Origin of the sequence: Pollutimonas rozaliensis (assembly GCF_048751585.1) — a bacterium.
Classification (GTDB): Bacteria; Pseudomonadota; Gammaproteobacteria; order Burkholderiales; family Burkholderiaceae_B.
In genome coordinates this window covers 113,477-228,819 of record NZ_JAZHOB010000003.1, presented here as the reverse complement: position 1 = coordinate 228,819, position 115,343 = coordinate 113,477, and the positions used below count along the sequence as shown (strand labels likewise).

The following is a 115,343-nucleotide window of genomic DNA, read 5'->3' as shown; positions in this document are numbered from 1 at the left end:
CCCCTAGACGGGACTTGTTCGATAGGTCGCACGACATTGTATCGAGCACATCATCCTTGTATCCGCTGCTGAAATCCGGCGACCGCTACGCGATACTCCCCGCCTTGTCAGCCACGACCCAGGCTTTTTCCGGGTTCTCTTTCCGCTTATTGACCGGCCCCGCCCTGGAACGAGAAATCTACCTGATTACGCGCCGTCTTCGCTCGCTTTCCCCCATATCGCAAAAGTTTCTTGAGTTGCTGGAGCTAACGATACGCGGAAAGGCGCTTCCGGGCGGCGTGTCTTTGCGTATGCCCCGCGATCAAGATCCCAATCCCTCAAAAGGTGCAAAATGAACATGAACAAAGAGCAAGCGCAGTGGCCAGCCGGCTATCGGATCAACGCCCGCGTGGAAGGTCCCCCGACGGATATCATCGAAGCTTTCAGGAATATGCCTGTCGCCGCCATTGGCGATGCAATGAGCCGTCATGCGGGCAGCATCGGCCTGCGCCAATATCATCAGCATCTTGACACAGTACTGTGCGGCACGGCCGTGACGGTCAGGGTGCGCCCCGGAGATAATCTGATGATACACAAGGCCTTGATGATGGTGAAGGCCGGCGATGTGCTTGTGGTGGACGGCGGCGGGGACTTGACCCAGGCACTGGTCGGAGGCCTGATGCGCACCACCTGCGCCCCCAGGGGCCTGGCCGGCCTGGTCATCGACGGGGCCGTGCGCGATGTATGCGAATGGGCTGAAGACGGCATGCCGATATTCGCAAAGGGCCACACATCCAGAGGCCCCGGCAAGGATGGGCCCGGCGAGATCAACGTTCCGATTTCCTGTGCGGGCATGGCCGTCATGCCGGGCGATCTCATTGTTGGAGACGCGGATGGCGTGATTGCCGTTCCGGGAGCCGAGGCGGCGGACATACTGGCCCGCACGCGCGCGCATTTGGAAAAAGAAGCGCGCATCCGGGAAAGCAATCGCACGGGTACGGCCGACCCGGAACGGTTCGATGCCATCTTGCGCGCCAAAGGCCTCCCGATATAGCGAGCCCAGCTCCAGCAAATGCAATTTATCCTTTTCCTTGGCCCGGGCCGCATGCTCGGGCAGAGGGCTTTTGGCCCTCGTAATCCGCGTCCATCGGGGATCGCGCGAGAGATCGCGATTGATCTGCACAAAATGCGCCTGGTCAGGCGCAATTTCACTTTGCTCGACAATCGCATCGACCGGACACTCCGCCACACAAATTGAACAATCTATGCACTCATCCGGATTGATGACAAGAAAGTTGGGCCCCTCATAAAAACAGTCCATGGGGCAGACACTGACGCAGTCGGTGTATTTGCATCCAATACAGCTTTCGGTCACCACAAATGCCATCGTATTTGATTACCTTTCGTTATTGACGACCACTCAGCGCGGTCCCCAAACTGCTTTACAGTTGTTACTCGTCTTGAATAGAGCACCATTTGGACATATCGTTCCTGGAACACCAATAAATAGCCACAGGAGGCGGCCTTTTCCTTAGCGAGGAGAATCCTATGAAGCAGGAAAGCGACGGCATCATCCGGGTCGGCATCGGCGGTTGGACGTACGAACCCTGGCAAGGCACCTTCTACCCGGAAGGGCATCCTCGAAAACGCGAGCTTGAGTATGCCAGCCGGCAGCTCACGTCGATAGAAACCAACAGCACGTACTATGGCGCCCAGAAGCCGGAAAGCTTCGCCAAGTGGTATGAACAGACACCCGATACGCTCGTCTTCTCGGTAAAGGCGCCGCGCTATGTGACCCACAGAAAGGAGCTGGCCGGCGCCGGGGAAAAGATCGAGCGTTTCCTGACAGGCGGCTTGGCGGAGCTAAAGCATAAGCTCGGCCCGATCAATTGGCAACTCATGCCCGGCAAAGCATTCGAGGCCGCCGACGTCGAGGCCTTCCTTAAACTGCTTCCGCGGAAAGTCGACGGCTTGGCCCTGCGGCACGCGATTGAAGCGCGCCACGTCAGCTTCCAGACGCCGGAATTCATAGCCCTGGCCCGGCGGCATGGCATTGCCGTGGTTATAGGCGCCGATTCGGAACACCCGTTTATCGCCGACACCACTGCGCCGTTCATCTACGTCCGGCTGATGGGCACACGGCAAGGTGAACCGCTAGGCTATCCCGCCCGCAGCCTGGAACAGTGGGCGCGGCGGGCAAAGGCCTGGTCCAAAGGCGCAGCGCCCGAAGACCTGCCCCGGCTTGCGCCTGATTTGCCCGGCACCGGCAAGCGCGATGTCTATATGTACGTGATCGGCGGACACAAAGTAGCCAATCCCCTCGCAGCCAAGTCGCTGATTACGCGTATATCCCCGTAACTATTTACCAGGAGCGCATTTTGAAACACTCGCAAATTCCGGTGAATGGAGGCAGTGTCCATGTCGTGGAAACGGGCCTGGGACACCCCGCTTCCGTGCTTTTCCTGCATGGCTGGCCGGAAGACTGGTCGGCGTGGATGCGTGTGATGGAGCTGGCCGGCGAGCATGTCCACGCGTTCGCCGTCGACCTGCCTGGCATCGGCGAGTCGGTGATGAATAATCCGCCCGCCACAACGGGCGATATTGCTCATATGTTGAATGGCGTCGTGGCCGCGCTGGAGCTCAAGAGGTTTGCCATCGTGGGACATGATATTGGCGGACAGGTCGCCTACGCCTATCTGTGCCAGCATGCAAACACTCTTGAGGCAGCCGCAATCATGGATGTGGCCATACCCGGGATTCCGCCATGGGAAGAGGTGCTCCGTAATCCTGCAATATGGCACTTTGCCTTCCACGCCCTTCCCGAGCTTCCGGAACTTCTTGTGAGCGGCAAGGAACTTGCGTACTTCGATTTTTTCTACGAGGCGCTGGCGCGGCATCCGGAGCGAATTTCACTGCAGGCACGCGCGGCTTATGCCGCCGCCTACGCCAGGCCCCATGCCCTTGGCGCCGGTTTCAACTGGTATCGCGCCTTTGCAAAGGACGCTGCCGACAATAAGGCCGAGGCGAAAGGCGCAACCCCAATTGATACCCCGCTGCTCTATATACGCGGCCAGCACGAAGCCGGCGACATCGGGCAGTATCTGGCGGACCTTCGCGGCGGCGGAATCCAAACCGTTCGCGGCGCGATCATTGACGATTGCGGACACTTCGCGCCCGAGGAACAGCCGGCGGACGTCTGGAATACGCTTCTTGGCTTCTTCCAGGAGCACGGGATGATTGGACGGCGCCCGTAATCGCCGGCACGGCATGGTATTTGCTGGATTCTTCGCGGCAGGCTTTATAGGCTTTCGGGCGCAAGATAGTTTCGACATTACGGGAGGTGGCGCCGCGCATTTGCTTGAGGAGCCCGGCGCATTGAAAGCGGTTGCCGATTTGGCGATCGGCTGGTTTGGCCGGTATTTACGGTAAGGGACGGTGCATGAGGCAGGCCGATTAGGCATGCAGCAAAGGTGATGACGCAATGTTGTTTGAAGACCGCATTCAGGCCGGCCGCATTCTGGCGCAGCGCCTGATGCATTGGGCGGATCGATCCGGCACCTTGGTGCTGGGCCTGCCGCGTGGAGGCGTCCCGGTCGCCTTTGAAGTGGCGCGGGCGCTGAATGCGCCGCTTGATGTCTTTATTGTGCGTAAGCTGGGAGTCCCCGGCCAGGAAGAGCTTGCAATGGGCGCCATCGCGCCCCAGCAGGTCGTGATTATCGACAAGATGCTTATAGACCATCTGCGTATCTCGGCCCAGGCGCTGCAAGCCGTGATAGACAGGGAAACAGAAGAACTGGCGCGGCGCGAGCAGGCGTATCGGGGCCGGCTGCCGCCGCTGGACGTAAAGGGCCGCAGCGTCATCCTGATAGACGACGGATTGGCTACGGGTTCCACCATGCGAGCGGCTATCGCCTCGCTCAAAAAGCAGCAGCCCTCCCGCTTGGTCATCGCCGTTCCCGTGGGAGCCCCGCAAACCTGCGATGAAATCAGGCCGACCGTTGACGAGTTGATCTGCGCTGCGACGCCTGAGCCGTTCTACGGTGTAGGCCGTTGGTATGAAAATTTTTCGCAGACAACGGACAAGGAGGTCCAGCATTTGCTGAGCCAGGCCCGGCAGGATCAATCAAAAGCGGACAGCTCGCGGCCTCCCTCCTCACCACGCTAAATGGAATCGTTGGATCAGTTACTGAATACGAAAGACAGGATATCGATCATGGTCGATGAAACCAACAGCACGCTACTCCGGACAATTCGCAACTCGGCCCATCCAATGGACAGAATGGCGCGCGACTACGATCCACTGCTCGAACTTATCGGCGATGCAAAACTTGTGCTGCTCGGCGAAGCATCGCACGGCACGCATGAGTTTTATGATGCCCGCGCGCAGATCACGCAACGATTGATTCAGGAGAAAGGCTTCAGCGCCGTTGCGGTCGAGGCGGACTGGCCGGATGCCTATCGGGTCAATCGCTATATCCGCGCAATGGGTGTCGATCGCCATAGCCGCGATGCGCTGAAGGACTTCAAGCGCTTCCCGGTCTGGATGTGGCGCAATTCGGACGTGCTGGACTTTGTCGATTGGTTGCGCCGATATAACGACAAGCGGCGCGCGGACCAAAGAAAGACGGGGTTCTATGGCCTCGACTTGTATAGCATGTATTCCTCCATGGAAGCGGTGCTTCGCTATTTGGAAAAGGTCGACCCCGAAGCGGCGGCGCGGGCGCGTTATCGCTATTCCTGTTTCGACCACTTCGGCGAGGATCCTCAAGCCTACGGCTATGCGGCAAGTTTCGATCTTTCCGCCTCATGCGAAAAGGAAGCGCTAAGCCAGACGCTTGAATTGCAAAAGCAGGCAATCGCTTATGCCGATAGCGATGGAAACGTCGAAAGCGACGAATTCTTTTTTGCCTGGCGCAATGCCGAACTGGTAAAAAATGCGGAGCAATACTACCGCTCCATGTTCCAGGGGCGCATCGAGTCCTGGAACAATCGCGACCGGCACATGGCGCAAACGCTTGAAGCGCTCATCCGCCATTTGAACAATCAACAACAAGACGCCAAGGCGGTGGTGTGGGCTCATAATTCGCATGTGGGCGATGCCCGCGCAACCGAAATGGGCGATCGCGGCGAACTGAACCTGGGTCAGCTCGTGCGTGAACGATGCGGCCAGGATGCTGTGCTGATCGGATTTACGACGTATCAGGGCACGGTGACCGCGGCGTCGGACTGGGACACGCCGCCACAACTCAAGCGCGTTCGCCCCGGCCTGGAAAACAGTTTTGAGTTTCTGTTCCACAGCACCGATATGGAACGTTTTTTGCTGCTTTTGCGGAACGACAAGCCGTTGCAAGAGGCCTTGCGCGAGCCCAGGCTGGAACGAGCCATAGGTGTCATCTACCGCCCTGAAACCGAACGCCAAAGCCATTACTTCCATGCCAGGCTCTGTGAACAGTTTGATGCTCTAGTGCATTTCGACGATACCCGGGCCGTCGAACCTCTTGAATATGTCGCGGCGGGAGAAGGACGCGACATGGCGGAAACATATCCCACCGGTATTTGAACCCTGTCATATGGTCTTGCGCCTTCCCGGCGCATTTTCGTTAAACTGACGTTTTCCGCGTTTCATGCGCCCCGCCACACGCGGGCGCCGTCCCTTCCCCGTATGTCCAATACCCATGAAATCCGCCCCGGCCAGTCGATAGAACTGCTGAAGGCCTTGCATATCCTGACCCGCGACGGAAAGATGAATCAGGACAGCCGCCGCAAGTTGAAGCAGGTCTACCATTTGTTTCAGCTCATCGAACCGCTACTGAAAGACGTCAAGGAAGAACGCGGCGCCGTCACCCTTGTGGACCACGGGGCGGGCAAGTCGTACCTGGGATTCATCCTGTACGACCTGTTTTTCAAAGACTTGAAGGATGCCTCGCATATCTATGGAATCGAGACGCGGGAAGAGCTGGTCAAGACTTCCCGGGAACTGGCCGCAGGGCTGGGCTTTGGCGGCATGTCGTTCCTGAATCTTTCCGTGGCGGATTCCATCGCTTCGGAAAAACTGCCCGCCGCAATCGACATCGTCACCGCCCTGCATGCCTGCAATACAGCCACCGACGATGCCATTCGCTTCGCCTTGGAAAAGCAGGCCAAATACATTGTGGTGGTGCCCTGCTGCCAGGCGGAAGTGGCTTCAGTGTTGCGCAAGAACAAAGGCAAGGCGCTGGCGGATCCACTGGCCGAGATCTGGCGTCATCCGCTGCATACGCGGGAGTTCGGCAGCCAGATCACCAATGTGCTGCGGTGCCTGCAACTGGAAGCGCATGGGTATCAGGTCAGCGTGACAGAGCTGGTCGGGTGGGAGCACTCGATGAAGAATGAACTGATCATTGCGCAGTTCAAGAACCTGCCGCGAAGGAAGCCTGCGGAAAGGTTGACCCAAATGCTGGATCGGATCGGTTTGCAGGAATTGAAGGATAGATTTTTCATACCTAAGATTCCCTTATCGACGCTACATCGGGCACCTTGAACTTCAGGTCAGCGCGCAGAAATGCGCTGCAAGCCCAGCCAATCGCGAGGGGACATCCCCACCTTGGCCGAGAATGCGCGCGATAGCGCCGAAGGGTTCGCATATCCCAGTTCTTCCGTCAGGATCTTGATAGGTTGACCTTCGCGCAGTCTGTTCTGCGCCAGCGCAATGCGCCAGTCATTCAAATAGTCCGCCGGGGTCTGGCCCACCACCTCGCGAAAAGTGTTTGCAAACGCCGTGCGCGACATGCCGGCGCGTTCGGCCATGCGTTCCACCGACCAGGATTCGCCGGGAGCGTCGTGAATGGCGACCAAAGCGCGCGCCAGACGCGGGTCCGACAGTCCGGTGATGAAGCCGGGGCGCACACCCGCTTCCAGGGGATGGTCAAGCAGCCAGCGCATCAGCTGGATCACAACCACTTCGAAGATTCGATCGACCAGCAAGCGCTGGCCGCAGCGCACTCGATCGGTTTCAGCGAACAGCAATTCAAGCGCCAAGTCCAGGCCCGACACCCGCGCCAGCGGCAACGCAATCAAAGGGGGCAGCGCCCGTGCAAGAGGGTTGCACGATCCACCGTCGAAGTTCAGCCGCGCGCAGGTGAAATCAGAACCCTCCACGGGAGGATTGTGGAAGCGATGGGTCAAGGGGCGCGGATACAGCAGCAAGGTCGGCTCGTCGAAGCGCATCGACCTGGGCACATCGCGCGCGCCTGGATGGCTCACCATCAACTGGCCGCGACGCAGCAGGTGCAGATAACCATGTCCATCGCAGGCATCGAAGTGGTTGAGCCCGCACAGTGCGCCGGAATGATGCAACTGGGCCTGCACCCGGAACCGTTCGAGAATGCCCGAGAGGCGGTCGATAGGAAGAGAAGCCTGCATATGAACGAATTGGTATGTTTTATGAATTTATTGGATCAAATCATACATCAAACCCGGCCATACTATCCGTACAGACCTAAGCGGCTGTTTTCCTTTACCTCAACCCGACATCCTCCAGGAGATCGACATGTCTCGCATCAACATTCAAGCTCAGCTCGTCCCCGCCGCAAGCCAGTCCCTGCTGGCCCAGATCCAGCAAGCCTTCGGCGCCACACCCAACATGTTCAAGGCCGTGGCCAACTCGCCTGCTGCCTTGCAAAGCATGTGGTCCGCCTTCGGCGCATTGGGTAAAGGCGCTTTGGGCGCCAAGCTCGGAGAGCAGATTGCCGTGGCCATCGCTAACCGCAATCGCTGCGAATACTGCCTGGCGGCCCATACCGTACTCGGACAGAAGGCCGGCGCGTCTTCCGACGAGATGTCCGCGGCCCAGATCGGTCAATCCGGTGACGCCGGAACCGCTGCGGCCCTGGCCTTCGCCCTGAAGGTCGTCGAGCAGCGTGCGCAGATCACGGATTCCGATGTCGCAAGCCTGCGGGAGGCGGGCTTCGACGACGAGCAGATCGTTGAGATCATGGCGCATATCGCCCTGAATCTCTTTACCAACTACATCAACGTTGCCTTGGATATACCGGTCGATTTTCCCAAGGTTGCTCTGAAGTAAGCCCTGAACGTGTTTTCGCTGCTTAGGCCTGTGCCCCTATGCCCATCGATGAATGTTGCCACGCAACTGCAATCCTGAGGTCTGCGTTATATCCCGCCACGGCCGTGCCAGACGCGGGATCATTCCCACTCAATGATTAATAGATCATTTACACCATTGATTTCATTGGGTTTATTTTTACACTCTTCGCCAATACCATCCAAAATACCATCCTCAGAAACCAGCTTCATATTGCTCGAGGCTGCTTGATATTGCCAGGATTTTTACGGAGTTTCGCGTTCTCGTATACAAATGGAGTTTTTCGGGCAAATCGCCAGATAGTGGTATTAGAAAGTGCTTTATACCCTCTTGAATGGATCCATTGCCGAAGTTGTCTATAGTCTGAACACAATGGCTTAGTCACACAGCCATTTGCAATTGAGTAAACCCTATGACTAAAGCAGAGCTAGTTCAAATCTTGACGCGCGACGAAGATACCTGCAGCCACCACTCGACGCAGGCTTACTTGGGATGCCAACGCCACACAAACCAAGCTTTCGCTTGCAGAAATATCACCCGACAGAACAAGGGCAGATACTACTCGCTCAACAACGTCAAATTCAATAGCACCCGTACAAACTCCCACACCACGGCACGGCCGGAACAAATCGCCATTGCCCAGGCATCACCTGGCATCATCAGAAATAAAACCGGAGAACACCCATGAAGTGTCTTCCCCCAGCGGTTGGCATGCCCGGGGCGACCCATCCAGAATGATACCGACGTCGAATGCGACTTCTACCACTCCATATTTTCCGTCGGTTCTCCTTGCGCGGTGTGGTATCTGCTGAATTCTCTCATCGAGCCAACTGATTGCATCACCTAAGCTTCATGCTGACCCACGTGACAGGCTTATGTCCTATACTGGCTAGCACGCAGGGGTACTCGCTATTTTCAGCGGGTTGAGAAAGGCCCTTCGTACCAGTACGGATAATGCCGATGCTGGGAGCGCGCTCGTTAATATCGTTTGGCTTCATGCCGCCCGATTGAAACGAGTCTATCCCCTATCGGCTCCATTATTATTTTTTGGAGCATGTCTTGAACACTAATCTTATCTTTTCAGCAGCCAGCGCCGAAGTTGACGCAGCCGCCATCGCCCCCCTTCCCCAATCAAACAAGGTTTATCAGCTAGGTTCACGCCCAGATATCCGCGTACCATTTCGGGAAGTTTCGCAAGACGATACGCCAACGATGTTCGGCGGTGAAACAAACCCTCCACTTACCATTTATGACACCAGCGGCCCGTATACCGACCCGTCGATCAAGATCGACATCCGTAAGGGCCTCGACCCAGTGCGTAGTACCTGGATAGCAGAGCGCAACGATACCGAACAGCTGAGCGGCGCCAGTAGCGAATATGGACAAGCCCGCTTGCGAGACGCAAAGCTTGATTCCCTGCGCTTTGAATTGAACCGCAAACCGCGTCGCGCCTTAGCGGGAAACAACGTGACTCAAATGCATTACGCACGTCGCGGCATTATTACCCCCGAGATGGAGTTCGTCGCCATCCGCGAGAATCTGCAACGTGAACGCTATATGGAAATGCTACGCGCCAGCGGCCCAGATGGTGAAAAGCTGGTGGAACGTTTGCTGCGTCAACACGCAGGTCAATCGTTTGGGGCCGCTATCCCAGACTCGATCACGCCAGAGTTTGTACGCGAGGAAGTCGCGAAGGGCCGGGCCATCATTCCAGCCAATATCAATCACCCCGAAAGCGAGCCTATGATCATAGGTAGAAATTTCCTGGTCAAGATCAATGCCAACATAGGAAACTCGGCGCTAAGTTCAAACATCAGTGACGAAGTCGAAAAAATGACATGGGCGATACGCTGGGGTGGCGACACCGTGATGGATTTGTCGACGGGCAAGAACATCCACGAAACCCGCGAATGGGTCATACGTAACTCACCGGTGCCGATCGGTTCCGTGCCCATCTATCAGGCACTAGAAAAGGTAGACGGTAAAGCCGAAGATCTGACTTGGGAAATATTCCGTGACACACTAATTGAGCAAGCCGAGCAAGGCGTCGATTACTTTACGATCCATGCGGGTGTTCGGCTGCCCTTCATTCCCATGACCGCCAACCGCATGACGGGTATTGTGTCGCGCGGCGGATCGATTATGGCAAAGTGGTGTTTGGCCCACCATAAAGAAAGCTTCATTTATGAACGCTTCGAAGATATTTGCGAAATCATGAAAGCCTATGACGTGAGCTTTTCCCTTGGAGACGGCCTGCGTCCAGGATCGGGCTACGATGCCAATGACGAAGCACAATTTGCCGAACTGAAAACGCTGGGCGAACTAACCCAAGTAGCGTGGAAACACGATGTGCAAGTCATGGTCGAGGGGCCTGGCCACGTGCCTATGCACCTGATCAAGGAAAACATGGACATGCAATTGAAGCACTGCCATGAAGCGCCCTTCTATACCTTGGGGCCGTTGACTACTGATATTGCACCAGGTTATGACCATATCACGTCGGGCATAGGCGCGGCTTTGATCGGCTGGTACGGCACGGCCATGCTGTGCTATGTCACGCCCAAAGAGCACTTGGGCCTGCCTAATAAGAAAGATGTCAAAGACGGCATCATCACCTACAAAATTGCTGCCCACGCTGCCGATCTAGCCAAAGGGCACCCAGGCGCAGCAATACGGGACAATGCTTTATCTAAAGCACGCTTTGAGTTTCGCTGGGACGATCAGTTCAATTTGGGTCTTGACCCCGATACAGCCAAAGACTTTCATGACGAGACCCTGCCTAAAGACTCAATGAAAGTCGCCCATTTTTGTTCGATGTGTGGACCGCATTTTTGCAGCATGAAGATTACGCAAGACGTGCGTGAGTACGCCAAGCAAAAAGGCTTGCAAGAGAATGAAGCCCTGCACCAGGGCATGCAAGAAAAAGCCATTGAGTTTGTAAAGAAAGGTGCACAAATCTACCATCAAACCTAAGCCACACATCGTCCCTTTGAAGGAGCCAGAGCAGTCTTTACTGGTATTGATGATTAGTGGCGGACTAATTGCTAACGGGCTTTAGGTAGCAGCGTATTAGCAATTAGATGATAAACAACTGGCGACGCATCGTTGGAATGCCCAACGATGCACTATCAGGTTCAAGTTACAGAGAAACTATAAACAACATGAGAAGATAGACGTAATATATTGATTTATATCATATTTTACACTTCACCCCTACTCCCACTCAATAGTCGCAGGCGGCTTGCTCGACACATCGTAGGTCACCCGGTTGATCCCGCGGACCTCATTGATGATGCGTGACGACACCTTCTTCAGCAGCGCATAAGGCAATTCCGCCCAATCTGCCGTCATGAAGTCGGAAGTCTGCACGGCGCGCAGCGCCACCACGTAATCGTAGGTGCGGCCATCGCCCATCACGCCCACCGACTTGACGGGCAGGAAGACGGCGAAAGCTTGCGAGGTCAGGTCGTACCAGTTCTTGTTGCTGATCGGGTCCACGGTCTTGCGCAATTCTTCGATGAAGATGGCATCGGCGCGGCGCAGGAGATCGGCGTATTCCTTCTTGACCTCGCCCAGGATGCGCACGCCCAGGCCGGGACCCGGGAAGGGATGGCGGTACACCATGGCGGGCGGCAGGCCCAGGGCCACGCCCAGCTTGCGCACCTCGTCCTTGAACAGTTCGCGCAGGGGTTCGAGCAGCTTCAGGTTAAGGGTGTCGGGCAGCCCGCCCACATTGTGGTGCGACTTGATGGCGACGGCCTTGCCGGTCTTGGCGCCGGCCGACTCGATGACGTCCGGATAGATGGTGCCTTGCGCCAGCCAGCGGGCATTTTTCAGCTTGCCGGCCTCGGTCTGGAACACCTCGACGAATTCCTTGCCGATGATCTTGCGCTTGGCTTCGGGGTCGGACACGCCGGCCAGCTTGCCCATGAATGCCTCGGTGGCATCGACATGGATGACCTTGATGCCGAAATGATCGGCAAAGGTCGCCATGACTTGCTGCGCTTCATTCAGGCGCAGCAGGCCATGGTCGACGAACACGCAGGTAAGCTGGTCGCCGATGGCTTTGTGGATAAGCGCCGCGGCCACGGATGAGTCCACGCCGCCGGACAAGCCAAGAATGACCTCGTCGCTTCCCACCTGGGCGCGGATGCTGGCCACGGCTTCTTCGACGTAATCGGGCATGTTCCAGTCGCGGGTGCAGCCGCAGATTTCGGTGACGAAACGGGCCAATATGGCTTCGCCCTGGGCGGTGTGCGTGACTTCCGGGTGAAACTGGACGGCATAGAAGCCGCGTTCTTCGTCGGCCATGCCGGCAATGGGGCAGGATGGCGTGGACGCCATGAGCTTGAATCCGGGCGGCAGCGCGGTGACCTTGTCGCCGTGGCTCATCCACACTTTCAGCATGCCATGGCCTTCGGTGGTGATGAAATCCTGCAAGCCGTCCAGCAGGCGAGTATGGCCGTGGGCGCGCACTTCGGCGTAGCCGAATTCGCGATGATCCGACCATTCGACCTTGCCGCCCAGTTGCGACGCCATGGACTGCATGCCGTAGCATATGCCCAGCACCGGTACGCCGGCCTCGAACACCTTGGAGGGAACCTTCATCGATTCTTCGGAATAGGCCGATGCGTGGCTGCCGGAAAGAATGATGCCCTTCAAGCCTTGCTGCGCCTGGATGAACGCATCGTCGACATCGCCCGGATGTATCTCGCAATACACACCCGCCTCGCGGACGCGGCGCGCGATAAGCTGGGTGACTTGTGAACCGTAATCGAGGATGAGGATACGCTGGTGCATGGCTTGAAAAGGAAAAAGGAAAGCAAGGCGTTAATGTAACGTATTGGGCACGATTACGCTGGCGAAACCGGCCCGCAAAGGCTACAGTTTCGGGTAACAAGGAGCATCAATGCAACAAAAGGCGTCCGCTGTTTCGCTATCGATTTCGGGTTTTATCGCACTGGCCGTCGCCATGGGCATCGGCCGCTTCGCCTTCACCCCGCTGCTGCCCATGATGCAAAGCGATGCCGGCCTGAGCTTGGCGCAAGGGGGCTGGCTGGCCAGCGCCAACTACGTGGGCTATCTGGCCGGCGCGCTTAGCGCCGCGGCCATTGCCGGTTCGCCGGCCGTGTTGCTAAGGCTGGGTTTGCTGCTGGTCGTGGTCACGACTGCGTTGATGGGCCTTACGGACAACTGGGCGGCTTGGCTGGCCTGGCGTTTTGTCGCGGGCCTGGCCAGCGCCTGGGTATTGGTCAGCACCGCCACCCTGTGCCTGGCGCGGCTGGCCGCACTGGGGCAGCCCGGGCGGGCGGGCCTGGTGTTTTCAGGCGTGGGGGTGGGCATCGCCGCGGCGGGCTTGCTATGCATGGGTCTGGGCCTGGCGCGGGCCTCCTCGTCGCAGGCATGGCTGATTCTCGGTTTGATGGCGCTGGCGGGAACAGCCGCCGCGCGGACCCTATGGGCCGCGCCCGCCGCCGCTCCGGCCACCCAGGCAAGCCGGGAAGAAGCCGGAGGCCTGGGCGGGCATTGGGCGCTGATCGCCTGCTATGGCCTGTTCGGCTTCGGCTATATCTTGCCGGCCACCTTCCTGCCCGCCCAGGCGCGACTGCTGGTGCAGGATCCCGCCATTTTCGGATTGGCCTGGCCTTTGTTCGGCCTGGCGGCCGCCGCCTCCACCTTGGTGGTGGGCGGGCTGGCCACCCGGTACGGGCGCCGCAAAGTGTGGGCGGTGGCCCAGCTTGCCATGGCCGTGGGCGTGCTGCTGCCGGCCCTGGTTCCCACGGTTTCAGCCATAATTGTCGCTGCGGTTTGCGTGGGCGGCACACTCATGATCATTACCATGCTAGGCATGCAGGAAGCACAGGCTGAAGGGGGCCGGCATGCCCGCAAGCTGATTGCCGCGCTGACCGCTTCGTTCGCGGCAGGCCAGCTTGCCGGCCCGATATTCTTCAGCCTGACTCACGCCTGGTTCAACGTGGGGCTGGATTTCGCCTTGGTGCTAGCCGCGGCGGGCCTGCTGCTAGGCATCCCCTTGCTGTGGACGCCTCGCCGCGCGGCAAGTTCAAGCCAGGGCCGGGCCACCCCGCCTTGCTGACCACAGGCTGCCCGCCGATTCCCCTTCTTTGGAGCTTCAATTCATGACCTCCCTGCCGGCTTCGACTCGAACCTTCGTCCTGGTACACGGCGCCTGGCACGGCGGCTGGTGCTGGTCGCGCGTGGCCGCCCGCCTGCGCGCCGCCGGCCACGCCGTCTTCACGCCCACTCTTACAGGCCTGGGCGAGCGCAGCCACTTGCTGAACGGAGACATAAGCCTTCAAACCTTCGTCGACGACATCGTCAATGTATTGGTGTGGGAAGACCTGAACGACGTGGTGCTGGTCGGCCACAGCTTTGCCGGACTGGTGATCACGGGGGTGGCCGACGCCGTCCCGGAACGCTTGAGGCAACTGGTCTACCTGGATGCCTTCATCCTGGAAAGCGGCGTCAGCACATTCAGTACCCTGCCCGTCGAGATCGTCGCCAAGTTGCACGCGGCGGCGCAAAACACATCAGGAGCAGCACCTGCCCTGCCGCCGCCCAAACCCAGAACCCTGGGGCTATTCGAGCCGGACGACATCGCCTTCGTGGAGGGCCGCCTTACACCCCACCCTTTGCGCAGCTACGAGACGGCGCTGCAATTGCGGCATCCGGTGGGCAACGGCTTGCCCTGCGCTTATCTGAGTTGCGCGAATCCCCTATTCGCGGCGGTGGACGAGTCCCGCAACTGGGCCCGGAATCGTCCCGGCTGGCGCTGGGAAGACCTGGACGCCGGCCACGGCGCCATGGTTTCCGCGCCCGGGCTCTTGACCGAAGCGCTGCTGCGCGCCGCCCGGACCGGGCAAGCGGACGCCGCAAGCCTTAAAATCGAATGATCCTTGCAATGCCCGGCTACGCATAAGGCGGGCATCCAGCCACCCTTCAGCAATACCTAACATTCATGCACCATCCGATCGAAATACGGCCGGCGCGATTGCCGCAAGACCTTCCCGTGGTGCGCGGCTTGTTCCGCGAGTATGCCGACAGCCTGGACATCGATTTGTGCTTCCAGGATTTTGAATCCGAACTGTCCGCCCTGCCGGGAAAATACGCGGCGCCGGAGGGACGGATATTGCTGGCCTGGCGGGGCGATGAGGCGGTGGGCTGCATTGCGCTGCGCCCTCTTCAGGATGGCGGCTGTGAAATGAAGCGGCTGTATGTAAAGGCCGATATGCGCGGAGAGCGGCTGGGGCGCCGGCTGGCGGAACGTCTGTGCGAAGAGGCGCGCGCCGCCGGGTACACCCATATCTATCTGGACACGCTGCCAACCATGGCCGCCGCGGTCGCGCTGTATGCCTCACTGGGATTCCAGCCGGCGCAGCCCTATGTGTTCAACCCCATTCCGGGCGCCTTGTTTTTCAAGCGGGAACTCTAAGAAAGAAAGCCAAGAAAACGGCGCGCCATGCTTGCATGGCGCGCCGCTGTCCAACAGGCAGCCGTTTTAGTCAGCGCGGTAGTTGGGTGCTTCCTTGGTGATCTGCACATCGTGAACGTGCGATTCGCGCACGCCCGCCGACGTGATTTCGACGAACTCGGCCTTGGTGCGCATTTCTTCGATGGAGGCGCAACCGCAATAGCCCATGGAAGCGCGGATGCCGCCGATCAATTGATAGATGATGGCGATGACGCTGCCCTTGTAAGGCACCCGCCCTTCTATGCCTTCGGGCACGAGCTTGTCGACGTTATTGGCCGGATCCTGGAAATAGCGATCGGCTGAGCCGTCGGCCATGGCGCCCAGGCTGCCCATGCCGCGATACGACTTGTACGAGCGGCCCTGAAACAGGACTACCTCGCCGGGCGCTTCTTCGGTGCCAGCGAACATGCCGCCCATCATGCAGGCCGATGCGCCGGCCGCCAGGGCCTTGGAGACGTCGCCCGAATAACGGATGCCGCCATCGGCGATAAGGGGAACACCCGTGCCGTCAAGCGCCTTGGCCACATCGGCAATGGCCGTGATTTGCGGAACGCCCACACCGGCCACGATACGCGTGGTGCAGATGGAGCCCGGACCTATGCCGACCTTGACGCAATCGGCGCCGGCCTCGACCAGCGCCTTGGCCGCCGAAGCCGTGGCGATATTGCCGCCGATGACCTGGATCTTCGGATAGTTCTTCTTGACCCAGCGAACGCGCTCGATGACGCCCGCTGAATGGCCATGAGCGGTATCGACGACGATGACATCGACGCCGGCATTGGCCAGTTTCTCGACGCGCTCTTCCGTGCCTTCGCCCACGCCCACGGCCGCGCCAACGCGCAACTGGCCCTGGCTGTCCTTGGAGGCAAAGGGATGTTCGGTATTCTTGACGATGTCCTTGACGGTGGCCAGGCCGCGCAGCTGGAATGCGTCGTTGACGATCAGCACGCGTTCAAGGCGATGCTTGTGCATCAGCGCCTGGGCCTCGTCCAGGGTGGCGCCTTCCTTCATGGTGATCAGGCGATCCTGGGGCGTCATGATGTCGCGCAGGGGGACGTCCAGGCGATCTTCGAAGCGCAGATCGCGGTTGGTGACGATGCCGACCAGCTTGCCGCCCTCGATGACCGGCAGGCCGGAGAAGCCATGCTGGCGCTGCAAGGCGATGGCGTCGCGCACTTTCATGGTGGGCGTGACGGTGACCGGATCGATCACGATGCCGAATTCGTGGCGCTTGACGCGGGCGACCTCGCGGGCCTGTTCTTCCGCGCTGAGGTTCTTGTGGATGATGCCGATGCCGCCTTCCTGGGCCATGGCAATGGCCAGGCGCGATTCGGTCACGGTATCCATGGCTGCGGAGACCAGCGGGATATTCAGCGTGATATCGCGCGTGAAGCGGGTAGTCAGCGAGGTGTCGCGGGGAAGGACTTCGGAATACGCCGGGACCAACAACACATCGTCGAAGGTAAGCGCTTTTTTGATTAGACGCATAAACTAGCTCCGTGCAAAGCAAGATTATACGCTTAAGCTAGGGTCTTTACCTAGTCGGCCATCACAAGGGTCAAAGGAAAACCCCGCTTTCGCGGGGTTGCCCTTCAGCCCAGCCAGACCCGCGCATTGCGGAACATGCGCAACCAGGGAGTGAATCCGCCATGGGCGCCGCTCTTGCCGCCCGTATCCTGAACGCCCCAGCGTTCCGGCGCCCAGGACATGGCCACATTGCGCGTGACCCGCTCCGGGTGCGGCATCATGACGGTGAATCGTCCGTCCGCCGTGGTGACGCCCGCCAGGCCTTGCGGACTGCCGTTGGGATTGTAGGGATATTGTTCGGTGCGCGCGCCACGATTATCCACGAAGTTCATCAGGCCATGCACCTTGTCCAGCGCCCCCTGCCGGGAGAAATCGGCATAGCCCTCGCCATGGGCAACGGCAATGGGAATCCGCGCGCCTTCCATGCCTTGCATGAACAGCGATGGAGAATCGGCAACTTCGACCAGGGACAGGCGCGCCTCGTATTTTTCGGACAGATTGCGCGTAAATCGCGGCCAATGCTCGGCGCCCGGTATCATGCCGGCCAGGGCCGCCATCATCTGGCAGCCGTTGCATACGCCCAGCGCGAAAGTATCGGGGCGGGCGAAATAGGCGGCGAACTGATCAGCCAGTTGGTCGTTGAAGCGTATCGTGCGCGCCCAGCCTTCGCCGGCGCCCAGCACATCCCCATAGCTGAATCCGCCCACGGCGACCAGGCCTTGCACATCGGCAAGATTGGCACGGCCCGACAGCAGGTCGGTCATGTGCACGTCCAGCGCCTCGAAACCCGCCTTGTCGAAGGCCCAGGCCATTTCCACCTGGCTGTTGCAGCCCTGCTCGCGCAGGATCGCGACCCGGGGACGCTTGCCAGTGGCGATGAAGGGCGCGGCAACGTCCTCTTGGGGATCGAAGGGAACGACGGGCGACAGGCCCGGATCGTCCTTATCCTGCCAGATATCGAATTCCGCCTGGGCGCAAGCGGGATTGTCGCGCAAGGCCATGATGCGGCGCGACACTTCGGCCCACAGCTGTCCGAGCTCGGTGCGAGGCTTTTGATAAATGCACTTGCCGTCGCGGTAGATCTGTATCTCGTCGGTCTTGTTCAGGCTGCCCATGACATGCGAATGGGCGGACAGGCCCGCCGACCGCAACTGCTGCAGCACTTTGTCGCGTTGCGCAAGCGGCACCTGGATGACGGCGCCGGCTTCCTCGGCGAACAAGGCCTTCAGGGTAAGTTCGTCGCGCTGAACCGAAATCTGCTCGGCGCGTATCTTGTAGTCGCCCCAATCGGCGGCATGCGGATCGATGGTCAGCATATCCAGGTTGATGGAGACTCCGACATGGCCCGCGAACGCCATTTCGCAGACGGTTGCCAGCAAGCCGCCATCGGAACGGTCGTGATAGGCCAGGATATCGCCCTGCGCCGCCAGTTGGCGGATGGTCTTGAAGAAGGCGCCCAGGGATACGGCATCGTCGATATCGGGCACCGTCTGCCCCACCTGGTTGTAGGCCTGCGCCAGTATGGAGCCGCCCAGGCGCTGTTGGCCCAAGCCCAGATCGACAAGAATCAATGCCGTGTCGCCGGCGTCTGTGCGCAATTGCGGCGTCAATGTGGCCCGCACATCGGCCACCGGCGCAAATGCCGTCACGACCAGCGAAACCGGCGCCACGACCTGGCGCGCTTCGCCGTCATGATCCCATGCCGTGCGCATGGACAGGGAGTCCTTGCCCACCGGTATGGATAAATCCAGTTGCTGACACCATTCGCTGACGGCGGACACGGTGTCGTACAAGGCGGCGTCCTGGCCCGCGACGCCGCAGGCGGCCATCCAGTTGGCGGACAGCTTGATGTCCTTGAGCGAACCCACATCGCTGGCGGCAAGATTGGTCAGCGCCTCGGCCACGGCCATGCGCCCCGAAGCGGGCGCGTCGATCATCGCCAAGGGGCTGCGTTCGCCCATGGCCATGGCTTCGCCCCGCACGCCTTCGTAATCGGCCAGCGTGACGGCGCAATCGGCCACGGGAATCTGCCAGGGCCCCACCATCTGGTCGCGGCTGCTCAAGCCGCCCACCGTCCGGTCGCCGATGGTGATCAGGAAGTTCTTGCTGGCGACGGTCGGATGCCGCAAGACCCGCTCGATGGCTTCGTCCAGCGGGATGCCCACCAAATCGATCGCCGGATGCGAGGACTCCAGGCGCTCGACATCGCGGGTCATGCGCGGCGGCTTGCCCAGGATGACATCGATGGGCACATCGACAGGCCGCGGCCGCATGGGGGATGCTTGCGCAGCGGCATCGGCCACACCCGGCAGGCCTTCGCCATAGGTCACGCGCAACTGGCGTTCTTCGGTCGCCACGCCCACCACCGCATAGGGACAGCGTTCGCGCTTGGCGATCGCATCGAAACGCGGCAAGTCTTGCGGCAGGATGGCCAATACATAGCGCTCCTGCGATTCATTGCTCCATATCTCGGCGGCGGACAAGCCCGATTCTTCCAGGTGAACCTGCTGCAATTCGAACAAGGCGCCGCGTCCCGCGTCGTTGACCAGCTCGGGAAAGGCATTGGACAAACCGCCGGCGCCCACATCGTGGATGGCGATAATGGGGTTGTCGTCGCCCTGCTGCCAGCAGCGGTCTATGACTTCCTGGCCGCGCCGTTCGATTTCAGGGTTGCCGCGCTGCACCGAATCGAAATCGAGCTCCGCGCTGTTGGTGCCGGCGCTCATGCTGGAGGCCGCGCCGCCGCCCATGCCGATGCGCATGCCGGGCCCGCCCAGCTGGATCAGCAAGGCGCCCGGGGGTATCGGATCTTTATGCGTCAGGCGGCCATCGATGGAACCCAAGCCGCCGGCGATCATGATAGGCTTGTGATAGCCCCAGCGCGTGCCGCCCGAGGCCTGTTCAAACGTGCGGAAATAGCCCAGCAGATTGGGCCGGCCGAATTCATTGTTGAACGCCGCGCCGCCTATCGGCCCTTCTATCATTATGTCCAGCGGACTGGCGATGCGGTCCGGCGAGCCGTGAGCATCGCGTTCCCAGGGCTCGATGGCATCGTCGAAGCGCAGGTTGGACACGGTGAAGCCGGTCAGGCCCGCCTTGGGCTTGGAGCCCCGGCCGGTTGCGCCCTCGTCGCGTATTTCACCGCCCGCGCCGGTCGAGGCGCCCGGAAACGGGGCAATCGCGGTCGGATGGTTGTGCGTTTCCACCTTCATCAGCGTATGCACGGTCGCCGGATAATGCCCGTAGGCTGTTGTCTCGGCATCGCGGCCGGCATGGAAAAGCGTGGCCGGGCCGCCCGCCATGATCGCGGCATTGTCCGAATACGCCACCACCGTGCCCTCGGGCTGGGCGGCGTGGGTCGCCCGTATCATGCCGAACAAAGTGTTGGACTGTTCCTGGCCGTCGATGATCCACTGGGCATTGAAGATCTTGTGGCGACAGTGTTCGCTGTTGGCCTGCGCGAACATCATCAGCTCGACGTCGGTGGGATTGCGGCCCAATTGCCGGAAAGCGGCATCAAGGTATTCGATTTCATCATCGGACAAGGCCAGGCCCAAGGCGCTGTTCGCCTCGATGAGCGCCGCCTGGCCCTTGCCGACGACGTCGATGGTCTGTATTGGCTTGCCCGGCAGCGAGGCGAACAAGGCCTTGCCGTCGAAGGAGGCATCGACCACGGTCTCGGTCATGCGGTCATGCAGGCAGGCGGCTATGCTTTCGAGCTGCGCGGCATCGAACGGCTTGGAACCCAATAAGCCTCGGGCCGGCGTCACGACGTAGCGCACGCCCCGCTCGACGCGGCGCACCGGCGACAGGCCACAATTATGCGCGATATCGGTCGCCTTGCTGGCCCAGGGCGACACCGTGCCCAGACGTGGAATCACGCGCAAGACCAGTGAATTCTTGCTTTCCTTGCCGGCCTCGCCCGCAACGCCGTAATCCAGGAGCTGCTCCAGCCGGTTCTGATCCTGTTGGCTCAAGGCGGCATCGGTCCAGACATAGTGCTCGTAGCGGCCGCTTATATCGGCGACCGGCAGGCCAAGGTCGGCAAACCGCTTCAGCAGCCGCTCGCGGCGAAACGAAGACAAGACCGGGGAGCCAAGGAAATACTGGATAGAAGTCACGGTGCAATGCGGGGAAAATGAAGGGAAAGGCTACATTTTACCCGTTTGCCATGCATGGAAGGATTATGGCCGGAACCCGCGCGCCCATTGCCGCGGCGCCGGGCGGATCCAGGGCGGACGGCGCCTAATGATCGGGGTAAATCACTTCCAGTATATCCAGTTCGTCGATGCCGGCGGGCGTGCGCAAGGTGACCGTATCGCCTTCGCGGGCCTTGAGCAATGCGCGAGCGACAGGCGAGATCCAGCTGATCCTGCCTTGCAGCGGCTCGGCCTCGTCCACGCCCACGATGGTCACGCGGAACTCTTCGCCGGCCTTGTCCGAATACACCACCGTGGCGCCGAAAAAGACCTGGTCCTTGTTGGGTTGCGTGGCCGGATCGACCACTTCGGCGATTTCCAGGCGCTTGGTCAGGAAACGCATGCGGCGATCGATTTCGCGCAGGCGCTTCTTGCCGTACAGATAATCGCCGTTTTCAGAGCGATCGCCATTGGATGCCGCCCAGGAAACGACCTGCACGACCGACGGACGTTCTTCGGTCATCAGATGCGCCAGCTCTTGGCGCAGGCGCGCATAGCCCTGCGTCGTTATGTAGTTCTTGGTGCCCGCGGGCAGCTTCACCGCGTCGGGGCCGAGATCGTCGTCATCGTCGTTCTCGGACTCTTTGACAAATGCTTTATTCATGGCAGTACAGAAAAATGGAGGGGAGCGCCGAAAGCCGGAACTCAGGCCCAATCGTGCCAGATAGGCGTCAGGTCGGCGGGCAGAGCGGGGATTTCCCCTAGGTCGAGCTTGCCCTCTGTGGGGCTGTGGAAGTCCGACCCGCAAGAGGCCAGAAAGCCGTAGCGGCGCGCAACCCGCGCGTACTCGGCATACTGGTCCGGCCTGTGGCTGCCGGTCACGACCTCGATGGCCGTGCCGCCCAGTTCCTTGAACCGGTCGAACAAGGCATCGAACTGCAGCGGCGTGTAGTCGTAGCGGCCCGGATGGGCGATGGCGGCCCGGCCGCCCGCACCTACGATCCAGCCCACGGCCTGTTCCAGTGTGGACCAATGCACGGGAACGTAGCCCGGCTTGCCGTCGCCCAGGTATTTGTCGAAAACCGCCTGCATGGTCTTGCAATAGCCTTTTTCGACCAGGAAGCGCGCAAAGTGAGTGCGGCTGATCAGCGAGGGGTTGGCGGCATAGGGCAAGGCGCCCTCGTAGCTGCCGGGTATGCCCAGCGCCGTGAGCCTATCGGCCATTTCGCGCGCCCGGACTGCGCGGCCCTGGCGTATGCCTTCAAGCCCCGCCTGCAACGGAGCATCGTGTTCGTCGACGCCCAGGCCCAGTATATGCACAGTGTGGCCCAAAAAGGTCACCGAGACTTCGACACCCGTGATGAAAGACATCCCCAGCGCCTCGGCGCTGCGCCTGGCGTCGGCCAAGCCCGAAAGCTCGTCGTGATCGGTCAGCGCCCAAAGCCCCACGCCATTGGCATGCGCGCGCGCAGCCACCTCCGAAGGCGTCAGGACGCCATCGGAAATCGTGGAATGACAGTGCAGATCGACCTTGATGTCTGGACTCCGGTTGTGAACGCATGCAAAAGAATAGTTTACGCCGCTTACGCCGTCAGGAAGCGCGCAATGGGATCGATTTCATCGTCGCTGCGCAAGGTGGGTGCGTGGCCTACATCGGGCACGCTATGCAGGCTGGCGCGCGGATTGCGCTCGAGCATCTGGCGGGCGGTTTCGGGCGTCAGCAGATCGGACTGCTCGCCCCGCAGGACCAGTATAGGCGATGAAATGCTTTCATAGGCAGCCCACAATACGGCCTCGGACACCTTCACGCTGCCTTCGGATTGCCCGGCGAACGGCTCGGCAATGCGCAGATCGTAGTGCTTGACCCATTCATCGCCCTGTTGATTGAAGACATGGCGGGTAAGCTCCTCCCAGCCTTGGCGATCGTGCTGGCCGAATCCGGCCGATACGCTGCGGACGTAGTCGACCGCCTGGTCGAATGTGGCAAACCGCATGGGCTGCCCGACATACTCGGCGATGCGCACCAGACCCGGAAAGCTAAGGCTGGGACCAATGTCGTTGAACACGATCTTGCCCAGGCTGAGGGTCTGGTCGGCCGGAAGTCCGAAGGGCCCGCGGGCAGGCCGGCCCGCCGTCGACATGGCCAGCGTTCCAGCCAGGCCCATGCCTATCAGTCCGCCCATGGATGTGCCCACCCAGTCCAGCTGGACGGGATTCAGTCGCGCGATCAGGGTCAGCATATCGGCCACGTACTGCGGCACGACATAGCCGGCGGCATTGATCAGCCAATCAGACTTCCCGCGCCCGACCACATCAGGGCAGACCACGCGGTAATGCGCCGAAAGGCGCCGGGCCAATTGATCGAAATCGCGGCCCGTGCGCGTCAGCCCATGCACGCACAGCAATATCCTGTCGTTGTCCGGATCGCCCCATTCCCAATAAGCCATGCGATGCGTGCCGGCGGGACTGGCGCACATGACAAACTCCAGCCTGGGCTGCTGCTGTGTTCCTTGTGATGGAGACGCTTGAGGCATTTTCGGTGTTCGCTCTTTTGGGATCCGGGGTCGGAGGAACACCGATTGTAGCGTCAGATATTTCAGCGCGGATCAGATGTGCAAAGCATGGCCCAGCGCCCGAAGCGCCGCTTCCTGAACGGCTTCGCCCAGTGAAGGATGCGCGTGGATGGTACCTGCGACATCTTCCAGCCGCGCGCCCATTTCCAGCGACTGGGCGAAGGCGGCGGAGAGTTCGGAAACGCCACGCCCCACCGCCTGCCATCCGACAATCAAATGATTGTCGCGCCGGGCCACCACGCGGACGAAACCAACAGTGGATTCGAGCGTCATCGCGCGCCCATTGGCGGAAAAAGGAAACTCGGCGCTGATGCAATCCAGGCCGATATGCGCAGCGTCTTGCGGCGACAGGCCGGCCGCCACGATCTCGGGATCGGTGAAGCACACGGCGGCAATGGCGGCGGGACAGAAGCGGCGGCGCTTGCCGGCAATGATCTCCGCCACCATTTCGCCCTGGGCCATGGCCCGATGCGCCAGCATGGGTTCGCCGGCAAGGTCGCCGATCGCCCACACATTGCGCATGGAGGTCCGGCATTGTTCGTCGATGCGCACAGCCTGCCCTTCCATGTCCAGCATCAGCGATTCCAGCCCTTCGCTGCGCGGCCGGCGGCCCACGGCGACCAGCACCTGCTCCACCGCCAAACCGGACTCTTCGCCTTTCGTGCTTTGTATCCTCAATACCCTTCCGGTTTGATCCATGCCCAGGACGCGGCTGGACAGATGCAGCGCCACCCCCAGCTTCTTCAAGGCCGCCAGAACGGGCTTGGAAAGATCGGCGTCGTAGGTCGGCAGGATGCGGTCCCGCGCCTCGACGATATCGACCTCCACACCCAGCTTGCGATAAGCCATGCCCAGCTCAAGCCCGATATAGCCCGCGCCCACGACCGCCAGACGCTTGGGCAGGCTGGCCGGCGACAGCGCCTGGGTGGAGGACACGACAGGACCGCCGAAAGGCAGAAACGGCAGCTCCACAGGCTGGGAGCCTGTAGCCAGCAACAGGTGTTCGCAGGCGATGCGCAAAGCCTGACCCGTCTGCTTGTCAGGATCAACCTCGACGGTCTTGCCGTCGATGATGCGCGCCCATCCCTTGACAAGCCGCACGCCATTTTTTTTCAGCAACGCCGCCACGCCGCCGGTCAGGCGGTCGACGATGCCGTCTTTCCATGCCACCGTCCGGGCGATGTCGATGCTGGCGGACGAGGCGTGGATGCCCAAGGGGGAGGAGCCGTTCGCGAACTGGGCCAACTGATGAAATTCCTGGGCGGCGTGTATGAGCGCCTTGGAAGGAATGCAGCCTACGTTCAAGCAGGTTCCACCCACGTTTTCGCCTTCAACAAGGATAGTGGGAATGCCCAGCTGGCCGGCGCGTATGGCGGCAACATAGCCGCCGGGGCCGCCGCCGATGATCAATAAGGTAGTGGATTGCATGCTGACCCGTCACTCCACGAACAACAGCGCCGGGCACTCGAGCAGGCTCCGGATGCGTTGTATGAATTCGGCGGCGTGCATGCCGTCCACGACGCGATGATCGAAGGAAGACGATAGATTCATCATCTTGCGGGCCACGACGGCGCCGCCCACGATCATCGGACGCTCGACGATGCGGTTGACGCCCACGATGGCCACTTCGGGATGGTTGATGACAGGCGTGGAAACAATGCCGCCCAGCGCGCCCAGGCTGGTCAGCGTGATCGTCGATCCGCCAAGCTCGTCGCGCGTCGCGCTGCCCGCGCGGGCAGCGTCGGCCAGGCGCGCGACCTCGATGGCGCAGGCCCAGATATCCAGCGCCTCGGCATGGCGCACAACCGGCACCATCAGTCCGGCTTCGGTCTGCGCGGCAATGCCCAGGTGAACGGCGTCGTAGCGCGTAACGATACCGGCCTCGTCATCGTAGCGGGCGTTGATTTGCGGGTAGTCCCGCAAAGCCAGCACCATGGCGCGGGCCAGCAAGGGCAGGATGGTCAGCTTCCCCCGCTGGGCACCCCATTGCGCATTCAAACGCCCACGCAGGGCTTCCAGTTCGGTCACGTCGACTTCCTCGACATAGGTGAAATGAGGAATGCGGCGCTTGGACTCCTGCATTTTCTCGGCGATCTTGCGGCGCAGGCCGATGACGGGAATCTGCCGCTCCCCATCGCGTTGCGCATAAGCGATGGCCCGGGTCGCGCTTGCAGCCGCCGCCGAGCCGCGTGCGGCATAGGCATCCAGATCGGCATGGGTGATCTGGCCCGCCGCTCCGGTGCCTGGGACATACTGCAGCTCGATGCCCAGGTCCCAGGCGCGCTTGCGCACCGCCGGCGACGCCAGCGGCTTTTCGCCTTCGGGTCGAGCGGGCCGCCCGGCGCAGGCCTGCCCGGACCCGCTCGCCGCTTCGGCGCGCGCATCGCCATGTGGCCCAGCGCCGGCCCGGGCTGCCGCGCCCGAGGCGGAATTCCCGGCGACGTCCGTATCTGCGCGCGTCTCCTCATCGGCTGTTGGAGCGGCGACGGCTTGTACCTGCCCGACCTCGGGCTCCGCCGGCGCGCGGGCAGCGGATGCTTTCCCCTCATTGCCCTCGCCTTCGACTTCCAGACGTATCAGCTCGGAGCCCACGGCCATGACTTCGCCCACCTTGCCGCCCAGCGCCAGCACCTTGCCGTGAACGGGCGACGGCACTTGGACGGTTGCCTTGTCGGTCATGACGTCGGCCAGCAATTGATCCTCAACCACGCTGTCGCCCGGCTGCACATGCCATTCGACCAGCTCCACCTCGGCGATGCCTTCGCCTATATCGGGCATTTTTATGATGTGCGTACCCATGCTCATGCCACCCTTTCCTGTCCGGCGGCCTTCGAGGACGCCACAGCCGGGGACCCCTCCATGACCTTCCTGAACGCGCCGGCCAAACGGGCCGGGCCGGGAAAGTAGGCCCATTCATGCGCATGGGGATAAGGCGTGTCCCAGCCGGCCACGCGCTCTATGGGCGCTTCAAGGTGGTAGAAGCAATGCTCCTGGATCAGCGTGGCCAGCTCGGCCCCGAAACCGCTGGTTTGCGTGGCCTCGTGCACCACCACGCAACGGCCGGTTTTTTTGACCGATGCCACGATGGTGTCCAGATCCAGCGGCCACAGGCTGCGCAGGTCGATGATCTCGGCATCGATGCCGGACTCCCTGGCGGCGACCTCGGACACGAAGACCATGGTGCCGTAGGTCAACACCGTAAGGTCGGTCCCGGGCCGGAAGATGGAAGCCGACTCCAACGGCACGGTGTAGTAGCCGTCGGGAACATTGCCCAGGGGATGCTTGGACCACGGCACAACGGGCTGGTCGTGATGGCCGTCGAACGGTCCGTTGTACAGGCGCTTGGGTTCCAGGAAAATAACCGGATCGTCGCATTCGATGGCGGCGATCAACAAGCCTTTCGCATCGTAGGGGTTGGACGGCATGACAGTGCGCAGTCCCGTGACGTGCGTGAAGAGCGCCTCGGGACTCTGGCTGTGCGTCTGGCCGCCGTAGATGCCGCCGCCGCTGGGCATGCGTATCGTCAAGGGCGCGATGAACTCGCCGGCCGAGCGATAGCGCAGGCGCGCGGCCTCGGACACGATCTGGTCGGTGGCCGGGTAAAAATAATCGGCGAACTGGATCTCGACCACCGGCCGCAGGCCGTAGGCGCCCATGCCCACCGCCGCCCCGACGATGCCGCCTTCGGAAATCGGAGCGTCGAACACGCGCGTCTTGCCGTACTTGGCCTGCAAGCCTTCGGTGCAGCGGAACACGCCGCCGAAGTAGCCTACGTCCTGCCCGAAGATGACGACCTTGTCGTCGCGCGCCAGCATGACATCCATGGCCGAGCGCAAGGCCTGGATCATGGTCATGGGCGTCGTGGCCTGCTGTATGGAACGAGTATCCATGATCACACCCCCAATTGCTGGCGCTGGCGGCGCAGATGCCAGGGCATGTCTTTGTAGACATCCTCGAACATGGTCGCGACGCTGGAGGTCTTGCCGGTGGCCAGCGTGCCATGGCTTTCCGCCTGTTTCTGCGCGGCGATGACTTCCGCTTCGTACTCCTTCTGCGTGCGCTGATGCTCGTCTTCGGACCACGCGCCCACCGCTATAAGGTGCCGCTTCAGGCGGTCGATGGGATCGCCCAACGGAAAACGGGCCCAGTCGTCGGCCGGCCGGTACTTGGACGGGTCGTCCGAGGTCGAATGCGGGCCGGCGCGGTAGCTGACCCATTCGATCAAGGTAGGCCCCAGGTTGTTGCGGGCGCGTTCAACCGCCCATTTCGACGCGGCGTACACAGCCAGGAAATCGTTGCCATCGACCCGCAGCGAGGCGATGCCGCTGCCGATGCCGCGCGCGGCGAAGGTGGTGCTTTCGCCGCCCGCCAGGGCCTGGAAGGTGGAAATTGCCCACTGATTGTTGATGACATTAAGAATGACCGGCGCCTGGTACACATGCGCGAAGGTCAAGGCGGTCTGGAAGTCCGCCGCGGCCGTCGCCCCGTCGCCTATCCATGCCGAGGCAATCTTGGTATCGCCCTGGATGGCGGACGCCATGGCCCAGCCCACCGCCTGCACGAACTGCGTGGCCAGGTTGCCGGATATCGAAAAAAAACCGCGTTCGCGCATGGAATACATCACGGGCAACTGTCGGCCCTTCAGGCGGTCGCACTCGTTCGAGAAAAGCTGGCACATCATGTCGACGAGCGGCACGTCCTGCGCGATCAGCAGGTTCTGCTGGCGATAAGACGGAAAACACATGTCGCCCGGGGACAGGGCCAGCATCTGCGCGGCGCCGATAGCCTCTTCGCCCAGGCTTTGCATGTAGAAGGACATTTTCTTTTGCCGCTGGGCGATCAGCATGCGCGCATCGTATATGCGCGTCTTGATCATGGTCTGCAAACCCTTGCGCAGCAAGTCCGGATCCATGGGCTCGGCCCAGGGCCCCTGCGCCTTGCCCTCGTCGTCCAGGACGCGCACCAGCGTATAGGCCAGATCGGCGGTATCGGCGGCGGAGGTATCGATGGGGGGCTTGCGGACGGCGCCGGCGGGAGCCAGGCGCAAATAGGAGAAATCGGTGGCATGGCCGGGTCGCCCCGAAGGCTCGGGCACGTGCAGCCGTAAAGGAAGTGCTTGTCTCATGTCTTGCTCGTGAAAATGTCTTGTGGAATTTTCTTGCGCTGCATTTACTTGCCGCCTTGTGGGCGGATAAAACTATCATCGCCGATCCGGATTGAAATCGCAAGCCGTGCTCCAGCCAGTCCCCGGACAAGAAATCAACGCGCCTGCCAATAGCGCCGCGAGGCCTTCCTTTCGCTGATGGCCGCCAGGCCCTGAGCCGAGGAATGCACCGTGACCGCGCCATGCAGGTCGCTGCGCCAGAACGCCGCCCCACCCTGCCGCCAACGGCGCTCGACATCGGGATTGGGATGTCCGTAGCGATTCCACATGCCCGCCTGCGCCACCACGTGCAGCGGCTGCGTTTCATTCACGAAGGCGGGGCTGGACGACGATTTGGAGCCGTGATGCGCCGCCAGGACGAGGTCGGCATAGCCCAGCCCCCTGTCGACCAGAGCGGCTTCTTGCGCCGCCCCGATATCGGCCGGCAACAAGGCCGAGTGGTGTTCTCCGCGCAGGCGCAGTACGCAGGCCTGGCCGTTGCGCTGCTTGCGCACCGCCGGCCTTGCGTCGACCGGATTCTTCAGCGGCCAAAGGAATTCAAAGGATACCCCGTCTATATGCCAGGTCATGCCGTACTCGCAGGACGACATCGCCAAAGGCAAGGGCGGCAACACACCCGGCATGCCCAGCAAAGCCGCCTCGCGCTTCAGATAAGCCTGCAAATCGAAGGAGCTGTAGGATTGCTGGACGGGCACCGCCTGCAACAGGCTGCGCGCCCCGCCGGCGTGATCGATGTCGGCATGGGAAACGATCATCGCATCCAGCTTGACGATGCCTTGCGAACGCAAAAAAGGCCAGATGATGCGTGCGCCGTCGTCCGAATCCGGGCTGCCGCGCAGGCCGGTGTCGAACAGCAAGACATGGCGCGCCGTCTGGACGACGATGGCGCTGGCCTGCCCCACGTCCAGCGCATGCAAGGTCCAATCGCCATGCAGGGGCCGCTTGGGCAGCCAGCACAAGGCAGGCAGCATCAATAGCCAGGCCAGGCGCCGGCCGGGCAAGCCGTAAGGCATGGTGGCCGCCGCCAGGCCGCACAATGCCAAGGCGGTCAAGCCAGCGGGCGCCGCCGCAACGGTGAAACTGGCGGCGCGCCAGTTGGACAGCCATACCGTGGGGGCCATCATGAGCTCCAGCGCGGCATGGCCCAGCCAGGCGAAAGCCGCCGCCAGGAAGTCCAGGCCAGGCATGAGCGCAGTGCCGGCTGCCAGCAGAGCCAGCGGCGTGACGGCCAGGCTGATGATGGGAATGGCATAGGCATTGGCCAATGGCGAGGCCAGGGAGACCTCGTGAAAGATCAGCGCCAGCAAGGGCATCAAGCCCGCCGTGATCGCCAGTTGCAGACGCGTTGCCTTGCCCAGGAACGATCCGGCCCGGCGCCATCGGCCGGCAACGGCCGCCCGGCCTATCGGCTGGCCCCACCAGCCGCCGCTGGCCATGAGCACATAGACGGCGCCGAAGGACAGCCAGAAGCCGCTGGCCAGCAATGCCCACGGGTCCAGCAGCACCACGGCGAACGCAACCAGCGACAACAGCCGGGACGCGCTCATGGGCAGGCGCAGCACATACGCGCCGGCCATCACGGCCAGCATCAGGAAGGTGCGGCGCGCCGGCACGCCCCAGCCTGCCAGCAGGCAATACAGCCATGCGACCAGCAAGGCCGCCAGCGCCGCCGCCACCTGGGCCGGCATGCGTTCGGCCAGGGCCCGGCCGCGCCAGCGCAGGCGCCGCCATAGCCAAAATGTCAGCGCGCCGCCCAGCGCCGCGATCATGGTGATGTGCGAGCCGCTGATGGACACCAGATGTGTAATGCCTGTGCGGTTGAACACCGTCCAGTCGGACGCTTCGACGCTGGCTTGATCCCCGATCGCCAGCGCCAGCAGCACCGCGCCGTAACGCTTGCCGTCAAGATATGGACGCATGGCGGCGCGCACCGCGTGTCGCGCCCGTTGCGCAACCACAGGCAGACTTGCCCAGGGCTCATCGCGCAAATAGCTGGGTGTGCCGCGCACGCTGCCCGTGGCGCGTATGCCTTGCGCAAACAGATAGGCCTCGTAATCGAAAGCATGCGGATTGCGCGCGCCCCGAGGCGTCTTCAAGGTAAGCGCCATGCGCCAGACCTGGCCGGGCACAAGGTCGGGCAAACCGTCCGGCAGGCTTTCCTGCGAGTCCGCGGCGGCGCTGTCGCCGGCGCGGCCGTATGGCCCGGCCCATGCCGCCAAGGGCCATGAAACCTGGATGCGCGTGGGCACGCCGCCGGGCAGCGATGAAAGGACCTGGGCCTGGAACTGGCGGCCGTCGGGCCCCAGGCGCGGCAGGCTTGCCACACGCAATACCACCCTGGACACCTTGTTTTCGTTATGCTCGGCCAGGGCATCGGCCAGGCGATGGTCGGCGCGCGCCACCGTCAGCAACAAGCCCGCCAGCGCGGCCCACAGCGATACCAGCAAGATTTTCCGGACGCGCCGCGGCAGGCCGAACGCCAGCAGGGACAGCAGCACGGCCAGCGCCACCGCCGCCGCCCCATGAGCCAAGCCCGGCAGGACGGGCAGCCTGTGCACCACGCCGCTTGCCGCCACAAAAGCCAGCAGACCCATGCGTCCCGTCACGCCCATACGCTCCCAAATAGGCCAGCGTAAAGGCAGGCCGCCGGCTGCGGAGCGCGAACCGGCCAAAGGCGGCCCTTCGGCTTCTACTGAGAACCATCGGAGCCGCTGCGGCTAATGCATGAAAGAGCCGCGATAAAGCGGGTGCTGCGGCAGCCTTGGCTAACCCAGGCTGTCCAGCAGGCGCCGCAGCTCTTTTTGCTCGTCAGAGGTCAGCCTGGCGCTGATGCGCGCATCGTGTTCGCGGATGGCCTGGGTAATGCCGCGCAGCGCCTCGCGTCCGGCATCGGTCAGCGCCAGCGCGTGGGCGCGCTTGTCCAGCCTGGATTCGGCCCGGGCCGCATAGCCCAGCTTCTCAAGCGAATTGACCACCTCGACCGCGCCCGAGCGCGCAATGCCCATGGCATTGGCCAGTTCGGTCAGCTTCATGTCGGAGTTGGCCTGGATGATGGTCATGGCCGAAAACCGGGGCGGCGTAATCGACCAGGGCCCCAGCGCGTCCAGGAAGTCCTGGTAGATGCGTATCTGCGCGCGCCTTATCGAATAGCCGATAAGCTCGTCCAGCACGCCGTATTCGACGCCCGGCACCTGGGCGTTGAACTGTTCGCCGCGCTGGGCGGGCCGCCGGTTGTTCGGGCGCGAACTCAATTTTCTGCTCAATGCGATTCCTGTTTTCAATGCCTGTTATCCAATTTTGCAATCGACCGCCTTGTTGCGGATCATGCCACAAGCTCAATTCGGGTAAATCCCGATAGGCTGGAATACATCCCACATTGTTATGATACATAACAAATTATGGGAGACATTTCTTGAAAGTCATTATCGCGGGCGCCGGCATCGGCGGCCTGGCCCTGGCGCTCATGCTGCATCAGCGCGGCATCGACTGCGACATCTTTGAAAGCGTGCGCGAGCTCAAGCCCCTGGGCGTGGGCATCAATCTGCTTCCCCACGCGGTTGCCGAGCTGGACCAGTTGGGCTTGCTGGACACCCTGGCCGCCGGCGCGATTCCCACTTCCGCCCTGCACTACTACAACCGCCACGGCCAGCCCATCTGGCAGGAAGCCAGGGGCCTGGCGGCCGGCTATGCCGTGCCGCAGCTATCCATACATCGCGGCGAACTCCAGTTGCTGTTGGCGGAGGCGGTCGCGCAAAGACTGGGGGCCGGCCGCCTGCACACCGGCCTGGCCTTCGAATCGCTGACGCAAGACGCCCAGGGCGTGACCGCCCGCTTCCGCAATCGCACCACGAACCAGCTTGAAGAGCTGCGCGGCGACCTGCTGATCGGCGCCGACGGCATCCATTCGGCCGTACGGCGCTTCTTCTACCCGCAGTCCGACCCCTTGCGCTTTTCCGGGCGCATGCTTTGGCGCGCCATTACCGATGCCGATCCCTACCTGGACGGCAAGACCATGTTCATGGCCGGCCACCAGGATCAGAAATTCGTCTGCTATCCCATCTCCGAACCGCTGCGCCGCCAGGGCCGTTCGCGCATCAACTGGATTGCGGAGCTGCGCATACCCGATCCCGAGCTGCCGGCCACGGATTGGAATCGCGTCGTGGATGCGTCCGTATTCGCCGAGAGCTTCGAATCATGGCGCTGGGACTGGATCGATATTCCGGCCATCATCCGGGGCGCGCAAGCCATCTACGAATTCCCGCTGGTCGACAAAGACCCGCTGCCCCGCTGGACGCAGGACCGCGTCACCCTGCTGGGCGATGCCGCGCACCCCATGTACCCCATCGGCTCGAACGGATCCGCACAAGCCATACTGGATGCGCGCTGCCTGGCCGACAGGTTGCAAGCGGCGACGATGCGGCGCAACACCGGCATCGAGCTTGCCTTGAAGGAATACGAAGCCGAGCGCCTGCCGCCAACCGCCGGCATCGTGCTGCGCAACCGGCTTAACGGCCCCGAGCAAGTCATGCAGATAGCACACGAGCGCGCGCCCGACGGCTACGCGCACATACACGATGTCGTCCCCCAAGCGGAGCTGGAGGAGATCGCCATGCGCTACAAACGCCTGGCCGGCTTCGACCCCGCCGCGCTCAAGACCAAACAAGGCTAGCCGATATGACCACACCCATTGCCGCTCCCGCGCTGGAACACCTGGCCACCCTGCTTGTCGACGTGGCGCCGCCGCAGGAAGTCGGCCAGACGCCCGCCGGCCGGCGCCGGGTTATTCCCATCGTCGGCGGCACGGTCAAGGGCGCCGTGCTGTCCGGCCGCATCCTGCCCGGCGGCGCCGACTTTCAGTCCATCCGCTCGGACACCTACACCGACATCCATGCCCGCTATGTCATCGAAACCGATGCGGGCGAAACCGTCTACGTGGAGAACACCGGCATACGAACCGGCTCGGCCGAGGATATCGCCAAGCTGGCACAGGGCCAGCCGGTGGATCCGGCCCGCATCTATTTCCGCAGCTACCCCAGATTCGAAACGGCTGCGCCCCGACTGGCCTGGCTGAATACGCATCTGTTCCTGGGCACCGGCGCACGGTATCCGGATCGGGTCGAATTGAATTTCTTTGCAATACGTTGACAAGACAACCAGGAGACAACCCATGAAAACCTCTACCCTTGCCGGGCTGCTGTCGGCCGCCTGCATGACTTTTGCATCGGCGGCCGCGCCGGCCGCCTATCCCGATCAGCCTATCCGCATGACGGTGGGCTTTCCCGCCGGCACCGGCCCCGATATCGTCGCCCGCACAGTCGGCGAGCAACTGTCCAAGGAACTGGGGCAGTCGGTCGTGGTGGAAAACAAGGCCGGCGCGGGCGGGCAGATAGCCGCCTATTCGGTCGCCCACAGCGCCCCCACCGGCTACAACATACTGCTGGGCGAAGTCGGCTCCATCAGTATCTCGCCCGAGACCACGTCCAATTTAAGCTATGCGCCGCTCAAGGAGTTCGAGCCCATCACCGAAGCCGTGCGGGCCAATTTCGTGCTGGTCATTCCGGCCGACTCGCCCTACAAGACGCTGAAGGAATTCGTCGATGCCGCAAAGAGCAGCAGCGACCGCTACAACATCGCCACCTTCGGCGCCGGCACGCCGGGCCACTTCGGCGCCGAGATGCTGGCCGATGCCGGCGGCTTCAAGATAGAACCCATTCATTACCGCTCCACCGGCGATGCGGTCACGGCCATCATCGCGGGACAGGTGCAAGGCGCCTTCGTGACCACCGCCATGGCGGCGCCGCAACTGGCATCGGGAAAAATGCGCGCCTTGGCCATCACCGGCGCGGAACGCACTAAAATGCTGAGCGACATACCGACCTTCAGCGAGCAGGGCATGCCCAAGGTGGATTTCGGCGCCTGGTTCGCCTTTTTCGCTCCCAAGGGCACGCCCGGCCCTGCGCTGGACATCCTGAATCAGAAAACGATAACCGCGCTGAAAGCGGAAAGCGTGCGCAAGCTGCTGGAGGGCAACGGCTTTGTCATTGTCGGTTCTAGCCGGGAAAACCTGGGCGAATTGCTGGTCTCGGAACAGAAGCGCTGGGCCGACGTGGTCAAGAAGACCGGCTTCAAGATCAACTGACGGTGTGCAGGGCGGCGCCCAGGCGGGGCAGCACCCGCCTGGCATTAGCCGCGCTCGCGTGAACAATGTCTTCGCGCGCCATGCCGCGCAATTCGGCCAGCACATCGGCGATGCGCGCCACCTCGCCCGGCTCATTCCTGGCCGCCGGCGCGCCGGGCTCGCCCAGCCAGGCCGGGGGAATGTCGGGCGCATCGGTTTCCAGCACCAGGGACTCCATGGGCAACTGTGTCGCCAGCCGCCGTATCTGCAAGGCCCGCTCGAAGGTCATGGCGCCTCCGAAGCCCAGGGCGAATCCCAATTCGATGAATTGCCGGGCCTGCTGGAAGCTGCCGTTGAAAGCGTGCGCGATACCGCCCATGCGCGAGCGCGGTCTCAAGTGCTTCAGCAATATATCTTGTGAACGCCGCACATGCAGCAGCAAAGGCAGCCCATAACGCTCGGCCAGATCCAGCTGCGCGGCGTAGAACCGCTCCTGCTTTTCGCGCATGGCGGGCTCTTTCAGCCTGGGCAGGAAAAAATCCAGCCCAATCTCGCCTAACGCCACGAAAAGCGGATCATCCAGAGATTGCTGGATCCGCGACTCCAGCTCGGCCAGGTCCGCCTCTTGCGCATCGGGTACGCAGATGGGATGTATTCCCAGGGCGTAGACGCCGCCCTTGAAGGAATGCGCCATATCGCGCACGGTATCGAAATTGGATAGGGCCACGGCGGGAATCACGATGGCGCTCACGCCCCGCCCCGCCGCCCGCTCAATCACGGCCTTGCGGTCCGCCTGGAACTCCGAGGCGTCAAGATGGCAATGCGTATCGATCAGCATAGGCCTCCCTTTTACAGGCGATGCCCCGAAGCCGCTTTAAGCCGGAGTCAGGGGCGGCGTTTCGGGGTCGACAAGGCGGCCCTTGTCCATGGACAAGCGCCTGTGGGCCAGCGCGGCCAGCGCCGGATCGTGCGTCACGATAGCAAACGCTGTGCCGAACTCGCGGTTCACCTGGACCAGCAGGTCGAACATGCTTTCAGCCGTGTAGCGATCCAGGTTGCCGGTGGGCTCGTCGGCCAGCACGCAAGTCGGCCGCGTGACCAGCGCGCGCGCCAGAGCCACACGCTGCCTTTCGCCCCCCGATAACTGGCCGGGATAATGGTCGATGCGCTCGGCCAGGCCGACTTGCTCCAGCACGACCTGCGCCTGCTCGCGCGCCTTGTTGCGATTCTGCCGGCGCACGATGAGCGGCATGGCCACGTTATCGAGCGCTGAAAATTCGGGCAGCAGATGATGGAACTGATAGACGAAGCCCAGGCTGCGGTTGCGCAATTGGCTGCGCTGCGACTCGGACAATCCGTGGGCGGACTCGCCGTTGATCAAGACAGTTCCCGATGTGGGCTGATCGAGCAGCCCCAGGGTATGCAGCAGCGTACTTTTCCCCGATCCGGATGCTCCGACGATGGCGACCATTTCGCCGCGATCGACATGCAGGCTGACGTCGCGCAGCACCGGAATGGTCTGTCCGCCTTCGCTATAGGTCTTGACCAGGTTGCGGGCGCTCAGCGCATGAATAGGGATGGCATCAGTCATGTCGCAGCACCTGTGCGGGTTGAAGGCTGGACGCGCGCCAGCTGGGGTACAGCGTGGCCAGCAGCGACAGCACCAGCGAAGTCGCGGCCACGACGGCGATGTCCTCGATTTGGGGACTCGAAGGCAATTCGCTGATGAAATAGATTTGCTGCGGCAGGAACTGCACGCCCAGCATACGTTCGATGAAAGGCACGATCACGTCGATGTTGTACGCCACCAGCATGCCGAAACCCACCCCCAGCAAGGTGCCCACCACGCCGATCAGCGAACCCTGAACCAGGAAAATGCGGGCGATTTCACGCGGGCTTGCGCCCAGTGTGCGCAAGATCGCGATGTCGGAACGCTTGTCCTTGACGGCCATGACCAGCGAGGACAGAAGGTTGAATGCCGCCACCGCCACGATCAGCGCCAGTATCAGGAACATCATGCGCTTTTCAGTCTGCACGGCGGCAAACCAAGTGCGGTTGTTCTGCGTCCAGTCCTGCGCGTGCACGAAGGACGGCAGGGCTTGGGTCAGTTGCCGGGCCACCAGCGGAGCCTGCTGCATGTCGGCGATGCGCAGGCGCACCCCGCTGGTGCCGCTGTCGCGGAACACCTTGGCGGCATCCTCGTAGTTGATGAAGGCCAGCGAGGCATCGTATTCATAGTATCCGGAAGAAAAAATACCCGATACCGTGAACTGGCGCATGCGCGGCGCGAAGCCGGCGGGCGAGATCGATCCCTGCGGCGCCAGCACCAGCACCGTATCGCCGGTGCCGACCCCCAGCGAATTGGCGATCTGATTGCCCAGGACGATGGAAAAACTGCCCGGCGCGAGCGCATCGAGACGGCCGGCGATCATCTGCCCCGACACATCGGATACAGAGCCTTCAAGCTTGGGATCGATGCCGCGTATCTGAACGCCGCTCAGGGCTTCGCCGCGCACGATCATGCCCTGGGCCGCCACAAAGGGCGCCGTCCCGCGGACTTCGGGATTCTTGCCGGCCATGTCGGCAATCTGCCGCCATTCCTGCAAGACCTGTTCCGGCCCCATGCGCGGCACGTACAACTCTATATGCGGCAAGACCGACAGCATGCGATCGCGCACCTGGGTCTGGAACCCGTTCATGACCGACAGGACGATAATCAGGGCCGCCACACCCAGCGCGATACCCGCCATCGAGCTGGCCGCGATGAACGACACAAAACGGTCGCCGCGCCCAACCCGGCGCCGGGAACGCGCAAGGCCGGCATAGCGGGCCCCTATCCATAATTCATAAGACATCGTAAAAGCCACCGTTTCCCATTGACACTACAATCCAGGAATGCGAATCGTACTACCTGGCGCCCTGCCCGACCCTCGCGAAGCGCGCGAATTGATTTCTTACCTGCCGGCCACCGCCCCGACACTGCTGGGCTGGCTGGAATGCGGCCGCGCCAAGGCCATCCCAGCCGATCCGGCTGGGGCGGCCTGCACGCCGTTCGAGCAATGGCAACTGATCCAACGCGGCTTCCGGCCCGCAGCCGGCCGGAATTTTGCCACAGGGCTGGGCCCCTTGTTGGCGCCTCGCGCCGAATCCGATCAGCCGGTATGGCTGGCCGAACTCGTGCACGTGTCGCCTTCCCGCGACGGCGCGGCATTATTGCCCGCAAGCGAACTGGCCATTACGCCAGACCAGAGTGTAGCCTTGTTCGAATCCGTGCAAGCGCTGTGTACCGAAGCCGGCTTCGCGCTGCACCCCTGTGGCACGGATCGCTGGCTCATCGATCCGCCCAAGGATTACCGGCCGCAATGCGCCAGCCCCTCGCTGGTCGCCATCACTTCGGTCAACGACTGGTGGCCGCAAGACATGGAGGGCCGCCCTTGGCGCCGCCTGGTCAACGAAGTGCAGATGATGTGGTACGAGCATCCTGTCAACCAGGCGCGCTACCGGCAGGGACTGGTTCCCATCAACAGCCTTTGGCTGTTCGGCGGCGCAAGCCCAAGCCAGTTCACGAAAGCACCCGTTCTCGAGCCTGAAACGCAGGTGCATGGCGATCTGCTTGCGGCCAGCATCGCGCACGATTGGGGCGGCTGGCTGGCCGCCCTGGGCCAGTTGGAAGCCCGCCTTTTCCAGCCTCTGGCCGGGGACAAGGCGCCTGAAATCGTCCTCATCGGCAGCGACCGCATCATCGAAGTCCAATCCGCCGCGCTGGGCCGATGGACGCAATGGCTGCCCGGCAGCCGCAATGCATGGAGAAAGTGGTGGTCACACCAAGACTAAGCACACGGCCCGCCGATTTCGAGGCGGCGAAGATGTTGGAAGCCGCGGGCATACACCCCCTGCTCTCGCGCCTGTGGGCGGCGCGCGGCGTACGCCACCCCAGCGAAACGCAATTGATCTGGGCGGCCATGATCCCTCCCGGCCAGTTGACGCATGTGCAGCATGCGGCCGCCGTGCTGGCCGATGCAATACAAGCGCGCAAGAAGCTGCTGATCGTGGCCGATTACGACTGCGATGGCGCCACGGCCTGCGCGGTCGGGCTGCGCGCCCTGCGCGGCATGGGCGCCGTTGTCGATTTCCTGGTTCCCAACCGTTTTGAAACCGGCTACGGGCTGTCGCCGGCCGTCGTCGCGCTGGCCGTACAGCATCACGCCGGCAAGCCGGACATGCTCATTACCGTGGATAACGGCATAGCGAGCATAGACGGGGTCGAAGCGGCGACGCAGGCGGGCATCGATGTCGTCATCACCGATCATCACCTGCCTGGCGAAACCCTGCCTCGGGCGCTGGCCATCGTCAATCCGAACCAGCCCGGCTGCGGCTTTCCATCCAAGAACCTGGCCGGCGTAGGCGTCATTTTCTACCTGATGCTTGCCCTGCGCGCCGAACTGCGCCAACGCGGCGTCTATGCGGCCGATGGCGGCCCGCGCCTGGACAACCTGGCCGACCTGGTTGCGCTGGGCACGGTGGCCGACGTAGTCAAGCTGGACGCCAACAACCGCCTGCTGGTCACGCAAGGCCTGCAAAAAATGCGGGCCGGACGCATGCAGCCCGGCCTGCGCGCCCTGTTCGCGGTGGCTGGGCGTGAGCCTCGCCAAGCCAGCGGATTCGACCTGGGCTTCGCTTTGGGACCGCGCATCAATGCGGCGGGGCGGCTGGCCGACATGAGCATAGGCATACATTGCCTGACCACGGACGATGAAGGCCAGGCGCTGGAGCTGGCCCGGCAGCTGGACGCCATGAACCAGGAACGGCGCGGCATAGAAGCCACCATGCGGGAAGAGGCCCTGGCCACCATCGAAACCTCGCTGCCCACCATGGGCGCCAGTGTTTGCGTATACCACCCCGACTGGCATCAGGGCGTGGTGGGATTGGTAGCCTCGCGCCTGAAGGAAACCTACTGGCGCCCGACATTGGCCTTCGCCCGCTCCGACGCGGGCGAGCTGCGCGGATCGGGCCGCTCCATACCCGACGTGCATCTGCGCGACGTGCTGGACCTGGTCTCCAAGCGCCACCCGGGCATCATCCTGAAATTCGGCGGCCACGCCATGGCGGCCGGCCTGAGCCTGCGCGAGGATGCCTACGATATTTTCGTTGCCGGCTTCGACGCCGCCGTACAAGAACTGAGCGGCCGCAAAAGCTTCGATCCCGTCATCGAAACCGACGGCTCCCTTGAAACGGGCTATGCCAACGCCGACGTGGCGGGACTGCTGCAGCAGCAGGTCTGGGGCGCGGGATTCCCGGCGCCCGTGTTCCGTGACACCTTCCATGTGCGCCAGCAGCGGCTGCTGAAAGAGAAGCACCTGAAGCTCAACCTGGAACGGGGCCACCAGCGCTTCGACGCCATCTGGTTCAATCACGCCGACATGCTGCCCGAACATATCGACGCCGCCTACCGGCTGGACCAGAACACCTGGAACGGCATGGTGTCGGCGCAATTGATCATCGAATACGCCTGCGGGTCGCAGGCTTAAGCGGCGGACCGGGCCGGCAGCGTCGCCAGCAGCAGGCCGGCCAGAGCAATGACGAAGGCAATCACCTGCAGTCCGCTCAAGGTTTCACCCAGGACCAGCACGCCCACCAGGGCGGCGCTGATGGGCAGCATGACGGTGAACACCCCGGCCCTCGAAGCCGGCACGGATTTCAAGCCGGTCATCCATAGCCAGACTGTCCACACGCTGGCCGCCAAGGCGTAGAAAAGCAGCAAGGCCCACATTTCGATGCGCACCGCCGTGAAATCGAAATGCAGCGCCGTATACAGCCCGAAAGGCGTCATCAGCGCGAAGCCCCATAAATTGATGACGGCGCTGATGCGCTTGGGGCTCATCACCGCGGTCAGCTTCTTGCCGATGACCGCATAAGACGCTTCGCACAGGACGGCGCCGAAGATCAGCACATTGCCCAGCCAGGCCAACCCCTCTTTCGAATCGCCTGGCTGGCCCGGCTCGCCGGCCTGGGCCAGCGACAACAGGCCTATGCCCAGGGCGCCGCAAGCCACCGCCGCCCATACCCGGGGACCGATTTCCTCTTTTAGAAAAATCCAGCTCATCAGCGCGACCATGGCCGGAATGGCGGACATGATCACGCCGGCCGACACCGCGCTGGTCAGGCTCACGCCCATGATCATGCACAGCGTGAACAGGAAGTTGCCCAGAAAGGACTCCAGGAAGATCAGCTTGCGGGTCTGGGACGACAGGGGCCGCTCGCCCGCTGGCTTGCGTAGCCAGCGCAGCATCGCGATGCCGCCTATGCCGAAACGCAGCCATCCCAAAAGAAACACGGGCAATACCATTGCCAAGGGTTTGGTAAGCGCCACGTAGGCGCCCACCAGCGACATGCTCAGCGCAAGGGAACCGTATGCAAGCAATTGGCCTGGAGGCTTAGTCATCGAACCGCCGGGAAGAATTCATGTAGACGGCATTATCGCCGAAGAAAACTTCAGCCCATCGCCATTATCAGCATGTTCAACGTAGTACAATAAGGGTTTACGCCATCGCGCGGGCTTATTCGGCCTGCGCCTTTTTGTTCGCGCGCACCCCGCGCAACATTTGCCTGCATCGCATTACCCCGCCTTTGCTCGCATCGCCCGGCGGAACAAACAAAATCCATCTTCTATTGCGGCCCCTGCCGCCCATGGGTTCCATGCCAAGGCGTGGACTCGGGGTTCGGCTGCGCCCTAAAACACTAAGGACACACACCATGCAGGCCATTGCCCGCCTGAGCCGTTTCGTCGGCAACACATTCGCCATCTGGGTATTGCTGTTTGCAATACTCGCCTTTTTCGCCCCGGAACAATTCACCTGGATCGTGCCCTACATCGTGCCTTTGCTGGGCATCATCATGTTCGGCATGGGCCTGACCCTATCGAAGAAAGACTTTTCGGAAGTCTTCAAGCGCCCCGTAACCGTGCTTATCGGCGTGTTGGGCCAATTCATCATCATGCCCAGCCTGGCCTGGATTCTGTGCCAGGCGCTGAATCTACCGCCCGAGATCGCCGTGGGCGTGATCCTGGTGGGCTGCTGCCCGGGCGGCACAGCGTCCAACGTGATGACCTTCCTGGCGCGCGGCGACGTGGCCCTGTCGGTGGCAATCACTTCGGTAACCACCTTGCTGGCGCCCGTCGTGACACCCGCCCTTATCTACCTGCTGGCCAGCCAATGGCTGGAGGTGAGCGCCGCCGCGATGTTCTGGTCCATCGTCCAGGTCGTGATCCTGCCCATCGTCCTGGGCCTGATCGCCCAGGCTCTGCTGCGCGACAAAGTCGAAGGCTGCGTCAATGCGCTTCCGCTGGTTTCGGTCGTTGCCATCGTCGCCATCGTGGCGGCCGTGGTCGCCGCCAACCAGGCCCGGATCGCCACCACCGGCCTGCTGATCTTCGCCGTCGTGGTGCTGCACAATGGACTGGGGCTGCTGCTGGGCTATTGGCTGGCGAAGTTGGCGGGCCTTGGTGTGGCCCAGCGCAAGACGCTGTCCATCGAGGTTGGAATGCAGAATTCCGGCCTGGGCGCGGCGCTGGCTACCGCGCACTTCTCGCCGCTTGCCGCCGTCCCCAGCGCCATCTTCAGCGTCTGGCACAACATATCGGGACCCATCATCGCCACGCTGTTCCAGCGCTTCAAGAACGACGACAAGGACGTCGCGCCGACATCCCCCGGCACGGCGGCCACCGAGTAAACGGCGGCGCGCGATGCCAAGGCCGCGGCTTATGACGCCGCGGCCTTGGCGCCCGGGCAGTCGGGCTGACCGTCCATCATTTGCTTCGCCCCCTCCTGGATCTGTTCGGGGGTCAGATCGCGCACATGCGTGGCGATCGACCAGCGATGGCCGTAGGGGTCTTCAACCAGCCCATAGCGGTCGCCCCAGAACATATCCTGTACGGCCATGATTTCCTTCGCGCCCGCCTTGACCGCCTTGGCGAAAGCCGCGTCGGCGTCATCGACGTAAAGATGAATGCTTACCGGCGAGCCTTTCAGCGACTTGGGGCTCATGGAGCCCCATTCCGGCACCTCATCGACCAGGAAAATGGCGGAATCGCCTATTCTCAGGCAGGCATGGGCCAACTTTCCGGGCGCCATCTCCAGCCGGGTCTCTTCAGTCGCATCAAATGCCTTCTTGTAAAAATCGATCGCTTTCAGCGCATCGGCGCACACCAAGTGCGGCGTGACGGCGCTCATCCCAAGCGGAATCGGACGGACCTTGCTGGCTCCATCCGGATCCAGATCGAACAAAGCCTTGCTGGTCCGCATATCGAAGGGAGCCGAAAAATGCTCATGGACAATGGCCCACTTACCGCCATTTTTACGATAGCTGGAGGTCATGCGCATCCAAGAGGCTTTTTCCTCGCCGTTATCGTCCTTCATGCCGCAACGGATCAGGCCATGGGCGATCGCCAGACCGTTTTCCACCTGGATGTCGAGCTTGCCGGCATCGAAGACCATGTCGCCCGGACACATGGCCAGGCAGGCTTCCCAATGCTTGCCGTAAGCCTCCACCCCCTTGAACTGCAATTGCTGGACGGCGTCGAACGCCACCACATCCGGGGCGTAATGCGACAAGATGCCTTTTGTATCCCGCGCGCGTACCGCCTTCAGCCAACTATCGATTGATTGCCGCACTTCTTCTTGTGCCGTATTGGCGCCTGCGTAATCCATGGTTTGTCTCCTGATTTGAAATGGAATGACTGAAGGGACGGCAAGCCGCGCTGCCCGCGCCGACCACCCTCCCCTTGTCATTGAGCGTCTATTTAATCTTTTTTAGTCCTAAAAAACAACTATTAATTATTGATGAAGAACTAAATGTGCTAGAGTGTTACGTATGGCAATAAAACGAAGTTATTACGATGCGTGCGCCGCTGCGCATGCCCTGGACCTGGTGGGCGAACGCTGGGCCCTGCTGGTGGTTCGAGAACTGCTTCTTGGACCCAAGCGCTTCACGGACTTGCGCAAAGGCCTTCCTTCCATCAGTCCCAATGTGCTTACGCAGCGCCTGAACGAACTCGAAGCCTCCTCGGTCGTTTTGCGGCGCAGGCTCCCTCCCCCGGCGGCATCCTGGGTTTACGAACTGACCGATTGGGGAAAAGAGCTGGAGCCGGTGGTGTTGGGGCTGGCCCGCTGGGGCGTACGCTCGCCCTCGTTCATGCGCGGGGGAAGGCTGGGTGCCGATTCGCTCATGCTTTCCTTCAAAGTGATGTTCGACCTGGATCGCGCCCAGGGCCTGTCATTTTGCATACAGTTGGAATTCGACGATGATGTCTTCTATGCGCGGGTCGCGGCGGGTCAGTTGACCATAGCCCGAGGCCAAGCCGATCTGCCCCAGGCATCGATACGCTCCGATCCGCAGACCGTGCTTCACCTGGCATACGGCAAGGCCAGCCTGGATACCGCCATCAAGGGCGGCAAGCTGCATTGCACCGGCAGCAAATCCGCCATCGAGCAGTTTTTCAGTTGTTTTGAGCTACCGGAACGCGCTCAGGATACGGCGCGGGACCGGGACGACAGCACGATGCCGCCGACAATGAAAAAGAAAGCCACCGCATGATAGGCATGCGGCGTTTCGCCCAGAAAGGCCGATGACATCAGGGCGGCGAACAAGGGCGTAAGGTTGCTGAAGAACCCGGCGACAGTCGGACCGACGCGCCGCACTCCGGCGCCCCAGCACCGGAAAGCCACAATCGCCGGACCGATCGCGAAATAAAGCAGTGCGGCCGCAAGCCCCCAGCTCCAATGTATCCGCGCATCGGTCAGGGCCCACTCGCCGACGGCGAGCCCGCCCGACCACACCGCGCCGAAGGAAATCTGGGCCAGCAGCAGCGTAGCCCAATTGCGCCGGATCTCCGCTTCGTTGCCGGCATGCATCAACAGCCAGCTGTAAAACGCCCAGATTATCGTCGCCACGATCATGAACACATCGCCGGCGACAAAGCGCAGGGCCAGCAATTGCTGCCACTGGCCGTGGCTGAGCACCACCAGAACGCCGCTCATGGACAATGCCGCGCCGGCAAGCTGGTGCCCGCTTATGCGCGAGCCAAAGAACAGCAAGCCGATCACCAGCATCCAGACCGGCATGCTGGCGCCCACCAGCGTCACGTTGATGGGCGTGGACGTATGCAGCGCCATGTACTGCAAGGTGTTGTACAAGCCTATGCCCAGCAGGCCAAGCACGGCATAGCGTTTCCTGTCCGCCCACAGCCCGCTGCCCCGGCGAAAAACGGAATGCCCCAGAGGCAGCAGGATGACAAAGGCGATGGCCCAGCGCAGAAAGTTAAGGGTAACCGGCGGGACCAGGTCGCTGACGATACGTCCCAGCACCGCATTGCCCGCCCAAAGAAACGGTGGAATGATCAAGAGCAATACGGTCGAGGGCGTGATCTTTTGATTCATGGACAAGCCGGCGTTGCGCCGAAAAACGCGACGGGCATCGCCGCGAAGCGCTATCGTAACGCAAAGCCCGCGCCCTACCGCTCGATGAAGGGCTGAAGCAATTGCATGGCAAGTTCAGCCTGGCTCTCCTGCACATCAGCGTTTGCGCATTCAGGCTGTTGGCCACCGGACCGGGATACATTGAACTGAAAGCGCCCCCGCGCATCAGGAAAGAAACGCCGTACGCGTTCATCAATGATGCAATGACCGCCGCTTCCGACTCCGATTTTGGACAATAGATTGGTATCATATTTGTTTCCTTGTTCATTTCCCCACGCCTGCCGCGATCCCGGCGCTGAAGCCAGCTTAAACCAGTTATGCCGTCCGGGCATCGTTCGCAGCACCGATCCCAAGCCGGAGCAAGATTTTTCATGGCCGTTTTCGATATCCATCCCATAGTTCAAGACCTGAACGCCATCCGGCAGGATTGGCGCGCAGCCCAAAGGCGTTCACGCGAGCCCGGCGGGCGCGAGTTCCCTTCGCCGCAGGCCATCTCGCATATCCTGGACGACCTGAAGGGCGTGCTGTTTCCCATGCGCCTGGGCCCGCTCGACCTGCGCCAGGAAAGCGAGGACTTCTACGTCGGCCACACGCTGGATTCCGCCTTGCACGCCCTGTTGCATCAGGTACGGCTGGAAATGCGCTACCAGATGCGCCATGAACATCACAATGAAAGCGAAATAGAGGAAAAGGCCATTACGGCGGTGCAATCCTTCGCCGGCTCGTTGCCGGAAATCCGCCGCCAGCTCGATGCCGACGTTCTGGCCGCCTTCCAGGGCGACCCCGCCGCGCGCAGCGTGGATGAAGTCCTGCTGTGCTATCCCGGCGTGCTGGCCATGATTCATCACCGCGTCGCTCATCAGTTCTACAAATTGGACCTGCCTTTGCTGGCGCGCATGTCGTCCGAACTGGCCCACTCCCAGACCGGCATCGACATCCACCCCGGCGCCCAGATCGGCCCCAGCTTCTTCATCGACCACGGTACGGGCGTCGTGATCGGCGAAACGGCCATCATTGGCCAGCGCGTGCGCATCTACCAGGCCGTCACCCTGGGCGCCAAGCGTTTCCCCACCGACTCGAACGGCAAGTTGGAAAAAGGCCTGCCCCGCCACCCCATCGTGGAAGACGATGTCGTCATATACGCGGGCGCCACCATATTGGGCCGAGTGACGCTGGGACGCGGATGCACGATAGGCGGCAATGTGTGGCTGATCGACGATGTGCCGGCCGGGGCTCATGTGACCCAGGCCGACTCCCTGGGCACGCGTACCTGCGACCCCGCCGCCGCGGACTCAACCGTGTAGTCAGCGCGCCGGGCGCATGGCATCAAATAGCGCGCTCGACCGCCGCCTTGGCATGGATCAGGGTGGTGTCGAACAGCATGACGGAACTATCGGCCTGCTTCACCAGCAGGCCGATTTCCGTGCAGCCTAGTATCACCGCCTGCGCGCCCCGGGCCGCCAGCGCATCGATGATCCGCAAGTACTGTTCTCGGGATTCCGGAACGATTTCTCCCTGGCACAGCTCCCGATAGATCACATCGTGGACGATCTTGCGATCGGACGTGTCGGGCACCAGCACTTCCAGGCCGTACTTCTGTTCCAACCGTCCCTTGTAGAAATCCTGCTCCATGGTGAAAGCCGTGCCCAGCAAGCCTACGCGCTGGATGCCGTGCTTGAGCAATTCTTCCGCCGTGGCATCGGCGATATGCAGCAAGGGAATGCAGATGGCTTGTTCTATCTGGTCGGCAAGCTTGTGCATGGTGTTGGTGCAGATCAGCAAAAAGTCGGCGCCGGCCGTCTCGATGCGCTTTGCCGCCTTGACCAGGATGGCTTCGGCGCCCTCCCAATCCCCCGCATGCTGGAGCTTCTCTATGGTTTCGAAATCCACGCTGTAAAGCACCAGCTTGGCGGAATGCAGTCCGCCCAATGCCTTCTTGATGCCCTGGTTGATTTCACGGTAGTAGTCCGCCGTGCTCTCCCAGCTCATGCCGCCAAGTAATCCTATCGTTCTCATTGTCTATCTCAAAGCAGGTTCACGCATTGCGGCATTATCGCAAGAATGCGCAAAAAGCCCCGCGAAACTCAATGGCAATCGGCGACCACCTGGTCCAGATAGACCTCGAAGGCAATATCGCGCACCCGGTTCCGCGTCAGATCCGCCAAATGCTTGCTGGCCTTCCATTCGCGAACCAGCTTGTCCAATAAGGCGATGGTTGCGGCATCGTCCCTGGGCACAATGAAGGCCAGCGGCGCCGCCGGGCCTGGCGGCAGGCTGGCGGAAAACTTTTTCCACTCGGGCAGCTTCAGCAGTTCCTTCAACATGATGTCGTCATGCACCGCGGCGTCGCATCCACCCGTGCGCAAGGCCAGCAGGGAATCGGCGGGCGCCTTGAATATTTTTTCGATGGCTCCGTAGCGTTGCGCCATGGCGCCCACGTACAGCCCGCCCTCCGACAGGCAGACCGTCCGTCCTTTCAGTTGATCCCAGGACTTGATGTCGGTGTCCGTGCGCATGATGGCCATGGGACGCGCCGTGTAGCCCGTGGGCACCGTCGCAAAGGCCGGCGGAACATCGTAGCCGGGGCCTATGGCCGCCAGCATCAGATCCGCCCTGGGTGAAAACCCTTCAGGCTTATTGCCGCTGTCCGGCCCGGATATCGGCACCGCGCGCAAGTCGGCATCCAGCCTGGCGGCAAGGTCTTCGGCCAGGGCGGTATCGATGGCTTCGGGCGTGCGCACCTTGGAACCGCCCACAAAGGGCGGCACGACATAGTGCATGCCCACCACCAGGCGCCCGGCCGAGCGGACCTGATCCGCCGCGCCCGCCGCCGATGCGCAGCCCATGCCCAGCAGCAAGGCCGCGAATAAACGCGCCGATCGCGACAAGCTGTTCCGAGTTCCCGTATTCATGATCATAGACGCCAAAATGGAAGCCGCAGCGGCCCCTAAACGTACTGGTAACGCAAAAGGCGACGTTTCAGGTTCTCCAGGATGACCTGGTCGATCAAGGTCGCCAATATGGCGATGGTCAGGATATTGGCCATCACTCCCATCATGTCGGCGGTTTCGCCGGCATAGGCCAGCGAACGGCCCAGCCCCTGGCCGAAACCGATCAGCATCTCCGCCGAGATCAGCGCGCGCCAGGCATTGCCGAAAGCCAATTGCGCCCCCGTGATCAATTCGGGCATGACCGCGGGCAGATAGACGCGTTTGAGCATGTCCCAGCGGTTGGCGCCCATGACGCGGGCGGCCGACACGTGCACATTGAGCACGCTTTCCGTCGCGTTCATGACGGAGAGCGCCGCCGGAAAGAATGCCGCCAGCGCGATGACCACGATGATGGGCATGTTGCCGAAGCCCATCATGATCAGGAACAGCGGCACCCAGGCAATCGAGGGTATCGACTGCAGGATGATGATGGCCGATTTCAGGACTTCGCGAAAAAAGAACAGCACCCCGCCGACCAGGCCGAAACCCACGCCGAACAGCAAGGCGGCTCCGTAGCCGAATCCAAGACGGACCAGACTGCCCGACAGGCTGGCGCGGAAATCGGAGGTCTGCACATCGCTCCAAAGGCGTACGAACACACTGGGCACATCCGGCATCAGGAAATCCGGCAGAAACCAGGCGGCGACTTGCCAGAACAGCAAAATGGACAGCACCGCCACGACCATGGCAAGCTTTTTTCTATAACCGGAAATACGAATCTGGGTGCTCATGTAGGCTCAAAACACAAGGTGGCCGGTCGGCGCCGGCCACCTTTGAAAAGATGGAATCTTGCGAAACAGCTAAAGGCAAGCGTGGGACGCGCTTGCGCCCCGGGGCGCAAGCCAGCGCTATTTTATAGCTTGCGCGCCTTCTGCCATTCCAGATCGATGATCTTGCTGACATCGAACGTGCTGCCGTCACGCGTTTTCAGAGCGCCCTGCTCTTGCATGATGTCGGCGATTTCCTGCATGCGGGCCAATTCCTTGTCGGTCAGGACCGGGCTGAAGGTCTGCGTCTTGATGGCATCGCGGATGATGTCTTCGCGGGGCAGTTCGCCATGCTTCAGAGTCTTGAGCGTAGGCTCGGCAATGAAGTAGCCGGCGATCAGCTTGGCGCCCTCTTCGGGCTTGTTCTGCAGAAGATCGATGGCCTCGCGCTGCGCATCCAACGACTTCCAGACATCGTCCTTGCGCTTCTTCAGCGTGTCGCCGGAGGTGATCACCACCATGCAGGGGAAAGGCCATACCTGGCCCACTTCGTAAATCTGCGTGACCGGCGCAATCAGTTGCGCAATGCGCGCCTGCGGTTCGAACAGGAAGGCGGCATCGACGCGCTTGCCCACCAGCGACTGCACGGCAACCTGAGGGCTGACGCCCATGATGGACAAATCGTCCGGCTTCAGGCCTGCATCTTTCAGGACAACACCCTTCAAGACGGTATCGGCCGTGCTGCCTTCCTTTTGCGAAGCCAGGGTGTGGCCTTTGAGGCCCGCCACGTCCTTGATGCCCGTGTCGTCGCGCACGACGATGGCGTGAAAGCCGTGCTGGGCGCCGCCGACCACCTTAAGGTCGGCACCCTTGGAGCACCAGGATGCCGCATTGGTAAAGCCCAGCACGCCGGTGTCCAGTTGGCCGCCGACGATGGCCTTGATCAGATCGGTGCCGGACTTGAACTCGATCAGCTCGACATCCAGGCCGTGCTTCTTGTAGAAGCCGCCTTCATAGGCGGCGATCGCCTGCGCATCGTCCATGACGCGCAAGTAGCCGACCTTGAATTTCTCGGCGGCCGCGGCCGTGCCCGATAAAGCGAACGCCGCCAGTACCGGCAGCAGCAAACGTGACAATTTCATGCTTCGACTTCCTCTAATATTGGCGTTGCCGCGGCTTCATCCTGTTCGGCATGAATCCCAAGCAGACCTAAAATTTCGCGCCGCATCGCTGCGAACTCCGACAAATCGTGCGTTTTCTCGTGGCGCGACAGATTGAATTCCTTCAATACCGTGGCCGGACGCGGGCTGAATACAAGGATACGGTCGGCCAGGAACAAGGCCTCGTCGACATCGTGCGTGACCAGCAGCACCGTGGGGCCGGCTTCGCGTATCAGCGTGCGCAAGGCATCCTGCAAGGTCATGCGGGTAAGCGCGTCGAGCGCGCCGAAAGGCTCGTCCAGCAACAGCGCCTTGGGATGCGAGATGAACGCCCGAGCCAGGGCGGCGCGCTGGCGCATGCCACCCGACACTTGATGCGGGTAATAATTTTCGAAGCCTTTCAGGTTGACCTTGGCCAACCAGTCCCGAGCCTGCCGCAATGCCTGTTGCTTGTCCGTTTTCTGGAACTCCAGCGCGAGCGCCACGTTCTGCTCCAGGGTCAGCCAGGGATAGAGCGCGTTTTCCTGGAACATGAGCGTGCGCTCGGGGTGAGGACCTTCAATGCCCTGGCCGTCGGCAAGGATGGCTCCCGCGCTGGGCTTTTCCAGGCCGGCGGCGATATGCAGCAGGGTCGACTTGCCGCAGCCCGATGGGCCGACCAGCGCCACGAGTTCGCCGTCGTCGATATCGCGGCTGAAGTCCTCGATGACGCGCAGGCCCGAAAACGCCTTCTCTATATTCTTGAAAGACAGCTTCATAACAGTTCGATTCACCATTTGGTTATATCGAACTGTAACTAGCGTTCTAATGCCCAACAAGAATTTTTATACTCTTTACTTATATCCTCAAGAAATATAGAAAGCCGCTTATGCCTTGGCCGGCGGCATGAAAGGCTCCGGGCGGTTCATCCCGTGGTATTCGGCATTTGGAATCATGTCGGTGCCGATGGCCATGCGGTTGGACATGTTGTAAAAAGCCACGGTATCGGCCAGATCGAATATGTCTTCGACCGATAAGCCCACTTCCCGCAGGGCCTGACGGTCGTCCTCGGTGACCTGCTCGGGCGTCTTGGTCAGCTTCCAGGCGAAATCCAGCATGGCGCGCTGGCGCGGGTCCAATTGCGCCACACGGTAGTTCATGACCATCATCTCGCCCAATTGCGGATCGCCGGACAGCGCGCGCACCGCCTGGCCATGCGCAACAAGGCAGTAATAGCAGTGGTTGGCGCTGGATACCACCACGGCGATCATTTCGCGTTCAAGCTTGCTCAGGCCCGAAGGCGCCAGCATCAATTCGTTGTACATCGCCATGAAGTTGCGCAGCTTGTTGGGCCGCAAGCTGTAGGCGGCCAGGACATTGGGCACGAAGCCCAGCTTGTCCACGCACTTGCGGAACACTTCCTGGATATCCTCGTCCAGCGAGTTCGCGGCGGGCGCGCCCAAGGCGGATACATGATCGGGTTGCGGCATGGCTTCTCCTTTTACTGTCCTTGCGACAGGCTTGTGTTTCACCAATAATAACGGCAAGCGGCGACAGTGCCGCCCCTTTCAAAACAAGGCAGCAATATGGCGACCGAATTTCCCGGTTTTTCCAGCCCGGCGGCAAGCACCGAGGCGCCGCTTGAAATGCTGGCGGCCTGCCACCATCGCATCGAGCGCCAGTGCTCCACATTGAAGCGGCTTGCGCCGCACCTGCGCCGGCACGGCAGCGATGAACAGGCGCGCGTTGCGGCGACGGCCATCATGCGCTACTTCGATACCTCCGCCATCCAGCACCATGCCGACGAGGAAGTGGATCTGTTTCCCGCGCTGATCGAGTCCATGGCGGGGTCCGACGCCGTCTGCATACGCGAGCTTACCGATGGCCTGAGCGCCGATCACCGCAAGCTGGAAGCCGGCTGGCGGCGGCTGCGCCAGACGCTGTCCAGGATCAGCGAAGGCCAGCCCGCCCTGCTGCCCGACGAAGATATCGATGCCTTCGTGGGCCTGTATGAACGCCATATGAAGCTGGAAGAAGACGAACTCCTGCCGATGGCGGCGCGCCTGTTGGGTGACGATGCCATCGACCAAATCGGCCGCGCCATGCGCAAACGCCGGGGCATCGCCGACGATCTGCTTTGACTCCATTTCCTGATTTCTAGTCCAGGCTCACCACGTTCAGCGTATCGCCGAAAACCCGGCGCGCCAACCCGGTCAAATGATCGTGATGGCTCAGGAAAATAACTTGCGTATGCTCGGACAAGGCCGCGAGCGCCCGCAGGCCTGCTTCGGATCTGGCATCGTCGTAATTGATGAACAGATCGTCGGCGATAAAAGGCAAGGCGGGCGCCTGCTGCAAATGCAGCTCCAGCGCCGCCAGGCGCAGGGCCAGGTACAGTTGATCGCGTGTGCCGTCGCTCATGCCGGCAATGCCCACCAGACGGCCATCGGGCCGCTGCCCTTCCAGCACCATGGGGTTCTTGTCGAAATCCACCCTCAAACGCTCGAATGAGTTCAAGGTCAGTTGCGAGAATATGGCGCTGGCCCGGCCCAGCATGGGGCCTTGCTTTTCTTCGCGATAGCGGTCTATGGACCAGCGCAGCAGGCGCGCGGCGGTGTGCACCTTTATGTAGCGCTCGGCCGCATCGGACATCCTGGCCAGCGCCTCTTGCCGTTGCGCCTCGGCCCTGGCTGCCGCATCGGCCCCCGCCATGGCATCCAGCTCGCGCTGCGCCTGATCCAATTGCACCGCCAAGGCGCTTTGCCGCTCGGCGCCATCCTCGATATCAGACTGCAAGGCGGCCAATTGTTCCGGCAATGACGATATATCCGCCGCGTCGATCTCGGCCTGCAACGACTCGCGCCCATAACCATCGCCCTCGCCGAGCAGGCGCGCCTGGGCCGCCTGGAGCTGCCCTGTAAGAGCCCGATGGCGGTCCGAACGGGCAATGGCCTGTTCCAGCAATCGGCTTTCGGACACGCCGGCCTTATCCATCAATGGTTGCAAGCGGGCCTGGGCTTCCTGCATGGACTGCTCGGCCAGGCGAATCTGCGCTTTTTCCGCCTGGACCGCTTGCTCCAGCCCGGCCGCCCTGTCATGCGCCTGACGCGCCTGAGCCAGCCGGCGCGCCAACTCCCGGCTTAGCCCGAATGCATCATCGATGCCGGCCGCGGCCTGATCCAGGCCGACGGCTTGCGCCAGCGTGACGGCCTGGACAAGGAAATCATTCAGATCCGCCTGCAAGGCCATGCTTTCGGCGCGGACCCGATGCAACTGCCCGAGCTTCCCGGCCAGGACGCCTATCAAGGTCAGCGCACCCTGTGCCGCGCCCGTCGCCATCGCAGCATCCAGTCCCGCCTGGGCCAGCGCCGCCGACCAGGACATCCGCCAGGCATCCAGCCTGCCCTGCGCGCTTTCCACCGCTTGCCGCGCAGCGAGCAATATCGGCCGGGACTCGGCCAGTTGGGCCAGCCATGCATCGCGTCGAATGCGCGTCTCATCGGCCTGGCCTATGCGGGCTTGAGCCTGCACGCGCAAGGCGGACAGACTGTCTTCGCCGGCCGACTCCGGCGATTCGGTTGGCGATTCGGCCAGAGCCCGACGCAAACCGCCGCGCGCCGCCTCAATATCGTCGCGCAAGCCCTGGGCCTCGCGCCGGGCCTGATCCAGCACCTGGGCCGCTTCCAGCACCTTGTCTTTGCGTGCCAGCCAGTCGGGCAGGTCTCCCAGCGCCATCCGGCCCAGTCCCAGGCGTTCGCTTGCGGTAAGCCATTGGGCGTCGAAATCGCCCAGGGCCCTTTCGCACTGGACATGCCGCGCCTCGGCCGCTGTCAGCTTATGGGTTTCCTGTTCCAACTGCTGTTGCAGGCTTTGCAGTTGCGCCGCCTCCCGCGCCTTGTCATGGCGGGAATCGGCAAGCTCATCCGCGGCACGCAGATAAGACTCGAACTGGACCGCGGCTTCCTCAAGCCTCGTCCGGCCAGACCTGATCGCCAGCCAGGACTGATCGCGCAGGGCGCGCGCCTGCGCCACATCGTCCCAGGTGCTTGGACGGTGCCTCTGTTGGTACTGCCGCAATTCCAGCGACTTCATTTCAAGCGATGACGCCAGCTCGTCGCGCCGCTGGGCGGCGGTGTTCAAATCTTGCACCAGGCTGCGCCTATCGCTTACCCAAGCGGAAGCGGTTCCCATGGAGGGAAAGGCGGCGGCCTGAAGCCGCGCCACTGAAGTCGAATCCCCGCCCAGGCGCGCCAGGCCCTGGTCCAGGTCGGACTGCAGTTTATCCACCGCCGCCTGCGCCTTGTGCAGGGCGGCGTCCAGGTCGCCCCGGGCTTGCGCGGCGTCCAGAGCGGCGCGTAGCGCGGGGCTGACTTCGTGGCCGGATACCGCCTGCAGCTTCGCTTCCAATGCCCGGAATTCCGCCTGCCGGCTGTTTTCCGCCATTTGGGCCGCATCCAACGCCTGGACGACCGCGCCATGATCGCGCAGCAATTGCTCCAGTTGCGTCCGGGCCGGCAGGCCGGGCAAGCGCGCCTGCAAGACTTGCGCCGCCTGGTCCATGGCCTGGCCCGCATCGTCCATCCTCCAGCCCAGCTCATCGGCCGCCGACTGGATTTCCCGCCAGAGCAAAGCGGCTTGCCCCTGACTGCGTTCAATATTCGAAGCATGCGCGCCGTACTGATGGCGCAAGGCTTCCAACGCTTCGATGGCATCGGCCTGGCCCAGCAAGGCGTGATCAATGCGTATGTCCGATAGCTGCGCACGCAAGCGCTCGGCTTCCGCGCGGCGCAGGGCCAGTCCGTGCTGAGCCAGGGCCCGGCTCTGTTCGGCGTCCGCCAGCGTCTGGGCGGCGTCGGGGGGGAAAAGAACCACGGGCTCCAGGTCCGCCAGCTGGCTTTCGCACTCGCGCAGCGCCAGCATGATGGGCGCCATGCGCCGGATGCGTTCCAGGCGGCTGCGTTCGCCTTGTCTGTTTACCTGCTGTTCCCGCTGCCGCTCAAGTTCGGCCGCCAAGACCTGCACACGCTCATTGGCTTCCGACCAAACCCGGGTTTGCACCGTTGCCGCCTTCAGCGCGGCCGTCGCGGCATCCAGATCGTCCCGTGCGGCGTAATACGCCCGTTTACCGGACTTGGCGGGAGCCCAAAGACCGGCGGCTTCCTCTTCCAATGCATCACGCACACTGCCCAGGCTGGCGATTCCCGCGGCCGACTGGAACAGTATCTGCCCGACATCGTCCTGAGCATTCAATATGCTGTTGCCGCCCTCCACCAGGCGCGGATGATCCAGGCCAAACATCTTGTCAAAGAAGCCGCGCCCGGCATGGCCCATCCAGGCGTCCAGGATGTTGTCGGCCAGGGTATTTCCGTCCGGGTCCCGCAGCGTATTCTTGTTGGCCTTCAGGCGGATGAACTCCAGTGCGCCCTCGTCGCCCTGTATCGACGCCCCCAGCCGCAAATCGGCTTTTGCGTGCAGAAAGTCCAAAGGGGTGCGCACGGGAAAGCCGAAAAGCAGGTCCAGAATGGCGCTGCGCAAGGTCGATTTCCCCGCTTCGTTGGGCCCCACGATCAAATGGAAATCGCGCGATGCCCGGGGGAATTCGATGCGGCTATCGGTGAATTTTCCGTAACGCAAAAGATCGAATCGGCAAAATCGCATAATTCCTACTCCGCCTGCTCCAGGTGCGCCATCAGCGCTGGGCCCACCTGGCGCAACAGCGGCGCCAGGTCCCCCGTCCGGATTCCCTCGAACCAGGCCACGCTGGATTGCAGTTCGTGCGGCGCCTTGCCCACCAACCCCATCAAGTCGGCTTGCAGGCTTTCGAGGAATTGGGTGTCGGTTTCGGCGGCAGCCAGCAGCATCCGCAGATCAGCGAGCGCGTCGGCGCGATCATCCTGGGCCGGCGGCTGCGCGACAGCCCGGGTTTCGATCTTGACCTTCTCCAGCCACAAGCGATCATGCCCCAGCGCCGCCACCTGCGCCAGCACTTCGGCCCGCAACTGGGCTTCCAACCCGAAAAGCGCGCCATGCGCCGGCGTGCCGCCGCTTACCGTCACGCGCACGGCCAAGGGCAAGGCCTGGTCACTGTCATGCGCCAGGCCTTCCAGGGCGCTTCCCACCGCGCGCGCAACATCGGTAAACGACAGGCACCGCGACACATCGACGTCCAGCCGCGCCCAGCGCAGCACGTCGACCAGCACACGCTCCACATCCACCTTGCCCAGCGCATCGCACTCGACCAGCACGGCCCCGCGCGGACCGGTCTCGCGTATGTTGCGCCCTTGCAGGTTGCCCGGAAAAACCACGACCGAATCGCCGCGCCAGACGCTGTATTCATGAACGTGTCCCAAAGCCCAGTATTGATAGCCTTTGGCATGCAACTCGTCCAGCGAACAAGGCGCGTAGCTGGCATGCATGGCGTTGCCTTCCAGAGCGGTGTGCAACACGCCGATATTGAACTTGCCCGGAATCGGATCGGGATAAGTCGCGACCAGGTTCTCCGTGGTGGCGGCCACCTTGAACCCGCGTCCGTGCAGCGCAAGGTTAAGGCCGTCGTGCATGAAGGTCGATGCCTTGCGCGTGTCGAACACGTGCACATTGTCGGGCAGCAGCAGCTTGCGGGTCATCTCGCTTTCGGCATCGTGATTGCCGTACAACAGGTAAACCGGGATCCCGGCCCTCTTCAGGCGACCCATCTGTCTGGCGAAATACAGGCCGGTGTTATGGTCCTTCCAGTTTCCGTCGTACAAGTCGCCCGCGATGATCATGAAATCCACGCTTTCGTCGATGGCCAGGCCTATCAGCCGGGCGAAGGCATCGCGCGTTGCGGTGCGCAGCATGTCCACGGGCGCATCGGCGTAGGCGCTCAATCCCGTCAATGGGCTATCCAAATGGATATCGGCGGCGTGGATGAATCTCACTGAACAATTCCTTCTCGAGCGGGAGGCCGGTCGTGGCATCCGCCACTATACCAAGCGGCGCCCCCGCCTTCCGCATACGTGACATATGGCTGTAATGATGCATTGCAATAATCGCCTCAAGCAATGATATCCATGCATCACATCCCCTACGAAGCGGCACCCATGAGAAATTTCTTTACCCTGAAGAAAAGCTTTTTTGTTTTTCTGGCCATTCTCATCCTGCTATCCATCCTGGTGCTCAGCGCGCTGCGCAACCTGACCGGCAGCATAGAGCACCTGAAGACAACCGAGCAGCGCCGCTATCAGGCCACCGAACTGGCAACCGCCTATAAAAGCCTGACGCAGGCCATGACACGCGACGTCATGGCCTTCGTGGCCAGCGAGCAGCCTGAATTCCAGGAAAGCTACAAGCACCTGACGGCCGTGCTGCACGGCAAGGCGCCCGACGCCCACGGTGTGCAACAGGCCATGCTGGAGCGCTTTCGCAATGCCGGTTTCACTCCGGATGAAATGACCAGGCTGGAATCGGCCCATGCGCAGATTACCGAATTGGGCGTGACGGAAAAGGAAGCCATCAGTACGGCCAGCGGACAGTTCGACGACGGCCAGGGCGGCATCAAGGTGGCGTTGCCCAATGCCCTTATGGCGAAAGTCATGATATTTGGGCAGCAGTATGCCGAAGCCGCCGCCGGCATTGCACGCACGATCGACGAATTCGATACCTTGCAGGCGCAACGCTTCGCCCAGGATGTGGAGCAGGCCAGCGCCGCCAGCCAGAAAGCCTATTGGATAGCCGTATCGGCCATTGTCGCCCTGCTGCTGTGCAGCGCCCTAGCTCTATGGGGCCTGTACCAATCCATCAAGCGGCCTCTGGACCAAGGGGTCCACCTGGCGCAACGCCTGGCCAGCGGCGATTTAAGCGCCCGCGTGGAGGTTCCCCGCCGCGACGAACTGGGCAAGCTGCTGGACGCGTTGAACGGCATAGGGCTGGGATTGCGCCACGCCGTGCAAGAGGTCCGCGACCGCTCGATGCAGATCGCTTCCGCATCGCACCATATCTCCGGCGGCAACCTGGATCTGTCGCAACGCACCAATGAACAGGCCGCCAATCTGCAACAAACCGCCGCAGCCATGGAGCAACTGGCGGCCACCGTCAAGCAGAATGCGGACAATACCGAAGTCTCAAAAAATCTGGCTGCCCAGGCCAATGCCTGCGCCGCTCACGGCAGCCGGACGGTCCAGGACGCTGTCCACACCATGCGGCAGGTGCGCCAGGACTCGCGCAAGGTGGCCGACATCACGGAACTGATCAAGAACATTGCCTTCCAGACCAATATACTGGCGCTCAACGCCGCCGTTGAAGCCGCACGCGCGGGCGAGCATGGCAAGGGCTTCGCCGTCGTCGCCGCCGAAGTGCGCAACCTGGCATTGCGTTCGTCCGACGCATCCAGGGATATCGAGAAACTGATCCTCCAGACCGTCACGCAACTGGATGCCGGCGCCAGCCTGGTGGACGGGGCCGGCCAGGCCATGAACGAAATCGTGGTCTCGGTCCAGAAGGTGGAGGACATCATGTCCGAAATCGCCAATGCGTCCAGCGAACAGGCCAGCGGCATCGAGGAAGTCACGCGCGCCGTCAGCCATCTGGATCACATCACCCAGCAGAACCTGGCCATGGTCATGGAAGCCTCCAACGCCACGCAGATGCAGCAACAGCAAGCCGATGGCCTGCTCGCGACACTCTCGCACTTCACCTTGAACGGGGATGATGAGGCCCATCTGGACGACGCGCCGGCCATGGAACTGGCGCACTCCGGCGAGGGCCGGCTGGGTTTTCTGCCGGCGCCCCAGCCGGCGCTGGTCGGCTACGCCTAGCCGATTCGAGAGCCCTGCGCGCAAGGCCGCAGCCTTGCCGGATCCTGTGTGCGGCCCGGCGGGGCCCACTATGAAAAACCCTGAAAGAATAAGCTTTGACACTGGGAGGCCAGCTAAGTACAGTGTACGAATAGTCGGCCAGCTCGAGCGACAATAACAATGGAGACAACCCAATGAAGAAAACCGTATCCCGAATTTTCATCGTCCTGGGCAGCAGCGTCGCCCTGTCGTTTTCCGCCAGCGCCCTCGCGCAACAACCCATCACCATCAAATTCAGCCATGTCGTGGCCGACGCCACGCCCAAAGGCCAGGGCGCCATCAAATTCAAGGAAATTGCCGAAAAACTGCTTCCGGGCAAGGTCAAGGTCCAGGTATTCCCCAACTCGCAGCTATTCGGCGACGCCAAGGAAATGGAGGCCGTCCTGCTGGGCGACGTCCAGTCCATTGCGCCATCGCTGTCCAAGTTCGACCGCTACACCAAAAAAGTCCAGCTGTTCGACCTGCCCTTCCTGTTCGACGACATGGATGCCGTCGACCGCTTCCAGCATAGCGCCGACGGCAAGGCACTGCTCAACTCCATGACCAACCGCGGCTTGAAAGGGCTGGCCTACTGGCACAATGGCATGAAGCAGTTGTCCACCAACCGCGACAAGCTCACCCGTCCCGAAGACATCAAAGGCCTGAAGTTCCGCATACAAGCCTCCGATGTCCTTGAAGCGCAGTTCCGCCAACTTGGGGCCAATCCGCAAAAGCTTGCCTTTAGCGAGGTCTACCAGGCCCTGCAAACCGGCGTGGTCGACGGCCAGGAAAACACCTGGTCCAACATCTATTCGCAGAAGTTCCACGAAGTGCAAAAGACCATCGCCAACACCAACCATGGCGTGATCGACTACATGGTCGTCACTAACGCCAAATGGTGGGACGGCCTGCCCGCCGATGTGCGTAAGGGTCTGGAACAAGCCATGGAAGAAGCCACCACCTATGCCAACAACATGGCGGCCGAGCTGAACGAGCGCGATCGCAAGCGCATCATCGAGGCCAACAAGGCCAAGGTCCAGACGCTCAGCAAGGAAGACGTCGCGGCCTGGCGCAAAGCCATGGAGCCGGTCTGGAAGAAATTCGAAGGCGAGATCGGGCCCGAGCTGATCCAGTCGGCACTCAAATCCAATAAATAACCGGCTTGCTGCGCGGCCGCGCTCGCCGGCCGCGCAGACCCTATTCAGCACATGGAGCTTTCCCATGAAATCAGTCTGGCTCGAACGGCTGGAAGAAGGGCTGATTGCCTTTCTTCTTGCGGCCATGACCGTCGTCACTTTCGGTCAGGTGGTTGCGCGCTACGTATTCAACTACAGCTTCGTTTGGGCACTTGAACTCAGCACTTACCTGTTTGCCGCCCTGATTTTTCTGGGGATTTCATATGGGGTACGGGTCGGCGCCCATATCGGGGTCGACGCGCTGGTCAAGGCGCTGCCCAAAGCCATTGCCAACAAGGTTGCCGTAGCTGCCACGCTGCTGTGCCTGCTGTACGCTGTCATCGTGCTCTTCGGTAGCTGGATATACGTCAGCAAAATTTACGAAATCGGCATTCTGGCGCAAGATCTGCCCATACCCCAATGGGTGCCGCGCCTGGTCATGCCCATAGGTTTCGCCCTGCTCCTGTTCCGCTTCGCACAAGTTCTTTACGACCTGCTGCGCGGCAAGGAAGCGCATCTGCTGGGCGACGAAGTCGAAGACGCCCTCAAGTACCAAAGCGACGACGCGTCCGCAAAGCGAGAACAAGCATGACGACAGGCGCCCTTTTCATCATGCTGTTCGTGTTCATGTTCATGGGCATACCCGTAGCGGTTTCGCTGGGCCTGTCCTCCATACTGACCATACTGCTTTTTGGCCACGACTCACTGGCTTCGTTGTCCCTGAAAATGTTCGAAACGTCCGAGCATTTCACGCTGATGGCCATCCCTTTCTTCGTGCTGGCGGGCGCCTTCATGACGACGGGCGGCGTGGCCAAGCGCATGATCCGATTCGCCATCGCGGTCGTGGGCCATTTGCACGGCGGCCTGGCGATTGCATCGGTGCTGGCTTGCTGTCTGTTCGCGGCCGTATCGGGTTCATCGCCAGCCACGGTGGTGGCGGTCGGTTCCATTGTGATCGCCGGCATGGTACGAGCCGGGTATCCCCAGCCTTTCGCCGCCGGCGTCATCTGCAACGCAGGCACGCTGGGCATACTCATCCCGCCGTCCATCGTGATGGTGGTTTATGGAGCCGCGACCGAGACATCGGTGGGCAAGCTGTTCATGGCGGGCGTGGTGCCGGGCCTGATGCTGGGTTTCCTTCTGATGCTGGCCATATACATAGTGGCCCGCATCAAGAACCTGCCGCGTCAACCGCGCGCTTCGCTGAACGAGGCTCTGGTTGCAGGACGCGATTCAATCTGGGGCCTGATGCTTGTCATCATCATCCTTGGCGGCATCTACGGGGGGATTTTCACTCCGACCGAGGCGGCCGCGGTGGCGGCGGTCTATGCTTTCTTCGTGGCCGTATTCGTCTACCGGGATATCGGCATGCGGCAGGTCCCTGATGTATTGATGGACGCGTCCAAGGTGACCATCATGCTGATGTTCATCATCGTCAATGCGCTGTTGTTCGCGCATGTGCTGACGACGGAACGCATTCCGCAGGCGATCGCCGAGCAGATCGTGGCCTGGGATATGGCGGCATGGCAGTTCCTGATCGTGGTGAACATTCTGCTGCTGATTGCGGGGATGTTCATGGAGCCGACGGGAATCATCCTGATTCTTGCGCCTATTCTGTTCCCGATTGCGATGCAGTTGGGGATCGATCCGGTGCATCTGGGGATTATCATCGTGGTGAACCTGGAAATCGGAATGGTGACGCCGCCGATAGGCTTGAATCTGTTCGTGACGGCGGGGATCACGAAGATGACGATAGGCCAGGTTATCCGGGCGGCCTCGCCGTGGCTGTTGATATTGCTGGCCTTCCTGGCTTTGGTGACGTATGTACCGGCGATATCGCTGTGGCTGCCGGAGCTGAATTTCTTCTGACAGCTCGTAGATTTTCTCGATAGATGGATTTTCGTTGTAGCGCCATGTCTGTTTTCGGACATGGCGTTTTTCTTGCGTGGCTAATGCGTGTGTTTTTTACACGGCGCGGGTGCATGTTTTTTACACGGCGCGGGGGGGCTGGGGGGCACGAACGGGCCCGCGTGTCCGGTTCGGCGCCCTGCGCGCCGAACATCGCATCGTCTTGCTCGTCCGCCCGTCCGGGCTCCCTTCGCCTACGACTCGCTCGGCCCCAAAGGCCCGTTCGTGCCCCCCAGCCCCCCCACGCCTGCAAAATGTATGGCCGCACGGCCGTTAACTGGAGAGATCCCGAGCTGCATTCTGGTATCGGCCAGCCCAAGTATGAAGATGTGGCGCGCTCGCCCGGCGCGGCCCGCCAGCCGGGCCGCTTGTGCATCGAGTCAATTCTGATTGGGCGAGCGGCGCCGTATATTGTCTGGGTGCTGATGCCCCTCCCTGGCACCATACCTATTGGGCGCCTGTCTATTCGGCGGCTTGCCTGGACGACTTTGGCCTGTCGCATTGAACGACCAATCACCTGCTTATCGGGCCTGCAGCAACAGCTTGCTGACAAAATGAATCGCTTATACCAATAACGTACCCGCTTGCCATTACGCAGTGGCTGGAGGGCTGCGGGCCGGGCTGCCGGACTTCCGGGGCCGAGCGAGCCGTAGGCGAAGGGAGCCCGAATGGGCGGACGAGCAAGGCGATGCGGTGTTCGGCGCCTTGTGCGCCGAACCGGTCACGGGGACGGCGGCCTGGTCCGCAGCCCTCCAGCCACGCCTAAAGAACAAACAGGCATACCGAAAAGCAACGGGCAGGCCCCGAAACAGACAGTTAAGTAAGCTCAAAGAACGACAAGCCGGAAAAACCCCGCCAATCAGCCCCGCCGCCTAACTAGACCTACCACCCGCGCCAACATCCCCAGAAACGTCAGTGCCCAGGCAACGCTCGCCAGAAAAAAGAACACCCCCGGCACATCGGCCAAAAAACTGAACCCCATGGCCTGATTCATCTCGTACGTACTGGCCGCATACATCCCCAGCGGGAATACAGCCCCCCAATACAACGGGTCGTACCGCAAGGGAAAGCGCTTGTACACATAGCGCCATACACCCAGCAAAAGCAGCATCGGTATCCACCAGGTACCCGTCGCCCAATAGAAAATCGTGAACCCCTTCAGGAAGGGCAAGAGCGAAACCAGATAAGGCGCGTCCGAGGCGTTCATGATCAGCAAGGAGCCCGCCAGCGTGGAGATGGCCATTGCGCCCATGTTGATCCAGTACGGCGGCGTCAGATCGTCCGGGGAAAGGCGGAAATACGTGTAGCGATAAAAGATCAGCGACATCATCCAGATGTACAGCATCCCGCCCCACAGCCACATCGACAGCGCCAGGAAATTCAGCTCCAGCCGATACGGCTGCCCGGTGGTGGCCGCCAGCAAGGCGCTGGACACCGCTATCGACTGCGTCGCCACCACGGCAAGCAGCCATCCGCCATTGATGCCCCGATCCAGGGTGGGCTTGTCGCGCTTTACGGTAAGCACCGCGAATATCGTGTAGGTCAGCACAAACCACAGGATCAGCGCTGCCGCCCACAAGATCAAACCCGCATGCGCGTCCTTGGCAAGCACCATGTACTGTCCGCCAAGGATGGCGGTTGCCGCCACAGTCGTGAAAAACCCTGGGCCGCGCAAATGGTCGGCCATATCGCCGAAGAACGATCTCGGATGGCGAACGGCGCGCAGCGCGCTAAGCAGGCACAGTATCGCGAACAGGGCGTTGTTCAGTAGAAACAAGGCTTGCGCAATTGCGTTCCTGCCCAGCATGTGAGCCGCCAGCGAAACGATGCCGGTCGCCATGACGATGCCGAAATTCGCCGGCGACATGGCCGCCAGCCCGCCATACCCGCGATCCCCACCCCTATCGAAAGGCATTGCCTGCAAGGAACTGTTTTCAGCGGGAGATGGAAGCATGGGTGGATTGCGCGCAATCGCGCCGGTTCAGTCGGACAGATCGCATTCTAGGTCTTGTTCACAAGAAAAGGAAAGCCGCGGCGGTCCCAATCCCTTGCATATTGCCCATGGCGCCCGGGGCCGATTGAAACTACAGGTTAAAATGCCTGGTTAATTTGAATGTGGCGGCCCCCGGGGCTGCCGAACCGAATCAGGAATAGCTATGGAAGCCGAACGCCAGAATCAACTTGCCGCCCGCCTGGACGACTACGCCGAGCGTCAGGCGGCTCTTCGGGGGTATCTTTGACTACGATGCCAAAGCTGAACGCCTGCACGTCGTAAACGCCGAACTGGAAAGCCCCGACGTCTGGAACGATCCCAAGCATGCCCAGGATCTTGGGCGCGAAAAGAAAAGCCTGGAAACCGTCGTCCAGACGCTGACTGAGATCGCCAACGGCCTGAGCGACGCGCAAGAACTGTTCGACCTTGCCGCCGAGGACGACGACGATGCCACTCTGGCCGCCGTCGAGCACGACACCGACGCCATAGGCAAACGCCTGGAAGAGCTCGAGTTCCGCCGCATGTTCTCCAATCCGGCCGATCCGCTCAATTGCTTCATGGACATCCAGGCCGGCGCCGGCGGCACCGAAGCCCAGGACTGGGCCTCCATTTTGCTGCGCCAGTACCTGCGCTATTGCGAACACAAGGATTTCAAGGCCGAAGTGCTTGAAGAATCCCATGGCGAAGTCGCGGGCATCAAGTCCGCCACCATCAAGATCGAAGGCGAATACGCCTTCGGCCACCTGCGTACTGAAACCGGCGTGCATCGCCTGGTCCGCAAAAGCCCCTTCGATTCGGCCAATGGCCGCCATACCTCGTTTGCCAGCGTATTCGTCTATCCAGAAGTGGACGATTCCGTCGAGATCGACGTCAACCCGGCCGACCTGCGCGTGGATACCTACCGGGCCAGCGGCGCGGGCGGCCAGCACATCAACAAGACCGATTCGGCCGTGCGGATCACCCACATGCCCACCGGCATCGTCGTTCAGTGCCAGAACGACCGTTCGCAACACCGCAACCGCGCTGAAGCCATGCAGATGCTTAAATCGCGCCTGTACGAACTGGAAATGCGCCAGCGCATGGCCGAGCAGCAGAAAATGGAAGACGCCAAGACCGATGTGGGCTGGGGCCATCAGATCCGGTCGTATGTGCTGGATCAAAGCCGCATCAAGGACCTTCGCACCAACGTTGAAATATCCAATACCCAGAAAGTGCTGGACGGCGATCTGGACCCCTTCATACAAGCAAGCCTGAAGCAGGGAGTATAGCCATGGAAGCAACGACCGTTGCCATTGTGACCGGCGCATCGCGCGGGCTTGGGCAAGCCCTTGCACTGGGACTGCTGCGGGCCGACACGCGGCTCATCACCGTGGCGCGCAGCCACGACGAAGCCCTGGACCTGAACGCGAAACAATCGGGCTGCGTGCTGCAGCAAGTGCAAACCGATCTGGCGAACCCCGCGGCGGTCGAACGCGTGGCCCGGCAAATCGTCGCCAGCCTGCCAGCCGGCGCGAAGCGCTACCTGCTGATCAACAATGCCGGTACGGTCGATCCCATAAACCAGGCCAGCGAACTGCACAATGCCGTGGCGATTACCGCCGCATTCAACCTTAACGTCACCAGCGTCATTTTGCTGACGGCCGCCTTTCTGCAAGCGGTAAAGCCCTTGCAGGCCGATTGCCGCATATTGAATATATCGTCGGGCGCCGGCCGCAACCCCATGCCCGGCTGGGGCGTATACTGCGCCACCAAAGCAGCCCTGGATCACTACACCCAGGTCTTGCACGCCGAGAACCATGGCGTGCGGATCGCCGCGCTGGCGCCGGGCGTCATCGACACCGGCATGCAGGAGAAGATACGCGGCAGCCAGGCCAGCGACTTCCCCAATGTGGAACGCTTTGCGCAAATGCACGAGCAAGGCCAGCTGTCCTCGCCGGCCGACGTGGCCGCCCGCATCCTGCGCTATATAGATCACGACAGCTTCGGCGCGACCGTGCTCGACGACATCCGAAATTACGCTTAAATCATCACTATGAACGAATCTACGCCATCAAGCCTTGCCACCGACGAAAATCACCTGATCGCCGAACGCCGTGGCAAACTGGCCAAACTGCGCGCCGATGGCGTGGCCTACCCCAACGATTTTCGGCCCGACAGCCAGGCAGATGGACTGCACAAGGCTTACGACGAGCTGGATAAGGAAGCCCTGGCCGAAATCGGCAAGCAGGTGAAAGTCGCCGGCCGCATGATGCTCAAGCGCGTCATGGGCAAGGCCAGCTTTGCAACCTTGCAGGACAGCTCGGGCCGCATTCAAATCTTCCTGGACAAGAATACGGTGGGCGAAGCGATTTACGCTCAGTTCAAAACCTGGGACATCGGCGACATTCTGGCCGTCGAAGGCACCGTATTCAAGACCAACAAGGGCGAACTATCCGTGCATGCGGCCTCGGTCCGCCTGCTGACGAAATCGCTGCGGCCCCTGCCGGATAAATTCCATGGCGTGTCCGACCAGGAACTGCGCTACCGCCAGCGCTACGTCGATCTGATCATGACCGAAGAAACGCGCGCCACCTTCGTCGCGCGCAGCAAGGCCATGGGCAGCATTCGCCAGTTCATGCTGAATGCCGGCTTTCTTGAAGTCGAGACGCCCATGCTGCACCCCATACCGGGCGGCGCGGCGGCCAAGCCTTTCGTTACGCATCACAATGCGCTCGATATGGAAATGTTCCTGCGCATCGCGCCCGAGCTCTATCTGAAGCGCCTGGTCGTGGGCGGCTTCGACCGCGTCTTCGAAGTGAACCGCAATTTCCGCAACGAAGGCGTAAGCCCTCGCCACAATCCCGAATTCACCATGATGGAGTTCTACGCCGCCTATACCGATTACCGGTGGTTGATGGACTTTACCGAATCGCTGATACGCGAAGCCGCCATCGCCGCCACGGGCAGCGCAGTGCTCAGCTATCAGGACAAGCCGCTGGACCTGAGCCAGCCCTTCGACCGGCTTACCATCGTCCAGGCCATACTCAAATACGCTCCCGCATACGGCGAGTCCCAGTTGCGGGACGAGGCCTTCCTGCGCACCGAACTCAAGCGTCTGGGTGCCGACGTAAACGGCCCGGTACTGGCCCGATCGGGCGTTGGCGCCCTGCAATTGGCGCTGTTCGAGGAAACGGCCGAATCCAAGTTGTGGAATCCCACCTACATCATCGACTACCCCGTTGAAGTCTCTCCGCTGGCACGCGCTTCTGATACCCAGGAAGGCATCACCGAGCGCTTCGAGCTGTTCATCACAGGCCGCGAGATCGCCAATGGCTTTTCAGAGCTGAACGACCCCGAGGACCAGGCCGCGCGCTTCCTGTCCCAGGTGGAGGCAAAGGACGCCGGCGACGAAGAAGCCATGTACTACGACGCCGACTACATCCGGGCACTGGAATACGGCATGCCGCCCACCGGCGGCTGCGGCATCGGCATCGACCGCCTGGTCATGCTGCTGACGGACAGCCCCAGCATCCGCGACGTCATACTTTTTCCCCATCTGCGCCGGGAAGACTGATCAGCCTGAGCGTGGATGGCCGGGCTAAAAACGGTAGCGCAGATACAGCGTGCCTGCGCTATCCGTATTGCCATTGCCGAACTGGCCGCTGTAGCCCATGCCCACGGCGGTCTTGCGCCCCACGCGCAGCTCGGCGCCCAATTCGGCAACCGCCGCGTTCTTGGCGATAGGCGCGCCGCTTGTGCGGAACAAGGTGCCATCTCCCTGCGCGAACGACAGGCTGCGGCTGGGCGAGACATCTCCCATGGCGTGACGCCAGCCCAGGCCGGCGGACAGCGAAACCTGCGAACGCCCCGATTCGAACTCGGCCTTGCCGCGCAGCCCCAATGTGAACGTCGTCAGATCGCTGCGGCGGCGCTTGCCATTCAGCGCGGCCTGCCCTCCCGTTTCGGCGAAGGCTCCGGCTCGCAGGTTCTGCCAGGTCAGGCCCGCGTATGGCTCCAGCATGCCGTTCCGGCTTGCTTGCAATCGATAGCCCAGTTCCGTAAATAGCTGCAAGGCATCGGCATGGTAGCCCGCCTTTAGCGTCTGGCTGCCTCCGACCTCGATATTGCGGCGCGTATCGATATGGTGGCGGGTGTACGCCACGCCGCCCAGGAAACGGAGGCTTCCTGGACCTGCCGCCCAATTGTTGGATCCATACAGCGCACCGGTATAGCTGTCCACCCGCGACGAAGAGGACGGGCCGTCAAGCTTGATGCGGCCGTCTGTATAAGCGAAAGCGCCGCCCAGCCGCCAACCCCTTCCAATCTTCGCATCCCCGCCCAGGAATAGGCCGGTCGTATCGTTGCGCACCCTGGCTGCGTTGCCGTCGCCATCCAGCGTACTGCGCCCTCCGACGATCTGGGCCCACACAGGCAGGGCCTCTGGATAAGGCATGGCATCCGCTGGCATGGCGCCTCCCGCCTGTGCCAATGCCTTGCCCGGCGCCATACCGGCCCTTACATTGGCGCGCATGCGATTGGACAAGGTGCGCGTCACCAAACCGCCCGCATTCAATAGAGCGGATTCAGTACCCGCATGCACCTGACCGCTCAGTTGCTCCATGATGGCCGGCACCTGGCCCGCTTCAGCATTCAGCACTTCGTCATACACATCGGCCATGCCGGCGGGCGGACGGCTGGAAATGCCATCCAGCGCCTGGCTCACCGCCTTCTGGTTCAGGGTCGCGGCATATCGCGCGATGGGAACGTCGTTGCGGACAATCGCCAAGGCGGCCGCGCCGGAGCTCAGAGCCAGAGTGGGCGTCAGAAACGCCAAGCCATGCGCCACGGTATCGAATCCTCCTGTAACGCCACCCGTCGCGCTGATGAATTGGTAGGAGGCATTCGGACGGAAGCGGCCTCCGGTCAGGCGCAGCGTACCGGCCAAGTCGGCCGAGCCGCCCACCATCAGCTTGTCGGTGGCGCCATCCGGGCCGACCTCCAGCTCATACACCGAACCTGGATAGGCGGTGTAGTTCCCGGCGACGGTCAGCGTGCCCACGGAGTTGCCCGGCGCCAACACTCCGTAGTTATCGATCTTGGCCACCGTGCCCGACCCGCCCAAGGTGCCGGCCGCCCGTACGGTCACTTCGGATGTAACGGAGCCGTTGACAACCAGCTTGCCGCCCTCGACCATCGTCGGTCCGGCATAGGTATTGGCCCCGACCAAGCGCAGCACACCAGCGCCGCGCTTGGTCAGGCCGCCCGCGCCGCCGATGTCGTTGGAAAAGGTGGATTCATAACCCAGGGTATCCACATCGAACAATCCCGTGAACCGACCCGGGCCGCGCACCGCCTTGCCCACATTCAGCAAGCCCCAGCCGTAGACATCGTCCACGCCCGAGGCGCCGATATCGGTGGCCGTGGTCAGCAGCGTCTGTTGAAGGTGGTAGGCGCCGAAATACGGAAAGGCCTGCTTGACCAGGGCTGCGGCGCCGGCCACATGCGGCGTGGCCATGGAGGTGCCCGATTTCCTCGTGTAGCCGCCCTCGTCCTCCACCGAGTTCACGCCGAGGCCCGGATTGCCTTCCCCGCCGCCGGGCGCGGTCAGGCACCACTCCATGGCCACGCCGCACTTGTTCGCATAATCCACCGCCTCGCCGGTTTCGCTGATCGCTGTGACCGCCAGCCAGTTGTTCTTGAGTTCTGGAAACCAGTGAGGCGAACCCGCCATGAAATCCGGATGTAATTGTTTTTCATTTCCGGTGGCGAACACCATCAAGGTGCCGGCCGCGGCAAGTTCGCGAAAGGCCGCCACGCTTAATGGAAACGCGGCTTCGGCGGCAACGGCGGAACCATACTCGGTCACGTTGCAGGGTGGCGCAACACCGGGGCAATCATTGAACCCCAGGCTGTTATTGATAATAGGCAGATTCTGAGTGGCCATATAACGCCATGCCGGCGCCAGCGACTTGTCCAGCCATTCGTCCCGCGGGCTTAGATAAGAGGGATCGGGATGGGTAAAGTAGTTGTATTGCCTGTCATCCTCATGGACGATGAATAACGAGCTTTCGAAGGCCACACCATGCATGCCGACCCCGTCGCGCAATGCGCCGATGATCCCCGCCACGTGAGAGCCATGCCCATCGTAGTCCTCCCCAAGCCCCGATTGGTAAGGCAGATTCGAATAGAAATCGTAGCCGCCTGTAATCTTGCCGCCCCGGAACTCGGGGTGGAAGGCATCGATGCCCGAGTCCAAAACCCCCACCCTGACGCCGGCACCGGTATAGCCAAGCGAATAGGCTTCGGCGGCATTGATTAAATTCAATCCTTCCTGATTGAAGTATTCCGCGGTTTGGAAGTCGAATGCGGCGCCCTGGGCCGAAGTACAGCCCAGCATGCAGAACAGTCCTGCGCCAATCCAGGACTGGAGGGTATGAGTTTTACGGGTCATTGCACTCTTGCATTACCCTACGCTGACGGCGTAGGCAAATTTAACGAAATGCAACTTTATCGTAAGCAAATGGTTTAGTTATATCTTTTCTTATTAATCGTAGCGTAAATACATCAACAAAAAATCTAGCTGATGACTGTCATCCCTAGCGTCGACTGACGGCCATCGCCCACTTATTAGCCACCGCCGGCGAAGCAATGCAGGCTGCTTTATCGGTCACTACCCGAACCGCTCGTTCCAGAAGCTGTATGTCCGCTTCGTGCTGGCGCGCCACGTGCGGATCTTCGAAAAAAATCACGCGCTGGCATCGTTGCTCGAGCACCAGTTCGGCGATTTGCGCGTCGCCCCCCAAAGGACCGCTAAGGTAGGGTTGAACCCACGGCCTGTCCTTGGGCCAGCCGCGCGACCACGCCAGGTCATTCAGCCGTCCGCTGGTGGTTCCCGTGCCGACGCGCCCCGCAAAGCGGGACAGCAACTCGAAATGGCTGGCGGCGAATTCCACCATTTGATCCTTCAGTGCATCATGGGCAATCAGCGCCAGGGTTTGCCTCGAAAAATCGAACACCGGATCCAGGGCCGTATCCGGCGCCAAACCTTGGCCAAGGCGTTCGACTTCGATCCATTCAATCGCTCCCATCAGCGTGGAAACGAAAGGTTTGCCATGCGTAATGCACTGGCGCTTCAAAGCCAGCGCTTCCGGAAAAATGGATGACGGATCCACCGGATCAATAAGATAGATGGCGCCGTCGAAAGGCGCCCCCCCGTCCCTGCCCTCGGTAACCCGCGCCACCAGTTTCATCAAGCCGCCCTCGCGACCGTAGGGATAGCGGATCAGGCCGGGATGGCCGGCCAGCAATCCGGAGCGCTCGATCGCATCGCAGGTGCGGCCCACCGTATACAGCTCCATGCCCAATTCGCGAATGGCGGCGGCCGATTGCTCCAGCCATGTAAAAAGCGCGGCGCCATAGGATTCGTGATGCAGGTGGTTGGCCGCCAGGCCAAAACGTAAGATGGGATTAGTCATGAATCTTCAAAAACAATCAGGCGAATTGATCAAGCAGCGTAAACGCCGGCATAAGCAGGATCGATAAGACCACGCTATTACTGCGTCATTATGTCACGGGAAGATTTGTTTGAATAAGCGGTCTCGAACACAGGCTTTCGACTGATCTGGTCGCCGATTCACGCCGCGAAAACAAGAAAGGCCGGCGCCAGAGCCAGCCTTCTTGTCCCGCAGCAACCGCCTTCGACCTCTTTTTCTTTAAGCGACCGGGCCTAGAAGCGAACCTTCACGTACAGCGAGCCGGTGCTGTCGGTGCTGCCCTGGCCGAACTGGCCGCTGTAGCCCAGCCCCATGGCCGCGTTCTTGCCCACGTTCATCTCGGCCCCCAGGTCCACCACCGCCGCGTTCTTGGCGATCGGCGCGCCGGCCACCGTGAACGCCGCCCCGTTGCCCTGAATGAAGGACATCGTGCGTGTGGAGGCCACGTCGCCCGACGCGTGGCGCCAGCCCAGCCCGGCGCTGAGCCGCGCTTCGTGACGGCCCAGCTCCACCGCCGTCTTGCCGCGCAGGCCCAGCGTGACCGTGGTCACGTTGTCCGTCTGGCTGTTGCCGCGCAGCGCCGCCGAGCCGCCGCTTTCGCTGAAGCCCGGGCTGCGCTGGCTGTACCAGGCCAGCCCCGCATACGGCTCGATCGTGCTGGCCTGGCCCACCGGCAGCGCATAGCCCAGCTCGGTGAACAACTGCGTGGTATTGGCGTGGTAGTCGGCCTTGAGCGTCTGGCTGCCGCCCACGTTGATGGAGCGCCGGCTCTCGATGTCGTGCCGCGTATAGCCCGCCCCGGCCAGGAAGTTGACCTGGCCGCTGCCCGCCGCCCAGCTGTTGCCGCCGTAGACCGTGGCCGTGTAGCTGCGCACATCCGAACGCGAACCGACATCGTCGGCATTGATGCGCCCGTCGGTAAAGCCCAGGGCCCCGCCCACGCGCCAGCCCGCGCCCACCGGTACGTCCCCGCCCACGTAAAGGCCCGCGGTATGGCTGCGGGTCCTGGAGGCGTTGTCGTCGCCGTCCAGCGTGTTCCAGTTGCCCACGACCTGCGCCCACAGCGGGTAGGCCGCCGACTTGGGCATCGCGCCGGCCGGCACCGAGCCGGAGGCATCGGCCATGGGGGCGCCGGCCAGCAGGCCCGCGCCCACATTGCCGCGCATACGGTTGCCCACCGTGCTGACCAGCAAGCCGCCCGCGCTGTACAGCGCCGACTGCGTGCTGCCGTGCACTTCGCCCGAAAGCTGGTTCAGCGCATCCTTCGGATTGCTGGATTGCAGCGCCGCGTCAGCCGCCGAATTGCGCCCCATCACCGACAGCACCCCGCCATAGACCGCCCGCTGGTTGCTCGACAGTGTGGGCACCAAGGCATCGGCCTTGGACTGGTCCAGCGACAGCCTGACCCGAACGCTATTGTCTCCGTACTTGACCGGATCGAGCTTGACCAGCGCACCGGCAAAGCTGCCGTCCAGCGCTTCGCTGGAGAACTTGTTGCCCACCACACTGCTGATGCCCGTGGCGTCGCCGGTTTGCACGATGGTGTAATCGTGATTCAACACATAGCCGCCGTTGCCGTTCTCCTGGCCCACCTTCAAGGCGATGCCCGTCAGGTCGGCCGGACCGCTGGTGATGCGGATCAGGTCGGACTGCCCCGCCGCATTCACCTCGGCCAGATAAGTGCCATCGGTAAAGGCGCCCATCGTTGCGTAGGTCTGGGTACCCACCGAGTTGCCCGGCCCCAGTATGCCGCCGCTGCCCGACAAGGCGCCCTGCACGTTCAGGTTCCCGCCCAGCACCGCGCCGGAGGACACCACCGCGTCGCCGGTAATCGTCACCGGCGTGCTGACCGTGCCCCCGTGCGTGCTCGAGCCTCCGCTCAGGTCCACCGAACCGTTGATCGTCGTGGGCGCCGTGCGGCTGAAGCTGAAACTGCTGTTCGAGGCCCCCGTCAGGGCGCTGCCCGTTCCGTTGCCTATGGTCGTGGGACCGCTGAACGCCATACTGGATCCAGAGCCAGCAACTCCCTGGCTTATGGTCGTGGCGCCGCCAAAGGACATGGTGCTTCCCACGCCTGTCACGGATTGATTGATCGTCGCCCCATTATTGAAGGTGATACTGGACCCCTGTTGCCCAATCAGGTTCTGGGTAATAGTGATGGGAGTGGAACCCGAAAACGTCGTGCTGGAATTGGTTGCTGTTGACACACTGCCAGCCACCTGTGAAACCCCCTGGAAGGTGACGCTTGAACCAGCCGTGGTGGCGACGTCGGTATTAACCTTGCCATCGGCGTCTCCAGTGATGGGGACACCGGATACCGGACGCAATGTGCTGGCATTGATGAAAATTCCAGCCCAGTGCGAACCTGGCCTGAAATCAGCATTTGTCAAGGCAGCATCCCGATCAACCAATGTGTTGTCCCGGTAGTTCTCGATATTGCCCGACGCAAACGCCCCGTCCTCCAGCGTGAAATTGACTACGCCATTCCCACCGGCAGTAGACCTGTCCACCCGCAACAATATGTCGCTCAGCGAAGCCAGTGTGGATCCCGCGCCGACTGTGATGCTCTGGCTCTGGCCCGCCTTGTTGAAGTCCGACGAAAACACCGGACCGGCCGCATTGACCGTCACGCCATTCAGCGTAACGCTGCCGCCGTTGCTCAAATAAGCGCCCGATGCCCCACTGCCCGCAGTCGTGATGGAACCGCCAGTCATGGTGGCTGAAGTATTACTGCTAGTGCCACCACTGTCCTCGCCATATACGCCTATGCCATGCGCTCCGGCGCCGGAAGTTGCAATGGAGGAACCGTTTTGGAGGGTGACTTGCGAGCCGGCACCAGGCTCCCATTCCACGCGCACGCCCTCGGCCAACGCTCCCCTGGTAACGACGCGCGTGTTATCCAAGGAGATTTGGCTGCCTCTTTTGGACAACACACCGAACGTGCCTATGGTTCCGTTCAATGCTTCGGCGGATGTCTCCAGCGAACCGCCGGTCAACGAAATTCTGCCGCCGTTATAGGCAAATGCGCCAAAGCCGGCTTTGCCTGTGGTTTTTATATGGGCGGAACTGATGATATTGCCGCCATTCTGGGCATACAGGCCATATGATTCGTCGCCGCTTGTGTTTACCGTTCCCGCATTCAAGGTAATGGCGGGCGCATCGGCGCTATCGGGATCCGAGATGCCCGATGGGCCGAATGCGTGCACCGCATTCGACCTCAGCCCGCTTGTGGAAATGGCGACATTGCTGGCAATAATGCTCGAACCGGTGCTTGCCAACAATCCGCGTCCGTATTGGCTGCTTAGCGATGATACCGACCCGCCATCAAGCGTAATGCGCGCAGTGTTGCTGGCGGCAACCGCATTGGACAACTCGGCGGCACTGGTATATTCGCCCCTTGCGCTGATGGCGACGTTCGTGGCGGTAATCGATGAGCCGGAACCATCGGCGGCAATGCCCTGGCTGCCTGGACTGGTATTGGTATTACTGACCGATCCGCCGGCAAGCACAATTTGGCCGCCGTTTCTGGAATAGGCGCCGTACTTGCCGCCGCTGCTTGTCACAGCCGTGCCGTTGGTGGTGATTTTCGACCCCGTACCCATGGCCTGAAGGCCATTAGAGTTGGCGCCACTGGCCGATACCGACCCGCGAACCAAATCCACCTTGCCGCCGGTGTAGGCCGTTACACCGTGAGCGGCCGATCCGCTGGTGGCGATAATGGAATCGCTTGCCGTGATCTGCCCTTTATCCTCGACCCGCAAGCCTTCGGCCACGTTGCCCGACGTTGTGACCCGGGTACCGTTCATGACAACCGCGTTGCCAATGTTTTTGGCCAGCACCCCATAACTGCCTATGCTCCCGTCGCCCGAACTCAGCGCCTGACCAGAGGTTGTGATGGACCCGCCGTTAAGCGTGATGAGGCCCGGCCGCGCATTGGTTTCGCCATTGCCTTCGACAAAGGCCCCGAAGCCCGCCTTCCCCGCGGTGCTTATGTCGGCCGAGCTGGTGATGACGCCGCCCCGCAAGGAATACAGGCCCCAGGATTCGTCGCCGGCGGCAGAGATGGTGCCGCCATTGATGGCGACTACAGGTACGGCTCCGCTGGTGTCATTCTTTTCCACATGGGCATGCACGGCGTGCGATTTACTGCCCGTCGTGGAGATATCCGTGTTCGCCGTAGTGACCTTGGCGCCGGTGGTGGCCAGAATGCCTCGTGTATAGATAGTGCCCGTGGCGGCAACGCTGCCGCCGTCGATATCGACCACCGAACTGTTGCTGGCATTGACGGCTGCCACCAAACCGCTGAAACCCGTGCCCGCGCCGGTGGACTTGAGTGAGCTGTTCCTGACGGTAACCAATGGCGCGCTTCCGGATGTCTTGAGCGCGGTTTTGGTGGCAGTGATCGTCGCATCCTCGATGCGCGCGCCGCCCTGGGCAATAATGCTGCCGTTGGGCAGCGTCCAATAGCCTTTCAGCGTGGAATCGTTCAGCTTGATGTCCCGGCCCGCCTGTACGGCCTTATCCGCCGAGCCGCCGGTCGCCAGAGATTTACCCTCCAGTTCGATGGAGCCCGCAACCGCGGCGGTCGCATCCACCGCCGAACTGAAATTGAACCAAGTATTGTTGCCGACAAGATCGCCGCCGATCGTGGCGCTTTTGTCGAAATTGACGATCGACGCGGCGGTGGCGCTGCCGTTGCCGTACAGCGACCCGGAAATGGCCGTGCCGTCGGCCACCGACACCCTGCCGCCCGCGTCGACCATGACATCGCCGCCAATCGCACCCGACACATTGCCTTCGCTATACACAGCGCCGGACATCAACCGCGACCAATAGGTATCGAATTCGGTAACGCCGTTGTTGCGGGCCTTAAGGTACATGGCAAAAAATTGGCCGGGCTTGCTGTCGTTATCGGAGGTCGGATCGACCCAGGTATGCACCAATGACCCGTTGAAATAGTATTCGACCTTGTTCTGTCCCGGAATAAGGCGCAGGTCGATCGAGTTCCAGCCGCCATACTGGATCAGCCCTTCGGTTCCGGTCAGATAGACCCAGCCACCGGAAGGATTCGCAGTGGTGTCCCATATGCGCAGCATGCCCTTGCCATCCGGGTTCCCTGTGGAATCTTTCTGATTGGTGAAGTGCATGATGGGGAATACCGCCTGGGCATCGACATAGCTGCCGCCTGCCACCGTATCCGCCGGCATGGCCGAACCCCACATGCCGGTGTTCTGGAAGTCGGTTTCCGTCCCGCTGGTCCAATCGCTTTGTACCCATAGGTCGCCACGTAGGAAGGACTCGCCCGAGGGCGCTGCTGTGCGCTGGGAATGGCCTTGCCAGTTGTTGAATGAGTCGCCCGCGCCGGGTTTCTTTATCGATAGCTTGAGGGCGTCACGCCCCTCCCATGTCGTCCCAACCAAAGCGGGGTCGCCGCCTCTGTCTTTGGTCCAGGCCGAAGGATCCATGTTCATTCCATACGGTGTGTAGGCAATGGGTTCGGCAGCGTATGAAACCGCGTAAACCCCCAGCAATGCTCCGGTCAGCACAGTTATCCGCATTATTCTGTGTTTATTTACCGTCATGTTCATACCCATTTCCTATAAAGACTGGTTCCACATGCCCTTAATACCTCCATTTATGCAAAATATGAATGGATTTGGCTCACATGTGGCTTATTAGACATATATAGATACATATATGTAAGAAATGGATTTAAACATCATTAGAGATTTTTTGTAACCTTTTATCCGATATTTAGCCCGAGGGTTTTCCCTTGCTCACTGACATCCGCAGACTTTCCAGTACTTGTCTATTGCGAAAATAAAAAAGCCGGATTCTTTTTTAAAGAATCCGGCTCTGATAGCACCGCAGTCGGGGAATGAAAGCCCGCTGCTTCAAGTATTGCTTGGACCTAGCCAAATACAGTGATACCGCAGCAACTGCGGGGCCATATTCTATGCCCGTAGCACCCTATCGCCTGGCAATTACACCGTGAACGATTCGCCGCAGCCGCAGGTGGCTTTTTCGTTGGGATTGGAAAACTTGAAGCCTTCATTCAGGCCTTCACGCGCGTAGTCCAGCTGCGTGCCTTCCAGGAACGGCAAGCTTTTAGGATCGATGTAAACCTTGACCCCCCGCTGCTCGAACACCTGGTCGTCGGCATTGGGCTCGTCGACGTATTCCAGCTTGTAAGCCATGCCCGAGCAGCCCGTGGTACGAACGCCCAGACGCAAGCCCAACCCCTTCCCCCGCTTTTCGATATAGCGGTTGATGTGATCGGCTGCTTGTTGTGTAAGCATAATTCCCATGATTACTCCTGATGCTTTTCCTTGTAGTCCCGGACCGCCGCCTTGATGACGTCTTCGGCCAGGATGGAACAGTGGATTTTTACCGGCGGCAGGGCCAGCGCTTCGGCAATATGCGTATTGCGAATGTCCATGGCCTGATCCAGCGTCTTGCCCTTGATCCACTCGGTAACCAGCGAACTGGAAGCGATGGCCGAACCGCAACCATACGTCTTGAACCGTGCATCTTCAATGATACCCGATTCATCGACCTTGATTTGCAGCTTCATCACGTCGCCCAGCGCCGGAGCGCCGACTATGCCCGTGCCGACACGGGCATCGGACTTGTCGAATGAACCGACATTGCGCGGATTTTCATAGTGATCCAGCACCTTGTCGCTATACGCCATGAATGCTCGCAATCGTTTTCGCGGTAAAGTCCAGCTTGTTCATGCCCATGCCATTAATGTGCGGCCCATTGAACGGAATTCAAGTCCACGCCCTCTTGGAACATTTCCCACAGCGGCGACATGTCGCGCAGCTTGCCGACTTGACGCACAAGCAGCTCTATGGCGAAATCCACGTCTTCCCGGGTGGTGTAGCGGCCCAAAGTGAAGCGGATGGAGCTATGGGCAAGTTCGTCGCTGCGGCCCAGCGCCCGCAATACATAGGAAGGCTCCAGGCTGGCCGAGGTGCATGCTGATCCGCTGGAAACCGCCAGGTCTTTCAGCGCCATGATCAGGGATTCGCCCTCCACATAGCTGAAGCTGACGTTCAGGTTATGCGGAACTCGCTGCTGGAAATGCCCGTTCAGGCAGATCTCAGGGATTTGCGACAGGCCGGCCCACAGGCGATCGCGCAAACCGCGTATGCGCTGGTTTTCCTGGTCCATTTCGAGGCGGGCCAATTCAAAGGCCTGGCCCATGCCGACGATTTGATGCGTCGCCAGCGTGCCCGATCGAAAACCGCGTTCGTGCCCGCCGCCATGTATCTGCGCCTCTAGCCGCACTCGGGGCTTGCGCCGCGCGAACAAGGCTCCGATGCCCTTCGGCCCATAAGTCTTATGAGCGGAAAACGACATCAGGTCGACCGGAAGCGTTTGCAGGTCGATGACGACCTTGCCGGTGGCTTGCGCCGCATCCACATGAAATACGATGCCCTGCTCGTGACAAGCCTGGCCCAATGCGGCGATGTCCTGGATCACGCCGATTTCATTATTGACCAGCATGACGGAAGCCAGGATGGTGTCTGGCCGCAAGGCGTTCTTGAATGCCTGGATGTCCAGCAAGCCATCCTGCGGGACGTCCAGATAGCTGACTTCGAAACCCTGCCGTTCAAGTTCGCGGCAGGTGTCCAGCACCGCCTTGTGTTCCGTCTTGACCGTGACAATATGCTTGCCGCGCCCGGCATAGGCATGGGCGGCGCCCTTCAATGCCAGGTTGTTCGATTCCGTGGCGCCGGACGTCCAGATGATTTCGCGCGAATCGGCATTGACCAATTGCGCAACCTGGGAGCGGGCCAGTTCAACGGCCTCTTCGGCGTCCCAGCCGTAGGCATGGCTGCGCGACGCCGGGTTGCCGAAATGCTCGTACAGCCACGGCACCATTTTATCGACCACGCGCGGATCCGCGGGCGTGGTCGCCGAATAGTCCAGATAAACAGGACGCTGGGGCATGGGGCTAGACTCCAATCGTATTATGCCGTCGACGAGGCGATGAGCACATCGGGCGAGCGGTTGATGCGGATGGCGGTCTGGGCCTGAGTGGCCTCATGGAGCAGTCGCATGCGTTGCTGATCGACCAAATCCTGCAAGGACACCGAATCCAGATAGTCGACCATTTTACGATTGAGCGTGGACCATAATTCGTGCGTCATGCACTTGCCCGTGCTGCCATTGCGGCCGATGTTGCAGTCTTCCTTGCCGCCGCAACTTGTGGCGTCCAGGGGCTCGTCCACCGCGAAAATAATGTCGGCCACGGTGATATTGCGTGCCAGGCGGGCGAGCGAATAACCGCCTCCGGGGCCACGTATGCTGTCCACGAGTTCGTGGCGGCGCAATTTGCCGAACAACTGCTCCAGATACGACAGCGAAATGTTCTGTCGCTGACTGATAGCCGCGAGGGTAACGGGCCCGCTTTGCTGCCGCAACGCCAGATCAATCATGGCGGTCACCGCAAAACGCCCCTTGGTCGTTAAACGCATGGTGATTTCCTTGCCAAAGCCTGATGCAATCAAATTATCGGCCGGCGACTTTATACCCGACCAATATACTCAACTATAACAAATTCCCGACTAAAACGGTAGGGTAAAAGGCCTTGGGCCAAATGAAAAAACCGTGGCAAGCACGGTTCTTTCGGTTCGTCCGGACGGGTTGAAAACGCTTAGGCGGCCTGGTATTGCAGCGCCCGCTTGCGCACGAGCTCCATCACGCCCTGACAGGCGTCTTCCAGGTAGTCGAGTACTTTGCTGAAACCTTCGGGACCGCCATAATAAGGATCGGGAACCGTGGCTTCTTCGAACTCGTTGGCAAAGCGCATGAGCAGCATCAATTTGTGCTGATAAATCTTGGGGCATTGCTGCTGCAGTGCGGAAAGATTTTCCCAATCCATGGCCAGAATGAGATCGAATTCACGGAAGTCGTCGGCCGTGATTTGCCGGGCTACGCAGTGCGCAAGCTCGTAGCCGCGCTTGCGCGCCGCCGCCTGCGCGCGCGCGTCGGGCGCTTCGCCGATATGAAAGCTGTGGGTGCCAGCGGAATCGACGCCAACCACATCAGAGAGCCCCGCTTCGTCGACTAAACGGCGGAAGACACCCTCTGCGCTTGGCGAGCGACAGATATTACCCATGCAAACGAAAAGTACCTTAGTCATCATAGACGAGAGTGTGAGGGAAAACCCGTTGTAAGGCAAGACTTTTTGCAAGTCCACATTTGCCTTTCAGCAGTTATTGACAAGCGGAAAAACTTAAACATGATAAGACGTTACCGCTTATTCCGGTGCAAGTCGTGAACAGCCAAAAGGCTGCTCCAAACCGCCGAAAAGCCAATATTCATGCACTGCAACATTACAAGCCTTGGTGATAAATTCAGCCTGTTTTGTAATGGTAAACCCTAGGATAAGCGTTGGCAAGACCCGGCCAAAATCACGAGGGAGACAAAATGACAGGGCCATTAATATCGACAAATTGTTGGTGTTTTCCAACAATTTGTTTTAAACATACAACCCCAGGCACTAAAGGCCGAATCTGTAACAAATGCACTCGCGTATTTGGGGAACTTAGGAAAGTAGCGCTTTTTGCTTGAGCCGGTTCAAGGAGTCGCGCGCGGCGGCGGCCTGCTCGAACTCCAGATTCTTGGCATGGTCCATCATCAGTTTTTCCAGGCGGCGGATTTCCTTGGCCAGCGACTTGTCATCGCGCAACACTTCGGGCGAAATATCGTCGAGCGCCGATGCCGCTTCCGGCGCGACCATGACTCCGTCTATCATTTCGCGCACGGCCTTGTTGACGCTGCGAGCCGTGATTCCGTGCTTGACGTTGAATTCCTGCTGCTTGATGCGCCGCCTTTCTGTTTCATCCATGGCGCGGCGCATGGAATCGGTAATCCGGTCGGCATATAAAATGGCCCGGCCATTCAGATTGCGCGCGGCCCGGCCCATGGTCTGAATCAGGCTGCGCTCCGACCGCAAGAAACCCTCCTTGTCGGCATCCAGGATGGCCACCAGCGACACTTCCGGAATATCCAGGCCCTCGCGCAGCAGGTTGATGCCCACCAGGACATCGAAAACGCCCAGACGAAGGTCACGGATGATCTCCACCCTTTCCACCGTATCGATATCCGAATGCAGATAGCGCACCTTCAAGCCGCTTTCCGTCAGGTAATCGGTCAGATCCTCGGACATGCGCTTGGTAAGCGTCGTCACCAGCACACGCTCGCGCAGCGCCACCCGCTTCTTGATTTCGCCCAACAGATCGTCGACCTGTGTCAGCGCGGGGCGGACCTCCACTTCGGGGTCCACCAGCCCGGTGGGCCGGACCACCTGCTCGACCACGTTATCGGAATGCTCGTTTTCGTAGGCGGCCGGCGTGGCCGACACGAACACGCACTGGCGCATGCGCTGCTCGAACTCTTCCAGTTGCAATGGCCGGTTGTCCATGGCCGACGGCAGGCGGAAACCGAATTGCACCAGTGTCGATTTACGCGAGCGATCGCCTCGGTACATGGCGCTTAGCTGCCCCATGGTGACATGGCTTTCGTCGATGAACATCAGGGCGTCGGCGGGCAGGTAATCAATGAGCGTAGGCGGCGGTTCGCCGGGCAAGGCGCCCGACAAATGCCTGGAGTAGTTCTCGATGCCCTTGCAGAAGCCCAGCTCCTGCAGCATTTCAAGGTCGAAACGGGTGCGCTGCTCCAGCCGCTGGGCTTCCACCAGCTTGCCGTCCGCCACCAGGGCGGCCAGGCGCTCGCGCAACTCTATCTTGATGGTCTCGATGGCCCGCAGCACCGTTTCACGGGGCGTAACATAGTGCGAACTGGGAAAGACAGTGAACCGGGGCAGCTTATGCTTGATCTTGCCCGTCAGCGGATCGAACATTTCCAGCGACTCGATCTCGTCGTCGAACAAGGTAATCCGCAAGGCCAGTTCGGCGTGCTCGGCGGGAAAGACATCGATGATCTCGCCGCGCGCCCGGAAATGGCCTCGTACGAACTCCACATCGTTGCGCTCGTACTGCATGGCGACCAGACGGCCCAGCAGCTCCTGGCGGGCGATGCGATCGCCCGCGCGCAGAGTCAGCACCATGGCGTGATAGTCGCCGGGATTGCCTATACCGTAGATGCACGATACGGTTCCGACGATGACAGTGTCGCGCCGTTCCAACAAGCTTTTGGTCGCCGACAGCCGCATCTGCTCGATGTGTTCGTTGATGGATGAGTCTTTCTCGATGAACAGATCGCGCGCCGCCACATACGCTTCAGGTTGGTAGTAATCGTAGTACGAAACGAAATACTCCACCGCATTGTTGGGAAAGAACTCCCGCATTTCGGCATATAGCTGCGCGGCCAGTGTCTTGTTGGGCGCCAGCACTATGGCCGGACGCCCAGTGCGGGCGATGACATTGGCCATGGTGTAGGTCTTGCCCGAACCCGTAACCCCCAGCAGAGTCTGGTACATCAGGCCGTCGCCTATGCCTTCGACCAGCGCGTCGATTGCCGTCGGCTGATCGCCCGCCGGCGGGTAGGGCTGGTAGAGCTGGAATGGGCTATTCGGGTATTCGATGAAGCCGGGTGCGGGAGCGTTCATACTGGACACTTTCAGGGTAAACCCCTTATTATCACATTAATGTTTCGAGTTTCCCTTCCCACCTTTACTCCCTCAAAATGAAATCTCTCTTCGAATCCGTCGAACTCGCTCCGCGCGACCCCATCCTTGGCCTGAACGAACAATATAACGCTGATACCCGAACCGGCAAGGTCAATCTTGGCGTTGGCGTGTACTACGACGACGAAGGGCATATTCCCCTGCTGGATGCGGTCAGCAAGGCCGAAACGGCGCGCATCGAAGCGCACGCGGCGCGCGGCTATCTTCCCATCGAAGGCATACCCGGCTACAACAAGGGCGCGCAAACCCTGTTGCTGGGCGAAGGCTCGCCCCTTATCGCCGCGGGCCGCGTGCTGACCGCCCAGGCACTGGGCGGCACCGGCGCCCTGAAAATCGGCGCCGATTTCCTGAAGCAGCTTTTGCCCGGCTCCAAGGTCGTCATCAGCAATCCCAGTTGGGAAAACCACCGCGCCCTGTTCGAGCGGGCCGGTTTCGTGGTGGAAACCTATCCTTATTACGACCCCGCCGCCACCCACGGCCTGGATTTCCCCGGCATGCTGGCCTCGCTGCAGGCATTGCCCGAGCAGACCATCGTCGTCCTGCATGCCTGCTGCCACAATCCCACAGGCGTGGACCCCAGCTTCGAGCAATGGCAGCAGATCGTCGAGGTCGTCAAGGCACGCAATCTGGTGCCCTTCCTGGACATCGCTTACCAGGGATTCGGCGACGGCCTGGAAGAGGACGCATCGGTCGTCCGCCTGTTTGCACAGCATGACCTGACCATGTTCATCAGCTCGTCCTTCTCCAAGTCGTTCTCGCTGTACGGCGAACGCGTGGGTGCGCTGACGCTGATTTCGTCCAGCAAGGAAGAAAGCGGCCGCGTGCTCAGCCAGCTCAAACGGGTTATCCGCACCAACTATTCCAACCCGCCCACGCACGGCGGCACCGTCGTCGCCACGGTGCTGAACACGCCAGAACTCTACACATTGTGGACCACCGAGCTGGCAGCCATGCGCGAGCGCATCCGCACCATGCGCGTGCAGCTGGTTGAAAAGCTCAAATCCCACGGGGTTACCCAGAATTTCGATTTCGTGCTGGCTCAGCGCGGCATGTTCTCGTATTCGGGCCTGACCGCCCAGCAAGTGGACCGCCTGCGCGACGAGCATGGCGTGTATGCCGTCAGCAGCGGCCGCATTTGCGTAGCCGCCCTGAATAGCCGCAATATCGACTACGTTGCCGCTTCGATCGCCAAAGTCCTTTCTTAAGACTTGATCTTTCACATAAAGTGTTGCAAAATCCAGACTGTATAAAAACACAGTCTGGATTGCCATGGCCGTCAAGCTTACCGAGCGTCAGCAGCAAATACTCGAACTCATACGCAGCGAAATCACCCGCACAGGCTTTCCGCCCACGCGGGCCGAAATTGCGCGCGCTTTGGGTTTCAAATCGGCCAACGCCGCCGAAGACCATCTGAAGGCTCTGGCCAAGAAAGGCGCCATCGAACTCACAGCGGGCGCCTCGCGCGGAATACGGCTGGTCGATGCCGATCCATCCCCCGGCGCGGCCGCCGGCCTTTTGGAACACGCATCCGCCGCCCTGTCGCAATTGCTGGTGCCCCTGGTGGGCCGGGTAGCCGCAGGCAGCCCCATTCTTGCCGCCGAACACGTCGAACGCGAAATCGGCATCGAACCGGCCCTGTTCAGCCAGACGCCCGACTATCTGCTGCGCGTGCGCGGCCTCAGCATGCGCGACGCCGGCATCCTGGACGGCGACCTGCTGGCCGTCAAGAAGTCGCCCGACGCCCGCAACGGCCAAATCGTCGTGGCCCGCCTGGGCGACGAAGTCACTGTCAAGCGCTTTTCGCGCAGCGGCCGCAATATCCAACTCCTGCCCGAAAACCCCGACTTCCAGCCCATTGTTGTGTCGGCCGAAGACGAATTCTCGCTGGAAGGCATTGCCGTGGGCTTGATACGGAATACGCCGCTGCAATAACACACTGCCGGTGCGTTAGCTGGATAGCGGTGGTTCACATGAGAAACGGCGCCTGCGGGCATGGCCGGCCCGGCTAGACGCGCCGCGGTCCTGGCAAGCCAGGACTACCCGCGCAAGCCATCTGCTTTGGAGCGACCGCGAAACTCGCAACGTTGGCAGCCCCCTGGGCTGCCAACACCCTTGTTGCTCAAACAATCGCGGTCTTGCCTCTCCAAAACAGACGGCCCGCGCGGCGCACGCGTAAACCGCCGGGCCAACCATGCCCACAGGCGCCTTCCGATCGCTACATGACTCAAGCGCAGGTGGGTGGGGGAGCGACGGGCGGTTTTCGCTTACGCCGTGCGGGCGGCTCGAACCGGGGGCCTTGGAGGGCGCGCATGTTTGAGCAAAAATCAGTCCGGGGGACTGATTTTTGTGAGTTCGCGCCCGTCCCCCGATTCGAGCCGCTTGCACGGGAAGTCACGGCGAAGCCGGGACCGTGAGCGTCCAGCCCGGCGCACCCCCACCCACCTGCGCTGGCGCAAGCAAGCAAGCAAGCAAGCAAGCAAGCAGACAGACAGACAGACAGACAGACAACAAGCAAGCAATTAAACAAAGCGACGCAGCCACAAGCAAAAGAAAAGGACTGAGCCCCGTGCAATACAGAACTCAGCCCTAGGCTACAGCCTTCAGCGTCAGCGACCCAGGCGGCCGCTTAAAAAGGCGCCCCCTGGCCCCGCCGGCATCAATGCTTCATGACACCGCCCGACGATTCCCCGACCGGCTTCGCGTTGGCCACCGCCTCCGCCGCCAGGCGAGCGACTTCCTCGTCCGACAAAGGCGTAGGCATACTCTGCAAAGCCACCTCGAGCACCCGGTCTATCCAGCGCACCGGAATGATCTCAAGGTGATTCTTCACATTGTCGGGAATATCGGCCAAGTCCTTCACGTTTTCTTCCGGAATCATCACCACCTTGATGCCGCCGCGATGGGCAGCCAGCAGTTTTTCCTTCAGGCCGCCGATACCCAGAACCTCGCCGCGCAGCGTGATTTCACCCGTCATGGCCACATCGGCGCGCACCGGTATGCCCGTCAGTGCCGATACCATGGCCGTCGTGATCGCTATACCCGCCGAAGGACCATCCTTGGGTGTCGCGCCTTCCGGGAAGTGCACGTGCAGATCGCGCTTCTCGAAAGCCGTGTTGGGAATACCCCATTTCTGCGCCCTGGCGCGCACGACCGTGCGTGCCGCCTCGACAGACTCCTTCATGACGTCGCCCAGCGAGCCGGTGCGCAACACCACGCCCTTGCCCGGCATGTCGGCCACCTCGATGGTCAGCAAATCGCCGCCCACTTCGGTCCAGGCCAGGCCGGTAACCTGCCCGACCTTGTTTTCCTTTTCGGCCATGCCGAAATTGAAACGCCGAACGCCAAGGAAATCGCTGAGGTTGTCCGACGTGACCGTGACGCGCTCCAGCACCTGCGCGGGCGCAGCCTTGCGCCGGCCGCCGGAGCGGACCTGCGGATTCGTGCCCAGCAGCTTTTTCACGACCTTGCGGCAGATCTTGCTGATTTCGCGCTCCAGCGCCCGCACACCCGCTTCACGCGTGTAGTAGCGCACGATATTGCGAATCGCCGATTCCTCGATGGTGACCTCGCCTTCCTGCACGCCGTTGTTCTTCATCAGCTTGGGCAACAGGTGATCGAAGGCGATATGCACCTTCTCGTCCTCGGTATAGCCCGACAGGCGTATGACTTCCATGCGGTCCAGCAGGGCCGGCGGGATGTTCAAGGTATTGCTGGTCGCCACGAACATGACATCGGACAGGTCGAAGTCGACTTCGATGTAGTGATCCTGGAAGGTATGGTTCTGTTCCGGATCCAGCACCTCCAGCAAGGCCGAGGACGGGTCGCCGCGGAAGTCGGCGCCCATCTTGTCGATTTCATCGAGCAGGAACAAGGGGTTGCGCACGGACACCTTGGCCATGTTCTGCAGGATCTTGCCCGGCATGGAGCCGATATAGGTGCGGCGGTGACCGCGGATCTCGGCTTCGTCGCGGACGCCGCCCAGGGCCATGCGCACGAACTTGCGATTGGTTGCGCGCGCAATCGACTGCCCCAGCGAGGTCTTGCCCACGCCGGGAGGTCCGACCAGGCACAGGATGGGCGCCTTGAGCTTATCGACGCGCTGCTGCACAGCCAGATACTCAATAATGCGCTCTTTCACCTTTTCCAGACCGTAGTGATCGGCATCAAGGACGCCTTCGGCATTCGGAATAGAATTGTTGATCCGGCTCTTTTTACGCCAGGGCAGGCCGATAAGCGTATCGATGTAGTTGCGCACGACCGTGGCTTCGGCCGACATCGGCGACATCAGCTTGAGTTTCTTGAGCTCGGCATCGGCCTTCTTCTGCGCTTCCTTGGGCAGTTGGGCGGCCGTGATTTTCTTTTCGAGCTCTTCGATGTCGGCGCCCTCTTCGCCTTCGCCCAGTTCTTTCTGAATGGCCTTGACCTGTTCGTTCAGATAGTAGTCGCGCTGGCTCTTTTCCATTTGCTTCTTGACCCGGCCGCGTATGCGCTTCTCGACCTGGAGGATGTCGATTTCGGATTCAAGCTGGGACAGCAGGCTTTCCAGGCGCTCGGCGGTGCCTGTGACTTCGAGCATTTTTTGTTTCTGCTCGAGCTTCAGGGGCAAATGAGCCGAGATCGTGTCGGCCAGGCGGCCGGCATCGTCGATACCGGTTAGGGAAGTCAGGATTTCTTGCGGGATTTTCTTGTTCAGCTTTACGTACTGCTCGAACTGGGCAACCACCGCGCGGCGCAATGCCTCGGATTCGGGGCCTTCGCCCGTTTCGGGTTCGACCGGCACCACGACCGACATGAAATGGGTTTCGGCCTCGGTGACTTTCTGGATGCGCGCGCGCTGCAAGCCTTCGACCAGCACCTTCACGGTGCCGTCGGGCAGCTTCAGCATCTGGAGGATGCTGGCGACGCAGCCGATGTCATACAGGTCTTCGGGGGTGGGATCGTCCTTGCCGGCGGATTTCTGCGCCACCAGCATGATGTTGTTGCCCGATTCCATGGCAAGCTCTAGTGCCTTGATGGAACGCGGACGGCCAACAAACAGAGGAATCACCATGTGCGGAAATACCACCACGTCGCGCAATGGCAACAGCGGCAAGTCCGTGGGTTCTGAAGTAAGAATCTGGCTCGCAGACATAGTAATTTCCTTAAAATTTACCTCTAGATGCAAAAGGGAAGCCAAGGCCTCCCTTTTTAGTACTACCTGTAGGTGTATGTAGTGACGATAGCCAGCTTTTCAAGTCTACAACGGCAAATCCCGCATTTATATAGGGGTATTCTAAAAGCTTTCCTAGGCGGCGGCGTCCTTTAACTTCTTGGCAGCCCCCTGCCGGCCGGTGGCTTCGGACTTGGCCTCATCCTCGTATATCAGGATGGGCGTGCCCTTGCCGGTAACGGCGTTTTCGTCCAGCACGACTCTTTTGACGTCCTTTTGCGAAGGAAGTTCGTACATGGTGCCCAGCAAGGCCTGTTCCACGATGGAACGCAGTCCGCGAGCCCCCGTGCGGCGCTTGATGGCGCGCCTTGCGATGGCGCTCAAGGCGCCGGGACGCACTTCGAGCTCGACCTCTTCCATCTCGAACAGCTTCTGAAACTGCTTGATCAGCGAATTCTTGGGTTCGGTAAGAATGCGTATCAGTGTGTCTTCCTGGAGCTCTTCCAGCGTCGCCACGACCGGCAGGCGTCCGACCAATTCCGGAATAAGGCCGAATTTGATGAGATCTTCGGGTTCGACCTCGGCAAACAGCTCGCCCACGCCGCGTTCGGTCTTGGCGCGCACCGTGGCGGAAAAACCGATGCCAGACCTTTCGGTACGGTCGCGGATGATCTTGTCGAGTCCGTCGAAGGCTCCGCCCACGATGAACAGTATGTTGGTGGTGTCGACCTGGACAAAGTCCTGGTTGGGATGCTTGCGCCCGCCCTGCGGCGGCACGGAAGCGACCGTGCCTTCGATCAGCTTGAGCAGCGCCTGCTGCACGCCTTCACCAGAGACATCGCGCGTGATGGAGGGGTTGTCGGCCTTGCGCGAGATCTTGTCGATTTCGTCGATGTAGATAATGGCGCGCTGCGCCTTCTCGACATCGTAGCTGCAGTTCTGCAACAGCTTCTGGATGATGTTCTCGACATCCTCGCCCACGTAACCGGCCTCGGTCAGGGTAGTGGCGTCGGCCATGACGAAAGGCACATCCAGCATGCGCGCCAGGGTCTGCGCCAACAGCGTCTTGCCCGAACCGGTGGGTCCGATCAGCAGGATGTTGCTTTTGGACAATTCAACGTCGTCGCCTTTGACATCGCCATAGCGCAGGCGCTTGTAATGGTTGTAGACCGCCACCGCCAGGTTGCGCTTGGGCGTGTCCTGACCGATGACATAGCCATCAAGGAAGCCCTTGATTTCGTGCGGCGTGGGCAATTCGTTGCGGATCGCGTCGCGAGCCGCTTCCTGGCTTTCTTCGACAATGATGTCGTTGCACAGGTCGATGCATTCGTCGCAAATAAACACCGAGGGTCCGGCGATCAGCTTGCGAACCTCGTGCTGGCTTTTATTGCAAAAGGAACAATGCAATACCTTATCGTCCGCCGATCCTTTTTTTTCAGGCATAAAACTCTTCGTTCAGTTCAGTGGACAGGACAACGTAGAATTTGCCTGTCGGGTAATAACCGGTGGGCGCGAAGGCCCACCGACCGGCTGGCCTAGACCCCTTCCGCGCGGGAGACCAGTACTTTATCGACCAAACCATACGATACCGCATCTTCCGCCGACATGAAATTATCGCGTTCGGTGTCTTCTTCGATGCGTTCGACAGGCTGCCCTGTGTTCTTGGCCAGGATGCTGTTCAGGCGTTCGCGCAAGCTGAGAATTTCGCGCGCCTGAATCTGAATATCGGATGCCTGACCCTGCGCACCGCCCGAAGGCTGATGAATCATGATGCGGGAATTGGGCAAGGTATAGCGCTTGCCCTTGGTGCCCGCAGCCAGCAGGAAGGCGCCCATGCTGGCCGCAATACCGGTGCAGAGCGTGGACACATCGGGCTTGACGAACTGCATTGTGTCGTAGATGGCCATGCCCGCATAAACCGAACCGCCCGGCGAGTTGATGTACAGCGAGATGTCCTTGTCGGGATTTTCCGATTCAAGAAACAGCAGCTGAGCCACCACCAGGTTGGCGGAATGGTCGTTGACGGGACCGACGAAGAAGATCACTCGTTCGCGCAGCAGACGCGAATAAATATCGTAAGACCGCTCGCCGCGTCCCGACTGTTCTATCACGATGGGCACGTAGCCCAGCCCCGTAGGGGTCACCGAGTCACCACCATACATTGAGGCGTAAAAATCGGTAAATCGTGACATTTAGTTGGTCCCCATGAGTTCGTCGAAGGCGACGTCCTCGTCGCTTACCTGGGCTTTGGACAATACATGGTCAACCACATTGTCCTCAAGCACGATGGCTTCGATTTCAGCGCGACGCTGACGGTCGGAAAGATAATAGGCCACGACTTGCGCGGGCTGTTCGTAGTTCTGGGCGAATTCCTCGATGCGGGCGCGAACCTGCTCGGGCTTGGCTTGCAGGTCGGCGCCTTGCACCAGCTCGGACACCAGCAGGCCCAGGCGCACGCGGCGCTCGGATTCGGCCGTAAACGCATCGGCGGGTATGGGCATGGAGTCGGCATTGGGCACGCCGCGCTGCTTGAGTTCTTCGCGTGCGGCGGCAACACGGCCTTGCGCGTCATTCTCGACCAGGGCCTTGGGCACGTCGAACGAGCATGCGCCAACCAGCGCATCCATGACGCTGGCCTTGGTGCGTGCCTGGGCGCGGGCCTTGACCTCGCGCTCGATGTTGGCGCGCACGTCGGCCAGCAGCTTCTCGACGTCGCCTTCGGGCTGACCCAACGACTTGGCGAATTCGGCATTGACTTCGGGCAGGACAGGCTCGGCGACTTCCGTGACCGTGATCTTGAATTCAGCCGTCTTGCCGGCCACTTCCTTGCTGCCGTACTCTTCAGGGAAAGTCAGCGGGAACGTCTTGGATTCGCCGGCCTTCATGCCGCGCACGGCGGTTTCGAACTCGGGCAGCATGCGGCCCTGGCCCAAAACGAAGGGGAATTTCTCGGCGGTGCCGCCATCGAAGGCCACACCGTCGATCGTGCCGACGAAATCCAGCGTGATGCGATCATCGTCTTGCGCTTCGCGGCCGTCGCGCGCTTCGTATTTGGCGCGTTGCTTGCGCAGGATGTCGACAGTGCGCTGCACTTCGGCATCGCCGACCTGAACCTGGGCGCGCTTGACTTGCAAGGCGGACAATTCGGGAAGCTGGACTTCCGGATAGACTTCGAACGTGGCCGAAAAAGCCATGACGCCTTCTTCGACGCCTTCGGTCTTGGGTTCCAGGTTGGGCGTACCCGCAACGCGCAGCTTGGCTTCGCCGATGACCTTATCCAGCGAACGGCCGACTTCGTTGTTGATCACATCGTAGCGGATGCCAGGTCCATGGCTGCGCTCGATCAGGGAAAGCGGCGCTTTCCCTGGACGAAAACCCTGAACTTTAGCGGTGCGGGCAACGCGCTTGAGCTGGGCCTGGACTTCTTTTTCCACATCGGCAATCGAAACGGCCAGATCAACACGGCGCTCCAGGCCGGACAAAATTTCAACCTCGGGTTGCATTCGGGACCTATATAAATGAGTAATTGAACGAATAAACGAGTCATTTTACCGGAAAGTCGGAAAGCTCATGCAAACGCCCCCTCACAAGCCGGAATGAACCAGCGGGGCGGCCGCGGCCGCATTTCCGAAAAATCACAAGCACATCGCCCGAACGTGCTAGCATGGTTAGCTGACCTGACATGGGCTTCTGCATCGCGCACGCCCCCTTTCATGAAATACAGCACACAAAACGCATTAACATCAGGTCTTCTTCGCGCCCTCTCCACCCTTCCCTATGGTCTGGTCGCCCGGCTTGGCGAAACTCTGGGATCATTGCTATACCGGATCCCCAGCAAGCGCAAACGCATTCTGCACACCAACCTGCGCCTGTGCTTTCCCGAACATTCGGACGCCCAGCGCGAAGTGCTGGCCCGTTCGACCTTTCGGCATGTCATACGCAGCTACCTGGAACGCGGCATGCAATGGTATGGCAGCGCGGATACCCTTTCCAGTCTGGTCGAGCTCAATAGCGCCATCGAACTGAGCGACCGCTACGAACAGCCCACCATCTTCCTGGGGTTCCACTTTGCGGCCATAGAAGCGACTTGCATGTATTACTCCATACTGCATCCCGTCGCCTCGATCTACACGCCCATGTCGGACGTGGTTACCGACACGATTTCGCGCGAGCAGCGCAGCCGCTTCGGCACGCAGATGATTCCCCGCAACGGCAGCGCCCGCGAGATACTCAAGGTGCTCAAGTCGGGTACCCCCATCATGCTGGCGGCCGACATGGATTTCGGCCTGCGTGACTCCGTGTTCGTGCCCTTCTTCGGCGTCCAGGCCTGCACCCTGACGGCCGTGTCCCGCCTGGCGCAGCTTTCCGGCGCGCGCGTCGTGCCCTTCGTGGCCGAGGTCCTGCCCGACTACCGCGGCTACAGGCTGAATATTTTCGAACCGCTGGAAAACTTCCCCAGCGGCGACGCCCATGCCGACGCACTGCGCACCAACCAGTTCCTGGAAGAGCGTATACGCAGCACGCCGGATCAGTACTATTGGGTGCATCGCCGTTTCAAGCGCCGCCCCGAAGGCGAAGCGCCGGTCTACTAGGAGCACCGCGCCGGCCCCTTCCGGCATCGACAAGCCCGGCAGCGGGCAGGTTTCCGGGAGTCCCGCCCGCATTGCGCGGAACCGAAAAAAAGCTATAATGTTTGGCTTGCCTTATGCTTATGGCTTCATGCGAACGTGGCGGAATTGGTAGACGCACCAGATTTAGGTTCTGGCGCCGAGAGGTGTGAGAGTTCGAGTCTCTCCGTTCGCACCATAATTGTTTTTTGTGCTGTCAGGCGCAATACCGGCTAATGCCTTACCGGTGCAAAAACAAAAGGGCGCAAGTGACAAACTGCGCAATTTGCAAAAAATGCGCAAACGCTGCTTCGGCAGTCCCGGTTCTTGCGCGCCGGGCGGCAGCGCAGTCCGGCAAGCACGCAAGCGCTTGCTAAAATCGCCGGCCCACGCCTTTTAATCCGGCAACAATGAATCCCCGACTAAGCGCCCTGCATCCGTATCCCTTCGAGAAACTAAGGCGCTTGCTCGCCCAGGCCCCTGTCCCGCAGCCCTCACCCATCAATCTGTCCATTGGCGAACCCAAGCACGCGGCCCCAACCCTGTTGGTGCAAGCCATGCAAGAAGCCATGGGAGGCCTGTCGGTATATCCGCCGACCAAAGGCGACCCGGCCTTGCGCGGCGCGATCGCCGACTGGATCGCCCGCCGCTACGGCATCGAACGGCCCGATCCCGATACCCAGGTGCTGCCCGCGCTGGGATCGCGCGAAGCGCTCTTCGCCTTTGCGCAAGCGGTGATCGACCCCGGCGCCGATGCCTTGGTGGTTTGCCCCAATCCGTTCTACCAGATATACGAAGGCGCGGCCCTGCTGGCCGGGGCCCAGCCCTATTTCATCAATGCGCAGGCCGACCTGGGCTTTGGCTATGATTGGAAGGCGGTGCCGGCCGATGTCTGGCGCCGTACACAGTTGCTGTTCGTCTGCTCCCCGGGCAATCCCGCCGGCAACGTGATGCCGCTGGACGACTGGAAAACGCTGTTTTCCTTGTCGGACGAGCACGACTTCGCCATTGCGGCGGACGAATGCTATTCGGAAATCTACTTCGACGAATCCGACAAGCCTCTGGGCGCCATGCAGGCGGCCAGCCTGCTGGGCCGCAGCGACTACCGCAACCTGGTCTGCTTTTCCAGCCTTTCCAAGCGCTCGAACGTACCGGGGCTGCGCTCGGGTTTTGTCGCCGGCGACGCCCGCCTGATCGCTCAATTCCTGCTGTACCGCACCTACCATGGCAGCGCGATCAGCCCCGTGGTTTCGCAGGCCAGCATCGCCGCCTGGAACGACGAGGCGCATGTCATCGAAAACCGCCGGCTGTATCGCGAAAAATTCGACGCGGTCGTACCCATCCTGAAACCGGTGCTGGATCTGGACTGGCCCGATGCCGCCTTCTACCTATGGGCGCGAACTCCTTGCGACGACACGGATTTCGTGCGCGATCTTTACGGAGCCACGGGCGTCACCGCGCTGCCGGGCAGCTACCTGGCGCGCGAGGCTCACGGCATGAATCCCGGCGCCAGACGCATCCGCATTGCGCTGGTGGCGCCTAAGCGGCAATGTGTGGAAGCCGCCCAGCGCATCGCCGATTTTGTACGCGGAGACGCCAGGCAATAGCTCGCCGGCCTCTCCTTGCGTGGCCGGCGGCAAGATGGCCTCGCAAGATCCAACCTTTATCTTGCTCACGACTCACGACCGAAAAGTAGAACGCCTATGACCACAGATCTGCAAAGCACCATAGACCAAGCATGGGATGCCCGTGCCGATATTTCCCCAAGCTCCGGCCATACCGACGTGTACGAGGCCGTACAGGCCACGTTGGAAGCGCTGGATCGCGGCAAGCTGCGCGTAGCGGAAAAATCCGGCACGCAATGGGTGGTGCATCAGTGGATCAAAAAAGCCGTGCTGCTGTCCTTCAGGCTGGAAAACAATCGGGCCATGGGCGGCGGGCCTCTGCAGTTCTACGATAAAGTGGCAACGAAGTTCGAAAGCTACGATGCCCAGGACTTCGCATCCGCCGGCTTTCGCGTGGTCCCGCCCGCCGTGGCCCGCAAAGGCGCTTTCATCGGCAAGAACGTGGTGCTGATGCCTTCCTATGTCAACGTCGGCGCCTACGTCGACGAAGGAACCATGGTCGACACCTGGGCGACCGTCGGCTCCTGCGCGCAAATCGGCAAGAACGTGCATTTGTCGGGAGGCGTGGGGATAGGCGGCGTGCTTGAGCCCTTGCAGGCCAACCCCACCATAATCGAGGACAATTGCTTTATCGGCGCCCGCTCCGAAATCGTCGAAGGCGTGATCGTCGAAGAAAATTCAGTGCTGGCCATGGGCGTCTTCATTTCCCAGAGCACCAAGATATACGACCGCTCCACCGGCGAAATCACCTACGGCCGCGTACCCTCCGGCTCCGTCGTGGTGCCGGGTTCGCTGCCCTCGGCCGATGGATCGCACAGCCTGGCCTGCGCCGTCATCGTCAAGCGCGTCGACGCCCAGACCCGCTCCAAGACCAGTATCAACGAACTGCTGAGAGCCTGATGCCCGATTCCGCCGTTCTCCAACTGACCCGCGACTTGATCGCCCGCCCGTCCGTGACGCCGGACGACCAAGGCTGCCAGGAACTGCTTGCGGCCCGCCTGCAAGCGGCGGGCTTCACCTGCGAAACGCTGACATTCGGCAACGTTGAAAATCTTTGGGCGCGGCGCGGAACCATGGGTCCATTGCTGGTGTTCGCCGGCCACACCGATGTGGTTCCCACCGGGCCGCTGGAACAATGGGACAGCCCTCCCTTCGTGCCGACGGAGCGCGAAGGCAATCTCTACGGTCGCGGCGCGGCCGACATGAAAAGCTCGATCGCCGCCTTTGTCGTGGCCGTCGAGGAATTCGTGGCGGCACACCCCGGCCATGCGGGCTCCATAGGCTTGCTGATCACAGCCGACGAAGAGGGTCCTTCGATCGAAGGCACGGTCAAGGTATGCCAGGCGCTTTCGGCGCGAGGCGAGCAGCTGGACTATTGCATCGTGGGCGAACCCACCTCGGTGGACCGGCTGGGCGACACCGTCAAGAACGGCCGGCGCGGCTCGCTGTCGGGAAAATTGACCGTAAAAGGCAAGCAGGGCCACATCGCCTACCCACATCTGGCGCATAACCCCATCCACCTGCTGGCGCCCGCTCTGGTCGAATTGACCAGGCAAGAATGGGACGCCGGCAACGAATACTTTCCCGCCACCGCCTTCCAGGTTTCCAATCTGCATTCGGGCACAGGGGCCACGAATGTCATTCCCGGCACGGCGGTGCTGGACTTCAATTTCCGCTTTTCCACCGCCAGCACGCCTGAAACCCTGAAAGCGCGGGTCGACGCCATACTGCAAAGCCATAAGCTGGATTATGATCTGGACTGGACCTTGGGCGGCGAACCCTTCCTGACGCCGAGAGGCGAATTAAGCAAAGCGCTGGAACAGGCCATACTGGTGGAAACGGGCGTGGCGACCCAGCTTTCAACCACGGGCGGAACATCCGACGGCCGCTTCATCGCCAAGATCTGCCCGCAAGTCATCGAGTTCGGCCCTATCAACGCCAGCATCCATCAACTGAACGAGCATATCCGCCTGGATACGCTCGAGCCGCTGAAGAATATCTATCGCCGCACGCTCGGGCTATTGCTGCCCGACCCTGACTGACCGGAGCCCGCATGCACGAAACCGCCTACCAAGAACTGTTCACGCTGCGCGACCTGATGCGCTATGCCGTCAGCCAGTTCAACGCATCGCGCCTGTCCTTCGGACACGGCAGCGATAACGCCTGGGATGAAGCCGCCTATCTGCTGCTGCACACCCTGCACCTGCCGCTGGACACTCTGGATCCCTTTCTGGATGCCCGGGTGCTGCCGGAAGAACGCGAGCGCTTCCTCAAGCTGCTGGAGCGCCGCGTCACGGAACACGTGCCCGCGGCCTACCTGACGGGCGAAGCCTGGCTGCAAGGCCACCGTTTCGTGGTCGATCCGCGCGTCATCATCCCGCGTTCGCCCATTTCGGAATTGCTGGCAGACGGCCTGAGCCCCTGGGTAAGCGACCCGGAAGAGGTGGATTTCGTGCTGGATCTTTGCACCGGATCGGGTTGCCTGGCTGTACTGGCCGCCTTGGCTTTTCCCAATGCACAGGTCGATGCGGTGGACATATCCGAACACGCTCTGGAAGTCGCCGACCAGAACATCGAGCTGTCGGGACTGGACGGCAGGATCACCACCCATTGCAGCGACTTGTTCGACCAGTTGCCGCAATGCGAATACTCGCTGATCGTCTGCAACCCGCCCTACGTCAACACCCACTCCATGGAAAACCTGCCGCAGGAGTACCGCCACGAGCCCACGCTGGCGCTGGCGGGGGGCGAGGACGGCATGGACCTGGTGCGCCGCCTGCTGGAGCAGGCGCCGGACTTCCTGGCCCCCGGGGGAATGCTGGTGCTGGAAATCGGCAATGAATACTCGAATTTCCTTGCGGCTTTTCCCGACCTGGAACCCGTCTGGCTTAGCACGGAAAACACCGAGGACCAGATCCTGTTGCTGACGCGGGAGCAGTTGGCCTCGTGATCCGCGCTACCGGTTTGACATTGCGCCGCGGCACCAAAGTGCTGTTGGACGAGGCGGAGTTCGTCGTCAACCCCGGCGAGCGGGTCGGCATCGTCGGCAAGAACGGAGCCGGCAAATCCACCCTGTTCTCCCTGCTGCAAGGAAAGCTGGACGCCGATGCCGGCAGCTTGCTCATTCCGGCGGGCTGGCGCATTGCCAGCGTCGAGCAGGAAATCAGCCACAACGACATGCCCGCGCGCGAGTTCGTCATCGACGGCGACACGCATTTACGCGCCCTGCAGGCCGAACGGGCCGCGACGCCCGACAGCGACGGCCATCGCATTGCCGAGCTGGAGTCGGCCCTGGTGGAGGCCGACGCCTGGAGCGCTCCGTCCCGCGCCGAACAACTGCTGGCCGGCCTGGGCTTCGCTCCGGCGCAATGGATGAACCCCGTCAAGAGTTTTTCCGGCGGCTGGCAGATGCGGCTGGCGCTGGCCCGGGCGTTGATGGCGCCTTCCGAACTTCTGTTGCTGGACGAACCCACCAACCACCTGGACCTGGATGCCATGCTCTGGCTGGAACGCTGGCTGGGCGCCTACCAGGGCACCGTCCTGCTTATCTCGCACGACACCGAGTTCCTGGATGCCGTGGCGAAGGCCATATTGCATTTCGATCAAGCCAAGCTGCTGCGCTACAAGGGCGGCTATGAAGATTTCCTGACCCAGCGCGCCGAGCGCTTGCGCCAGACCCGCCTGGCCTGGGACAGGCAGACGCGCGAAGCGGCAAGGCTGCAAGGCTTCATCGACCGTTTCAAGGCCAAGGCCACCAAGGCCAAGCAGGCTCAGAGCCGGGTGAAGGCGCTGGCACGCATGGAAGTCCTGGCGCCGCTGCAGGCCGAATCGGGCATAGACATACGCATTCCCGAACCCACCAGCATGCCCGATCCCTTGCTGGTGCTGGACAAGGTGTCCACCGGCTACCAGAACGAAGACGGCGGCAGCCGGCGCATCTTGAGCGATGTGCAGCTTATGGTGCGAGGCGGCGCGCGCATCGGCGTTCTGGGTGTGAACGGCGCCGGGAAAAGCACACTGATCAAGACGCTGGCCGACGAGCTGCCCGTTCTGGCGGGCGAACGCCGCGCATCCAAGGGCCTGGAAATCGGTTATTTCGCCCAGCATCAACTGGACATGCTGGATCCCGAATCCACGCCGCTGCAGCACTTGTTGCGGCTGGCGCCGCAAGTGCGCGAACAGGAACTGCGCAACTACCTGGGCGGCTTCGGGTTCAGCGGCGATACGGTAAACAGCCCTATCGCGCCGATGTCGGGCGGCGAGAAAGCCCGTCTGGCGCTGTCGCTGATCGTCTGGCAAAAGCCCAATCTGCTGTTGCTGGACGAACCCAGCAATCACCTGGACGTGGACACCCGCGAAGCGCTGGCCACCGCGCTGGCCGAATTCGCCGGCAGCGTGCTGCTGGTCTCGCACGACAGGCATTTGCTGCGCACCACGGTGGACAGCTTCTGGATCGTCGCCGACGGCGCGGTGCAGGAGTTCGACGGCGACCTGGAAGATTACCGAGACTGGCTGGCCGAGCGCAGCGCCACGGCGCGGGCCGAGGCCCGCAGCGACGCCCAGGCCGCGGCGCCGGAATCCGCTACGGTGGATCGCAAGACGCAACGCCGCCAGGAAGCCGAAGAGCGGCAACGCCTTGCCATCCTGCGCAAACCGCTGGATGCCCGATTGAAGAAAATCGAAACGGACATGGAAGCGGCCGGCAAACGCCTGCAAGCACTCGACGCGCTTATTGCCGATGCCGAGTTCTATTCGGATGCCCGCCGCGAAGAGCGCCTGAAGGTGCTGGAAGAGCATGGCGAATTAAGCAAGCGGCATGGCTTGCTGGAAGAGCAATGGCTGGAAATCCAGGAAGAGCTGGAAGCACTGTCGGCGGACTGATGGAATCGGCCCGCCCCGCTATTCCTCGTAGCTGACGATGACGACGTCGGCCGCCTGCTGCCGTATGGGGATCAGTTCCCGATAAGCCGCCGATTCGTGCCAGGCATCCACGGCCGACCGGTCGGGAAAGCGTATCACCACGGTATCGGTGTAGCGGTGTTCCCCGGCCAGCACCTGGGCATTGCAACCCCGGAATACCAGCGACGCGCCCCAGGGCGCGACCGTATCAGGAACCCGGCGGCAATATTCCGCCCATTTCTCCGCATCTTTGACCGTGATGTGCCCGATGATGTAGGCGCTTTTGCTTTCCATGCTGTCTCGCTTGTTGTTGGGATTCGACACCCGTTTTTTTTTCCGTCACCGTCATGCTACACCCGAGAAGGTCGGCAAGGCAGGCCGGCGTGGCCGCCACATGCCGCAAAACGAATAAGGATATATTTTTATATTATTTCAGTATTAAGGGTCTGCTCTATAGAATAAAAAACAATATAAACCCCAAGCAAGCATTATCATGAGCCGCCTTACCATTCAAACCGCCGACACCGTTCACGCAGACGCCAAAGACCGCCTGCTTGCCGCACAGAAAAACAATGGCTTCCTGCCCAACCTGATCGGCGTCCTCGCCAACGCCCCCACCGCCCTGGAAACCTACCAGGTGGTCGGCGCCATCAATGCGCGCACCGGCTTGACCGCCGCCGAGCGCGAAGTCGTCCAAATTACCGCCGCCACCCGCAATGGCTGCGGGTTTTGCGTGGCCGGCCATACCGCGCTGGCCCGCAAGAAGCTGGCCATGCCTGAAGAGGTCATCAAGGCCCTGCGCAACACCGAGGCCCTAAGCGATCCGAAACTGAATGCCCTGGCTCAATTCACGCTGGCCGTGATCGACCTTAAAGGCCAGGTTTCCGACGATGAGTTGAAGGACTTCCTGGACGCCGGCTACACGCAGGCCAATGCGCTGGAAGTGGTGTTGGGCGTCAGCCTGGCCACCTTGTGCAACTATGCCAACAACCTGGCCAGGACGCCCATCAATCCGGAACTCCAGGCCTACGCATAAAGCCGGGGAAGACAGAAATGAGCCAGACCGATACCCGCGCTTCGCTGCTCGACGCCGTGGCCGCACAGGCCAGGGCCGAGCTTGCCCCTCTTGTTCAAGCCATCGATCAGCAAGGGCAGTACCCCGGCGACTACATGCGCCATCTGGGCGTCCTGGGAGGCTTCGGCGCCAGTATCCCGAAGGAATTCGGCGGGCAGGGCCTGGATCTGGCGACGCAAATCGAAATCACCGCCCTGGTCGGCGCTGAATGCGGTTCGACGGCATTCCTGGTGTGGTGCCAATCGAGTTGCGCCTGGTATTTATTGCACTCCCCCAACCAAGCCGTGCGCGAACGCTACCTGGCAGCGGTGACCCAAGGCGAACTGCTGTCGGGCACCGGCATGTCCAATGCGGTCAAGCATCTGGCGGGCATCGAAAAGATCCATCTGTCGGCGCAACGCGAAGGCGACGGATATGTGGTCAACGGGTCGTTGCCCTGGGTGTCCAATGTGGGCGCCGACCATCTGGTCATCGTGGCCGCTTCGATCGAAGGGGAAGGCTACATCATGTTCGCCGCCCATGGCGAACTGCCCGGACTCGAACAGCATCCCTGCCCCGCCTTCTCGGGCCTGGAAGGCACGCAGACATTGAATCTGCGATTCAAGAACGTGCGCATCCCGGCCTCCGCTGTGCTGGCCCATCCCGATCAGTTCCCGGCCTATATAAAGCGCATCAAGGCGGGCTTCGTACTGGGGCAAACCGGCATGGGCTTCGGCATCGTCCAGGCCAGCCTGAAGACCATACGGGAAACCAATGTCAGCCATGCCCATGTGAATATTTACCTGGACGATCAGGGCGCCGAATTGGCCCAGGAACTGGCCGAGCTGAAAACGCGCGCCGCCGAGCTGGCGCAGTTGGCCCAGGCCGGTTCGGCGCCCATGCTGGATGTGTTGAAGCTGCGGGCCCAAACCTCGGAACTGACACTCAAGGCGGCGAACTCCGCGGTCCTGCATGCCGGCGCCAAGGGTTATCTGATGCGCCACCCCGCCCAGCGGCGGCTGCGTGAAGCGGTATTCGTCGCCATCGTGACGCCCGCGCTGAAGCATTTGCGCAAAGAGATCCACGACCTGGAACAGCGCCAAGCCCTGGTCGAGGCGGCGTAATGGCCGGGCAATGGATGTGCGGGCCTTGCGGCTTCATCTATGACGAATCGGCGGGCTTTCCCGAAGACGGCATTGCGCCGGGCACGCCCTTCGAAGACATACCCGAAGACTGGGTGTGCCCGGACTGCGGTATCGGCAAGGCCGATTTTTTCCTCATACCCGATTAAGAGTTCCGCATGACGATAGCTGTGTCATCCGACAAGCCGGTAGTCCTGGACGCTCACGATATCCACCTGAGTTATCAGCGTCCGAACGAGCCCAGCAATACCGTGCTGCGCGATTTCTCGCTGCATCTGGCCAGCGGCGAAACCGTGGCCATACTGGGCCCCAGCGGCGTAGGAAAATCGTCCCTGCTGCGCGTGCTGGCCGGCTTGCAAGCACCCGACCAGGGCACGGTACACGTCAAAGGCGAGCGTCTGCAAGGCCCACATCCCAGACTAGGTTTCGTTTTCCAGGATCCCAGCCTGCTGCCCTGGCTCAATCTGGAAGAAAATGTGGGGTTCGGCCTGGACTTCAAGCATCAGCCGCGAATCAGCCAGGACGAGAAAAACGCCCGGGTCCAGGCGGCGATTGCCGAAGTCGACTTGCTGCGCGCCAGGCAACGCTACCCCAGCGAGCTTTCGGGCGGGATGGCGCAGCGCGCGGCCCTGGCCCGCAGCCTGGCGCGCCAGCCGGAGATCCTGTTGCTGGACGAGCCCTTCAGCGCGCTGGACGAGATCACGCGCAGCGAAATGCAAACCCTGCTTCAGGGCATCACCAGCCGCCATCAAACCTCGGCCGTGCTGGTCACGCACGACATCGACGAAGCGCTGATTCTGGCCGACCGCGTGCTTCTGCTGGGCATGTATCCGGGACGGCTCATCGGCCAATGGCATATCGACCTGCCGCATCCGCGCGACGAAGTCGTGCCGGAGCTGGCGCATATCCGCCTTGAAATCATGCAGACGTTGCGCGACGCGCGGCGTGCCGCGCCCTCTTCCAATCACCTGGACTCCTGATCCATGAAAACGCCCGTAGATATCGTTCCCTCGCTGGATGCGCGCCGCCAGTTCCTGAAACTGTCGACCCTGTTCACCGCCATGGGCGCCCTGCCGCTGCTCCAAATGCACAAGAAGGCCATGGCGGCCGAACCGAATGCGCCCGTGCGGATAGGCTATCTGGCCGTCACCGATTCCACACCGCTATTGGTGGCCCACCACAACAAGCTCTTTGAAGCCCAAGGCCTGGAAGTGGAAAAGCCGCGGCTGTTCCGCAGTTGGGCGCAGATCGTGGAAGCCTTCCTGAGCGGCCAGGTGAATGTCGTGCATTTGCTGTCCCCCATGACGGTATGGGCGCGCTATGGCAGCCAGTCGCGCGCCAAGGTCGTAGCATGGAATCACATGTCGGGCTCGGGATTGACGGTGCTGAACGACATCAACGACATCACGGACCTGGGCGGCAGGACCGTGGCCATTCCCTTTTGGTATTCGCTGCACAATGTGGTGCTGCAGCACCTGCTGAAAAGCAAGGGGCTGGAATCCATCAGCGAAGGCCAGCCGGGGCCCAAGCAGGTGAAGCTGGTGGTTATGGCGCCATCGGACATGCTGCCGGCGCTGGCCAACAAGCAGATTGCGGGCTATACGGTGGCCGAGCCCTTCAACGCATCGGCCGAATTGCTCAAGGTCGGCAAGATTCTGCGCTTTACCGGCGATGTCTGGAAAGACCACGCCTGCTGTGTCGTGCTGATGCACGAGCAGGACCTGGAGCAGCGCCCGGAATGGACGCAGAAAGTGGTCAACGGCATCGTGCAGGCGCAGGCCTGGATACAGGACAACCGCAAGGAAACGGCGCACATCCTGGCCAAGGACAACCCGCAGCGCTATACGCCTCATACCTACGAAACGCTGGCCCAGGTGCTGGTTCCCGAACTGCTGGACACCGCGCAATACGAAGCGTCCGGCGCTATTGTGAACAAGGACTGGAAGGAAAAGCGGATCGACTTCCAGCCCTACCCCTTTCCCAGCTATACGGAAGAACTGGTCCGCAAGCTCAAGACCACCCTGGTATCGGGCCGCAATGAATTCCTGCAATCGCTGGATCCCGCCTTCGTGGCCAAGGACCTGGTCGACGACCGGTTTGCCAAGAAGGCCATCCAGGACCTGGGCGGCATGTCGGTATTCGGCCTGCCCGACTCCTACACACGCAGTGAAAGCATCACCCTGTAAAAACGCAAGCACCGGAAGGCACAGCACATGAACAAAGCACTGAAACGACCCAGTCCAAGCGCGCGGCTCGCCCTGAGCCTGGGCGGGCTGTTGATGTTGCTGCTGCTATGGGGGCTGGGCACGCGCATGCTGGAGCAGAATATTGCGCTGGCCGGTCTTCTAAGCCCGCGGGAAACATTTGAAAGCCTGTACGCGCTGCTGGTCGAAAATCAATTGACGCTGCACACGCTGACCAGCATGAAGCGCGTGCTGATCGGACTGGGCCTGGCCTTGCTGATAGGCGTGCCCATCGGCCTGGCCATAGGCAGCTCGCGCGCGCTGGAGAACAGCACCAGCAGCGCCTTCCAGTTCCTGCGCATGATATCGCCGCTGTCCTGGATGCCCATTGCCGTCATGGTGTTTGGCATCGGCGATGCGCCCATCTATTTCCTGCTGACCTTCGCCGCCGTCTGGCCCATCATCCTGAACACCTCGGCCGGTGTGCGCCAGTTGAATCCCAAGTGGCTCATGCTGGCCAAGAGCCTAAGCGCGACGCGCCGGGAGATACTGTTCAAAATCATCATGCCGGGCGTACTGGGCCACATCCTGACCGGCGCCCGCCTGGCCATAGGCATCATCTGGATCGTTCTGGTGCCTTGCGAAATGCTGGGCGTCAGTTCGGGCCTGGGGTATTTCATCCTGGACACCCGGGATCGACTGGCCTATTCGGAACTGATGGCGGTCATCGTGCTGATCGGCGCCCTGGGATTCATGCTGGACGCCCTGGCCCAGAAAACCTATCAGCGCTGGACGCACACCGCCTGAGTCCTAGCCGACCACGATATCCAGCTTGGCCACGCCCAGCGCCAGCGTCTTGGTGCCCACCTCGCGGAATTGGATCTGCGCCTGCGCATCCTGGCCCGCGCCGCTAAGCCCTATGACCGTGCCCTCGCCGAACTTGGCGTGCCGCACTCCGGTGCCGATGCGGAAATGCTTCTCGCCCACTGTCACGCCGGTGGTCAGGCTGCGCGGCGCGCGGGGCGCGACGGAGCCGCTGTCGGGCCGGTTATAGGCGTCGCCGCGCCGGAAAGCGCCGCTCCAGGCGTTCTCGCGCACAGCGGCCCGTCCTTCCTTGGGCGTCAGCCACTTCAGATGTTCATCGGGGATTTCGTCCAGGAAGCGCGAGCGCATGGCATAGCGCGTCTGCCCATGCAGCATGCGGCTTTGCGCCAGGGTCAGGTACAGGCGCTCGCGCGCCCGCGTAATGGCCACATACATCAGGCGCCGCTCTTCCTCTAGCCCAGCCGCTTCAAGCAGGCTGTTCTCATGCGGAAACAGGCCCTCTTCGACGCCGGTGATGAAGACCGAATCAAACTCCAGCCCCTTTGCCGCATGCACGGTCATGAGCTGGACGGCATCCTGGCCCGCCTGGGCCTGGTTGTCGCCGGCTTCCAGCGAAGCGTGGGTCAAAAATGCAGCCAGCGGCGACATGGGAGTGGCGGCTTCACCTTCATCCCCGGACAATGCCTGCACCCCAAGCGCCCCGTCGGGAATACGCCCGGCCGGCAGGCCTTCGAAATTTTCCTCTGCGACAAAAGCCGCGGCGGCATTGACCAGTTCCTGCAAGTTCTCCAGGCGATCGGCGCCTTCCCTGTCGTTCTGGTAATGAGCCAGCAATCCGCTGTGATGCACGACATGGTCGATCAGCTCGGGCAGGGAAAGGATCTGCGCCTCATGGGCCATTTGCTGGATCAATTCGGCAAAGCGCGCCAGATTGCCGCCTCCCTTGCCGGACATCAGGGGCACTGCCCTGAACAGGCTGCTGTCTTGCTGCCTGGCCGTGTCGGCCAATTGTTCCAGGGTGCGCGCGCCGATGCCGCGCGTGGGAAAGTTGACGACCCGCAGCCACGAGGTATCGTCGTGCGGATTGTCCATCAGTCTTAGATAAGCCAGCGCATGCTTGACTTCCTGGCGTTCGAAAAAACGCAGCCCGCCGTACACCTTGTAGGGGATGCCGGCCGAGAACAGGGCATGCTCGATGATGCGCGACTGCGCATTGCTGCGATACAGGACGGCGATTTCCCGGCGCAGGCGGCCATCGTTGATCAGCGCCTTGGTTTCATCGATGATCCATTGGGCTTCCAGCAGGTCCGAGGCCTGCTCCACCACGCGCACCGGCTCGCCCTCGCCCTGCTCCGTCCACAGGTTCTTGCCCAGGCGCGCGGTGTTGTGCGCGATCAGCGCATTCGCGGAGTCCAGTATGTGCCCGTACGAGCGGTAGTTCTGCTCCAGGCGAATGACATTGCCCTGGGCGTAGTCGCGCTCGAAGTCCGACATATTGCCCACATTGGCGCCGCGGAAAGCATAGATGGACTGATCATCGTCGCCGACGGCGAAAATCGATGCGCCGCCGCCCGCCAGCAAAGTCAGCCAGCGGTACTGCAAGGTATTGGTATCCTGGAACTCGTCGACCAGGATATGCTGGAAGCGGCGTTGATAATGCTCGCGTATGGGCGCATTGCGTTGCAGCAGCTCGTAGGCGCGCAGCAGCAGCTCGGCAAAATCGACCACCCCCTCGCGCTGGCACTGATCCTGATACAGCTGATAGATTTCGACCAGGCGGCGGCGGTGCGCATCCCAGACTTCTACATCGCCGGGACGCTGCCCTTCTTCCTTTGCGCCGTTGATGAAACGCTGGACATCGCGAGGCGGGAATTTCTCGTCGTCGATCCCAGCGCCTTTCAGAAGGCGCTTGATCGCCGCCATCTGATCGGCGCTATCGAGAATCTGGAAGGTCTGGATCAGGCCGGCGTCGCGGTGATGGGCGCGCAGCAGCCGATTGCACAAGCCGTGGAAGGTCCCCACCCATAGCCCGCGTGTATTGATGGGCAGCAAAGAGGTAAGGCGCGTGAGCATTTCACGCGCCGACTTGTTGGTGAACGTGACCGCCATGAGCCCAAAAGGACTGGCCTGGCCTGTTTGTATCAGCCAGGCCATGCGTGTCGTCAGGACTCGGGTTTTTCCGCTACCCGCGCCGGCCAGGACCAGCGCGTGGGAGGGAGGTAGAGTGACAGCGGCTTGTTGTTGAGGATTAAGGCTTTCTATCATGCCGCGTAGCGGCGCAACCGGTAAGCGAACTGCTCGAGGCTTTCAATGCCGCTTTGCTGGGCTCGCTGGCACCATGCCTGCAAGTCGGCCAGCAATTGCTCGCTGCTGGCGCTGGAGCTTTCCCAAAGGCGGACGAGTTCGCGCCGCATCTGTACCAGTGTGGACAGAGACTGGTTCTGTGCCAGGACGGTGTCCAGTTCGGCACGCTGAGCCGGTTCAAGGGTATCGTCGCTGCTGTTGATCCAGTCTTTGCAGCGGCTGAGCAGTGTCCAGTTGCAATCTGGGCTGCCTTCCTTGCGGGCGGGCTTGAGCTTGACGAGTTCGTCGCTGGCCGCTTTCTTGACCAGGTCGGTATAGCGCGCAAGGATCTCGTAGCGGTGGGTGATGACGCCCTGCAGGGTGCTGGCATCGGCCAGGGCCTTGGGCGGATCGAGCTTGAGCTTGGGCGCAAGCTTCTTGACCTTTGCCAGGCCCAGGAAACTAAGGACGCGTATATAGCACCAGCCCAGGTCGAATTCGTACCATTTGGTGGAGAATTTGGCCGAGGTGCCATAGGCGTGATGGTTGTTGTGCAGTTCTTCGCCGCCGATGATGATGCCCCAGGGGGACACATTGGTGCTGGTATCGGGACTGGCGTAGTTGCGATAGCCCCAGGCATGGCCGATGCCGTTGACGACGCCGGCGGCCCAGAACGGTATCCAGGCCATCTGGATGGCCCAGACGGTAAGGCCCAGCACGCCGAACAAGGCCAGGTCGATGCCCAGCATGATCAGTATGCCCATCAGGCTGTGGCGGGTATAAAGATTGCGCTCGATCCAGTCATCGGGCGTGCCGTGGCCGAAGCGTTGCAGTGTTTCCGGGTTGGTGGCCTCTTCGCGGTACAGTTCGGCGCCGCGAAAGAATACCTTGCCCAGGCCGAACACCACCGGCGAATGGGGATCGCCTTCTTTTTCGCATTTGGCGTGGTGCTTGCGGTGAATGGCCACCCATTCCTTGGTGACCATGCCGGTGGTCAACCAAAGCCAGAAACGGAAGAAATGCATGACCGCCGGATGCAGGTCCAACCCTCGGTGGGCCTGGCTACGGTGCAGGAATACCGTAACTCCGACTATCGTGATGTGGGTTAGCACAAGGGTAACCAGCACGACCTGCCACCATGAAAACTGCAGCAAACCGCCTGATAATAAAGTAGTAATTTGGTCCATAAACCTGTAAAGGCCTCATGTTAAGACAAAGAAAAGTGTAGCCCAGTTGTCAGGGTTATGACAGCAGAATTTCAATTTAGTTTTGATGGAAATCAAGAACGGCGCGGGTCGGCAGGCTGCGATACCGCCATTCCCGGACCCAGGCGCAGGCGCGCCCAGGCTCCTGGAACGCCCCAGCGCCCGGCCGGGGCGTATGCTGGATATAACTACAGTTCGCCTTCGTTTGAGGCCTGATCGGCCTCCTGAGGCGTCTGAGGGCTTTTTTCGCCGGAAACCGCCTTCGCCCGCTCCATGACAGCGGCAAAAAAGCCGTCGGTTCCGTGCACGTCGGGCCGCATGCGCAAATAAGGGCCTTCCTGTGTCAGATTTTCGCAACGATCGGCGGCGATTTTGCCGGCATCCAGAAGCGTAAAGTCGGGATTTTCGGCTAAAAACGCCTCAACTTGCTGCTCGTTCTCTTCCGGCAGCACGCTGCACGTGGCGTAAACCAGCCGGCCGCCCGCGGCAACGCAACGCGCCGCCTGCCGCAGAATGTTCCGCTGGGTTTCCAGCAGCGCCTGCAACGATTCGGGATGCTGGCGCCATTTCAGGTCGGGATTGCGGCGCAATGTGCCCAGCCCGCTGCACGGAGCATCGATGAGAACCCGGTGCGCCTTGCCGCGCAGCCGCTTCACCCGCTGGTCGTTATCGGCATTGATGACCACGGGCACGATATTGGACAGGCCGCTACGGGCAAAACGCGGCTTGGCGCGCGCCAGCCGCGCCGCCGACACGTCGAAGGCATACAAGCGGCCCGTGGAGCGCATCAACGCGCCCAGCAGCAGCGTCTTGCCTCCGGCGCCGGCGCAATAGTCGATGATCATCTCGCCGCGCTTGGGAGCCACCAGGGCCGCCAGTATCTGGCTGCCCTCGTCCTGGACCTCGATTTCGCCCTTCTCGAACATAGGCCAGCGATTGACCGGAGGCCGGCCTTGCAGCCGTATGCCCCAGGGCGAATACGGCGTGGGTTCGGGATCGTAGCGCAATCCAGGCCCGCCGCGCAGTTGCTTGAGCATATCCTTGCGGTCGGCCTTCAGGGGATTTACGCGTATGTCCAGCGGCGCGGTCTGATTCAGGGCCCGGACCAGGGAATCGGGATTGTCCAGGGCGGCAAGCCGTTCGTCCAGCCAGTCGGGCAGGCTATCGCGCACCGCCCGCGACAGGCTGGCCACGTCTATCCTTTGGACATGCCCCAGCCAATGCTGCTCTTGCTCCGACAGTCCCTGGTTCAGCACGGATTTGTCGAATACCGATGCCAGGCCCAGGATGGCCAGGCGGCGGGCGGCGGGTCCGGTACCGCTTTCGGCATACTGCCTATAGCGGCGCAGGTGGCGCAGCACATCGAAAACCGCTTCAGCCACTTCGCCCCGGTCGCGCATCCCCAGCTTGGGGTGCGCGCGAAACCAATGCGACAAGGCGGCATCGGCCGGATATTCCCATTGCAGGATTTCGCCCAGTACGCTGCGTACTTGTTCGATACGCACAGCGGCCATTACATATGGGCGGCCGGCGGACGCAGCTCCTTCCTGCCGGGCAGCGCCTTCCTGCTGTGCCGGGCGGCCTTCGCGCCTGGGGGCGCTGCTTTCTCGCCGAGGATCGCGCGCTGCGCGCGTATCGCTGCCGCGGGACGGACGCCGCGGCTTTTCGGTGTTGCTCATGATGACCTTTCTGATGATACGACGCCTTGAGGCGTCAGGACGAAGGAGCGGCTGGCGACGCCGCGCACATGCACGCGCTGCATGGCGTCAAGCGACACGCGCCCCTCGGCCAGCCAGCGTACCACGTCCGCGTACATGCGGTGCTCCACATCAAGGACGCGGCCGGCCAGATCGTCGGGGGTGTCGCCGGCCAGCACGGGAACGACGCCCTGGGCGACGATGGGACCATGGTCGAGGACGGGCGTCACAAAATGGATGGTGCAGCCATGCCACTGAACGCCCGTCGCCAGCGCCTGCTGATGCGTGTGCAGTCCGGGAAACGCCGGCAGCAGCGATGGATGGATATTGATCAGGCGCCCATTGAAGCGCTCCACAAACGCCGGCGTCAACACACGCATGAAACCGGCCAGCAGCACATAGTGCGGCTGGTGGGCGTCGACGGCGGCGGCCAGCGCGGTATCGAAGTCTTCGCGCGTCGCGTAATCGCGATGCGCCACGACGCCGGTCCGGATGCCTTGGCTGGCTGCCCACTCAAGGCCGGCGGCATCGGCCTTGTTGGCGATCACGGCGCAGACTTGCGCCGGCAGGGAGTGTTCGCGCACCGCGTTGACAATGGTCCGCATGTTCGAACCACGTCCCGAAATCAGGACGACAATACGGCAGCCGGAAGGAAAAGAAGCATCCAAGACGATAATTCCAGAGTAAGGCAACACAAAATTGTAAACTCTCGGGTGTGAAAACCGCTCCCACTATTTATCGCACCCTTCCCCGCTACGATAGCCGGCGCCCCAGCGCCGTCACGATAGGCAATTTCGACGGCGTCCACCGCGGGCATCAGGCCATATTGATGCGCGTCCGACAATACGCCCGGGAACACGGGCTGGCCGCCACGGTCATGACTTTCGAACCGCATCCGCGCGCCTATTTCGCGCGGCGCGGCCAGCGCCCGGAGCTCATACCCACCCAGATCAGCAGCCTGCGCGACAAGGTCACGGCTCTGGCCGAGCACCACGCCGATCAGATCGTGCTGGAACGCTTCAACCACGCGCTGGCGGACATGTCGGCCGAGGACTTCATCGAGCGGCTGCTGGTGGAAGGGCTGAATACGCGCTGGCTGCTGGTTGGAGAGGATTTCCGCTACGGCCACAAGCGCAGCGGCGACATCGAACTGCTGCGCAGCGCCGGCCGCCGCTTCGGATTTCAGGTCGAAACCATTGCCGATGTGGCCGATGAACATGGCCATCGCATTTCCAGCTCCGAACTGCGCACCGCGCTGGCGGTGGGCAACCTGGAGCGCGCCGAACATTTGCTGGGCCATCCCTACTCCATCAGCGGCCATGTCATACATGGCCAGAAGCTGGGCCGCAGCATAGGCTATCCCACCTTGAACCTGCGTGTGCCCGCGCAGTGCGCGCTTCGGTCCGGCGTGTATATCGTGCGCGCCCACGGGCTGGCTCCGCAACCCATCAAAGGCGTGGCCAGCCTGGGCGTGCGGCCCACCATTTCGCACGGCGGGCGCCTGATGCTGGAGACCCATCTGCTGGACTGCCGTGTGGACGCATACGGTAAACTCACGTGTATTGAGTTCCTTGAATATCTGCGGGACGAAGAAAAATTTCCCGACCTTCCCACTATGATCGCCGCCATCGACAACGATGCGCAAAGCGCTCGCGACTATTTCGCCCTCCATGGACTATAGAAACACCTTAAATTTGCCCGACACTCCTTTCCCCATGCGCGGCGACCTGGCCAAGCGCGAGCCCGGCTGGGTAGCCGAGTGGGAAGAAAAAAAGGTTTACGCGGCCATACGCGCCGCCAGCAAGGGAAGACCGAAATTCGTACTGCATGACGGCCCGCCCTACGCGAACGGCGACATCCACATCGGCCATGCCGTCAACAAGATACTCAAGGACATCATCGTCAAGAGCCGCGCCATGTCCGGCTACGACGCCGTCTATGTGCCGGGCTGGGATTGCCATGGCATGCCCATCGAGATCCAGATCGAGAAAAAATACGGCAAGCACTTGCCCGTGGCGGAAGTCCAGGCCAAGGCGCGCGCTTATGCGCTCGAGCAGATCGACCGGCAGCGCCAGGACTTCAAACGGCTTGGCGTATTGGGCGACTGGGAACACCCCTACCTGACCATGAACTTCAGCAATGAAGCGGACGAGTTGCGCGCCCTGGCGCGCATACTTGAAAAAGGCTATGTGTTTCGCGGGCTGAAGCCGGTCAACTGGTGCTTCGATTGCGGCTCCGCCCTGGCCGAAGCCGAGGTCGAGTACGCCGACCGCAAAGACCCGTCCATCCATGTGGCCTTCAAGTTCAACGACAAGGCCAGGCTGGCGCAAGCCTTCGGCCTGCCCGAAGTGGACGACGGCGCCATCGTCATCTGGACCACGACGCCCTGGACCATACCGTCCAACCAGGCACTGAACGTCCACCCCGACTTCGAGTATGCTCTGGTCCGGCTGGACGAGGCACGCGGCACCGGACCCATGCTGCTGCTGGCCAAGGACCGCGTGGAAGATTGCCTGGCCGAATGGAAGCTGTCGGGGCAAATCGTTGCCACCGCCAAGGGCGAAGCGCTGGCGGGCCTGGAGTTCAAGCATCCCCTGTACGACGCCCACGAAGGCTACCAGCGCCTGTCGCCTATCTATCTTGGCGATTACGTGACGCTGGACAGCGGCACGGGCGTCGTGCACTCGGCGCCCGCCTACGGCATCGAGGACTTTGTTTCCTGCAAAGCCCACGGCCTGGTGGACGACCAGATCATCAACCCCGTCATGGGCGACGGCCATTACGCCGAAAGCCTGCCTCTGTTCGGCGGCCAGATGATCTGGAAAGCCAACCCCGTCATCGTCGAAGCCTTGAAGCTGGCCGGCAGCCTGCTGCACACCGAACCTCTGCTGCATAGCTATATGCATTGCTGGCGCCACAAGACGCCCATCATCTATCGCGCCACCAGCCAATGGTTTGCGGGCATGGACCGCCAGCCCGAATCGGGCCGGTCACTGCGCGAAACAGCGCTGGAAGGCATAGACAACACCGAATTCTATCCGGCGTGGGGCCGCGCCCGCCTGCATGCCATGATCGCCAACCGGCCCGACTGGACCTTGTCCCGCCAGCGCCAGTGGGGCGTGCCCATGGCCTTCTTCGTCCATAAGGAAACCGGCGAGCTGCATCCGCGCACGGTCGAGCTCATGGAACAGATCGCGCAACGCATCGAACAGCATGGCATCGAAGCCTGGCAGTCTCTGGATCCCGCCGAATTGCTGGGCGACGAGGCCGCGCATTACGAAAAGAACCGCGACACGCTGGATGTCTGGTTCGATTCGGGCACGACCCACGCCACGGTGCTGGGCGGCCAGGACCACAGCGTAAAGGGCTCGCATGCCGACGATCTGGCCTGGCCCGCCGACCTGTACCTGGAAGGCTCGGACCAGCACCGCGGCTGGTTCCATTCGTCGCTGCTGACCGGCTGCATGCTGTACGGCCGGCCGCCCTACAAGGCCCTGCTGACGCACGGCTTTGTGGTCGATGGCCAGGGCCGGAAAATGAGCAAATCGGTCGGCAATGTGATTGCCCCGCAAAAGGTGTCCGATTCCCTGGGCGCCGAGATCCTGCGCCTGTGGACCGCATCCACCGACTACTCCGGCGAGTTGTCGATTTCCGACGAAATTCTCAAGCGCGTCGTCGAAGGCTATCGCCGCATACGCAACACGCTCAAGTTCCTGCTGGGCAACCTGCAGGATTTCGATGCGGCCAGCGATGCCGTAGCGCTTGAAGACATGCTTGAAATCGACCGCTACGCGCTGGCCATGACCTCCGCCATGCAGGCCGAGGTCATGGCGAACTTCACACGCTACGAATTCCATCCAGCGGTCTCGCGCCTGCAAATCTTCTGTTCGGAAGACCTTGGCGCCTTCTATCTGGATGTCCTTAAAGACCGCCTGTACACGGCAGGCAAGACCAGCCTGGCGCGGCGCTCGGCCCAGACCGCCATCCATCACGTCACCCACGCGCTGCTCAAGCTGATGGCCCCCATCCTTTCCTTCACCGCCGAAGAGGCCTGGAAAGACCTGCATATCGGGCAGGGCGAGGTGCCCAGCATCTTCACCGGCCTGTTCCATGCCCTTCCCGAGCAAGCCGACGCAACGCAACTGCGCGACAAATGGACCCGCCTGCGCGAAATCCGTGCCGAAGCCATGCGCAAGATCGAAGAAGTGCGCAGCACGGGGGACATCGGGTCCTCGCTGGCCGCGGAACTGGATGTGCATGCCGCGGGCAAGGACCATGCGCTGCTTGCCAGCCTGGGCGACGACCTGCGTTTCGTTCTGATCGTATCGCGCGCCACGCTGCACGAAGCGGAAGGCGAGCTGCGTATACAGGTCAGTCCAACGAAGCAGCCTAAATGCGAACGCTGCTGGCACCACCGCGAAGACGTCGGCATCGATCCCGATCATCCCGCCATTTGCGGCCGGTGCGTCGACAACCTGTTCGGCCAGGGCGAGCCGCGCCAACATGCCTAACGACGCATCCAGCCATCCATCCCCACGCCCAAACTCTTCGCGCTTCTGGGCGTGGATAGCGGGCGCGCTGGCCATCATCGCGCTGGATCAGGTCACGAAGATCTATTTCGATAGCCATCTGAGCTATGGCGAACGCTGGCCCCTGTTGCCGTTCTTCGATTTCACGCTGCTGTACAACCCGGGCGCCGCATTCAGCTTCCTGGCCAATGGACAAGGCTGGCAACGCTGGCTGTTCACCGTCATCGCCCTGGGCGCCATCGGACTCATCATCCACTTGTTGCGCCGCCACCCTGGCCAATCCCTGTTTTGCGCATCCCTGATGTGCATACTGGGCGGGGCGATAGGCAATGTCATAGACCGCATCCAGCATGGACATGTCATCGATTTCCTGCTGTTCTATTGGAACAATTGGTATTTTCCGGCTTTCAACGTGGCCGACGTTTCCATTACTTGCGGCGCCGTCCTGCTGGTGTACGATGAACTGCGCCGCATGCGCCGGGAAAAGAACAAGTCCCGGGAATCGGCCTGAATCCTTAATTGAATAGGGCACCGCTCCATGCTCGAACTTGCCGACAAACGTATTGTGCTGGGCCTGACCGGCGGCATCGCCTGCTACAAGGTGGCGGAATTCCTGCGCCGCGCGCAGGATCAGGGCGCCGTCATCGACGTGGTCATGACGGAAGCCGCCACGCATTTCATCGGCGCAACCACCATGCAGGCGCTGTCGGGGCGGCCGGTGTACCTGGACGCCTGGGATGAGCGC

The 115,343-nt window shown here is 61.4% G+C and carries 95 protein-coding genes, 1 tRNA gene and 2 pseudogenes (2 of these 98 running past the window's edge); 49 read left to right on the top strand and 49 right to left on the bottom strand.

The window, feature by feature from the left end:
* Together V0R37_RS07025 and V0R37_RS07020 are read left to right on the top strand one after the other, a co-directional pair.
* On the top strand, positions 1–335 hold the 3' end of the coding sequence (locus tag V0R37_RS07025; RefSeq protein WP_420373841.1) for a LysR family transcriptional regulator. 637 nt of this gene lie to the left of the window's left edge; the window shows 335 of its 972 coding nt (coding positions 638–972); its start codon lies beyond the left edge, outside the window; it ends in the stop codon at positions 333–335.
* Between the two features lie 2 nt (positions 336–337).
* Positions 338–1,033: an RraA family protein gene (locus tag V0R37_RS07020; RefSeq protein WP_420373840.1), complete on the top strand. Its 696-nt coding sequence runs from the start codon at positions 338–340 to the stop codon at positions 1,031–1,033.
* A 9-nt stretch (positions 1,034–1,042) separates the two neighbouring features.
* Here V0R37_RS07020 and fdxA read toward each other — a convergent pair.
* Positions 1,043–1,366, bottom strand: a pseudogene (gene fdxA / locus V0R37_RS07015) (ferredoxin FdxA); the annotation flags it as partial.
* A gap of 161 nt (positions 1,367–1,527) precedes the next feature.
* On the opposite strand from fdxA, the gene V0R37_RS07010 reads away from it, so the two are divergent.
* From V0R37_RS07010 to V0R37_RS06985, 6 genes are all read left to right on the top strand, one after another.
* Positions 1,528–2,337 (top strand): DUF72 domain-containing protein, encoded by an 810-nt coding sequence (locus V0R37_RS07010; RefSeq protein WP_420373839.1) that lies wholly within the window; start codon positions 1,528–1,530, stop codon positions 2,335–2,337.
* A gap of 95 nt (positions 2,338–2,432) precedes the next feature.
* Positions 2,433–3,233, top strand: a complete 801-nt coding sequence (locus V0R37_RS07005; protein WP_420373838.1) for an alpha/beta fold hydrolase — start codon at positions 2,433–2,435, stop codon at positions 3,231–3,233.
* Positions 3,217–3,408 (top strand): hypothetical protein, encoded by a 192-nt coding sequence (locus V0R37_RS07000; protein WP_420373837.1) that lies wholly within the window; start codon positions 3,217–3,219, stop codon positions 3,406–3,408. The genes V0R37_RS07005 and V0R37_RS07000 overlap by 17 nt, the downstream gene beginning before the upstream one ends.
* 52 nt (positions 3,409–3,460) lie before the next feature.
* Positions 3,461–4,144, top strand: coding sequence for a phosphoribosyltransferase (locus V0R37_RS06995; protein ID WP_420373836.1), 684 nt, complete (start codon positions 3,461–3,463; stop codon positions 4,142–4,144).
* Between the two features lie 48 nt (positions 4,145–4,192).
* Positions 4,193–5,539: an erythromycin esterase family protein gene (locus V0R37_RS06990; RefSeq protein ID WP_420373835.1), complete on the top strand. Its 1,347-nt coding sequence runs from the start codon at positions 4,193–4,195 to the stop codon at positions 5,537–5,539.
* A gap of 102 nt (positions 5,540–5,641) precedes the next feature.
* Positions 5,642–6,499, top strand: coding sequence for a class I SAM-dependent methyltransferase (locus tag V0R37_RS06985; RefSeq protein WP_420373834.1), 858 nt, complete (start codon positions 5,642–5,644; stop codon positions 6,497–6,499).
* A gap of 8 nt (positions 6,500–6,507) precedes the next feature.
* On the opposite strand, the gene V0R37_RS06980 is transcribed toward V0R37_RS06985, so the two are convergent.
* Positions 6,508–7,380: an AraC family transcriptional regulator gene (locus V0R37_RS06980; protein WP_420373833.1), complete on the bottom strand. Its 873-nt coding sequence runs from the start codon at positions 7,378–7,380 to the stop codon at positions 6,508–6,510.
* A 127-nt stretch (positions 7,381–7,507) separates the two neighbouring features.
* Between V0R37_RS06980 and V0R37_RS06975 the strand changes: the two genes are divergently transcribed.
* The 3 genes from V0R37_RS06975 to thiC all read left to right on the top strand — a co-directional run bounded on the left by V0R37_RS06975 (position 7,508) and on the right by thiC (position 11,032).
* A complete protein-coding gene (locus V0R37_RS06975; protein ID WP_420373832.1) occupies positions 7,508–8,041 on the top strand; it encodes a carboxymuconolactone decarboxylase family protein in 534 nt (177 codons plus the stop codon).
* Between the two features lie 477 nt (positions 8,042–8,518).
* Positions 8,519–8,647 carry a hypothetical protein gene (locus V0R37_RS06970; protein ID WP_420374039.1) on the top strand — a complete coding sequence of 43 codons (129 nt, stop codon included), beginning with the start codon at positions 8,519–8,521 and terminating at the stop codon, positions 8,645–8,647.
* 471 nt (positions 8,648–9,118) lie between these two features.
* Positions 9,119–11,032, top strand: a complete 1,914-nt coding sequence (gene thiC, locus V0R37_RS06965; RefSeq protein ID WP_420373831.1) for a phosphomethylpyrimidine synthase ThiC — start codon at positions 9,119–9,121, stop codon at positions 11,030–11,032.
* 240 nt (positions 11,033–11,272) lie between these two features.
* On the opposite strand, the gene guaA is transcribed toward thiC, so the two are convergent.
* Positions 11,273–12,859: a glutamine-hydrolyzing GMP synthase gene (gene guaA, locus V0R37_RS06960; RefSeq protein WP_420373830.1), complete on the bottom strand. Its 1,587-nt coding sequence runs from the start codon at positions 12,857–12,859 to the stop codon at positions 11,273–11,275.
* A 109-nt stretch (positions 12,860–12,968) separates the two neighbouring features.
* On the opposite strand from guaA, the gene V0R37_RS06955 reads away from it, so the two are divergent.
* The 3 genes from V0R37_RS06955 (at position 12,969) to V0R37_RS06945 (ending at position 15,509) form a co-directional block, all read left to right on the top strand.
* The gene (locus V0R37_RS06955; protein ID WP_420373829.1) at positions 12,969–14,153 is read left to right on the top strand and encodes a YbfB/YjiJ family MFS transporter; all 1,185 of its coding nucleotides are present in this window, start codon (positions 12,969–12,971) and stop codon (positions 14,151–14,153) included.
* Between the two features lie 43 nt (positions 14,154–14,196).
* Complete coding sequence (locus V0R37_RS06950) at positions 14,197–14,970, top strand: alpha/beta fold hydrolase (protein WP_420373828.1); 774 nt, start codon at positions 14,197–14,199, stop codon at positions 14,968–14,970.
* Positions 14,971–15,035: 65 nt separating this feature from the next.
* Positions 15,036–15,509, top strand: coding sequence for a GNAT family N-acetyltransferase (locus V0R37_RS06945; RefSeq protein ID WP_420373827.1), 474 nt, complete (start codon positions 15,036–15,038; stop codon positions 15,507–15,509).
* 66 nt (positions 15,510–15,575) lie between these two features.
* Here the strand turns inward: V0R37_RS06945 and guaB are convergent, their stop codons facing one another.
* The 11 genes from guaB to V0R37_RS06890 form a co-directional block, all read right to left on the bottom strand.
* Positions 15,576–17,036 carry an IMP dehydrogenase gene (gene guaB, locus V0R37_RS06940; protein WP_420373826.1) on the bottom strand — a complete coding sequence of 487 codons (1,461 nt, stop codon included), beginning with the start codon at positions 17,034–17,036 and terminating at the stop codon, positions 15,576–15,578.
* A gap of 104 nt (positions 17,037–17,140) precedes the next feature.
* Complete coding sequence (purL, locus tag V0R37_RS06935; protein WP_420373825.1) at positions 17,141–21,196, bottom strand: phosphoribosylformylglycinamidine synthase; 4,056 nt, start codon at positions 21,194–21,196, stop codon at positions 17,141–17,143.
* A gap of 124 nt (positions 21,197–21,320) precedes the next feature.
* Positions 21,321–21,878 carry a transcription elongation factor GreB gene (greB, locus tag V0R37_RS06930; RefSeq protein WP_420373824.1) on the bottom strand — a complete coding sequence of 186 codons (558 nt, stop codon included), beginning with the start codon at positions 21,876–21,878 and terminating at the stop codon, positions 21,321–21,323.
* Between the two features lie 41 nt (positions 21,879–21,919).
* On the bottom strand, positions 21,920–22,750 hold the full coding sequence (locus tag V0R37_RS06925) for a 3',5'-nucleoside bisphosphate phosphatase (RefSeq protein WP_420374038.1): 831 nt from the start codon (positions 22,748–22,750) through the stop codon (positions 21,920–21,922).
* Between the two features lie 47 nt (positions 22,751–22,797).
* A complete protein-coding gene (locus V0R37_RS06920) occupies positions 22,798–23,691 on the bottom strand; it encodes an alpha/beta fold hydrolase (protein WP_420373823.1) in 894 nt (297 codons plus the stop codon).
* 129 nt (positions 23,692–23,820) lie between these two features.
* A complete protein-coding gene (lpdA, locus tag V0R37_RS06915; RefSeq protein WP_420373822.1) occupies positions 23,821–25,215 on the bottom strand; it encodes a dihydrolipoyl dehydrogenase in 1,395 nt (464 codons plus the stop codon).
* A gap of 9 nt (positions 25,216–25,224) precedes the next feature.
* Positions 25,225–26,586, bottom strand: coding sequence for a dihydrolipoamide acetyltransferase family protein (locus tag V0R37_RS06910; protein ID WP_420374037.1), 1,362 nt, complete (start codon positions 26,584–26,586; stop codon positions 25,225–25,227).
* 2 nt (positions 26,587–26,588) lie between these two features.
* Positions 26,589–27,677, bottom strand: a complete 1,089-nt coding sequence (locus V0R37_RS06905; protein WP_420373821.1) for an alpha-ketoacid dehydrogenase subunit beta — start codon at positions 27,675–27,677, stop codon at positions 26,589–26,591.
* 2 nt (positions 27,678–27,679) lie between these two features.
* On the bottom strand, positions 27,680–28,912 hold the full coding sequence (locus tag V0R37_RS06900) for a 3-methyl-2-oxobutanoate dehydrogenase (2-methylpropanoyl-transferring) subunit alpha (RefSeq protein ID WP_420373820.1): 1,233 nt from the start codon (positions 28,910–28,912) through the stop codon (positions 27,680–27,682).
* Between the two features lie 134 nt (positions 28,913–29,046).
* Positions 29,047–31,557, bottom strand: coding sequence for a DNA internalization-related competence protein ComEC/Rec2 (locus V0R37_RS06895; protein WP_420373819.1), 2,511 nt, complete (start codon positions 31,555–31,557; stop codon positions 29,047–29,049).
* Positions 31,558–31,716: 159 nt separating this feature from the next.
* Positions 31,717–32,214 carry a MarR family winged helix-turn-helix transcriptional regulator gene (locus tag V0R37_RS06890; protein ID WP_420373818.1) on the bottom strand — a complete coding sequence of 166 codons (498 nt, stop codon included), beginning with the start codon at positions 32,212–32,214 and terminating at the stop codon, positions 31,717–31,719.
* A 149-nt stretch (positions 32,215–32,363) separates the two neighbouring features.
* Between V0R37_RS06890 and V0R37_RS06885 the strand changes: the two genes are divergently transcribed.
* The 3 genes from V0R37_RS06885 to V0R37_RS06875 are packed head-to-tail and all read left to right on the top strand — an operon-like array spanning position 32,364 to position 35,090.
* Entirely contained in the window at positions 32,364–33,620 is a 1,257-nt protein-coding gene (locus tag V0R37_RS06885) for a flavin-dependent oxidoreductase (RefSeq protein WP_420373817.1), read from the top strand.
* 5 nt (positions 33,621–33,625) lie between these two features.
* Positions 33,626–34,096 (top strand): DUF3237 domain-containing protein, encoded by a 471-nt coding sequence (locus V0R37_RS06880; RefSeq protein ID WP_420373816.1) that lies wholly within the window; start codon positions 33,626–33,628, stop codon positions 34,094–34,096.
* 22 nt (positions 34,097–34,118) lie between these two features.
* Entirely contained in the window at positions 34,119–35,090 is a 972-nt protein-coding gene (locus V0R37_RS06875; RefSeq protein WP_420373815.1) for a Bug family tripartite tricarboxylate transporter substrate binding protein, read from the top strand.
* Here the strand turns inward: V0R37_RS06875 and V0R37_RS06870 are convergent.
* From V0R37_RS06870 to V0R37_RS06860, 3 genes are read right to left on the bottom strand one after another with little or no spacing between them, the layout of a single operon-like run.
* Entirely contained in the window at positions 35,083–35,907 is an 825-nt protein-coding gene (locus V0R37_RS06870) for a TatD family hydrolase (protein ID WP_420373814.1), read from the bottom strand. The two genes, V0R37_RS06875 and V0R37_RS06870, sit on opposite strands and share 8 nt — an antisense overlap.
* A gap of 36 nt (positions 35,908–35,943) precedes the next feature.
* Positions 35,944–36,660: a lipoprotein-releasing ABC transporter ATP-binding protein LolD gene (gene lolD, locus V0R37_RS06865; RefSeq protein WP_420373813.1), complete on the bottom strand. Its 717-nt coding sequence runs from the start codon at positions 36,658–36,660 to the stop codon at positions 35,944–35,946.
* Positions 36,653–37,924 carry a lipoprotein-releasing ABC transporter permease subunit gene (locus tag V0R37_RS06860; RefSeq protein WP_420373812.1) on the bottom strand — a complete coding sequence of 424 codons (1,272 nt, stop codon included), beginning with the start codon at positions 37,922–37,924 and terminating at the stop codon, positions 36,653–36,655. The genes lolD and V0R37_RS06860 overlap by 8 nt, the downstream gene beginning before the upstream one ends.
* A gap of 40 nt (positions 37,925–37,964) precedes the next feature.
* Here V0R37_RS06860 and V0R37_RS06855 point away from each other — a divergent pair, with 40 nt between their 5' ends.
* Positions 37,965–38,903, top strand: coding sequence for a hypothetical protein (locus V0R37_RS06855; RefSeq protein ID WP_420373811.1), 939 nt, complete (start codon positions 37,965–37,967; stop codon positions 38,901–38,903).
* Positions 38,885–40,597: a single-stranded-DNA-specific exonuclease RecJ gene (recJ, locus tag V0R37_RS06850; RefSeq protein ID WP_420373810.1), complete on the top strand. Its 1,713-nt coding sequence runs from the start codon at positions 38,885–38,887 to the stop codon at positions 40,595–40,597. Before V0R37_RS06855 ends, recJ begins: the two co-directional genes overlap by 19 nt.
* Here the strand turns inward: recJ and V0R37_RS06845 are convergent.
* Entirely contained in the window at positions 40,594–41,511 is a 918-nt protein-coding gene (locus V0R37_RS06845; RefSeq protein WP_420373809.1) for a DMT family transporter, read from the bottom strand. The two genes, recJ and V0R37_RS06845, sit on opposite strands and share 4 nt — an antisense overlap.
* 311 nt (positions 41,512–41,822) lie before the next feature.
* On the opposite strand from V0R37_RS06845, the gene V0R37_RS06840 reads away from it, so the two are divergent.
* Complete coding sequence (locus tag V0R37_RS06840; RefSeq protein WP_420373808.1) at positions 41,823–42,797, top strand: bile acid:sodium symporter family protein; 975 nt, start codon at positions 41,823–41,825, stop codon at positions 42,795–42,797.
* Positions 42,798–42,826: 29 nt separating this feature from the next.
* Here V0R37_RS06840 and V0R37_RS06835 read toward each other — a convergent pair whose 3' ends face one another.
* Both V0R37_RS06835 and V0R37_RS06830 read right to left on the bottom strand, forming a co-directional pair.
* Positions 42,827–43,369, bottom strand: a complete 543-nt coding sequence (locus V0R37_RS06835; RefSeq protein ID WP_420374036.1) for a VOC family protein — start codon at positions 43,367–43,369, stop codon at positions 42,827–42,829.
* Positions 43,370–43,384: 15 nt separating this feature from the next.
* Positions 43,385–43,774: pseudogene (locus V0R37_RS06830) on the bottom strand (YybH family protein); the annotation flags it as partial.
* Positions 43,775–43,937: 163 nt separating this feature from the next.
* On the opposite strand from V0R37_RS06830, the gene V0R37_RS06825 reads away from it, so the two are divergent.
* The gene (locus tag V0R37_RS06825; protein WP_420373807.1) at positions 43,938–44,660 is read left to right on the top strand and encodes a winged helix-turn-helix transcriptional regulator; all 723 of its coding nucleotides are present in this window, start codon (positions 43,938–43,940) and stop codon (positions 44,658–44,660) included.
* On the opposite strand, the gene V0R37_RS06820 is transcribed toward V0R37_RS06825, so the two are convergent.
* Both V0R37_RS06820 and V0R37_RS06815 read right to left on the bottom strand, forming a co-directional pair.
* Entirely contained in the window at positions 44,591–45,502 is a 912-nt protein-coding gene (locus tag V0R37_RS06820; RefSeq protein WP_420373806.1) for a DMT family transporter, read from the bottom strand. The genes V0R37_RS06825 and V0R37_RS06820 overlap by 70 nt on opposite strands.
* 74 nt (positions 45,503–45,576) lie before the next feature.
* Positions 45,577–45,933: a hypothetical protein gene (locus tag V0R37_RS06815; RefSeq protein ID WP_420373805.1), complete on the bottom strand. Its 357-nt coding sequence runs from the start codon at positions 45,931–45,933 to the stop codon at positions 45,577–45,579.
* Between V0R37_RS06815 and epsC the strand changes: the two genes are divergently transcribed.
* Positions 45,913–46,845, top strand: coding sequence for a serine O-acetyltransferase EpsC (gene epsC, locus V0R37_RS06810; protein ID WP_420373804.1), 933 nt, complete (start codon positions 45,913–45,915; stop codon positions 46,843–46,845). The two genes, V0R37_RS06815 and epsC, sit on opposite strands and share 21 nt — an antisense overlap.
* A 22-nt stretch (positions 46,846–46,867) precedes the next feature.
* On the opposite strand, the gene V0R37_RS06805 is transcribed toward epsC, so the two are convergent.
* From V0R37_RS06805 to V0R37_RS06780, 6 genes are all read right to left on the bottom strand, one after another.
* Positions 46,868–47,557, bottom strand: a complete 690-nt coding sequence (locus V0R37_RS06805; protein ID WP_420373803.1) for an aspartate/glutamate racemase family protein — start codon at positions 47,555–47,557, stop codon at positions 46,868–46,870.
* 68 nt (positions 47,558–47,625) lie between these two features.
* Positions 47,626–48,453, bottom strand: coding sequence for a type 2 periplasmic-binding domain-containing protein (locus V0R37_RS06800; RefSeq protein ID WP_420373802.1), 828 nt, complete (start codon positions 48,451–48,453; stop codon positions 47,626–47,628).
* 35 nt (positions 48,454–48,488) lie between these two features.
* A complete protein-coding gene (locus tag V0R37_RS06795) occupies positions 48,489–49,262 on the bottom strand; it encodes an ABC transporter permease (RefSeq protein ID WP_420373801.1) in 774 nt (257 codons plus the stop codon).
* Positions 49,263–49,384: 122 nt separating this feature from the next.
* Positions 49,385–50,380 carry an ABC transporter substrate-binding protein gene (locus V0R37_RS06790; RefSeq protein WP_420373800.1) on the bottom strand — a complete coding sequence of 332 codons (996 nt, stop codon included), beginning with the start codon at positions 50,378–50,380 and terminating at the stop codon, positions 49,385–49,387.
* Positions 50,377–51,156, bottom strand: a complete 780-nt coding sequence (locus V0R37_RS06785) for an ABC transporter ATP-binding protein (protein ID WP_420373799.1) — start codon at positions 51,154–51,156, stop codon at positions 50,377–50,379. The genes V0R37_RS06790 and V0R37_RS06785 overlap by 4 nt, the downstream gene beginning before the upstream one ends.
* Before the next feature lie 108 nt (positions 51,157–51,264).
* Positions 51,265–51,867: a peroxidase-related enzyme gene (locus tag V0R37_RS06780; RefSeq protein WP_420373798.1), complete on the bottom strand. Its 603-nt coding sequence runs from the start codon at positions 51,865–51,867 to the stop codon at positions 51,265–51,267.
* Between the two features lie 96 nt (positions 51,868–51,963).
* Here V0R37_RS06780 and V0R37_RS06775 point away from each other — a divergent pair, with 96 nt between their 5' ends.
* A complete protein-coding gene (locus V0R37_RS06775) occupies positions 51,964–52,518 on the top strand; it encodes a hemerythrin domain-containing protein (RefSeq protein WP_420373797.1) in 555 nt (184 codons plus the stop codon).
* A 16-nt stretch (positions 52,519–52,534) separates the two neighbouring features.
* On the opposite strand, the gene V0R37_RS06770 is transcribed toward V0R37_RS06775, so the two are convergent.
* Positions 52,535–56,035: an ATP-binding protein gene (locus V0R37_RS06770; RefSeq protein ID WP_420373796.1), complete on the bottom strand. Its 3,501-nt coding sequence runs from the start codon at positions 56,033–56,035 to the stop codon at positions 52,535–52,537.
* Between the two features lie 5 nt (positions 56,036–56,040).
* Complete coding sequence (locus tag V0R37_RS06765) at positions 56,041–57,297, bottom strand: metallophosphoesterase family protein (RefSeq protein WP_420373795.1); 1,257 nt, start codon at positions 57,295–57,297, stop codon at positions 56,041–56,043.
* A 132-nt stretch (positions 57,298–57,429) separates the two neighbouring features.
* On the opposite strand from V0R37_RS06765, the gene V0R37_RS06760 reads away from it, so the two are divergent.
* The 4 genes from V0R37_RS06760 (at position 57,430) to V0R37_RS06745 (ending at position 62,234) form a co-directional block, all read left to right on the top strand.
* Positions 57,430–59,172: a methyl-accepting chemotaxis protein gene (locus V0R37_RS06760; RefSeq protein ID WP_420373794.1), complete on the top strand. Its 1,743-nt coding sequence runs from the start codon at positions 57,430–57,432 to the stop codon at positions 59,170–59,172.
* A 173-nt stretch (positions 59,173–59,345) separates the two neighbouring features.
* Positions 59,346–60,347 (top strand): TRAP transporter substrate-binding protein, encoded by a 1,002-nt coding sequence (locus V0R37_RS06755; RefSeq protein WP_420373793.1) that lies wholly within the window; start codon positions 59,346–59,348, stop codon positions 60,345–60,347.
* A gap of 64 nt (positions 60,348–60,411) precedes the next feature.
* Complete coding sequence (locus V0R37_RS06750; protein WP_420373792.1) at positions 60,412–60,957, top strand: TRAP transporter small permease; 546 nt, start codon at positions 60,412–60,414, stop codon at positions 60,955–60,957.
* Entirely contained in the window at positions 60,954–62,234 is a 1,281-nt protein-coding gene (locus V0R37_RS06745; RefSeq protein ID WP_420373791.1) for a TRAP transporter large permease, read from the top strand. The genes V0R37_RS06750 and V0R37_RS06745 overlap by 4 nt, the downstream gene beginning before the upstream one ends.
* An 898-nt stretch (positions 62,235–63,132) precedes the next feature.
* Here V0R37_RS06745 and V0R37_RS06740 read toward each other — a convergent pair.
* A complete protein-coding gene (locus V0R37_RS06740; RefSeq protein ID WP_420374035.1) occupies positions 63,133–64,188 on the bottom strand; it encodes a tellurite resistance/C4-dicarboxylate transporter family protein in 1,056 nt (351 codons plus the stop codon).
* A 241-nt stretch (positions 64,189–64,429) separates the two neighbouring features.
* Between V0R37_RS06740 and prfB the strand changes: the two genes are divergently transcribed.
* The 3 genes from prfB to lysS all read left to right on the top strand — a co-directional run bounded on the left by prfB (position 64,430) and on the right by lysS (position 67,819).
* A protein-coding gene (prfB, locus tag V0R37_RS06735; RefSeq protein WP_420373790.1) for a peptide chain release factor 2 occupies positions 64,430–65,534 on the top strand; the annotation gives its coding sequence in 2 pieces (ribosomal slippage) (positions 64,430–64,510 and positions 64,512–65,534; 1,104 coding nt in all).
* Positions 65,535–65,536: 2 nt separating this feature from the next.
* Complete coding sequence (locus tag V0R37_RS06730; RefSeq protein WP_420373789.1) at positions 65,537–66,289, top strand: SDR family oxidoreductase; 753 nt, start codon at positions 65,537–65,539, stop codon at positions 66,287–66,289.
* Positions 66,290–66,298: 9 nt separating this feature from the next.
* Positions 66,299–67,819, top strand: a complete 1,521-nt coding sequence (gene lysS / locus V0R37_RS06725; protein WP_420373788.1) for a lysine--tRNA ligase — start codon at positions 66,299–66,301, stop codon at positions 67,817–67,819.
* A gap of 24 nt (positions 67,820–67,843) precedes the next feature.
* On the opposite strand, the gene V0R37_RS06720 is transcribed toward lysS, so the two are convergent.
* From V0R37_RS06720 to uvrB, 9 genes are all read right to left on the bottom strand, one after another.
* A complete protein-coding gene (locus V0R37_RS06720; RefSeq protein WP_420373787.1) occupies positions 67,844–70,696 on the bottom strand; it encodes an autotransporter domain-containing protein in 2,853 nt (950 codons plus the stop codon).
* Positions 70,697–70,841: 145 nt separating this feature from the next.
* A complete protein-coding gene (locus V0R37_RS06715; protein WP_420373786.1) occupies positions 70,842–71,720 on the bottom strand; it encodes a methylglyoxal synthase in 879 nt (292 codons plus the stop codon).
* A 251-nt stretch (positions 71,721–71,971) separates the two neighbouring features.
* Positions 71,972–77,326: an autotransporter domain-containing protein gene (locus V0R37_RS06710; protein WP_420373785.1), complete on the bottom strand. Its 5,355-nt coding sequence runs from the start codon at positions 77,324–77,326 to the stop codon at positions 71,972–71,974.
* A 396-nt stretch (positions 77,327–77,722) separates the two neighbouring features.
* Positions 77,723–78,046 (bottom strand): iron-sulfur cluster assembly protein IscA, encoded by a 324-nt coding sequence (gene iscA / locus V0R37_RS06705; RefSeq protein ID WP_420373784.1) that lies wholly within the window; start codon positions 78,044–78,046, stop codon positions 77,723–77,725.
* A 2-nt stretch (positions 78,047–78,048) separates the two neighbouring features.
* Positions 78,049–78,432: a Fe-S cluster assembly scaffold IscU gene (gene iscU / locus V0R37_RS06700; protein WP_420373783.1), complete on the bottom strand. Its 384-nt coding sequence runs from the start codon at positions 78,430–78,432 to the stop codon at positions 78,049–78,051.
* A gap of 53 nt (positions 78,433–78,485) precedes the next feature.
* On the bottom strand, positions 78,486–79,697 hold the full coding sequence (locus tag V0R37_RS06695; RefSeq protein ID WP_420373782.1) for an IscS subfamily cysteine desulfurase: 1,212 nt from the start codon (positions 79,695–79,697) through the stop codon (positions 78,486–78,488).
* A 20-nt stretch (positions 79,698–79,717) separates the two neighbouring features.
* The gene (gene iscR / locus V0R37_RS06690; protein ID WP_420373781.1) at positions 79,718–80,224 is read right to left on the bottom strand and encodes a Fe-S cluster assembly transcriptional regulator IscR; all 507 of its coding nucleotides are present in this window, start codon (positions 80,222–80,224) and stop codon (positions 79,718–79,720) included.
* A gap of 179 nt (positions 80,225–80,403) precedes the next feature.
* Entirely contained in the window at positions 80,404–80,895 is a 492-nt protein-coding gene (locus V0R37_RS06685; protein ID WP_420374034.1) for a low molecular weight protein-tyrosine-phosphatase, read from the bottom strand.
* A gap of 402 nt (positions 80,896–81,297) precedes the next feature.
* A complete protein-coding gene (gene uvrB, locus V0R37_RS06680) occupies positions 81,298–83,322 on the bottom strand; it encodes an excinuclease ABC subunit UvrB (protein ID WP_420373780.1) in 2,025 nt (674 codons plus the stop codon).
* 77 nt (positions 83,323–83,399) lie between these two features.
* On the opposite strand from uvrB, the gene V0R37_RS06675 reads away from it, so the two are divergent.
* Positions 83,400–84,605 (top strand): amino acid aminotransferase, encoded by a 1,206-nt coding sequence (locus V0R37_RS06675; RefSeq protein WP_420373779.1) that lies wholly within the window; start codon positions 83,400–83,402, stop codon positions 84,603–84,605.
* Between the two features lie 64 nt (positions 84,606–84,669).
* On the top strand, positions 84,670–85,332 hold the full coding sequence (lexA, locus tag V0R37_RS06670) for a transcriptional repressor LexA (RefSeq protein ID WP_420373778.1): 663 nt from the start codon (positions 84,670–84,672) through the stop codon (positions 85,330–85,332).
* A 724-nt stretch (positions 85,333–86,056) separates the two neighbouring features.
* On the opposite strand, the gene lon is transcribed toward lexA, so the two are convergent.
* The 4 genes from lon to tig all read right to left on the bottom strand — a co-directional run bounded on the left by lon (position 86,057) and on the right by tig (position 92,052).
* Positions 86,057–88,531 (bottom strand): endopeptidase La, encoded by a 2,475-nt coding sequence (gene lon / locus V0R37_RS06665; RefSeq protein WP_420373777.1) that lies wholly within the window; start codon positions 88,529–88,531, stop codon positions 86,057–86,059.
* 153 nt (positions 88,532–88,684) lie between these two features.
* On the bottom strand, positions 88,685–89,992 hold the full coding sequence (gene clpX / locus V0R37_RS06660; protein ID WP_420373776.1) for an ATP-dependent Clp protease ATP-binding subunit ClpX: 1,308 nt from the start codon (positions 89,990–89,992) through the stop codon (positions 88,685–88,687).
* A 92-nt stretch (positions 89,993–90,084) separates the two neighbouring features.
* The gene (gene clpP, locus V0R37_RS06655; RefSeq protein WP_420373775.1) at positions 90,085–90,741 is read right to left on the bottom strand and encodes an ATP-dependent Clp endopeptidase proteolytic subunit ClpP; all 657 of its coding nucleotides are present in this window, start codon (positions 90,739–90,741) and stop codon (positions 90,085–90,087) included.
* The gene (gene tig, locus V0R37_RS06650; protein ID WP_420373774.1) at positions 90,742–92,052 is read right to left on the bottom strand and encodes a trigger factor; all 1,311 of its coding nucleotides are present in this window, start codon (positions 92,050–92,052) and stop codon (positions 90,742–90,744) included. It abuts the gene before it with no gap.
* A gap of 210 nt (positions 92,053–92,262) precedes the next feature.
* On the opposite strand from tig, the gene V0R37_RS06645 reads away from it, so the two are divergent.
* The 7 genes from V0R37_RS06645 to V0R37_RS06615 all read left to right on the top strand — a co-directional run bounded on the left by V0R37_RS06645 (position 92,263) and on the right by V0R37_RS06615 (position 99,662).
* On the top strand, positions 92,263–93,141 hold the full coding sequence (locus V0R37_RS06645; RefSeq protein WP_420373773.1) for a lipid A biosynthesis lauroyl acyltransferase: 879 nt from the start codon (positions 92,263–92,265) through the stop codon (positions 93,139–93,141).
* A 129-nt stretch (positions 93,142–93,270) separates the two neighbouring features.
* A tRNA-Leu gene (locus V0R37_RS06640) sits at positions 93,271–93,355 on the top strand.
* Positions 93,356–93,566: 211 nt separating this feature from the next.
* Positions 93,567–94,763, top strand: coding sequence for a succinyldiaminopimelate transaminase (dapC, locus tag V0R37_RS06635; protein ID WP_420373772.1), 1,197 nt, complete (start codon positions 93,567–93,569; stop codon positions 94,761–94,763).
* Between the two features lie 96 nt (positions 94,764–94,859).
* Complete coding sequence (gene dapD, locus V0R37_RS06630) at positions 94,860–95,681, top strand: 2,3,4,5-tetrahydropyridine-2,6-dicarboxylate N-succinyltransferase (protein WP_420373771.1); 822 nt, start codon at positions 94,860–94,862, stop codon at positions 95,679–95,681.
* Complete coding sequence (dapE, locus tag V0R37_RS06625; protein WP_420373770.1) at positions 95,681–96,823, top strand: succinyl-diaminopimelate desuccinylase; 1,143 nt, start codon at positions 95,681–95,683, stop codon at positions 96,821–96,823. Before dapD ends, dapE begins: the two co-directional genes overlap by 1 nt.
* Before the next feature lie 11 nt (positions 96,824–96,834).
* Positions 96,835–97,731 carry a 50S ribosomal protein L3 N(5)-glutamine methyltransferase gene (gene prmB / locus V0R37_RS06620; RefSeq protein ID WP_420373769.1) on the top strand — a complete coding sequence of 299 codons (897 nt, stop codon included), beginning with the start codon at positions 96,835–96,837 and terminating at the stop codon, positions 97,729–97,731.
* Positions 97,728–99,662 (top strand): ATP-binding cassette domain-containing protein, encoded by a 1,935-nt coding sequence (locus V0R37_RS06615; protein ID WP_420373768.1) that lies wholly within the window; start codon positions 97,728–97,730, stop codon positions 99,660–99,662. Before prmB ends, V0R37_RS06615 begins: the two co-directional genes overlap by 4 nt.
* A gap of 18 nt (positions 99,663–99,680) precedes the next feature.
* On the opposite strand, the gene V0R37_RS06610 is transcribed toward V0R37_RS06615, so the two are convergent.
* Positions 99,681–99,974 carry a DUF1330 domain-containing protein gene (locus tag V0R37_RS06610; protein ID WP_420373767.1) on the bottom strand — a complete coding sequence of 98 codons (294 nt, stop codon included), beginning with the start codon at positions 99,972–99,974 and terminating at the stop codon, positions 99,681–99,683.
* A 199-nt stretch (positions 99,975–100,173) separates the two neighbouring features.
* Here V0R37_RS06610 and V0R37_RS06605 point away from each other — a divergent pair, with 199 nt between their 5' ends.
* From V0R37_RS06605 to V0R37_RS06580, 6 genes are read left to right on the top strand one after another with little or no spacing between them, the layout of a single operon-like run.
* Positions 100,174–100,716 (top strand): carboxymuconolactone decarboxylase family protein, encoded by a 543-nt coding sequence (locus V0R37_RS06605; protein ID WP_420373766.1) that lies wholly within the window; start codon positions 100,174–100,176, stop codon positions 100,714–100,716.
* Between the two features lie 17 nt (positions 100,717–100,733).
* A complete protein-coding gene (locus V0R37_RS06600; protein ID WP_420373765.1) occupies positions 100,734–101,858 on the top strand; it encodes an acyl-CoA dehydrogenase family protein in 1,125 nt (374 codons plus the stop codon).
* On the top strand, positions 101,858–102,025 hold the full coding sequence (locus V0R37_RS06595) for a rubredoxin (RefSeq protein WP_420373764.1): 168 nt from the start codon (positions 101,858–101,860) through the stop codon (positions 102,023–102,025). The genes V0R37_RS06600 and V0R37_RS06595 overlap by 1 nt, the downstream gene beginning before the upstream one ends.
* Before the next feature lie 9 nt (positions 102,026–102,034).
* On the top strand, positions 102,035–102,856 hold the full coding sequence (locus tag V0R37_RS06590; RefSeq protein ID WP_420373763.1) for an ABC transporter ATP-binding protein: 822 nt from the start codon (positions 102,035–102,037) through the stop codon (positions 102,854–102,856).
* A gap of 3 nt (positions 102,857–102,859) precedes the next feature.
* The gene (locus tag V0R37_RS06585) at positions 102,860–104,062 is read left to right on the top strand and encodes an ABC transporter substrate-binding protein (RefSeq protein WP_420373762.1); all 1,203 of its coding nucleotides are present in this window, start codon (positions 102,860–102,862) and stop codon (positions 104,060–104,062) included.
* A 27-nt stretch (positions 104,063–104,089) separates the two neighbouring features.
* Complete coding sequence (locus tag V0R37_RS06580) at positions 104,090–104,866, top strand: ABC transporter permease (RefSeq protein ID WP_420373761.1); 777 nt, start codon at positions 104,090–104,092, stop codon at positions 104,864–104,866.
* Between the two features lie 3 nt (positions 104,867–104,869).
* Here V0R37_RS06580 and V0R37_RS06575 read toward each other — a convergent pair whose 3' ends face one another.
* From V0R37_RS06575 to purN, 4 genes are all read right to left on the bottom strand, one after another.
* Positions 104,870–107,149, bottom strand: coding sequence for a UvrD-helicase domain-containing protein (locus tag V0R37_RS06575; RefSeq protein ID WP_420373760.1), 2,280 nt, complete (start codon positions 107,147–107,149; stop codon positions 104,870–104,872).
* Entirely contained in the window at positions 107,146–108,354 is a 1,209-nt protein-coding gene (locus V0R37_RS06570) for a DesA family fatty acid desaturase (protein WP_420373759.1), read from the bottom strand. The genes V0R37_RS06575 and V0R37_RS06570 overlap by 4 nt, the downstream gene beginning before the upstream one ends.
* A 206-nt stretch (positions 108,355–108,560) precedes the next feature.
* Positions 108,561–109,886: an RsmB/NOP family class I SAM-dependent RNA methyltransferase gene (locus V0R37_RS06565; protein ID WP_420374033.1), complete on the bottom strand. Its 1,326-nt coding sequence runs from the start codon at positions 109,884–109,886 to the stop codon at positions 108,561–108,563.
* Positions 109,887–110,047: 161 nt separating this feature from the next.
* A complete protein-coding gene (purN, locus tag V0R37_RS06560; protein ID WP_420373758.1) occupies positions 110,048–110,737 on the bottom strand; it encodes a phosphoribosylglycinamide formyltransferase in 690 nt (229 codons plus the stop codon).
* A 47-nt stretch (positions 110,738–110,784) separates the two neighbouring features.
* Between purN and V0R37_RS06555 the strand changes: the two genes are divergently transcribed.
* The 4 genes in view from V0R37_RS06555 to coaBC are tightly spaced (at most 27 nt apart) and all read left to right on the top strand, a layout consistent with a single transcriptional unit that may run on beyond the window.
* Complete coding sequence (locus tag V0R37_RS06555) at positions 110,785–111,750, top strand: bifunctional riboflavin kinase/FAD synthetase (protein WP_420373757.1); 966 nt, start codon at positions 110,785–110,787, stop codon at positions 111,748–111,750.
* The gene (ileS, locus tag V0R37_RS06550) at positions 111,740–114,580 is read left to right on the top strand and encodes an isoleucine--tRNA ligase (protein WP_420373756.1); all 2,841 of its coding nucleotides are present in this window, start codon (positions 111,740–111,742) and stop codon (positions 114,578–114,580) included. Before V0R37_RS06555 ends, ileS begins: the two co-directional genes overlap by 11 nt.
* Entirely contained in the window at positions 114,573–115,109 is a 537-nt protein-coding gene (gene lspA / locus V0R37_RS06545) for a signal peptidase II (RefSeq protein WP_420373755.1), read from the top strand. Before ileS ends, lspA begins: the two co-directional genes overlap by 8 nt.
* 27 nt (positions 115,110–115,136) lie before the next feature.
* Positions 115,137–115,343: the beginning of a bifunctional phosphopantothenoylcysteine decarboxylase/phosphopantothenate--cysteine ligase CoaBC gene (gene coaBC, locus V0R37_RS06540; RefSeq protein WP_420373754.1), read on the top strand. It continues 1,002 nt past the right edge of the window; only the first 207 of its 1,209 coding nucleotides appear in the window; the start codon lies at positions 115,137–115,139; the stop codon falls past the right edge of the window.

What these genes read in the sequence shown, in the direction of transcription:
- V0R37_RS07020 (WP_420373840.1), top strand. Translation starts at nt 338, where the DNA reads ATGAACAAAGAGCAAGCGCAGTGGCCAGCCGGCTATCGGATCAACGCC.
- V0R37_RS07010 (WP_420373839.1), top strand. Translation starts at nt 1,528, where the DNA reads ATGAAGCAGGAAAGCGACGGCATCATCCGGGTCGGCATCGGCGGTTGG.
- V0R37_RS06995 (WP_420373836.1), top strand. Translation starts at nt 3,461, where the DNA reads ATGTTGTTTGAAGACCGCATTCAGGCCGGCCGCATTCTGGCGCAGCGC.
- V0R37_RS06990 (WP_420373835.1), top strand. Translation starts at nt 4,193, where the DNA reads ATGGTCGATGAAACCAACAGCACGCTACTCCGGACAATTCGCAACTCG.
- V0R37_RS06985 (WP_420373834.1), top strand. Translation starts at nt 5,642, where the DNA reads ATGTCCAATACCCATGAAATCCGCCCCGGCCAGTCGATAGAACTGCTG.
- V0R37_RS06980 (WP_420373833.1), bottom strand. Translation starts at nt 7,380, where the DNA reads ATGCAGGCTTCTCTTCCTATCGACCGCCTCTCGGGCATTCTCGAACGG.
- V0R37_RS06975 (WP_420373832.1), top strand. Translation starts at nt 7,508, where the DNA reads ATGTCTCGCATCAACATTCAAGCTCAGCTCGTCCCCGCCGCAAGCCAG.
- guaA (WP_420373830.1), bottom strand. Translation starts at nt 12,859, where the DNA reads ATGCACCAGCGTATCCTCATCCTCGATTACGGTTCACAAGTCACCCAG.
- V0R37_RS06955 (WP_420373829.1), top strand. Translation starts at nt 12,969, where the DNA reads ATGCAACAAAAGGCGTCCGCTGTTTCGCTATCGATTTCGGGTTTTATC.
- V0R37_RS06950 (WP_420373828.1), top strand. Translation starts at nt 14,197, where the DNA reads ATGACCTCCCTGCCGGCTTCGACTCGAACCTTCGTCCTGGTACACGGC.
- V0R37_RS06945 (WP_420373827.1), top strand. Translation starts at nt 15,036, where the DNA reads ATGCACCATCCGATCGAAATACGGCCGGCGCGATTGCCGCAAGACCTT.
- guaB (WP_420373826.1), bottom strand. Translation starts at nt 17,036, where the DNA reads ATGCGTCTAATCAAAAAAGCGCTTACCTTCGACGATGTGTTGTTGGTC.
- greB (WP_420373824.1), bottom strand. Translation starts at nt 21,878, where the DNA reads ATGAATAAAGCATTTGTCAAAGAGTCCGAGAACGACGATGACGACGAT.
- V0R37_RS06920 (WP_420373823.1), bottom strand. Translation starts at nt 23,691, where the DNA reads ATGTGCGCCAGTCCCGCCGGCACGCATCGCATGGCTTATTGGGAATGG.
- lpdA (WP_420373822.1), bottom strand. Translation starts at nt 25,215, where the DNA reads ATGCAATCCACTACCTTATTGATCATCGGCGGCGGCCCCGGCGGCTAT.
- V0R37_RS06910 (WP_420374037.1), bottom strand. Translation starts at nt 26,586, where the DNA reads ATGGGTACGCACATCATAAAAATGCCCGATATAGGCGAAGGCATCGCC.
- V0R37_RS06905 (WP_420373821.1), bottom strand. Translation starts at nt 27,677, where the DNA reads ATGGATACTCGTTCCATACAGCAGGCCACGACGCCCATGACCATGATC.
- V0R37_RS06900 (WP_420373820.1), bottom strand. Translation starts at nt 28,912, where the DNA reads ATGAGACAAGCACTTCCTTTACGGCTGCACGTGCCCGAGCCTTCGGGG.
- V0R37_RS06880 (WP_420373816.1), top strand. Translation starts at nt 33,626, where the DNA reads ATGACCACACCCATTGCCGCTCCCGCGCTGGAACACCTGGCCACCCTG.
- V0R37_RS06875 (WP_420373815.1), top strand. Translation starts at nt 34,119, where the DNA reads ATGAAAACCTCTACCCTTGCCGGGCTGCTGTCGGCCGCCTGCATGACT.
- V0R37_RS06870 (WP_420373814.1), bottom strand. Translation starts at nt 35,907, where the DNA reads ATGCTGATCGATACGCATTGCCATCTTGACGCCTCGGAGTTCCAGGCG.
- lolD (WP_420373813.1), bottom strand. Translation starts at nt 36,660, where the DNA reads ATGACTGATGCCATCCCTATTCATGCGCTGAGCGCCCGCAACCTGGTC.
- V0R37_RS06860 (WP_420373812.1), bottom strand. Translation starts at nt 37,924, where the DNA reads ATGTCTTATGAATTATGGATAGGGGCCCGCTATGCCGGCCTTGCGCGT.
- V0R37_RS06855 (WP_420373811.1), top strand. Translation starts at nt 37,965, where the DNA reads ATGCGAATCGTACTACCTGGCGCCCTGCCCGACCCTCGCGAAGCGCGC.
- V0R37_RS06845 (WP_420373809.1), bottom strand. Translation starts at nt 41,511, where the DNA reads ATGACTAAGCCTCCAGGCCAATTGCTTGCATACGGTTCCCTTGCGCTG.
- V0R37_RS06840 (WP_420373808.1), top strand. Translation starts at nt 41,823, where the DNA reads ATGCAGGCCATTGCCCGCCTGAGCCGTTTCGTCGGCAACACATTCGCC.
- V0R37_RS06835 (WP_420374036.1), bottom strand. Translation starts at nt 43,369, where the DNA reads ATGCGGACCAGCAAGGCTTTGTTCGATCTGGATCCGGATGGAGCCAGC.
- V0R37_RS06825 (WP_420373807.1), top strand. Translation starts at nt 43,938, where the DNA reads ATGGCAATAAAACGAAGTTATTACGATGCGTGCGCCGCTGCGCATGCC.
- V0R37_RS06820 (WP_420373806.1), bottom strand. Translation starts at nt 45,502, where the DNA reads ATGAATCAAAAGATCACGCCCTCGACCGTATTGCTCTTGATCATTCCA.
- epsC (WP_420373804.1), top strand. Translation starts at nt 45,913, where the DNA reads ATGGCCGTTTTCGATATCCATCCCATAGTTCAAGACCTGAACGCCATC.
- V0R37_RS06815 (WP_420373805.1), bottom strand. Translation starts at nt 45,933, where the DNA reads ATGGATATCGAAAACGGCCATGAAAAATCTTGCTCCGGCTTGGGATCG.
- V0R37_RS06805 (WP_420373803.1), bottom strand. Translation starts at nt 47,557, where the DNA reads ATGAGAACGATAGGATTACTTGGCGGCATGAGCTGGGAGAGCACGGCG.
- V0R37_RS06800 (WP_420373802.1), bottom strand. Translation starts at nt 48,453, where the DNA reads ATGAATACGGGAACTCGGAACAGCTTGTCGCGATCGGCGCGTTTATTC.
- V0R37_RS06795 (WP_420373801.1), bottom strand. Translation starts at nt 49,262, where the DNA reads ATGAGCACCCAGATTCGTATTTCCGGTTATAGAAAAAAGCTTGCCATG.
- V0R37_RS06790 (WP_420373800.1), bottom strand. Translation starts at nt 50,380, where the DNA reads ATGAAATTGTCACGTTTGCTGCTGCCGGTACTGGCGGCGTTCGCTTTA.
- V0R37_RS06785 (WP_420373799.1), bottom strand. Translation starts at nt 51,156, where the DNA reads ATGAAGCTGTCTTTCAAGAATATAGAGAAGGCGTTTTCGGGCCTGCGC.
- V0R37_RS06780 (WP_420373798.1), bottom strand. Translation starts at nt 51,867, where the DNA reads ATGCCGCAACCCGATCATGTATCCGCCTTGGGCGCGCCCGCCGCGAAC.
- V0R37_RS06775 (WP_420373797.1), top strand. Translation starts at nt 51,964, where the DNA reads ATGGCGACCGAATTTCCCGGTTTTTCCAGCCCGGCGGCAAGCACCGAG.
- V0R37_RS06770 (WP_420373796.1), bottom strand. Translation starts at nt 56,035, where the DNA reads ATGCGATTTTGCCGATTCGATCTTTTGCGTTACGGAAAATTCACCGAT.
- V0R37_RS06760 (WP_420373794.1), top strand. Translation starts at nt 57,430, where the DNA reads ATGCATCACATCCCCTACGAAGCGGCACCCATGAGAAATTTCTTTACC.
- V0R37_RS06755 (WP_420373793.1), top strand. Translation starts at nt 59,346, where the DNA reads ATGAAGAAAACCGTATCCCGAATTTTCATCGTCCTGGGCAGCAGCGTC.
- V0R37_RS06750 (WP_420373792.1), top strand. Translation starts at nt 60,412, where the DNA reads ATGAAATCAGTCTGGCTCGAACGGCTGGAAGAAGGGCTGATTGCCTTT.
- V0R37_RS06745 (WP_420373791.1), top strand. Translation starts at nt 60,954, where the DNA reads ATGACGACAGGCGCCCTTTTCATCATGCTGTTCGTGTTCATGTTCATG.
- V0R37_RS06740 (WP_420374035.1), bottom strand. Translation starts at nt 64,188, where the DNA reads ATGCCTTTCGATAGGGGTGGGGATCGCGGGTATGGCGGGCTGGCGGCC.
- V0R37_RS06730 (WP_420373789.1), top strand. Translation starts at nt 65,537, where the DNA reads ATGGAAGCAACGACCGTTGCCATTGTGACCGGCGCATCGCGCGGGCTT.
- lysS (WP_420373788.1), top strand. Translation starts at nt 66,299, where the DNA reads ATGAACGAATCTACGCCATCAAGCCTTGCCACCGACGAAAATCACCTG.
- V0R37_RS06720 (WP_420373787.1), bottom strand. Translation starts at nt 70,696, where the DNA reads ATGACCCGTAAAACTCATACCCTCCAGTCCTGGATTGGCGCAGGACTG.
- V0R37_RS06715 (WP_420373786.1), bottom strand. Translation starts at nt 71,720, where the DNA reads ATGACTAATCCCATCTTACGTTTTGGCCTGGCGGCCAACCACCTGCAT.
- V0R37_RS06710 (WP_420373785.1), bottom strand. Translation starts at nt 77,326, where the DNA reads ATGAACATGACGGTAAATAAACACAGAATAATGCGGATAACTGTGCTG.
- iscA (WP_420373784.1), bottom strand. Translation starts at nt 78,046, where the DNA reads ATGGGAATTATGCTTACACAACAAGCAGCCGATCACATCAACCGCTAT.
- iscU (WP_420373783.1), bottom strand. Translation starts at nt 78,432, where the DNA reads ATGGCGTATAGCGACAAGGTGCTGGATCACTATGAAAATCCGCGCAAT.
- V0R37_RS06695 (WP_420373782.1), bottom strand. Translation starts at nt 79,697, where the DNA reads ATGCCCCAGCGTCCTGTTTATCTGGACTATTCGGCGACCACGCCCGCG.
- iscR (WP_420373781.1), bottom strand. Translation starts at nt 80,224, where the DNA reads ATGCGTTTAACGACCAAGGGGCGTTTTGCGGTGACCGCCATGATTGAT.
- V0R37_RS06685 (WP_420374034.1), bottom strand. Translation starts at nt 80,895, where the DNA reads ATGATGACTAAGGTACTTTTCGTTTGCATGGGTAATATCTGTCGCTCG.
- uvrB (WP_420373780.1), bottom strand. Translation starts at nt 83,322, where the DNA reads ATGAACGCTCCCGCACCCGGCTTCATCGAATACCCGAATAGCCCATTC.
- V0R37_RS06675 (WP_420373779.1), top strand. Translation starts at nt 83,400, where the DNA reads ATGAAATCTCTCTTCGAATCCGTCGAACTCGCTCCGCGCGACCCCATC.
- lexA (WP_420373778.1), top strand. Translation starts at nt 84,670, where the DNA reads ATGGCCGTCAAGCTTACCGAGCGTCAGCAGCAAATACTCGAACTCATA.
- lon (WP_420373777.1), bottom strand. Translation starts at nt 88,531, where the DNA reads ATGTCTGCGAGCCAGATTCTTACTTCAGAACCCACGGACTTGCCGCTG.
- clpX (WP_420373776.1), bottom strand. Translation starts at nt 89,992, where the DNA reads ATGCCTGAAAAAAAAGGATCGGCGGACGATAAGGTATTGCATTGTTCC.
- clpP (WP_420373775.1), bottom strand. Translation starts at nt 90,741, where the DNA reads ATGTCACGATTTACCGATTTTTACGCCTCAATGTATGGTGGTGACTCG.
- tig (WP_420373774.1), bottom strand. Translation starts at nt 92,052, where the DNA reads ATGCAACCCGAGGTTGAAATTTTGTCCGGCCTGGAGCGCCGTGTTGAT.
- V0R37_RS06645 (WP_420373773.1), top strand. Translation starts at nt 92,263, where the DNA reads ATGAAATACAGCACACAAAACGCATTAACATCAGGTCTTCTTCGCGCC.
- dapC (WP_420373772.1), top strand. Translation starts at nt 93,567, where the DNA reads ATGAATCCCCGACTAAGCGCCCTGCATCCGTATCCCTTCGAGAAACTA.
- dapD (WP_420373771.1), top strand. Translation starts at nt 94,860, where the DNA reads ATGACCACAGATCTGCAAAGCACCATAGACCAAGCATGGGATGCCCGT.
- dapE (WP_420373770.1), top strand. Translation starts at nt 95,681, where the DNA reads ATGCCCGATTCCGCCGTTCTCCAACTGACCCGCGACTTGATCGCCCGC.
- prmB (WP_420373769.1), top strand. Translation starts at nt 96,835, where the DNA reads ATGCACGAAACCGCCTACCAAGAACTGTTCACGCTGCGCGACCTGATG.
- V0R37_RS06610 (WP_420373767.1), bottom strand. Translation starts at nt 99,974, where the DNA reads ATGGAAAGCAAAAGCGCCTACATCATCGGGCACATCACGGTCAAAGAT.
- V0R37_RS06605 (WP_420373766.1), top strand. Translation starts at nt 100,174, where the DNA reads ATGAGCCGCCTTACCATTCAAACCGCCGACACCGTTCACGCAGACGCC.
- V0R37_RS06600 (WP_420373765.1), top strand. Translation starts at nt 100,734, where the DNA reads ATGAGCCAGACCGATACCCGCGCTTCGCTGCTCGACGCCGTGGCCGCA.
- V0R37_RS06595 (WP_420373764.1), top strand. Translation starts at nt 101,858, where the DNA reads ATGGCCGGGCAATGGATGTGCGGGCCTTGCGGCTTCATCTATGACGAA.
- V0R37_RS06590 (WP_420373763.1), top strand. Translation starts at nt 102,035, where the DNA reads ATGACGATAGCTGTGTCATCCGACAAGCCGGTAGTCCTGGACGCTCAC.
- V0R37_RS06585 (WP_420373762.1), top strand. Translation starts at nt 102,860, where the DNA reads ATGAAAACGCCCGTAGATATCGTTCCCTCGCTGGATGCGCGCCGCCAG.
- V0R37_RS06580 (WP_420373761.1), top strand. Translation starts at nt 104,090, where the DNA reads ATGAACAAAGCACTGAAACGACCCAGTCCAAGCGCGCGGCTCGCCCTG.
- V0R37_RS06575 (WP_420373760.1), bottom strand. Translation starts at nt 107,149, where the DNA reads ATGATAGAAAGCCTTAATCCTCAACAACAAGCCGCTGTCACTCTACCT.
- V0R37_RS06570 (WP_420373759.1), bottom strand. Translation starts at nt 108,354, where the DNA reads ATGGACCAAATTACTACTTTATTATCAGGCGGTTTGCTGCAGTTTTCA.
- V0R37_RS06565 (WP_420374033.1), bottom strand. Translation starts at nt 109,886, where the DNA reads ATGGCCGCTGTGCGTATCGAACAAGTACGCAGCGTACTGGGCGAAATC.
- ileS (WP_420373756.1), top strand. Translation starts at nt 111,740, where the DNA reads ATGGACTATAGAAACACCTTAAATTTGCCCGACACTCCTTTCCCCATG.
- lspA (WP_420373755.1), top strand. Translation starts at nt 114,573, where the DNA reads ATGCCTAACGACGCATCCAGCCATCCATCCCCACGCCCAAACTCTTCG.